This is a genomic window from Streptomyces sp. BBFR102, from assembly GCF_051397025.1.
Lineage (GTDB): Bacteria > Actinomycetota > Actinomycetes > Streptomycetales > Streptomycetaceae > Streptomyces.
In genome coordinates this window covers 171241-283333 of the sequence record NZ_CP195757.1, presented here as the reverse complement: position 1 = coordinate 283333, position 112093 = coordinate 171241, and the positions used below count along the sequence as shown (strand labels likewise).

General features: G+C 73.6%; 101 protein-coding genes and 4 pseudogenes (2 of these 105 running past the window's edge). 60 read left to right on the top strand and 45 right to left on the bottom strand.

Features of this window, described 5'->3' with window-relative positions; translation table 11 throughout:
* The 3 genes from ACSLIC_RS01290 to ACSLIC_RS01280 form a co-directional block, all read right to left on the bottom strand.
* On the bottom strand, window positions 1–343 hold the 5' portion of the coding sequence (locus ACSLIC_RS01290) for a VOC family protein (RefSeq protein WP_436735820.1). 134 nt of this gene lie to the left of the window's left edge; 343 of the gene's 477 nt are visible here — the first part of the coding sequence; the start codon lies at window positions 341–343; the stop codon falls past the left edge of the window.
* 384 nt (window positions 344–727) lie between these two features.
* Complete coding sequence (gene htpX / locus ACSLIC_RS01285) at window positions 728–1645, bottom strand: zinc metalloprotease HtpX (RefSeq protein WP_436735819.1); 918 nt, start codon at window positions 1643–1645, stop codon at window positions 728–730.
* A 146-nt stretch (window positions 1646–1791) separates the two neighbouring features.
* Window positions 1792–2934 carry a S1 family peptidase gene (locus tag ACSLIC_RS01280; RefSeq protein ID WP_436735818.1) on the bottom strand — a complete coding sequence of 381 codons (1143 nt, stop codon included), beginning with the start codon at window positions 2932–2934 and terminating at the stop codon, window positions 1792–1794.
* Window positions 2935–3171: 237 nt separating this feature from the next.
* Here ACSLIC_RS01280 and ACSLIC_RS01275 point away from each other — a divergent pair, with 237 nt between their 5' ends.
* Window positions 3172–4020, top strand: a complete 849-nt coding sequence (locus ACSLIC_RS01275; protein WP_436735817.1) for a DUF4389 domain-containing protein — start codon at window positions 3172–3174, stop codon at window positions 4018–4020.
* On the opposite strand, the gene pspAB is transcribed toward ACSLIC_RS01275, so the two are convergent.
* From pspAB to cobF, 4 genes are all read right to left on the bottom strand, one after another.
* Window positions 4007–4609 carry a PspA-associated protein PspAB gene (pspAB, locus tag ACSLIC_RS01270; protein ID WP_436735816.1) on the bottom strand — a complete coding sequence of 201 codons (603 nt, stop codon included), beginning with the start codon at window positions 4607–4609 and terminating at the stop codon, window positions 4007–4009. The genes ACSLIC_RS01275 and pspAB overlap by 14 nt on opposite strands.
* A 295-nt stretch (window positions 4610–4904) precedes the next feature.
* Window positions 4905–5657 carry a sulfite exporter TauE/SafE family protein gene (locus ACSLIC_RS01265; RefSeq protein ID WP_436735815.1) on the bottom strand — a complete coding sequence of 251 codons (753 nt, stop codon included), beginning with the start codon at window positions 5655–5657 and terminating at the stop codon, window positions 4905–4907.
* A gap of 102 nt (window positions 5658–5759) precedes the next feature.
* Window positions 5760–7106 (bottom strand): MBL fold metallo-hydrolase, encoded by a 1347-nt coding sequence (locus ACSLIC_RS01260; protein ID WP_436735814.1) that lies wholly within the window; start codon window positions 7104–7106, stop codon window positions 5760–5762.
* A 175-nt stretch (window positions 7107–7281) separates the two neighbouring features.
* Window positions 7282–8049 (bottom strand): precorrin-6A synthase (deacetylating), encoded by a 768-nt coding sequence (gene cobF, locus ACSLIC_RS01255; RefSeq protein WP_436735813.1) that lies wholly within the window; start codon window positions 8047–8049, stop codon window positions 7282–7284.
* A gap of 336 nt (window positions 8050–8385) precedes the next feature.
* Between cobF and ACSLIC_RS01250 the strand changes: the two genes are divergently transcribed.
* The 5 genes from ACSLIC_RS01250 to ACSLIC_RS01230 all read left to right on the top strand — a co-directional run bounded on the left by ACSLIC_RS01250 (window position 8386) and on the right by ACSLIC_RS01230 (window position 12844).
* On the top strand, window positions 8386–9588 hold the full coding sequence (locus tag ACSLIC_RS01250) for a PP2C family protein-serine/threonine phosphatase (RefSeq protein WP_436735812.1): 1203 nt from the start codon (window positions 8386–8388) through the stop codon (window positions 9586–9588).
* Window positions 9585–11216 carry a sensor histidine kinase gene (locus ACSLIC_RS01245; protein ID WP_436735811.1) on the top strand — a complete coding sequence of 544 codons (1632 nt, stop codon included), beginning with the start codon at window positions 9585–9587 and terminating at the stop codon, window positions 11214–11216. Before ACSLIC_RS01250 ends, ACSLIC_RS01245 begins: the two co-directional genes overlap by 4 nt.
* Window positions 11213–11656: a response regulator gene (locus ACSLIC_RS01240; protein ID WP_436735810.1), complete on the top strand. Its 444-nt coding sequence runs from the start codon at window positions 11213–11215 to the stop codon at window positions 11654–11656. The genes ACSLIC_RS01245 and ACSLIC_RS01240 overlap by 4 nt, the downstream gene beginning before the upstream one ends.
* A gap of 123 nt (window positions 11657–11779) precedes the next feature.
* A complete protein-coding gene (locus tag ACSLIC_RS01235) occupies window positions 11780–12247 on the top strand; it encodes an ATP-binding protein (RefSeq protein ID WP_436735809.1) in 468 nt (155 codons plus the stop codon).
* A gap of 207 nt (window positions 12248–12454) precedes the next feature.
* The gene (locus ACSLIC_RS01230; RefSeq protein WP_436735808.1) at window positions 12455–12844 is read left to right on the top strand and encodes an STAS domain-containing protein; all 390 of its coding nucleotides are present in this window, start codon (window positions 12455–12457) and stop codon (window positions 12842–12844) included.
* Between the two features lie 44 nt (window positions 12845–12888).
* On the opposite strand, the gene ACSLIC_RS01225 is transcribed toward ACSLIC_RS01230, so the two are convergent.
* Window positions 12889–13809: an AEC family transporter gene (locus ACSLIC_RS01225; RefSeq protein WP_436735807.1), complete on the bottom strand. Its 921-nt coding sequence runs from the start codon at window positions 13807–13809 to the stop codon at window positions 12889–12891.
* 227 nt (window positions 13810–14036) lie between these two features.
* Here ACSLIC_RS01225 and ACSLIC_RS01220 point away from each other — a divergent pair, with 227 nt between their 5' ends.
* The 15 genes and pseudogenes from ACSLIC_RS01220 to ACSLIC_RS01150 all read left to right on the top strand — a co-directional run bounded on the left by ACSLIC_RS01220 (window position 14037) and on the right by ACSLIC_RS01150 (window position 33025).
* Complete coding sequence (locus tag ACSLIC_RS01220) at window positions 14037–14879, top strand: aldo/keto reductase (RefSeq protein ID WP_436735806.1); 843 nt, start codon at window positions 14037–14039, stop codon at window positions 14877–14879.
* Between the two features lie 78 nt (window positions 14880–14957).
* On the top strand, window positions 14958–15776 hold the full coding sequence (locus tag ACSLIC_RS01215; protein ID WP_436735805.1) for a sulfite exporter TauE/SafE family protein: 819 nt from the start codon (window positions 14958–14960) through the stop codon (window positions 15774–15776).
* A gap of 87 nt (window positions 15777–15863) precedes the next feature.
* Window positions 15864–17747 (top strand): ABC transporter ATP-binding protein, encoded by a 1884-nt coding sequence (locus ACSLIC_RS01210; RefSeq protein WP_436735804.1) that lies wholly within the window; start codon window positions 15864–15866, stop codon window positions 17745–17747.
* Between the two features lie 75 nt (window positions 17748–17822).
* On the top strand, window positions 17823–18188 hold the full coding sequence (locus ACSLIC_RS01205; RefSeq protein ID WP_436735803.1) for a GNAT family N-acetyltransferase: 366 nt from the start codon (window positions 17823–17825) through the stop codon (window positions 18186–18188).
* Window positions 18189–18218: 30 nt separating this feature from the next.
* Entirely contained in the window at window positions 18219–18875 is a 657-nt protein-coding gene (locus tag ACSLIC_RS01200) for an arylsulfatase (protein WP_436735802.1), read from the top strand.
* Window positions 18876–19803: 928 nt separating this feature from the next.
* A pseudogene (locus tag ACSLIC_RS01195) lies at window positions 19804–20918 on the top strand (AMP-binding protein).
* A complete protein-coding gene (locus ACSLIC_RS01190; protein ID WP_436735801.1) occupies window positions 20902–22119 on the top strand; it encodes an AMP-binding protein in 1218 nt (405 codons plus the stop codon). Before ACSLIC_RS01195 ends, ACSLIC_RS01190 begins: the two are co-directional and overlap by 17 nt.
* Window positions 22004–24118, top strand: coding sequence for an AMP-binding protein (locus ACSLIC_RS01185; RefSeq protein WP_436740240.1), 2115 nt, complete (start codon window positions 22004–22006; stop codon window positions 24116–24118). Before ACSLIC_RS01190 ends, ACSLIC_RS01185 begins: the two co-directional genes overlap by 116 nt.
* Window positions 24019–24804, top strand: a complete 786-nt coding sequence (locus ACSLIC_RS01180; protein WP_436740239.1) for an alpha/beta fold hydrolase — start codon at window positions 24019–24021, stop codon at window positions 24802–24804. Before ACSLIC_RS01185 ends, ACSLIC_RS01180 begins: the two co-directional genes overlap by 100 nt.
* Entirely contained in the window at window positions 24801–26138 is a 1338-nt protein-coding gene (locus tag ACSLIC_RS01175; RefSeq protein ID WP_436735800.1) for an MFS transporter, read from the top strand. The genes ACSLIC_RS01180 and ACSLIC_RS01175 overlap by 4 nt, the downstream gene beginning before the upstream one ends.
* A 68-nt stretch (window positions 26139–26206) precedes the next feature.
* Window positions 26207–27490, top strand: a complete 1284-nt coding sequence (locus tag ACSLIC_RS01170; protein ID WP_436735799.1) for a cytochrome P450 family protein — start codon at window positions 26207–26209, stop codon at window positions 27488–27490.
* A 69-nt stretch (window positions 27491–27559) separates the two neighbouring features.
* Window positions 27560–28276, top strand: coding sequence for an SDR family oxidoreductase (locus ACSLIC_RS01165; RefSeq protein ID WP_436735798.1), 717 nt, complete (start codon window positions 27560–27562; stop codon window positions 28274–28276).
* 189 nt (window positions 28277–28465) lie between these two features.
* The gene (locus ACSLIC_RS01160; RefSeq protein ID WP_436740238.1) at window positions 28466–30682 is read left to right on the top strand and encodes a condensation domain-containing protein; all 2217 of its coding nucleotides are present in this window, start codon (window positions 28466–28468) and stop codon (window positions 30680–30682) included.
* Window positions 30679–31521: a thioesterase II family protein gene (locus ACSLIC_RS01155; RefSeq protein WP_436735797.1), complete on the top strand. Its 843-nt coding sequence runs from the start codon at window positions 30679–30681 to the stop codon at window positions 31519–31521. Before ACSLIC_RS01160 ends, ACSLIC_RS01155 begins: the two co-directional genes overlap by 4 nt.
* Window positions 31522–31780: 259 nt before the next feature.
* The gene (locus ACSLIC_RS01150) at window positions 31781–33025 is read left to right on the top strand and encodes a peptidoglycan DD-metalloendopeptidase family protein (protein ID WP_436735796.1); all 1245 of its coding nucleotides are present in this window, start codon (window positions 31781–31783) and stop codon (window positions 33023–33025) included.
* A gap of 23 nt (window positions 33026–33048) precedes the next feature.
* Here the strand turns inward: ACSLIC_RS01150 and ACSLIC_RS01145 are convergent, their stop codons facing one another.
* On the bottom strand, window positions 33049–33963 hold the full coding sequence (locus ACSLIC_RS01145) for a DMT family transporter (RefSeq protein WP_436735795.1): 915 nt from the start codon (window positions 33961–33963) through the stop codon (window positions 33049–33051).
* A gap of 425 nt (window positions 33964–34388) precedes the next feature.
* Here ACSLIC_RS01145 and ACSLIC_RS01140 point away from each other — a divergent pair, with 425 nt between their 5' ends.
* The 10 genes and pseudogenes from ACSLIC_RS01140 (at window position 34389) to ACSLIC_RS01095 (ending at window position 44303) form a co-directional block, all read left to right on the top strand.
* Window positions 34389–35849, top strand: coding sequence for an SDR family NAD(P)-dependent oxidoreductase (locus ACSLIC_RS01140; RefSeq protein ID WP_436735794.1), 1461 nt, complete (start codon window positions 34389–34391; stop codon window positions 35847–35849).
* Between the two features lie 385 nt (window positions 35850–36234).
* Window positions 36235–36408 (top strand): hypothetical protein, encoded by a 174-nt coding sequence (locus ACSLIC_RS01135; protein ID WP_436735793.1) that lies wholly within the window; start codon window positions 36235–36237, stop codon window positions 36406–36408.
* A 273-nt stretch (window positions 36409–36681) separates the two neighbouring features.
* Window positions 36682–36930: pseudogene (locus tag ACSLIC_RS01130) on the top strand (PAS domain-containing protein); the annotation flags it as partial.
* 1 nt (window position 36931) lies between these two features.
* Window positions 36932–37624: pseudogene (locus ACSLIC_RS01125) on the top strand (transposase family protein); the annotation flags it as partial.
* A gap of 287 nt (window positions 37625–37911) precedes the next feature.
* Window positions 37912–39168, top strand: coding sequence for an MFS transporter (locus ACSLIC_RS01120; RefSeq protein WP_436735792.1), 1257 nt, complete (start codon window positions 37912–37914; stop codon window positions 39166–39168).
* Between the two features lie 226 nt (window positions 39169–39394).
* Window positions 39395–40399, top strand: a complete 1005-nt coding sequence (locus ACSLIC_RS01115) for a hypothetical protein (protein WP_436735791.1) — start codon at window positions 39395–39397, stop codon at window positions 40397–40399.
* A 118-nt stretch (window positions 40400–40517) separates the two neighbouring features.
* The gene (locus tag ACSLIC_RS01110; protein ID WP_436735790.1) at window positions 40518–41669 is read left to right on the top strand and encodes a hypothetical protein; all 1152 of its coding nucleotides are present in this window, start codon (window positions 40518–40520) and stop codon (window positions 41667–41669) included.
* Window positions 41666–42385 (top strand): HAD family hydrolase, encoded by a 720-nt coding sequence (locus ACSLIC_RS01105; protein WP_436735789.1) that lies wholly within the window; start codon window positions 41666–41668, stop codon window positions 42383–42385. The genes ACSLIC_RS01110 and ACSLIC_RS01105 overlap by 4 nt, the downstream gene beginning before the upstream one ends.
* Complete coding sequence (locus ACSLIC_RS01100) at window positions 42382–43356, top strand: phosphotransferase family protein (protein WP_436735788.1); 975 nt, start codon at window positions 42382–42384, stop codon at window positions 43354–43356. Before ACSLIC_RS01105 ends, ACSLIC_RS01100 begins: the two co-directional genes overlap by 4 nt.
* Window positions 43356–44303, top strand: coding sequence for a GNAT family N-acetyltransferase (locus ACSLIC_RS01095; protein ID WP_436735787.1), 948 nt, complete (start codon window positions 43356–43358; stop codon window positions 44301–44303). The genes ACSLIC_RS01100 and ACSLIC_RS01095 overlap by 1 nt, the downstream gene beginning before the upstream one ends.
* Before the next feature lie 154 nt (window positions 44304–44457).
* Here ACSLIC_RS01095 and ACSLIC_RS01090 read toward each other — a convergent pair whose 3' ends face one another.
* Complete coding sequence (locus tag ACSLIC_RS01090; RefSeq protein WP_436735786.1) at window positions 44458–44631, bottom strand: hypothetical protein; 174 nt, start codon at window positions 44629–44631, stop codon at window positions 44458–44460.
* 57 nt (window positions 44632–44688) lie between these two features.
* Here ACSLIC_RS01090 and ACSLIC_RS01085 point away from each other — a divergent pair, with 57 nt between their 5' ends.
* The 5 genes from ACSLIC_RS01085 (at window position 44689) to ACSLIC_RS01065 (ending at window position 49622) form a co-directional block, all read left to right on the top strand.
* Window positions 44689–45549, top strand: a complete 861-nt coding sequence (locus ACSLIC_RS01085) for an Fpg/Nei family DNA glycosylase (protein ID WP_436735785.1) — start codon at window positions 44689–44691, stop codon at window positions 45547–45549.
* Between the two features lie 63 nt (window positions 45550–45612).
* Window positions 45613–46377 carry a LytR/AlgR family response regulator transcription factor gene (locus ACSLIC_RS01080; RefSeq protein WP_436735784.1) on the top strand — a complete coding sequence of 255 codons (765 nt, stop codon included), beginning with the start codon at window positions 45613–45615 and terminating at the stop codon, window positions 46375–46377.
* A 94-nt stretch (window positions 46378–46471) separates the two neighbouring features.
* Window positions 46472–46843: a hypothetical protein gene (locus ACSLIC_RS01075; RefSeq protein ID WP_436735783.1), complete on the top strand. Its 372-nt coding sequence runs from the start codon at window positions 46472–46474 to the stop codon at window positions 46841–46843.
* Window positions 46840–48423, top strand: coding sequence for a cation acetate symporter (locus ACSLIC_RS01070; RefSeq protein WP_436735782.1), 1584 nt, complete (start codon window positions 46840–46842; stop codon window positions 48421–48423). Before ACSLIC_RS01075 ends, ACSLIC_RS01070 begins: the two co-directional genes overlap by 4 nt.
* A complete protein-coding gene (locus ACSLIC_RS01065; RefSeq protein WP_436735781.1) occupies window positions 48420–49622 on the top strand; it encodes a sensor histidine kinase in 1203 nt (400 codons plus the stop codon). The genes ACSLIC_RS01070 and ACSLIC_RS01065 overlap by 4 nt, the downstream gene beginning before the upstream one ends.
* 287 nt (window positions 49623–49909) lie before the next feature.
* On the opposite strand, the gene ACSLIC_RS01060 is transcribed toward ACSLIC_RS01065, so the two are convergent.
* From ACSLIC_RS01060 to ACSLIC_RS01050, 3 genes are all read right to left on the bottom strand, one after another.
* Window positions 49910–50413, bottom strand: a complete 504-nt coding sequence (locus tag ACSLIC_RS01060) for a hypothetical protein (RefSeq protein ID WP_436735780.1) — start codon at window positions 50411–50413, stop codon at window positions 49910–49912.
* Between the two features lie 133 nt (window positions 50414–50546).
* A complete protein-coding gene (locus ACSLIC_RS01055; protein WP_436735779.1) occupies window positions 50547–51101 on the bottom strand; it encodes a sigma-70 family RNA polymerase sigma factor in 555 nt (184 codons plus the stop codon).
* Between the two features lie 128 nt (window positions 51102–51229).
* On the bottom strand, window positions 51230–51691 hold the full coding sequence (locus ACSLIC_RS01050) for a universal stress protein (RefSeq protein WP_436735778.1): 462 nt from the start codon (window positions 51689–51691) through the stop codon (window positions 51230–51232).
* Window positions 51692–51806: 115 nt separating this feature from the next.
* Here ACSLIC_RS01050 and ACSLIC_RS01045 point away from each other — a divergent pair, with 115 nt between their 5' ends.
* Entirely contained in the window at window positions 51807–52658 is an 852-nt protein-coding gene (locus ACSLIC_RS01045) for a polysaccharide deacetylase family protein (RefSeq protein ID WP_436735777.1), read from the top strand.
* Between the two features lie 166 nt (window positions 52659–52824).
* Here the strand turns inward: ACSLIC_RS01045 and ACSLIC_RS01040 are convergent, their stop codons facing one another.
* Window positions 52825–53136: a hypothetical protein gene (locus ACSLIC_RS01040; protein ID WP_436735776.1), complete on the bottom strand. Its 312-nt coding sequence runs from the start codon at window positions 53134–53136 to the stop codon at window positions 52825–52827.
* A gap of 471 nt (window positions 53137–53607) precedes the next feature.
* Here ACSLIC_RS01040 and ACSLIC_RS01035 point away from each other — a divergent pair, with 471 nt between their 5' ends.
* Window positions 53608–54108: a hypothetical protein gene (locus ACSLIC_RS01035; protein WP_436735775.1), complete on the top strand. Its 501-nt coding sequence runs from the start codon at window positions 53608–53610 to the stop codon at window positions 54106–54108.
* 12 nt (window positions 54109–54120) lie between these two features.
* Here ACSLIC_RS01035 and ACSLIC_RS01030 read toward each other — a convergent pair whose 3' ends face one another.
* Together ACSLIC_RS01030 and ACSLIC_RS01025 are read right to left on the bottom strand one after the other, a co-directional pair.
* Window positions 54121–54882, bottom strand: a complete 762-nt coding sequence (locus ACSLIC_RS01030; RefSeq protein ID WP_436735774.1) for a DUF4239 domain-containing protein — start codon at window positions 54880–54882, stop codon at window positions 54121–54123.
* Between the two features lie 15 nt (window positions 54883–54897).
* On the bottom strand, window positions 54898–55473 hold the full coding sequence (locus tag ACSLIC_RS01025; protein ID WP_436735773.1) for a hypothetical protein: 576 nt from the start codon (window positions 55471–55473) through the stop codon (window positions 54898–54900).
* A gap of 661 nt (window positions 55474–56134) precedes the next feature.
* On the opposite strand from ACSLIC_RS01025, the gene ACSLIC_RS01020 reads away from it, so the two are divergent.
* The gene (locus ACSLIC_RS01020) at window positions 56135–56947 is read left to right on the top strand and encodes an SAM-dependent methyltransferase (RefSeq protein WP_436735772.1); all 813 of its coding nucleotides are present in this window, start codon (window positions 56135–56137) and stop codon (window positions 56945–56947) included.
* A complete protein-coding gene (locus ACSLIC_RS01015; protein ID WP_436735771.1) occupies window positions 56944–59064 on the top strand; it encodes a putative bifunctional diguanylate cyclase/phosphodiesterase in 2121 nt (706 codons plus the stop codon). The genes ACSLIC_RS01020 and ACSLIC_RS01015 overlap by 4 nt, the downstream gene beginning before the upstream one ends.
* Before the next feature lie 7 nt (window positions 59065–59071).
* Here the strand turns inward: ACSLIC_RS01015 and ACSLIC_RS01010 are convergent, their stop codons facing one another.
* Window positions 59072–59986, bottom strand: coding sequence for a LysR family transcriptional regulator (locus ACSLIC_RS01010; protein ID WP_436735770.1), 915 nt, complete (start codon window positions 59984–59986; stop codon window positions 59072–59074).
* 93 nt (window positions 59987–60079) lie between these two features.
* Between ACSLIC_RS01010 and ACSLIC_RS01005 the strand changes: the two genes are divergently transcribed.
* From ACSLIC_RS01005 to ACSLIC_RS00995, 3 genes are read left to right on the top strand one after another with little or no spacing between them, the layout of a single operon-like run.
* Window positions 60080–60787 carry a succinate dehydrogenase gene (locus ACSLIC_RS01005; protein WP_436735769.1) on the top strand — a complete coding sequence of 236 codons (708 nt, stop codon included), beginning with the start codon at window positions 60080–60082 and terminating at the stop codon, window positions 60785–60787.
* A 2-nt stretch (window positions 60788–60789) separates the two neighbouring features.
* Window positions 60790–62745 carry a fumarate reductase/succinate dehydrogenase flavoprotein subunit gene (locus ACSLIC_RS01000; protein ID WP_436735768.1) on the top strand — a complete coding sequence of 652 codons (1956 nt, stop codon included), beginning with the start codon at window positions 60790–60792 and terminating at the stop codon, window positions 62743–62745.
* Complete coding sequence (locus ACSLIC_RS00995) at window positions 62742–63491, top strand: succinate dehydrogenase/fumarate reductase iron-sulfur subunit (protein ID WP_436735767.1); 750 nt, start codon at window positions 62742–62744, stop codon at window positions 63489–63491. The genes ACSLIC_RS01000 and ACSLIC_RS00995 overlap by 4 nt, the downstream gene beginning before the upstream one ends.
* Window positions 63492–63629: 138 nt before the next feature.
* Here the strand turns inward: ACSLIC_RS00995 and ACSLIC_RS00990 are convergent, their stop codons facing one another.
* The gene (locus ACSLIC_RS00990; protein ID WP_436735766.1) at window positions 63630–64703 is read right to left on the bottom strand and encodes an MsnO8 family LLM class oxidoreductase; all 1074 of its coding nucleotides are present in this window, start codon (window positions 64701–64703) and stop codon (window positions 63630–63632) included.
* Window positions 64704–64769: 66 nt separating this feature from the next.
* Here ACSLIC_RS00990 and ACSLIC_RS00985 point away from each other — a divergent pair, with 66 nt between their 5' ends.
* Window positions 64770–65255 (top strand): LNS2 domain-containing protein, encoded by a 486-nt coding sequence (locus tag ACSLIC_RS00985; protein ID WP_436735765.1) that lies wholly within the window; start codon window positions 64770–64772, stop codon window positions 65253–65255.
* A gap of 44 nt (window positions 65256–65299) precedes the next feature.
* On the opposite strand, the gene ACSLIC_RS00980 is transcribed toward ACSLIC_RS00985, so the two are convergent.
* On the bottom strand, window positions 65300–65521 hold the full coding sequence (locus ACSLIC_RS00980) for a dodecin (protein ID WP_436735764.1): 222 nt from the start codon (window positions 65519–65521) through the stop codon (window positions 65300–65302).
* 198 nt (window positions 65522–65719) lie between these two features.
* Here ACSLIC_RS00980 and ACSLIC_RS00975 point away from each other — a divergent pair, with 198 nt between their 5' ends.
* A complete protein-coding gene (locus ACSLIC_RS00975) occupies window positions 65720–66982 on the top strand; it encodes an extracellular solute-binding protein (RefSeq protein ID WP_436735763.1) in 1263 nt (420 codons plus the stop codon).
* A gap of 52 nt (window positions 66983–67034) precedes the next feature.
* Here ACSLIC_RS00975 and egtD read toward each other — a convergent pair whose 3' ends face one another.
* The 6 genes from egtD to trxA form a co-directional block, all read right to left on the bottom strand.
* Entirely contained in the window at window positions 67035–67997 is a 963-nt protein-coding gene (gene egtD / locus ACSLIC_RS00970) for an L-histidine N(alpha)-methyltransferase (RefSeq protein WP_436735762.1), read from the bottom strand.
* The gene (gene egtC / locus ACSLIC_RS00965) at window positions 67994–68749 is read right to left on the bottom strand and encodes an ergothioneine biosynthesis protein EgtC (RefSeq protein ID WP_436735761.1); all 756 of its coding nucleotides are present in this window, start codon (window positions 68747–68749) and stop codon (window positions 67994–67996) included. Before egtC ends, egtD begins: the two co-directional genes overlap by 4 nt.
* Before the next feature lie 19 nt (window positions 68750–68768).
* Window positions 68769–70139: an ergothioneine biosynthesis protein EgtB gene (egtB, locus tag ACSLIC_RS00960; RefSeq protein WP_436735760.1), complete on the bottom strand. Its 1371-nt coding sequence runs from the start codon at window positions 70137–70139 to the stop codon at window positions 68769–68771.
* Window positions 70136–71521 carry an ergothioneine biosynthesis glutamate--cysteine ligase EgtA gene (egtA, locus tag ACSLIC_RS00955; RefSeq protein WP_436735759.1) on the bottom strand — a complete coding sequence of 462 codons (1386 nt, stop codon included), beginning with the start codon at window positions 71519–71521 and terminating at the stop codon, window positions 70136–70138. Before egtA ends, egtB begins: the two co-directional genes overlap by 4 nt.
* A 575-nt stretch (window positions 71522–72096) precedes the next feature.
* Window positions 72097–72555, bottom strand: coding sequence for a type II toxin-antitoxin system PemK/MazF family toxin (locus tag ACSLIC_RS00950; RefSeq protein ID WP_436735758.1), 459 nt, complete (start codon window positions 72553–72555; stop codon window positions 72097–72099).
* Window positions 72556–72729: 174 nt separating this feature from the next.
* On the bottom strand, window positions 72730–73128 hold the full coding sequence (gene trxA, locus ACSLIC_RS00945) for a thioredoxin (RefSeq protein ID WP_003946714.1): 399 nt from the start codon (window positions 73126–73128) through the stop codon (window positions 72730–72732).
* Window positions 73129–73252: 124 nt separating this feature from the next.
* Between trxA and ACSLIC_RS00940 the strand changes: the two genes are divergently transcribed.
* The 3 genes from ACSLIC_RS00940 to ACSLIC_RS00930 all read left to right on the top strand — a co-directional run bounded on the left by ACSLIC_RS00940 (window position 73253) and on the right by ACSLIC_RS00930 (window position 77553).
* Window positions 73253–74713 carry a dihydrolipoyl dehydrogenase family protein gene (locus ACSLIC_RS00940; protein WP_436735757.1) on the top strand — a complete coding sequence of 487 codons (1461 nt, stop codon included), beginning with the start codon at window positions 73253–73255 and terminating at the stop codon, window positions 74711–74713.
* Window positions 74714–75144: 431 nt separating this feature from the next.
* Window positions 75145–76158: an FtsX-like permease family protein gene (locus ACSLIC_RS00935; RefSeq protein WP_436735756.1), complete on the top strand. Its 1014-nt coding sequence runs from the start codon at window positions 75145–75147 to the stop codon at window positions 76156–76158.
* A gap of 573 nt (window positions 76159–76731) precedes the next feature.
* On the top strand, window positions 76732–77553 hold the full coding sequence (locus tag ACSLIC_RS00930; protein ID WP_436735755.1) for an SAM-dependent methyltransferase: 822 nt from the start codon (window positions 76732–76734) through the stop codon (window positions 77551–77553).
* Window positions 77554–77620: 67 nt separating this feature from the next.
* Here ACSLIC_RS00930 and ACSLIC_RS00925 read toward each other — a convergent pair whose 3' ends face one another.
* The 4 genes and pseudogenes from ACSLIC_RS00925 to ACSLIC_RS00910 all read right to left on the bottom strand — a co-directional run bounded on the left by ACSLIC_RS00925 (window position 77621) and on the right by ACSLIC_RS00910 (window position 80584).
* A complete protein-coding gene (locus ACSLIC_RS00925) occupies window positions 77621–78214 on the bottom strand; it encodes a TMEM165/GDT1 family protein (protein ID WP_436735754.1) in 594 nt (197 codons plus the stop codon).
* Between the two features lie 340 nt (window positions 78215–78554).
* Window positions 78555–79139: a histidine kinase gene (locus ACSLIC_RS00920; RefSeq protein ID WP_436735753.1), complete on the bottom strand. Its 585-nt coding sequence runs from the start codon at window positions 79137–79139 to the stop codon at window positions 78555–78557.
* 134 nt (window positions 79140–79273) lie between these two features.
* Window positions 79274–79423: pseudogene (locus ACSLIC_RS00915) on the bottom strand (encapsulin); the annotation flags it as partial.
* Window positions 79424–79540: 117 nt separating this feature from the next.
* The gene (locus ACSLIC_RS00910) at window positions 79541–80584 is read right to left on the bottom strand and encodes a Dyp-type peroxidase (protein WP_436735752.1); all 1044 of its coding nucleotides are present in this window, start codon (window positions 80582–80584) and stop codon (window positions 79541–79543) included.
* A 261-nt stretch (window positions 80585–80845) separates the two neighbouring features.
* Here ACSLIC_RS00910 and ACSLIC_RS00905 point away from each other — a divergent pair, with 261 nt between their 5' ends.
* From ACSLIC_RS00905 to ACSLIC_RS00880, 6 genes are all read left to right on the top strand, one after another.
* Window positions 80846–81859: a PHP domain-containing protein gene (locus tag ACSLIC_RS00905; protein WP_436735751.1), complete on the top strand. Its 1014-nt coding sequence runs from the start codon at window positions 80846–80848 to the stop codon at window positions 81857–81859.
* Between the two features lie 214 nt (window positions 81860–82073).
* A complete protein-coding gene (locus tag ACSLIC_RS00900; protein WP_436735750.1) occupies window positions 82074–83273 on the top strand; it encodes a polyprenyl synthetase family protein in 1200 nt (399 codons plus the stop codon).
* Window positions 83248–84789: a phytoene desaturase family protein gene (gene crtI, locus ACSLIC_RS00895; protein WP_436735749.1), complete on the top strand. Its 1542-nt coding sequence runs from the start codon at window positions 83248–83250 to the stop codon at window positions 84787–84789. The genes ACSLIC_RS00900 and crtI overlap by 26 nt, the downstream gene beginning before the upstream one ends.
* Window positions 84786–85748 (top strand): phytoene/squalene synthase family protein, encoded by a 963-nt coding sequence (locus ACSLIC_RS00890; protein ID WP_436735748.1) that lies wholly within the window; start codon window positions 84786–84788, stop codon window positions 85746–85748. The genes crtI and ACSLIC_RS00890 overlap by 4 nt, the downstream gene beginning before the upstream one ends.
* 62 nt (window positions 85749–85810) lie before the next feature.
* Window positions 85811–86779, top strand: a complete 969-nt coding sequence (locus tag ACSLIC_RS00885) for a DUF5914 domain-containing protein (protein WP_436740237.1) — start codon at window positions 85811–85813, stop codon at window positions 86777–86779.
* Window positions 86780–86981: 202 nt separating this feature from the next.
* Entirely contained in the window at window positions 86982–87737 is a 756-nt protein-coding gene (locus ACSLIC_RS00880; RefSeq protein WP_436735747.1) for an SDR family NAD(P)-dependent oxidoreductase, read from the top strand.
* Between the two features lie 221 nt (window positions 87738–87958).
* Here the strand turns inward: ACSLIC_RS00880 and ACSLIC_RS00875 are convergent, their stop codons facing one another.
* On the bottom strand, window positions 87959–89518 hold the full coding sequence (locus ACSLIC_RS00875; protein WP_436735746.1) for an FAD-dependent oxidoreductase: 1560 nt from the start codon (window positions 89516–89518) through the stop codon (window positions 87959–87961).
* Window positions 89515–90723, bottom strand: a complete 1209-nt coding sequence (locus ACSLIC_RS00870; RefSeq protein ID WP_436740236.1) for a lycopene cyclase family protein — start codon at window positions 90721–90723, stop codon at window positions 89515–89517. Before ACSLIC_RS00870 ends, ACSLIC_RS00875 begins: the two co-directional genes overlap by 4 nt.
* Window positions 90724–90901: 178 nt before the next feature.
* Here ACSLIC_RS00870 and ACSLIC_RS00865 point away from each other — a divergent pair, with 178 nt between their 5' ends.
* The 3 genes from ACSLIC_RS00865 to ACSLIC_RS00855 all read left to right on the top strand — a co-directional run bounded on the left by ACSLIC_RS00865 (window position 90902) and on the right by ACSLIC_RS00855 (window position 93813).
* On the top strand, window positions 90902–92230 hold the full coding sequence (locus tag ACSLIC_RS00865) for a vWA domain-containing protein (RefSeq protein ID WP_436740235.1): 1329 nt from the start codon (window positions 90902–90904) through the stop codon (window positions 92228–92230).
* 361 nt (window positions 92231–92591) lie between these two features.
* Window positions 92592–93314: a flavodoxin family protein gene (locus tag ACSLIC_RS00860; RefSeq protein WP_436735745.1), complete on the top strand. Its 723-nt coding sequence runs from the start codon at window positions 92592–92594 to the stop codon at window positions 93312–93314.
* Between the two features lie 139 nt (window positions 93315–93453).
* Window positions 93454–93813: a UBP-type zinc finger domain-containing protein gene (locus ACSLIC_RS00855; protein ID WP_436735744.1), complete on the top strand. Its 360-nt coding sequence runs from the start codon at window positions 93454–93456 to the stop codon at window positions 93811–93813.
* Between the two features lie 65 nt (window positions 93814–93878).
* Here ACSLIC_RS00855 and ACSLIC_RS00850 read toward each other — a convergent pair whose 3' ends face one another.
* From ACSLIC_RS00850 to ACSLIC_RS00825, 6 genes are all read right to left on the bottom strand, one after another.
* Window positions 93879–95105: a cytochrome P450 gene (locus tag ACSLIC_RS00850; protein WP_436735743.1), complete on the bottom strand. Its 1227-nt coding sequence runs from the start codon at window positions 95103–95105 to the stop codon at window positions 93879–93881.
* Window positions 95106–95149: 44 nt separating this feature from the next.
* Window positions 95150–96343, bottom strand: coding sequence for an NAD(P)/FAD-dependent oxidoreductase (locus ACSLIC_RS00845; protein WP_436735742.1), 1194 nt, complete (start codon window positions 96341–96343; stop codon window positions 95150–95152).
* Entirely contained in the window at window positions 96340–96540 is a 201-nt protein-coding gene (locus ACSLIC_RS00840) for a ferredoxin (protein ID WP_436735741.1), read from the bottom strand. Before ACSLIC_RS00840 ends, ACSLIC_RS00845 begins: the two co-directional genes overlap by 4 nt.
* Entirely contained in the window at window positions 96524–97153 is a 630-nt protein-coding gene (locus ACSLIC_RS00835) for a TetR/AcrR family transcriptional regulator (RefSeq protein WP_436740234.1), read from the bottom strand. The genes ACSLIC_RS00840 and ACSLIC_RS00835 overlap by 17 nt, the downstream gene beginning before the upstream one ends.
* Before the next feature lie 56 nt (window positions 97154–97209).
* Window positions 97210–98430, bottom strand: a complete 1221-nt coding sequence (locus ACSLIC_RS00830; RefSeq protein WP_436735740.1) for a cytochrome P450 — start codon at window positions 98428–98430, stop codon at window positions 97210–97212.
* A gap of 414 nt (window positions 98431–98844) precedes the next feature.
* On the bottom strand, window positions 98845–100290 hold the full coding sequence (locus ACSLIC_RS00825; protein WP_436735739.1) for an MFS transporter: 1446 nt from the start codon (window positions 100288–100290) through the stop codon (window positions 98845–98847).
* A gap of 172 nt (window positions 100291–100462) precedes the next feature.
* Here ACSLIC_RS00825 and ACSLIC_RS00820 point away from each other — a divergent pair, with 172 nt between their 5' ends.
* Complete coding sequence (locus tag ACSLIC_RS00820) at window positions 100463–100918, top strand: MarR family winged helix-turn-helix transcriptional regulator (RefSeq protein ID WP_436735738.1); 456 nt, start codon at window positions 100463–100465, stop codon at window positions 100916–100918.
* Between the two features lie 194 nt (window positions 100919–101112).
* Here the strand turns inward: ACSLIC_RS00820 and ACSLIC_RS00815 are convergent, their stop codons facing one another.
* Both ACSLIC_RS00815 and ACSLIC_RS00810 read right to left on the bottom strand, forming a co-directional pair.
* A complete protein-coding gene (locus ACSLIC_RS00815; protein ID WP_436735737.1) occupies window positions 101113–101853 on the bottom strand; it encodes a 4'-phosphopantetheinyl transferase family protein in 741 nt (246 codons plus the stop codon).
* A gap of 1 nt (window position 101854) precedes the next feature.
* Window positions 101855–102709 carry a metallophosphoesterase family protein gene (locus ACSLIC_RS00810; RefSeq protein ID WP_436735736.1) on the bottom strand — a complete coding sequence of 285 codons (855 nt, stop codon included), beginning with the start codon at window positions 102707–102709 and terminating at the stop codon, window positions 101855–101857.
* A gap of 522 nt (window positions 102710–103231) precedes the next feature.
* Between ACSLIC_RS00810 and ACSLIC_RS00805 the strand changes: the two genes are divergently transcribed.
* Window positions 103232–104707: a condensation domain-containing protein gene (locus tag ACSLIC_RS00805; protein ID WP_436735735.1), complete on the top strand. Its 1476-nt coding sequence runs from the start codon at window positions 103232–103234 to the stop codon at window positions 104705–104707.
* A gap of 12 nt (window positions 104708–104719) precedes the next feature.
* Here ACSLIC_RS00805 and ACSLIC_RS00800 read toward each other — a convergent pair whose 3' ends face one another.
* From ACSLIC_RS00800 to ACSLIC_RS00775, 6 genes are all read right to left on the bottom strand, one after another.
* Window positions 104720–104947, bottom strand: coding sequence for a helix-turn-helix domain-containing protein (locus tag ACSLIC_RS00800; RefSeq protein ID WP_436735734.1), 228 nt, complete (start codon window positions 104945–104947; stop codon window positions 104720–104722).
* On the bottom strand, window positions 104947–105444 hold the full coding sequence (locus ACSLIC_RS00795; RefSeq protein WP_436735733.1) for a DUF2975 domain-containing protein: 498 nt from the start codon (window positions 105442–105444) through the stop codon (window positions 104947–104949). Before ACSLIC_RS00795 ends, ACSLIC_RS00800 begins: the two co-directional genes overlap by 1 nt.
* A 250-nt stretch (window positions 105445–105694) precedes the next feature.
* Entirely contained in the window at window positions 105695–106726 is a 1032-nt protein-coding gene (locus tag ACSLIC_RS00790) for an ABC transporter ATP-binding protein (protein ID WP_436735732.1), read from the bottom strand.
* Complete coding sequence (locus ACSLIC_RS00785; protein ID WP_436735731.1) at window positions 106723–108696, bottom strand: dipeptide/oligopeptide/nickel ABC transporter permease/ATP-binding protein; 1974 nt, start codon at window positions 108694–108696, stop codon at window positions 106723–106725. Before ACSLIC_RS00785 ends, ACSLIC_RS00790 begins: the two co-directional genes overlap by 4 nt.
* Window positions 108696–109646 carry an ABC transporter permease gene (locus tag ACSLIC_RS00780; RefSeq protein WP_436735730.1) on the bottom strand — a complete coding sequence of 317 codons (951 nt, stop codon included), beginning with the start codon at window positions 109644–109646 and terminating at the stop codon, window positions 108696–108698. Before ACSLIC_RS00780 ends, ACSLIC_RS00785 begins: the two co-directional genes overlap by 1 nt.
* A gap of 78 nt (window positions 109647–109724) precedes the next feature.
* The gene (locus ACSLIC_RS00775) at window positions 109725–111278 is read right to left on the bottom strand and encodes an ABC transporter substrate-binding protein (protein WP_436740233.1); all 1554 of its coding nucleotides are present in this window, start codon (window positions 111276–111278) and stop codon (window positions 109725–109727) included.
* Window positions 111279–111491: 213 nt separating this feature from the next.
* On the opposite strand from ACSLIC_RS00775, the gene ACSLIC_RS00770 reads away from it, so the two are divergent.
* Window positions 111492–112093, top strand: the 5' portion of a protein-coding gene (locus tag ACSLIC_RS00770; protein ID WP_436735729.1) for a FadR/GntR family transcriptional regulator. It continues 118 nt past the right edge of the window; the window shows 602 of its 720 coding nt (coding positions 1–602); it begins with the start codon at window positions 111492–111494; the stop codon falls past the right edge of the window.

Sequence of the window (112093 nt, the reverse complement as noted above, 5' to 3'; positions counted from 1 at the left end):
GCCAGGACAGCCCGTACTTGTCCTTGAGCCAGCCGCACTGGACCGCCTCGCCGCCGTCGGCGGTCAGCGCCTCCCAGTAGCGGTCCACCTCCTCCTGCGTCTCGCAGTCCACCGAGAGCGAGATCGCCTCGGTGAAGGTGAACTCCGGTCCGCCGTTGATGGCGACGAACTCCTGGCCCGCCAGCTGGAAGGCGACGGTGACGACGGAGCCCGGCTCGCCGGGGCCCGCGTCGGTGTACCGCTCGACGCCCAGGACGCGGGAGTCCTCGAAGAGGGAGGTGTAGAAGGCCGCTGCCTCCTCGGCCTGCCCGTCGAACCAGAGGGTGGTGGTGATCTTCTGCATGGCGCGCTCCCGTGCGTTCGGCTCCTCCCGGCCGCCGGCGCGGGAGGCGGGGCCGCGGCGGCCCCCTCTCAGGTATGGACCGTGCGGGCCCCGCCGATTCATCGAGGCAGCCGTTCGGCGGGTGCCGGTGGCCTGGCGGTGGCGTGGTGCAGGAGGTGGTTGAGCCGAATGTCGGCGCGCCCCGGGTGACGCGTCGGGGCCGGGGCGGAGAGCGTGATCACGGTGTGCCGCCCCGGGTGGCGACGTCCTCGGCATGGGCAACACCTGGTCCCCCTCGCCAGTCCACCCGGGCCTGGCCCGCGAGTACGGCGCCCGGTCCGTCCACGCCGCCGGGAACGGGCTCGGCCTTCCCCGCGCCGTCGCCCCCGACGGCTTGCCCGGACGTCAGGGCCTCCCCAGCTCCCGCCCGATCTTCCGCAGCTGCTCCAGCCGCTGCTCCAGCGTCGGGTGGGAGGAGAAGAGCCGGGCCATGCTCGTCCCCGAGGAGAAGGCCGGCACGAAGTAGAACGCGTTGTACGGCTCGGCCTCGCGCAGGTCCCGGGTCGGGATGCGGCCCATCTGCCCGGTGATCTTCGTCAGCGCCGAGGCCAGCGCCGCGGGCCGACCGGTCAGCAGCGCCGCGCCCCGGTCGGCGGACAGCTCCCGGTACCGCGACAGCAGCCGCGTCAGCAGGAACCCGACCGCGTAGACCACGGCGCTGACCAACGGGATCAGCATGACGAGCAGGCCCGCCTGGTTGTTGCCCCCGCGTCCGCCTCGGGCCAGGCCGCCCCAGAGGGCCACCCGGGTGATCACCCCGGCCAGTACGCCGAGGAACGAGGCGATCGTCATCACCGCCACGTCCTTGTGGGCGACGTGCGACATCTCGTGCGCCAGGACGCCGTCCAGCTCCTCCGGCTCCAGCCGCCGCAGCAGCCCCGTGGTGACGCAGACCATGGACGTCTTCTCGCTGCGGCCGGTGGCGAAGGCGTTCGGCACGTCGCTGTCGGCGATGGCCACCTTCGGCTTCTCCATGTCGGCCAGGGCGCAGATCCGGTCCACCGCCCCGTGCAGCTCCGGCGCCTGCTCCCGGGTGACCTGCCGTGCCCCCATCCCGTAGGCCGCGATGGAGTCGCTGAACCAGAACTGGGCCACGAAGAGCCCGCCGACCAGGAGCACGATCAGCGGCCAGGAGCCGCGCGCCACCGCCAGCAGCACCCCCACCAGGACCACGTACAGCAGCCCGATGAAGAACATCGTCATGACCATGCGCGCGGTGAGCCCCCGGTCACCCGCGAACCGTGATCCCCGCCGACCAGCCATCGGAGCACCTCTCACCGGCTGACAACTCTTTCCCCCCATTCTCTCCTCACCGGCGCGAAACGTGCTGAACCGGCCCACAGGGGAACGTGCGCGGCCCCACGCGCGGCGGGGAGCCGGGCACGGGGGCCACGTCGTCGTGCGGAGGGTCAGGCCGTGTGCAGGGTCAGCCCGTACCGGTTCAGGATCTCGTTGACCGGCTGGTACCAGGTCTCCCCGCCGCTGGAGCAGTTGCCCCAGCCGCCGGAGGTGACGCCCTGGGCCTGGTCGCCGCTGATGAAGGAGCCGCCCGAGTCGCCGCCCTCGGCGCAGACGCTGGTCTTCGTCATCTCGTGGACCGCGCCCTCGCTGTAGTTCACGGTCTCGTTCTTGGCCAGCACCGTGCCGCAGTGCCAGTGCGTGGTGGAGCCGGAGCGGCAGATGGAGGCGCCGACCGGCGCCTCCGCCGAGCCGCGCACCAGCTGGTCGGAGACGGTGCCCCAGCCGAGCACGACCGGCACGGTCCACCAGCCGTTGCCGACGCTCACGTACGCGTAGTCGTTACCGGGGAACGAAGAGCCCTGGAAGGAACCGATCGCGCTGCGGTCCCAGCCGCTGACACCCTGGCCGGTGGGGCCGCAGTGGCCGGCGGTGACGAAGCCGCCGTGCACCGAGAAGCCGATCGAGCACCGGACGTTGCCCGTGTAGTACGGGTCCCCGCCGACGGTGCCCGCCGCGAAGGTCTGCGGCGCCGCCGCCACCGTCTCGACCTCGACGGGGCCGGCCGCCTGCGCCCGCTCCACGAAGCCGCGCACCGCCCGCCCGTCCGCCTGGCCCTCGACCACGCTGACCACGACGCTGTTGGCCTGCGGGTCCACCCGCCAGCCGGCCACACCCCGCGGCGCGTCCAGGGCGTCGATCCGCTCCTTCGCGGCGTCCAGGGTCTTCGCGCTGTGCTCGACCAGCTGGACCGAGGCGCCCGCCTCCGTCACGGCCCCCGCGGCGGCGCGGTCGCTGACCGCCACCACCAGGGCGCTGGTCCCGGCGTCGAACCAGGAGCCGCCGTACGCGGCGCCGGCCGCGCGCTCGGCCTTCTTCTCGACCGCGGCCGCCTCCTTCTCGGCGGCCAGGCGCGCCTTCGCCTCGGCCGGGGTGAGGCCGAGGTCGCGCTCCATCCCCGCCAGCACCGCGCTGGAGGCGGCGGGCGCGGGTTCCGGTGCGGCGCTCGCCGCGGGGGTCAGGCCGAACGCGGCCCAGCTGCCGGCGAGCAGCAGGGAGGACAGGCCGATGCGTGCTGCGGTGGTGCGTCTCACGAGGGGAACCTTTCGTCGGTCCAGCGAAGTGGGGTGGGGACGGAGGTGGTGAGAGCGCTCTCCATCAGGCTCGGCAGGAGCTTAGAAGCGGCAATTGGGCATGTCCATACCAAGATTCGGCCGGATCGGCGGCCGTGCCCGCCACCCCCTCACCCGCCTGAGCCGCCCCCGCTTGCCCACCCCCTCCCGCGCCGGAATCCTGATGACCTACGCCGATCAGGCCGGGAGCGAGGCGCCATGACCGAAGGTCCGCGGGCGGAGCCGGTGCGGCCTTCCGCACCACCGGAGCGCCTGCCGCAGCTCGACATCCCCGCACCGGGTCCGCAGCGCCGCCTCACCGTCTTCTTCCGGCTCCTGCTGCTCCTCCCGCACTTCGCCGTGCTGTTCTTCCTGCACATCGCCGCGTGGTTCGCGACGATCGCCACCTGGTTCGCCGCCCTCGCGACCGCCCGCGTCCCCGGCCCGCTGTACCGCTTCCTGTCCGGCTGCCTCGGCTGGGCGACCCGGGTGGACGCTGCGGCGATGCTCCTGGTCGACCGGTACCCGCCGTTCGCTCTGCACGCCCCCGGCCATCCGGTACGTGTCGAGGTCGGCGGCGACCGGCTCAACCGCCTCGCCGTCCTCTTCCGCCTGATCCTGATGGTCCCGGCGGTGATCGTGCAGGCGCTGGCCCTTACGGGCTGGTGGACGCTGGGTCCCATCTGGTGGCTGATCGTGCTGGTCGGAGGCCGTGTCCCGCAGCCCCTCTTCGAGGCGTCCGCCGCCGTTCTGCGCTTCCGCGTGCGCACCGGCGCCTACGCGATGATGCTGACCCCCGCCTACCCGAAGGGCTTCTTCGGGGACCGCCCGGGCGCCCTGGGCACCGACGCCGAGGAGGCCGAGGAGGTCGGCCGGGTCACCGAGAACCTCGGCGCCTCGGGGTCTGCCACCCGGCCGCTGGTCCTGGGGACACCGGCCACCGTGCTGCTGGTGGTCTTCCTCCTCGCCGGGCTGGCGGTCGGCGCCTCCGGCTCCACCACCTCGTACACCGACGGCGACGATCCCGGACGCGAGCCCAGCCCCACCCCCGCCGTCACGGGCCGCTGAGCGCCGGACTGTTCCACAGCGGGTACCAGCGGCCGAGATCCGTCTCCAGCGGCAGCTCGTGCTCCAGCGCCCCCTGGACGCGCAGCTCCAGCGCGTTGTCGCGGCGGTCGGCGGCGCGAGGCGCGAACGGGTAGAAGGTGCCGCGCTTGTAGAGGTAGACGAGGCCCAGCGGCCGGCCCGCCTCCTCGCTGTCGGCCGGGCCGGTGAAGCCGACGAGGGAGCAGAGGAGCTGCGGGCCCCAGCCGTGGTCCTGGAGCATGCTGTTGATCGTGTGCAGGTCGTTGACGAGGGCCGCAAGGTCGCCCGGGGGCTGCTCGACCTGGAGCCAGGTGTAGCCGTACCGGTCCTGGCTGTACTGGACCGGCTGTCCGCCCTGGGCGGTGTCGGTGTCCAGCAACTCCCTGATCTCCTGCTTCAGCCGCGCGAACTCGCCGCCCTCGACCCCGGTGAAGCAGACGGCCCCCCGGCCGGTGGGGGTGTAGCCGGTGGCCGCCTGGAGTTCCAGAGCGGCCGAGGGCAGGGCGAACCAGTCGTCCAGGTTGGGCTGGATCTGCTTGCGGCGGCCGAAGAGGGCGTCGAGGAATCCCATGGGGCGATCTTCCGGGATCCGCACGGTGTTCCCGCCGCGACGTGCCGGTCAGGCGTGGCCCGGCCCGCACGCCGGACCGCCAAGGGCGGCGAGGACGGCGGGGTGGGCCACCGGGCCCCGGCGGGGGAGAGGGGGGCGCCGTCGGGCGCGCCCGGTGAAGGCGGCGTACGGGCCGCCGGGGAGCGCGCCTGCCGTCGCCGCCTCGTCGGCCCTCGCTCGCATCCACCCGCCCCGGGCCGTGGACGGCGCGGGTGGAGGTGGGGACGTTCCGCCCCTTCGGTTCCGTGCGCCGGGGTCAGCGCAGGACGAAGGCGTCCACCAGCATCAGCGCGGCCACGGCGAGCAGCGCCGTTCCGAAGACGCGCTGCAGGGCGCGTCCGGAGATCCGGGAGGCCAGGCGCCGCCCGTCCCAGGCGCCGAGGACGGCGGCGGCGGTGAAGGGTCCGACCACCGTCCAGTCCAGCCCCGAGAGCGTTCCGCCCCGGGCCGCGAGGGAGGCGGTGGAGGTCAGGGTGATGACGAGCAGGCTGGTGCCGACCGCCGCCCGCATCGGCAGCCCGACCACGCGCACCAGAGCGGGTACCCCGAGGAATCCGCCGCCCACCCCGAGCAGCCCGGTCACCGCGCCCAGCCCTGCTCCGGCCCCGGCCGCGCGCGCGGCGCTCGGGGCGCCGGCGGCGGGGGCGTCGTGGCGGGCCCGCAGCATGCCGGCGGCGGCGACGGCGGCCAGCACGGAGAAGGCGGCGGTGAGCAGGGCCTCGGGCAGCCGGGCGGCGAGCAGGCCGCCGCCGACGGCCGGGAGGAGTCCGGCGGTGGCGAAGAGCAGCCCGGGCCGCCAGCGGACGTTGCCGTCGCGGCCGTGGGCGTACAGCGAGGTGGCGGTGGTGATCGCGACGATGACCAGGCTCGCCGTGGTCGCCTCCACGGGGGAGAAGCCGAGCAGGTAGACCAGGGCCGGCACGGCCAGGACGCTGCCGCCGCCGCCCATGCCGCCGAGGGCGAGGCCGACCACCGCTCCGGCCAGCAGGGCGAGGATCACGGCGCTCATGCCGCACCCCCGGAGGGGGTGGACGGGAGCGGGGGACGGCCGGGGTGGGACATGGCGGGGGCAGCTCCGTTCGTGCGGTGGTGCGGTGGTGCGGGGCCGGGCTCAGGCGACGGTGAGCCCGGCGGCCTCGGCGTTGTCGAGGGAGTCGTCCACGGCGACGACCTCGTGGCCCGCCGCGTCCAGCAGGGAGGCGGCGATCGCGGCGCGCATTCCGCCGGCGCAGTGCACCCAGACCGGCCCCTCGGGCAGTTCGTCCAGACGCCGGGCCAGCGTGTGGAGCGGGATGTGCAGGGAGCCCTCGATCCGGCGGCCGGCCCGCTCGCTGTCGCGGCGCACGTCAAGAACGGCGGCCGGCCGCTCCTCGGCCAGCGCGGCGAAGGCGGCGCGCCGGAAGGAGGCGGGGGCGGTGCCCGGCAGCAGCCAGTCGGCCGGGCCGCCGGTCGCCGCGGCGGCGGGGCGGTCGATGCCGACCCGGACCAGTTCGCGCTGGGCCTCGGCGAGCTGGGCGGGGCTCTCGGCGAGCAGGGTGACGGGCTTGCCCCAGGGGATGAGCCAGGCCAGGTAGGTGGCGAGCTGCCCGTCGGCCTCGAAGTTGTAGGTGCCGGGCACGTGCCCCTCGGCGAAGGCGACCCGGTGGCGCAGGTCCACCACCCACTCGCCGGCGGCGAGGCGCTCGGCAAGCGTGGCCGGGTCGGCGGTGGCGGGCGGGGTGAGGTCGACGGGGGCGGGGCCGGCACTGTTCACGGGACCCATGTGGGCGTAGTAGGCCGGGACGTCGTCGAGGGCGGCCAGCAGTTCCGCCACGAAGGAGTCGGCGTCCTTGACCAGCGCCTCGTTGGCCGTCCGCTCCCGGCCTACGGTGCTCCGCTCGCCGCCGGCCTGCGCCGAGGAGCAGAAGCTGCCGAAGCCGTGGGTCGGCAGGACGGCCGTCGCGTCCGGCAGCGTGTCGGCGAGGCGGTGCGCGGAGGCGTGCTGGGCGCGGGCCAGCTCCTCGGTGAGCCGGGGTTCCACGAGGTCGGGGCGGCCGACGGTGCCGATCAGCAGGGAGCCGCCGGTGAACGCGGCCACGGGCGTGCCCGCCTCGCTCAGGACGTACGCCGTGTGGTGCGGGGTGTGGCCGGGGGTGGCCACGGCCTGCAGGGTGAGGTCCTGGTCAACGGTGGCGGTGTCGCCGTCGTGGACGGGGGTGCGGGGGAAGGAGACCCGGGCGGCGGCCGGGACGAGGTACTCGGCGCCGGTGACCCGGGCCAGCTCCAGCCCGCCGGTGACGTAGTCGTTGTGCACGTGGGTCTCGACCACCAGGGCGATGCGCACGCCTCGCCGTGCGGCGGCGGCGATGATCTGGTCGATGTCGCGCGGGGGGTCCACCGCGACGGCGGTGGTGGCGCCGCCCGCCAGGTAGTGGCGGTTGCCGAGACCGGGTATCGCGATCGTTTCGACGAAGAACATGCTGCTCACTCCCTGCTTCGCGGAACTATTACCCCCCGGGGTATCCGTTTTCACCGTAACAGATGCCCCCGGGGGTATCGGGTCGACGGCTCCCGGAGGGCGGAACGGCCGTCCGGCCCGGCCCGTGGGGCGCGGGCGGGGCCGGACGGCCGGGGCGCGGTGCGGGCAGCGGGGATCAGCCGCGCCGCAGGAGGTAGGTGTCCATGATCCAGCCCTTGCGCTCGCGCGCCTCCGCACGCAGTTCCGTGATGCGGTCGGCGACCTCGCTCAGGCGGCCTGAGACCAGGATCTCGTCGGGCGTGCCCACGTAGGCGCCCCAGTGGATGACCGGGTCCTCGGCCAGGTGGTGGCGGTACGCCTGCTGGGCGTCGAGCATCACCACCAGGTCGTCCACCCCCTCCGGCCACCCCTGCGCCAGCCGCCGGCCGGTGGTGAACTGCACCGGACGGGCCACCCGGTTGAGCCCCGTGCGGTGCCGTGCCAGGAGCGCCGAGACGCTGCTGATGCCGGGGATCACCTCGTGGCCGAAGCTCACCCGGCCGCGCTCCAGGATCTCCTCCAGGATGCCGAGGGTGGAGTCGTAGAGCGCCGGGTCGCCCCAGACCAGGAAGGCGCCCGTGCCGTCCTCGGGCAGCTCGTCGGTGATCATCCGCTCGTAGACGTCGGCACGGCGGCTGCGCCAGTCCTCGACCGCCTCGGTGTACGCGGCGGTGCCCGCGCTCCGGTCCCGGTCGCGGTCCGGGTCCCGGGCCTCCACCAACCGGTACGGGCGGTCCCCGGCGTGCTCCGCCAGGATCTCGTGGCGCAGCCGCAGCAGGTCCGCCTTCTCCTCGCCCTTGTCGAGCAGGAAGAACACGTCCACCCGCCGCATCGCCTTCACCGCCTGAAGGGTCAGCTGATCCGGATCTCCCGATCCCATGCCGATGACATAGATGTTGCGCACCCGACCGAGTCTGCCGTACGCCCGCCGTGCCCGGCCGCCCGCCCCCGAGGCCCCGCGCGCGCCCGGCCGCGGTGATCGCGATGCCCCCCGTGACCGCCGGCGGGCCCCTCGTCCCGGTTTGGCCGAGTGAGTCCGGACACAGTGCGCCGGGCCCGCCCCCTGCCGTGGCCGGATGTGCCCGCCCGGGCTCCGCACGGGGGGCGTACGCCCGCGCCCCTGTCGCATATGCTTCCCGCCGGTGGCGCCGCACGCGCGTGTCACAGGTGAGTGAGGGGGTGGAGCGCAGCCGTGCTGCTCCCGCAGGTGATGCCGCCTCCTTCGAGGACGGCAGGAACGATGGACCCACTGAACGGCACCGGACCGGTCGACGGCTCCCTCAGGGCCGTCGACGCCGTACTGCTTCTCGTCGAGGACGACCCCGGCGACGCGCTCCTGCTGGAGGAGACGCTCGCCGACAGCGACCTCGACGCCGAACTCGTCAGCGTCCGCACCCTCGCCGAGGCCCAGAACTACCTGGCAGACTGCGACCGCCTGGTGTGCGTCCTGCTCGACCTGCACCTCCCGGACGTGCACGGCCTCGACTCGGTGACCCGCATCGTCCACTCCGCCCCCGACGCCGCCATCGTCGTGCTGACCGGGCTCGCCGAGTCCGAGGCGGGGCTCGCCGCCGTCGCCACCGGTGCCCAGGACTACCTCGGCAAGGGCCACCTCGACCCCGAGACCCTCAGCCGCGCCGTCCGCTACGCCCTCCAGCGCAAGCAGGTCGAACGCGCCGCCGCGGCCCTGCGCGCCAACGAGCGGATAGCCCAGGAGAACGCCCGCCTCGAACGCGGCCTGCTGCCCGTCCCGCTGCTGCACGGCGAGGACTTCGGCGCGGCCGCGCGCTACGAGCCCGGTCGCGCCCACGGCCTGCTCAGCGGCGACTTCTACGACGTCGTGCAGACCGCCGACGGCGCCGTCCACGCGGTCATCGGCGACGTCTCCGGCCACGGCGCGGCCGAGGCGGCGCTCGGCGTCTGCCTGCGCGTCGCCTGGCGCACGGCGGTGCTGTGCGGCACCGGGCAGTTGGAGAAGGTCCGGCTGCTGGAGGAGATCCTCGTCGCCGAGCGCTCCGACCCGCACGTCTTCGCCACCGTCACCCTTCTCGTCTTCCCGCCCGACCGCCGCTCGGTGCGGGTGGTCCGCGCGGGGCACCCCGGCATGCTGATCCGCTCCGGCGCCACCGTGCGCCAGGTGGAGACACCCGGCGGCATGGCCCTCGGGCTGCTGCCCGGCCGGGGGGAGTGGCCGCAGGGGCAGGTGGAACTGCCGGACGGCGGCCACGTCGTCCTCTTCACCGACGGCCTCTTCGAGGGGCGCACCGGCCCCGACACCCGCCTCGGCGAGGAGGGGCTGCTGGAACTGGCCCTGCGCAACGCCGCCCTGGAGCCCACCGCCTTCGTGGACGCCCTCGTCGACGGCGCCGCCGAGGGGGCCGCGCCCTTCGGCGGCCTCGCCGACGACGTCGCCGTACTCCACCTCGGATGGGGGAAGGCGTGAGCCCCGCCCGCAGGACCCTCCAGGAGCGCCTCTCCGTCCAGGGCTGGGTCCGGCTGGTCCTGGTGTCGATGGTGGTCGTCGTCCTCGGCTGCACCGCGGTCGTCGGCGTGCTGCTCTCCCGTACCAACGACCGGACCAACGAACTGGTCGACCGCATCCAGCCCGCCCGCTCCATCGCCTTCCAGCTCCAGAAGTCGCTGCTGGACCAGGAGACCGGGGTCCGCGGGTACGCCCTCACCGGTGACACCTCCTTCCTCACCCCCTACGAGGAGGGCCGCGACGGCGAGCGTGAGCAGATCGCCCGCATCGAGCGGTACGTCGGCGGTGACGCCCGCTTCGCCGAGGACGTGGACCGCATCGAGAAGGCGGCCGCCGACTGGCGCCGCGAGCAGGCCGAGCCGCTGATCGCCGCCGTCCGCGAGGACGGCCCGCAGGCCGCCACCGCCGTCGACGTCACCGAGAGCAAGCTCCAGTTCGACTACATCCGGGACCTCTTCGACGCCCAGCAGAGCCACCTGGAGGAGGCCCGCTCCGCCACCCGGGCCGAACTGAACGAGTCCCGTTCGGTCCGCGACATCGTGCTCGTCGCGGTCCTGGCCGCCTTCGTCCTCGCCGTGGTCGTCCTCGCGCTGCTCCTGCACCGCATGGTCGGCCGCCCCCTGGACAGCCTGCTGGTCGCCTCCGAACGCGTCCGCGGGGGCGACTTCGAGCGCCGCATCGAGGTGGGCGGCCCCTCCGACCTCCGGGCCGTCGGCGCCGCCGTCGAGGCGATGCGCCGTCGCCTGGTCGAGGAACTGGTCGCCGCCCGGGACCGCGAGGCGCAGCTCTCCGGCCAGGCCGACGAACTGCGCCGTTCCAACGCCGAGCTGGAGCAGTTCGCCTACGTCGCCTCGCACGACCTCCAGGAGCCGCTGCGCAAGGTCGCCTCTTTCTGCCAGCTGCTGGAGAAGCGGTACAGCGCCGAACTCGACGACCGGGGCCGCCAGTACATCGACTTCGCGGTCGACGGAGCCAAGCGGATGCAGGTCCTCATCAACGACCTGCTCACCTTCTCCCGCGTCGGCCGGGTCGGCGACGCCTGGCAGCAGACCTCGCTCGACGCCGCGCTCGACCGGGCTCTGGGCAACCTGGAGCTGGCCGTCGAGGAGAGCGGTGCCGCCGTCGTCCGCGACGCCCCCCTGCCGGAGGTCAGCGGCGACCCCACCACCCTCGCCATGCTCTGGCAGAACCTCCTCGGCAACGCCCTGAAGTTCCGCCGCCCCGACGTGCCGAGCCGGATCGTCGTCGACTGCGTCCGCGAGGACGACGAGACCTGGCACCTGTCGGTCACCGACAACGGCATCGGGGTCGCCCCGGAGTTCTCCGAGAAGGTCTTCGTGATCTTCCAGCGGCTGCACGCCAAGGACGCCTACGGCGGCACCGGCATCGGCCTGGCCCTCTGCCGCAAGATCGTCGAGTTCCACGGCGGCCGGATCTGGCTGGAGCCGGTCACCGGCACCGGCGAGGACGGCCACGCCGGCGAGGTCCGGGGCACCCGCGTCCACTTCACCCTGCCCGCCGCCGCCACCGACTCGCGCTCCGACCTGCTCACCCCCGCCACCACCAGCCTCCCGGGAGACGGCCAGTGACCACCCCCGCCCAGCCCATCGAGGTCCTGCTCGTCGAGGACGACCCCGGCGACGAGCTGATGACCCGCGAGGCGTTCGAGGACAACAAGATCCGCAACACCCTCCACGTCGTCCGGGACGGTGAGGAGGCCCTCGACTTCCTCTACCGGCGCGGCGCCCACCCCGACGCCCCCCGCCCCGACCTGATCCTGCTCGACCTCAACCTCCCCAAGTACGACGGCCGGCAGGTCCTCGCGCAGATCAAGGCGGACGCGGAACTCGCCCTCATCCCGGTCGTGGTGCTCACCACCTCCTCTGCCGAGGAGGACATCCTGCGCAGCTACAAGCTGCACGCCAACGCCTACGTGACCAAGCCCGTCGACCTGGACCAGTTCATCGCGGCGGTCAAGCAGATCGATGACTTCTTCGTCACGGTGGTCCGGCTCCCGGGCCGCTCCTGACCCCTCCTCCCGCCGGGTGACACCTTTCACGGCGGAAGGAGACATACCCGGGGAATCGCGGGGCACAAGGGGGTTCGAGGAGAACCCCCCAGAGCTTCTCACCGGGTGCACGGGCAGGAGCAGATGAACGAACAGGTCACCATGGACACGGGCTTTCCCTTCACCGCCGCGGACTCCGTCGAACCGTTGCGGCAGGCAGTGGAGTTCGACGGCGAACCGGGCTGTATCGCGCGAGCCCGCCTGGTCGCGAGCCGCTTCCTCCAGCAGCTCCAGGCCGAGTGGCTGGCCGTCCCGCGCCCCCGCCTCGCCGACGACCTGCTGCTGGTCGTCAGCGAGCTGGTCACCAACGCCGAGCGGCACAGCCACGGCCCGTACCTCCTGGAGCTGGAGGGCACCGACGGCCACCTGTCGGTCAGCGTCTACGACAGCAGTTCGGCCCTGCCCCGCTGGTACGAGCCGGACCCGACGCGCCTCGGCGGCCACGGGCTGGAGATCGTCCGGGCCGTCGCCGACCGCCTCACCGCCGAGCGGGTCCCGGTCGGCAAGCGCGTCACCGCCGCCTTCACCCTGGCTCCCCAGGCCGCCGGCTGACCCGACCGGGCCCTCGCGGGGCCGGCCAGGTCGTGGGGGGTTGTTCGGGGGGACTGTGAAGGAACGGGGGAAGTCGCATGTTGTCAACGCCTGACGCCCGCTCATATCGTGTGGCCTCGCGCCGCGGTCCGTGGCCGCGGTGCGTACGGCCCCGGGGCGTGCCGTCCACGACCACCGGCCTTCCGCCGGTCGACCAGAGAGGTTGTCGTGTCCTCAGCCCAGCCGTCCCCCCGCCCCGCTGACCGCTCCCTGCAGATCCAGCGGCGCCCCGAAGGCGGCGGCGTCGTCGTCCTGCTCGGCGGCGATCTCGACCTGGAGAACATCACCCCCCTCGGCCCCGCCCTCGGCGACGCCGCCGCCGGCGTCCCGGGCCCGGTCGTGGTGGACCTCTCCGGCGTCGGCTTCGCCGACTCCAGCACCGTGAACGTCTTCCTCCAGGCGTACGGCGCCATCGGGCCACGGCTGCGGTTCGCCGCGCTCTCCCCGTTCGTCGAGCGGCTCTTCGGGCTGATCGGGCTCCAGAACGCCCTTCCGGTGCACGAGACGGTGGCCGAGGCGCTCGCCGCCCCGCTGCCCGAGGGCGACCGCGCCTCCTGACGGCGGTCGGCCGGGGCCCGCGGCGGCGCCGGCGGTCCCGCCGGTCAGCCCAGCAGCACGGCGGTCGCCACCAGCGCAGGCACCGCCAGCACCGTGGAGAGCAGTACGGCCTCCCGGGCGAGGCGGACGCCCGTGTCGAAGCGGGAGGCGTAGGTGAAGAGGTTCTGCGCGGCCGGCAGGGCGCTGGTGACCACCACGGTCAGCAGCGCCGGGCCGGCCAGCCCGAAGACGCCCGCGCCCACCGCCCACGCCACCACCGGCTGACCGGCCGACTTCAGCCCGACCGCGAGCAGTACCTGCCCCCGCTCCGGCCCCCGGGCCGGCGGGGTGGCTCCCCGCAGCGAGATCCCGAAGGCCAGCAGGACCGCCGGGACCGCCATCGCCCCCAACAGCTCCACCGGGTCGAGCACGGGTGCGGGTACCCGCACCCCGGTGGCGGCCACCGCCACCCCCGCGAGTGAGCCCAGCACCACCGGATTGCGCAGCGGCGCCGCGACCACCGCCAGCGGCGAGGCGCGGGCCCCCGGCCGGGACAGGTCGATGACGGTGAGCGCCAGCGGCGAGACGACCAGCAGCTGGAAGAGGAGGACCGGCGCGATCAGGGTGGCGTCGCCGAGCACGTGGTGGGCGAGGGGGATGCCGAGGTTCCCGGCGTTGACGTACCCCGCGCACAGGGCGCCGATCGCCGTCGGCCCGGTACCCCAATGGCGTAGCGCGCCCACCGCGATGTAGACGCCCGCCACCAGCAGCGTCGAGGCGGCGGTGACCAGCAGGCCCGGGGAGGCCAGCGCGCCGAGGTCGGCCTCGGCGAGGGTGGTGAAGAGCAGCGCGGGGGAGGCGACGTGGAAGGCGAGCCGGGTCAGCACGGGGCCGCCCTGCTCCCCGAGGACGCGGGTGCGCCCGGCCAGGTAGCCGGTGGCGATCAGGACCCCGATGGCCGCGAAGCCCTCCAGTACCCCGGTCACCGTGCGCCCTCTGACCGGCGGGGTGCGCCGGGTCCCGCGCGCCCGGTCCGCGGGCCGGGCGGCGCCTCCCGGAAGCCGGATATGTCCGAGGGTTCGCCGCTCACCGGCTGATCAGGATCGTGTCGCACATGACCCGCACCCTAAGGATCATGGAAGGCGGCGGGCAAACCTGCCCCGCGCCCGCCGCCACGGCCCGCCCGACCCCGACCCGAGGAGTCCCGACCGCCATGAACGGACCGATCCCGCCCCTCGCCCCGACCGTCCGGCTGCGCCACGGCGCCGAGATGCCCCGCCTCGGCTTCGGCACCTACCCGCTCGACGACACCGAAGCCGAGCACGCCGTCGCCACCGCCATCGAGAACGGCTACCGCCTCATCGACACCGCCGCGCTCTACGGCAACGAGATCGGTGTCGGCCGGGGCCTGCGCGGCGGCGGCGTCGCCCGCGACGAACTCTTCGTCACCAGCAAGCTCACCAAGGAGCAGCAGGGCACCGGGACCCGCCGCGCCGTCGAGGAGAGCTGCGCCCGCCTCGGCACCGACCATCTCGACCTGTACCTCATCCACTGGCCCGACCCCGCCCAGGACGCCTACGTGGAGACCTTCCGGACCCTGGCCGACCTGATGGGCGAGGGGACGCTGAAGGCGGTCGGCGTCTCCAACTTCAAGCCCCGCCACCTGGACCGGATCATCGAGACCACCGGCGTGGTGCCCGACGTCAACCAGATCCAGCTGAGCCCTTACCACACGCGCGACGCCGCCCGCGCCCACCACGAGAAGCTCGGCATCGTCACCGAGGCGTGGAGTCCCCTCGGCCGGGACGGGACGGTCTTCGCCGAGGAGCCCGTCCGGCGGGCCGCCGAGCGGCACGGGCGCACCCCGGCCCAGATCGTGCTGCGCTGGCACGTCCAGCAGGGCGTCGTGCCGGTGCCGAAGTCCGGCCACTCCGAGCGGATGCGGGAGAACCTGGACGTCTTCGGCTTCGAGCTGACCGGGGCCGAACTGGACGAGATCTCGGGACTCGACCGGGGAGAGGCGTCCGCCGACGACTCGGCCGTCATCGCGCACTGAGCCGACCGCACGGCGGGCCGGCACGGCCCCGGGCTGACGGACGTGTACCTGACAGTCTGGGATAGGATCGGCCGCCACATGGACACGATCACTCCCGGGGCGTTCGCCCTGCTCGCCGCGGCCGCTCTGCTCGTCGGGTTCTCCAAGACCTCCGTCAGTGGCGCCAACACCATCAGCCTCGCCGTCTTCGCCGCCGTCCTGCCCGCCAAGGAGTCGACCGGCGCCCTGCTGCCCCTGCTCATCGTCGGCGACGTCTGCGCGGTCCTCGTCTACCGGCGCCATGCTCACTGGCCCACGCTCTGGCGGCTCTTCCCGGCGGTCGCCGCCGGGGTGCTGGCGGGCACGGCCTTCCTCGCCGCCGCCGACGACGGGGCGGTCCGCACCACGATCGGCGCGATCCTGCTGGCGATGTCCGCCATGACGTACTGGCGCCGCAGGAAGGCCGCCCGCGCCCTGTCGGCCCCGGCCGCGAACGTCCTCGAAGCGGCGGGCGCCCCGGAGCCGGACGCGACGGGCCAGGCTCCCGGGGCGGGGCGCGGGGCGCGCCTGAAGGCGCGTGGCTACGGCGTCCTCGGCGGCTTCACCACCATGGTCGCCAACGCGGGCGGCCCGGTGATGTCGCTGTACCTGCTCTCCGCGGGCTTCCGGAAGCTGGGCTTTCTGGGGACGTCCGCCTGGTTCTTCCTCATCGTCAACACCTCCAAGGTGCCCTTCAGCGTCGGCCTCGGGCTCATCGACGGGCCCTCCCTGCTGCTCGACGCCGTGCTGGTGCTCTTCGTCGTCCCCGGGGCCCTGCTGGGGCGCGCCCTCGCCCACCGGATCGACCAGGTGCTCTTCGAGCGGCTGGTGCTCGCGGCCACGGTCGTCGGCGGGGTCCAGCTCCTCCTGCTGGGGTGAAGGGCAACCCGGGCCCGGCCGGGGAGGAAACCCCTCCGGCCGTTCACCCTTGACCTCAACTTAAGTCGAGGTCCTACCTTCGCCGGCATGAGCATGGAGACCACGGCCTGGACGCAGCTCTACAGCGTCCTCCACGCCGAACAGGACCGCCGCCCCCTCGCCCGCGCCACCGCGCGCCGCATCGCCGCCTTCGCCCGTCCGCACCGCGCCCGCATCGGCTGGTTCGTGGTGCTCAGCGTCGCCACCGCACTGCTGGCCGTCGCCACGCCGGTCCTCGCCGGGCAGGTCGTCAACGCCCTCGTCTCCCGCTCCGACCCCTCCCTCGTCACGCGGCTCGCCCTGCTCATCGCCGCCATCGCGGTCGCCGAGGCCGCACTCGGCATGGCCGCCCGGGGCCTCAGCTCCCGCCTCGGCGAAGGGCTCATCCTCGACCTGCGCACCGCCGTCTTCGACCACGTCCAGCGGATGCCGGTCGCCTTCTTCACCCGGACCCGCACCGGGGCCCTGGTCAGCCGCCTCAACAACGACGTCATCGGTGCCCAGCGCGCCTTCAGCGACACGCTCTCCGGCATCGTCTCCAACGTCGTCACGCTGGTCCTCGCCTTCGTCGTCATGGTCGGCCTCTCCTGGCAGGTCACCCTGCTCGCCCTGGTGCTGCTCCCCGTCTTCGTCCTCCCGGCCCGCCGCACCGGCCGCCGCATGGCCGCCCTGCGCCGCGAGGCCGCCGAGCACAACTCCGCCATGGGCACCCGGATGACCGAGCGGTTCTCCGCCCCCGGCGCCACCCTCGTCAAGCTCTTCGGCCGGCCCGCCGACGAGTCCGCCGAGTTCGCCGCCCGGGCCCGCCGCGTCCGCGACATCGGCGTGCGCACCGCGATGGCCGAGTACACCTTCATCACCGCCCTGACCCTGGTCTCCGCCCTGGCCCTCGCCCTCGTCTACGGCCTCGGCGGCCGACTCGCCCTGAGCGGCGCCCTCGAACCGGGCGCCGTCGTCTCCCTCGCGCTGCTGCTGACCCGTCTGTACGCACCGCTGACCGCCCTCGCCGGGGCCCGCCTGGAGGTGACGACCGCCCTGGTCAGCTTCGAGCGGGTCTTCGAGGTCCTCGACCTGAAGCCGCTCATCGCCGAACCGGAGCATCCCCGCGCGCTGCCCGAAGGCCCCCTCTCCCTCGCCTTCGAGGACGTCGCCTTCGCCTACCCGGCCGCCGACAAGGTCTCCCTCGCCTCCCTGGAGGAGGTCGCCGCCCTCGACGGCCGCGAGGGCGCCGAGGTCCTGCACGGCGTCAGCTTCCGCGCCGAGCCCGGCCAGACAGTCGCCCTGGTCGGCTCCTCGGGTGCCGGCAAGTCCACCATCGCCGCCCTGCTGCCCCGCCTCTACGACACCGACACGGGCACCGTGCGGATCGGCGGACAGGACGTCCGCGACCTCGACGCGGACACCCTGCGCGACGCGCTCGGCATGGTCACCCAGGACGGCCACCTCTTCCACGAGTCGGTCCGCGCCAATCTCCTCCTCGCCCGCCCCGGCGCCACCGAGGAGGAACTCTGGGACGCGCTGCGCCGCGCCCGTCTCGACGGCCTCGTCGCCTCCCTGCCCGACGGCCTCGACACCGTCGTCGGCGAACGCGGCTACCGGCTCTCCGGTGGCGAGCGCCAGCGCATGACCATCGCCCGGCTGCTGCTGGCCCGCCCCCGCGTCGTCATCCTCGACGAGGCCACCGCCCATCTCGACAACACCTCGGAGGCCGCCGTCCAGGAAGCCCTCGCCGAAGCCCTCGACGGACGGACCGCCCTGGTCATCGCCCACCGCCTGTCCACCGTCCGCACCGCCGACCGCATCCTCGTCGTGGAGGACGGCCGCATCGTCGAACAGGGCACCCACACCGGCCTGCTGGCCCGCGAGGGCCGCTACGCCGAGCTGTACCGCACCCAGTTCGCCCCCACGGCCGCGGGGGACCCCGTCGGCTGACCCGCCCACGTGCCGCCCGGCCGCCCGGAACGTACGGTGGCGACCGGAACCGCCGGACCGGCCAAGGAGCGAGCAATGAGCGAGACCCCGGGTGAGCGCCCCCTCCCCGAACTGATCGACGACCGCAAGGCGGGCATGCTCCGCGCCGTCGCCGACGACGAGGTGATCGGGCACATCCAGTACGTCGTCCTGGAGGCGCCCGAGGCTGCCCTGGCCCCGGTCCACACCCTCGTGGACCCGGGCCACGAGGGGCACGGCATCACCTCCGCCCTGGCCGCCGAGCTCTACGCCCTGGCCGACCGCGAGGGCCTCGGACTCGCCCCGCTCTGCCCGTACGTCGCCAAGTGGGCCCAGCGCCACCCCGACCAGGCAGCGCCCGCCTCCGAGGAACTGCTCGCGGCGGCCCGCGCCAAGGTGGCGGAGGACCCCTCGCTCTGGTGAACCCCGACCGCCCGGCCCTACGATCGGCGGATGCTCGCCCTGCTGCACACCTCAGCCGCGCACATCCCGGTCTTCGACGCCCTGCGGGACCGGCAGCGGCCCGGTCTGGCCCTGCGCCACACCGTCGCGCCGGACCTGCTCGACGACGCCCGGCGCCACGGGCCCGGCGCCGTCGCCGAGGCGGTCGCCGAGGTGGTGCGGCGGGCGGCGGACGACGGGGCCCGGGCCGTCCTGTGCACCTGTTCCACCCTGGGTGCGGTCGCCGAGACGGTGCCCGCACCCGTCCCGGTGCTGCGGGTCGACCGGCCGATGGCCGAAGCGGCGGCGGACCGCGCCGGGGACGGGCGGATCACCGTGGCCGCCGCCCTCGACGCCACCCTCGGCCCCACCGCCGACCTGGTCACCGAGGCCGCCCGCCGCGCGGGCCACCGCCCCCGGATCACCACCCTCCTGATCCCCGGCGCCTGGGCCCTCTTCGAGGCCGGCGACACCGACGGCTACCACCGGGCCGTCGCCGCCGCCCTCACTCCGCTCACCGACGTCGACGCCGTGGTGCTCGCCCAGGCGTCCATGGCACCGGCCCGCGCCCTGCTCCCCGCGTCCGCGCCGGTCTTCGCCAGCCCCGGCCCCGGGTTCGCGGCCGCGGCGCTGGCCGCCACCGGCGAGCCCGTTCCCCCGAACGGATGAGTGGGCGCGCGGGAAACGGGCAGCCGTGGGACACATTCAGGAGCCGGAACCTTCCGGTGCCACCCGTCCACGCCCGCTCCGGGCGCAGGCCGTACGGCGGGCACCCCCCGCCCGGCCGCCCCGGCTGGAGGACAACGATGACCCACCCGTACCCCGACCCCGTCCCCCCGGCGCCGCCGAGCCCGCAGCCCGTGCCGCCGGGGCCCGACCGGCCCGACCCGGTGCCGCCCGGGCCCCAGCCCGTGCCGCGTCCGCCGGGCCCCGGCCGCCCCGAGCCGGTCCCGCCCGGGCCCGGGCCGCTCCCCGGACCCGGCCCCGGCCCCGGTGACCCCGGGCCACTGCCCGAACCCCCGCCGGCGCCGCCGGAGCCCGAACCCGACCCTCGCTGAGCCACACGGACGCCCGGCACCCGGGAACCCCGCCGGTGCCGGGCTGTCCGCCTGCCCACCCGACCGTCTCCTGGCCAAGAGCCCTGCTCACGAAGGCCAGCGGGGCCCTCCGCGTCCGGGGCGCCCGCACCCGCACTCGCCATTCAGCGCCACACGCCGTCCGGCCGGGCCAGCTGGCTGCCCTCACGTTCGAGGACCGGACGGTCCGCCGCGTGGTCCGAGGGAGGGGGATCAGCCACAGGCGGGGCTCGCAGGAGCTGTCACACACAAGGCGCCGGGGACGTCAGGGCAGGTGAAGCACCCTCACGCGTCAGGCGCGCTGAAGCTTCCAGCCAGAAGTCCCGGTCCTCCTTGTTTCTGCGAGCACCGGTTCATCGATTGGCAATCTGTTCACGATCTTGAATGCTCTGGGGGGGCGGGCACATGGGGGAGCCAACAGGAGGTCTGCCGGTCGGCGCTGGACGAAGGTGTCCGCGCAGGAGACTCGCAGGCGGCTGACCGTGCCTTGACTGGTCCTTCTCCGACATGACACGACCGCGATGTCGACTCCGGCTTCATCCGGTTCGACGTTCTCCATTCTTCTTGTCTCACCGGGCCGTGCAGGCCTGAGTTCTCAGATCCCCATGTCCAGGCCCCGAGCAGCTTGCGCCGCCGCGGGCCGATCCGGTGTGCGCGGCCGTAGCCGGGCGCAGCGGTCACGGAACGGAGAGGCTGTCATGGAAAGGCTGAGCGGGGCGCACGAGAGCGCTGGTGTGCTCACGGACACCGACGAGCCGGAGATACCGATACCGGACGGCGGTCTGACCGAGGTCTTCGAGAAGCAGGTCGCGCAGACCCCCGACGCGGTCGCCGTCGAGTACGGGTGGAACGGAGAACACCAGCTTTCCTACGCGGAGTTGAACGCCCGTGCCGAACGTCTCGCCCGGCGTCTCGTCGCCGGGGGTGCCCGTCGGGGGGCCGGGTCGGCGTGCTGGTCGAGCGGTCCGCCGCCGTGGTGGTAACCCTGCTCGCCGTGGCGAAGACGGGCGCCGCCTACGTACCGCTCGATGTGCGTTCTCCCGGAGCACGGCTGGGGGAGATCCTTGAGAGCGTCGGCTGCGCGCTGCTGGTTGTGGACGCGCGCAGCGCGCAGCACCCCGCGGCGGCGGGACGGCGCACCGTGCCGGTGGGCGAGGACGGTGTGCCCGACGGCCTGCCGGAGGCGGTGGAGACACCGTACGACGAGCCGGGGACCGAAGCGCCCGGGGCCGACGACGTGCTGTACGTCATGCACACCTCCGGGACCACCGGTGTCCCCAGGGGCGTGCGGGTCACGCACCGCAACGTGCTCGCTCTCGCGCTCGACCGTGTGTGGCGCGGTGGTGCCCACGAGCGGGTGCTGTTCCACTCGCCCCATGCCTTCGACGCGTCCACCTACGAGATCTGGGTGCCGCTGTTGTCCGGGGGCCGCGTCGTGGTGGCCCCCGAGGAGATCAACGCCCCGCTGCTGCGGCGTCTGGTGGGCGGTGGCCGCGTCACGGCGCTCTGGCTCACCGCGGGCCTGTTCGGGGCACTGGCCACAGGCGACCCGGGCTGTCTGGAAGGCGCCCGTGAGGTGTGGGTGGGTGGTGACGTGGTTCCGGCGCACGCGGTGCGCCGTGTCGTCGAGGCGTGACCCGGGGACCACCCTCCACAACGGCTACGGCCCGACGGAGACGACCACGTTCGCCACGCGCCACCGCATCCACCCCGGGCCGCCGGTCGACGGGGACGTACCCATCGGCCGCCCTATGGACCACACGCGCGTGTACCTCCTCGACGCGGAACTGCGGCCGGTGGCGGACGGGGAGACCGGGCAGCTGTACGTGGCCGGGGCGCACGTCGCGGCCGGTTACGAGGGCAACGAGGTACTGACCGGGGAGCGCTTCCTGCCCGACCCCTTCGGCGTGCGGGGGGAGCGGATGTACGCCACCGGCGACCTGGCCCGCGAGGACGCGGCCGGCGATCTGAGATACGTGGGGCGCGCGGACCGTCAGGTCAAGGTCAACGGTTTCCGTATCGAGCCGGGGGAGACGGAGGCGGCACTGACGCGGCAGCCCCGCGTCGCCCAGGCGTCGGTCGTCGTCGACAAGGACGGTGACGGCGGCGGCCGGATGACGGCCTACGTCGTCCTGGCAGAGGGTGCGGCGGACGGAGCGGGCGTCGACGGTGTGGCACTGCGCCGGGCCCTCCAGGACGAGCTGCCGACCTATCTGGTGCCCGACGACGTCGTGATGCTGCCGCGCCTGCCGCTCACCACGAACGGCAAGATCGACCGAGCCCGGCTCGCCGAGAGTTCCGGCGTGCCGGCCCTGCTGGAGCGCTGGGTACGCCGGCGGCCCACCCAGCCCGCCGTGCACGACCCGGTGACCGGCGCGCGTCTGACGTACGCGCAGCTGTGGCAGCGCTCCGGGCGGCTCGCCGCCGCGCTCGCCGGCAGCGGCGTGCGGCCCGGTGACCTGGTGGCCGTGGACCTGCCCCGGTCCGCGGACCTCGTGGTGGCGTTCCTCGGTGTCGCCCGTGCCGGCGCCGCGTATCTGCCGCTCGACCCGCAGGCACCGCCCGAGCGGGTCGCCGCGCTGCTCGCCGAGTCGGGTGCGGTCGCCGCGGTGGCCGGCGAGCGCACCCGGGTGCCGGCCTCGACTCCCGTGCTGCGTACGGACGGGCGGGGACGACTCCGGGCGGCCCCCGGTGCTCGCCACCCGGTCCGACGAGGACCCGCTGTACGTCACCTACACGTCAGGGTCGACGGGCCGGCCCAAGGGCGTCGCCGTACCGCATCGCGCGGTCGAGCGCCTGGTGGAGGGTGCCGAGTACTGCCCGATCGAGCCCGGTGACCGGGTGGCGAGCACCTGCAATCCGGCCTTCGACGTGACGACGTGCGAGATCTGGTCGACGCTCTGCGCGGGCGGCACCGTGGTGCCGCTGCCCACCGTCACCGACCTCGCCCTGGACGAGTGGGTCGCGCTCGTCCGCGACCAGGGCATCGCCGTGATGTTCCTGACCACCTCGCTGTTCCACGCCGCCGCCTGGGAACTGCCCGAGGCCTTCTCCTCCCTGGAGACCCTCGTCGTCGGCGGCGAGCAGCTCGACCTGGCCGCGGCGCGCCGGGTGCTCTCGGCGGGTGGTCCGCGGCGCCTGGTCAACGGGTACGGGCCGACCGAGGCGACGGCCTTCGCCACCTGGTTCCTGTGCACCGAGTCGAGCCTCGCCGGGCGCGAGCGCGTTCCGATCGGCCGCCCGCTGCAGCGCACCACCGCCCACGTCCTCGACGACGAGCTGCGGCAGGCGCCGGTCGGCGAGCCGGGAGAGCTGTGCCTGGGCGGGCCGGGCGTGGCCCTGGGCTATCTGCATCGTGCGGAGCTGACCGCCGAGCGGTTCGTCACCGCGCCCGGCACCGGCGAACGCCTCTACCGCACCGGGGACCTGGCGCGTCTGCTGCCCGACGGGGAGCTGGAGATGCTGGGCCGGCGCGACCGGCAGGTCAAGTTGCGCGGCTTCCGCATCGAACCGGAGGAGGTTGAGCGGGCCGCCGTGGCCACCGGCCTCGTCGACGCCGCCTTCGTCGAGAAGACCGACGACAGCAATCTGGCGGGCTGCGTCCTGCCCGACGCGAGCGCCGACGTGGCCCGCGCCGATCTGCCCGGCGTCCTGTCCGCGCGCCTCGCCGAGCGGCTCCCGGCGTACATGATCCCGGCGCGCTGGCTGGTCCTGGACGAGCTGCCGATCGGCTCCACCGGCAAGGCTGACCGGGCCCGCATACGCGAACTCCTCAGCCGGCAACCGGAACCGGACGGTGCGGCACCGCGGGCCGAGGATCTGCGTACCCCCACCGAGCGGACGCTGGCCGCGATGTGGTCGGAACTGCTGGAGGTTCCCGTGACCTCACGGGACGCCTCGTTCTGGGATCTCGGCGGTCACTCGCTGCGCGGCGTCACACTGGTCGCCCGGGTCCGCGAGCGGCTCGGGGTGCGGCTGCGACTGCGCGACCTGTTCCGCGTGCCGGTCCTCGCTGACCTGGCGGCGCGCATCGACGCCGAGGCGGAGCCCGGCGAGCCGAACCCGGCCGCCTCGCAGGCCTCCACGGTTCAGGAGAGCGAGGCCACCGCGTTCCAGCAGCAGATCTGGCTCGCCGAGCACCTCGATCCCCAACCCGGCCTCTACAACGTGCCGTTCGCCTGGCGCGTGGACGGGCGCCTTGACGCGGACCCGCTCGCCGCGGCCCTGCAGCGGGTGGTGGCGCGGCACGAGGCGCTGCGGACCACGTTCACCCGGCGCGCGGACGAACTGCGCCAGCTCGTCGGCGGGCCCTGGCGGCCCGAGATCCGCACCCTGCGTGCCGATGACCGGGAGCAGCTCGCGGCCTTGCTGCGGGCCGCCGCCGACGACCCCTTCGACGTGGAGGCGGGGCCGTTGCTGCGCGCCGGGCTGATCGATGGTCCCGACGGGCAGATCCTGACACTGACGGTGCATCACCTCGTGTTCGACGCGGGATCGTTGCCGATTCTTCTGGAGGACCTGCGCGACGAGTACGCGTCCGGCGGGAGCGGTGCCGGCGCGCCCGGACCGCACTTCCGTGAGCTGGCCGCCCCACCGAACGGCCCGCCCCCGAGGCCCTCGCCCGCTGGACCGACACACTTCGCGACGCCCCCAGCCGGCTCGGCCTGGCCGCGCCCGCCGTGCCCGAACCCCACGGCACGGTGCCGCTCACGCTCCCCGACGGCCTCCTCCAGAGCATCCGGCCCCTTCAGGAACGCCTGGGCATGTCCTGGTTCATGGTGGCCTCCGCCGCGCTCGCCGCACTGCTGCACCACGCGACCGGTGCCCCCCGGCTGACCTTCGGCTTCCCCGTCGACACCCGGGAAGGCGACGCGTTCGCACGGGTCGTCGGGCCCTGCCTCAACACCGTGGTGGTGCCCTCCCGCTGCGGCGCCGACACGACGGTCGGCGAGTTCCTCGAAGCGGTGCGCGACGGCGTCCTCGACGCCCTGGAGGACCGGCACTACACACTCGGTGGCTGGTCCTTCGGCGCCGCCGTCGCCCAGGAGGCCGCCCGTCAGCTCACCGATGCGGGGGAGCGGGTGGACGTGCTGCTGTGCCTGGACGGGTACGCGCCCGACCGCAAGGGGCGGCCCGTCGCCACCGACCTGGCCTTCCTCGCCGCCCAACTACGTTTGCAGGCCGACGTGCTGCTGGGCCGTGGCGCGTTCGGCGCGAAACTGGCCCGGGCCCCTCGCCTGCGCCGTGTCTTCCTCTCCCGAATCCGCGCGCTGCTGCGCCACCGGCCGCGGCCGGTGCCCTGCCCCGCCGTCGTCCTCACGGCGTCCGCGCGTCCCGCCGACGCCGTTCGGATACGGCGGGCGCTCGCCCCCCTGCACACGTCCACAGAGATCAGACCCGTTCCCGGTGACCACTGGTCGATGCTGACCGCACCCCAGGTCGGCGCCGTCGCCCGCGAGGCGGACCGGGCGATCGCCCTCCACGTACACACCGACGGCACAGATGGCGAGCCCCGCCCGTGAACCCACCCGAAAAGACCGTGCCCGGCCGGTCGGCCGCCGCGAACAGCGCACCCGACGCGGATGTGCCACTGATCCGCAACCGCGACTTCCAGGCCCTGTGGATCAGCCGCTTCCTCGCGTCCATCGGCAAGGAGTCCGTCGAAGTCGCCTACCCGCTGCTGATCCTTGCCGTCACCGGCAAAGCCGCCTACGCGGGCGCCGTCGGCGCCGTGCAGCTCCTCGTGGCCGGCGCCACCTCGATCTGGGGCGCCGCACTCGCCGACCGCATGGACCGGCGCCGGCTGATGATCTTGTGCGATGCCGGACGCGCCGTCCTGCTCGGCCTGTTCAGCCTGCTGGTCGTCAGCGGCCACGCGAGCGTCCCCGCCGTCTTCGCTCTCGTCGGGCTCTCGGCCCTGTGTCTGGGCCTGTCCGAGCCGCCCGCACTCGCCGCCATCAAACAGGTCGTCCCGCCCTCGCAGCTGACGAAGGCCACCGCGCAGAACCAGATCCGGCCGCTGGGCGCCACCGTCGCGGGCGCCCCGCTGGGCAGCTCGCTGTTCGGAGTGGCGCGCTCCCTGCCGTTCGTCGCGACGGGCCTGGCCTTCGCGGCGGCCGCCGTCGCCCTGCTCTTCGTGCGCAGGCCGCTCCAGGCCGCGCCCGTCGCGGACGGCGAGCGTGGAAAGGCCAGAGAGGGCTTCCGGTTCATCAAGCGCACACCGGTCCTGCTCATCTGGATCGTGTGGATCATGGGCTCCAACATGGCGTTCAACCACACCGGCGCCTTCCTCGCACTGATCGCCACCGGTAAGGACCGGGGCGCCTCCGAAGCCTCGATCAGTCTGATGCTCAGTATTGCCGGAGTCGGCGGGCTGGTCGGCGCGGTGCTGGCGACCTGGGCCCTGAAACGGCTCAAGCCCGCCACCCTGTTCCTCGCGGCGGCGTGGATCGGCCCTGTCGCGGCCGTCCTCCTGATGACCGTGCCCGGAGTGATCTCCCTCGGCGTCGTGCTCGCCCTCGTCTTCCTGCGCGGCCCGATCGTGAACGCCCTGTTCTTCGCCTACGTCGCCGTGCTCGTACCCGACCGGATGCAAGGCCGCGTCATGGGCGCCGTCACCTTCCTGTCGTACGGCGCCCAGCCGCTCGGCATCCTCGCGATCGGCACCACCTTCGACGCCGGCGGCGCCCCCTGGGTGTTCGCCTTCATGGGTGTCGTGTCGACCCTGGCCGCGCTGCCCACCCTGACACGCCGGATTCGGCGGCTGCCCGCCCCCGAGGCACTCGCGGAGAGGGAGGAGAAGGAGCCCGCGCCGGACGCGTCCGACACCGGGTCCCGGCCCGATCCGGCCCCCTGACGTACCGCCTCGGCCGCCCGCCGACTTCCGCCCCAGGCACGTGTGCCGCCCTGACCGAGGAGTGAGTAGTGCCCGTCCGTCCCGAAGAGTCCCGATGCCCGTTCTCGGGTGACGAGCCCGTCGTTCCGACCCAGTACGTCACCTGCCCCGGCTTTGACCCGCACGCCGCGGCCGCGCGGCTGCGCGAGCGCGGCCCCGTCCACCCCATCGACTTCCCGGCGGGCTCCGCCGAGCACGCCTACGTCGTCGTCGACCACGCGAGCGTCATGCGGGCCTTCGGCGACCCGGGCATCTCCAAGACCCTGAAGGCGGCACCGGCCTGGTTCCGTGAGCAGACCGTGCGGAGCAGCTCCGTACTCGCCAGCAACATGCTCCTCGCCGACCCGCCCGAGCACACCCGGCTGCGCAAGCTCGTCAGCCGGGCGTTCCTGCCCCGCCGCATGGAACTGCTGCGCCCGCGCGTCCAAGAGATCACCGACGACCTCATCGACGCCTTCCCCGAGACCGGCGAGTTCGACCTCCTGGATGCGTTCGCGCTTCCGCTGCCGATGATGGTGATCTGCGCCTTCCTCGGAGTCCCCTACGCCGACCGGGACCGCTTCCTGGACTGGGGACGGGTGCTCAGCCAGGACCCGAGCCAGGAGGGCGAGGCCGCTCTGGAGCGCAAGCGCGTCAACGACCAGGTCGAGGAGTACTTCACCGACGTGCTCGCCCAGCGCCGCGCCCGGCCGCAGGAGGACCTCCTCGGCGACCTGGTGCGCGCCGCCGACGAGGACGACATGTTCACCGACGAGGAACTCGTCTCGACCGCCATCTTCCTCGTCATCGCCGGCCACAAGACCACCGCCAACCTCATCGGCAACGGCGTCTGGGCCCTGCTCCGTCACCCCGAGCAGCTCGAACTTCTGCGCACAAAGCCCGAGTTCACCGACTCCGCGATCGAGGAGTTCCTGCGCTACGAGGGCTCGGTCGACCGCGGCACCCTGCGCACCGCCGCCCGCGACCTCACTCTCGGCGGACACGCCGTGCCCGAAGGCAGCTTCGTCCACCTGTCGGTCTCCGCCGCCAATCGCGACCCCGCCGTCTTCGACGACCCCGACCGCTTCGACGTCACCCGCTCGCCCAACCGTCATATGACCTTCGGGCACGGACCGCACTTCTACGCCGGGGCGCCGCTGGCCCGCCTCGAAGGACGTATCGCCTTCGAGACCCTGCTGCGCCGTGTCCCGCACCTCGAATGCGCCGTGTCGCCTGGGACGCTGTCCTGGGTCGCGGACAGTTCCATCAGCCGGGGCATGGAGCGGCTCCCCGTCCGGATCGCGGGCAAGCGACCGCGCGCGAACACTGCCTGACGTGCGGTTGAATGCCGTCCACAGGCCAAGCGCCGTACCTCGGAACTCGTAGAGCAGGAGCACCACTTCATGACCGACGAGACCACCGCCCCCGTAGCCCTGATCACCGGCGGCTCCAGCGGCATCGGCGCGGCCACCGCCCGCAAGCTTCTCGCCCAGGGGCACCGCGTCGCCGTCACCGGCCGCAGCGGCGAACGGCTGCGGTGCTTCGCCGAGGAGACCGACGCCAAGCCCGGCACCCTCCTCACGCTCCCCGGCGACGCCGGCGACCACACCTGCGTCGAGGCCGCTGTGCGGGCCGTCCTGGACGCCTACGGCCGCATCGACACCGTCGTCGCCAACGCCGGGTACGCCACGCACGACTCGCTCGCCGACGGCGATCCGGCCGGGTGGCGCGACATGGTCCTCACCAACGTGCTCGGCCCGGCCCTGCTGGTCCACTACGCCCTGCCCGCGCTCAAGGAGACGCGCGGCCGGATCGTGCTGATCGGCAGCGTCGCCGGAGTCGTCTACACGCCCGGCAACATCTACGGCGCCACCAAGTGGGCGGTCACCGGCCTCGCCGAGAACACCCGCCGCATGGTCACCGCCGACGGCGTCGGCGTCACCCTGGTGGCCCCGGGACGGGTGGAGACCGCCTTCTGGGACGCCGGGGGCGGCGCACCCCAGGACGGCATCAACCTCACCGCCGACCAGATCGCCGACTCGGTGGTGTGGGCCGTGGGCCAGCCCTCCGGCGTCGACATCAACTCCGTCGTCGTCCGCCCGGTCGGCCAGGCGGTCTGAGAGCCTGCGCCACGCCCCGGGCCCGGAGCGGCGCGCGGTGTCGTGGGGGCACCTCCCGCCCGAACCCTGCGCAGCGAGGTTCGAGCGTGTGAGCGTGTGTGGCCGGCGCCGCGCGCCCGGCCGGGGGCGTCCACACGGGCCTGACCCTCCCCGCGCGCCCTCGCCGACCTCTCCGGCTCGCTCAGCCCCATCGGCCGCCCCCTTCCCGACCTGCGCGTCCATGTCCTGGACGCGGACATGAACGAAGTCCCGGACGGCACCGAAGGCGAGATGTACGTGGGCGGCCCCGGCGTCGCGCGCGGCTACCTCAACCGCCCCGAGCTCACCGAACAGCGCTTCGTACCCGACCCGTTCGGCGCCTCGGGCGAGCGCCTGTACCGTTCCGGCGACCTCGCGGTGCGCCGGGAGGACGGCGAACTCGAATATCGCGGCCGCATCGACCACCAGGTCAAACTGAACGGCTTCCGTATCGAGCTCGGCGAGATCGAACGGGCCCTGCTCGACCAGCCCGGCGTGCGCGCCGCCGCCTGTGTCCTGCGCGAGGACACTCCCGGCCTACCCCGCCTGGTCGGCTACGTCGTCCCCGCATCCGGCCACGAGGACCCGCGGCCGGCGCAGCTGCGCGCGGCGTTGAGCGTGCGGCTGCCCGCCCACATGCTCCCGGCCGCCGTCATCCCCCTCGCCGAGCTCCCGCTGACCGGCAACGGCAAGCTCGACCGCGAGGGCCTGCCCGCCCCCGAGACCCGCCAGGCCACCTCGGCCCAGCCGAGGGCCACCGAGCCCCGTACCTCCGCCGAGCACACCCTCGCCGCCGTCTGGCGCCAGGTCCTCGACGTGCCCGACCTGGGAGTCGACGACAACTTCTTCGCGCTCGGCGGTGACTCGCTACGCGCCGTCCGTGTCGCGGCGCTCGCCCGAGAGGCCGGCCTCTCGCTCTCGGTCGAGCAGATCTTCCTCCACCCGAGCGTGGCCGACCTCGCCGCAGCCGCCGACACTCCGGACGAGCCCCCCGCGCCCGCCCCGGCCGACTGCTCGACGACCCTCGCCGACCTCGACCCCTCCCGGCTGCCCGCCGGCACCGTCGACGCCTACCCCACAGCGGCGATGCAGCTCGGCATCCTCTACGAGTGCGAGTTCGCCGAGGACGAGACCACGGGCCTCTACCACGACCTGATCAGCGTCCGCCTCGACGGCCCCTTCGACCGCCCCGCCCTCGAACGCGCCCTGGCCACGCTGACCGAACGCCACGCCGTCCTGCGCACCGCCTTCCGTCTCGGCGCCTTCCGCGAGCCGATGCAACTCGTCGCCGAGACCGCACGGGTTCCCCTGACCGTCGAGGACCACGACATCGGGGGGCCGGACGCCAAGACCCACGAGCACCTGCTCCGCACCTGGTGGGACCGCGACAAGCGGGAGCCCTTCGACACCGAGCAGGCCCCACTGGTGCGCTGCCACGTACTGCGCACCGACCCCGACGGCTTCCAGCTCTCCCTCGCCGTGCACCACGCGATCCTCGACGGCTGGAGCCTTGCCCTGCTCACCACCGAACTCCTCCTCGCCTACGAGGGTGGACTGCGTCCCGGCGCCGCCGGGCCCGCCCTGCCGCCCGCGCCCGGCGCCCACTACCGCGACTTCGTCGCCGCCGAACAGCGGGCCCAGGCCGATCCGGCCGCCCGCGCCTGGTGGGAGAGGCTGCTGAGGCACGAAGGCGTGCCCCCCGAACTCCCGCTGGACCCCGACGGCGCCGCCGAGGACGAGTTCGCCTTCCACACGCCGCTGCCCGAGGACCTGGACGCCGCCCTCGACGAAACGGCGGCCCGCCTCGGCTTGCCGGTCAAGAGCCTCTTCCTCGCCGCCCACGCCCGGGCCCTCGCCGAACTCACGGCATCCGACCGCGCAGTGACGGCCGTCCAGGTCAACGGACGCCTGGAAGAGCCCGGTTCTGACCGCGCCCTGGGCCTGTTCCTGAACATGGTGCCGCTCCACCTCACCGCGCGCGGCACCTGGGCCGAACTGGCCGGCGCCGCCTTCGACGCCGAACGCGCACGCCAGCCCCACCGGCGCTACCCCCTCGCCGCCCTGCAACAGCTCACCGGCCGCGGCACCACGCTCTTCAACGTCGCCTTCAACTACACCGACTTCCACACCTTCGACGACCTCGCCGCGCTGCGCACGGTCCGCCCCCGCGACTGGTGGTTCTCCGACCGGCACAGCTTCCCGCTCATGGTCGAGATCACCCGAACCCCGCACACCGGCCGCCGCGCCCTCGCCGTCACCCTCTGCGCCGACAGCCCGTACGCAGGGACCGGAGCCCGTCTGGGCCGCCTTGTCCTGCAGGCCCTGCAGGCCATTGCCGCAGACCCGTACGCGATGGTCTCCGGCTCGGGCCGGGAGCGCCTGCGATGAACCGTGGTCCGGTCCTCCTGAGCCCGCTGCCTCGTCCGCAGGCCGCACACCGGCTCCTCGTCTTTCCGCACGCGGGAGGAGGCCCGTCCTTCTACCGCGGCTGGAGCGGGGCGGCCGACGCCGGCATCGAAGTGTCGTTCGTGCAGTACGCGGGGCGGGAGCAGCGCATCGGTGAATCTCCCGTACCGGATGCCCGAGCCGTCGCTGCAGAAGTGAGCGACGCCCTGCGGGCCACCGTCACCCGGGGCGACAGCCGTCCGCTCGCGCTGTTCGGCCACAGCATGGGCGCGATCATCGCCTATGAGACGGCACTGGCCCTCACGGACGTCGAGTTGTCAGCCCTGTTCGTCTCCAGCCGCAGGGCCCCCGCCACCGTCACCCCGCCGACCAGGCCGGTCCCCCTGCGCACCGACGACGAAATCCTCTCCCACCTGCGCGGTCTCGGCGGCACCCCCATGTCCCTCTTCGACGACCGGGCGATCCGCGAGCTCTACCTGCCCGTGCTCCGCGCCGACTTTCACCTGGTCGACACCTACATCCCCGGACGCGACAGCTACGCGTTGCCCCTCCCGGTCACCGCAATGTGGGGCACCAAAGACCCCTCGGCCGACGCGGCGCTGATGACCCCCTGGCACGAGACCACCACAGACCGGTTCTGCCGCCACCTCTTCGACGGCGGCCACTTCTATCTCGTGGACCACTTCGACAGTGTCCTGAAGCTGGTGAGGGAGCATCTGGGAGTGTCTCCGCAACAGGCGACGGGCCGGGTGGGCCGTCCGGTCCGGGAAGCGACCGGGCGAGGGCTGACGGCCCGGTCGGTCAGGCGATCGCCGCGGTGACCAGTCGATCCGGCCCAGAGCCGTCCTCACCCCTGGAGAGGCAATGCTGGGAACGTTCGGCAGCGGCGCGTGGCCGCTGGTCCGCGCGCCCGTCCGCGACCCGCCACCCCCGCATCCGGCCGCCCCGTGCGGACCCGGTGCCACGTGCGCCCGTCGTGCGCCCCCTTGTCACGGAGCGTTCGCCCCCATTACGTTCGGGTCCTCACATCACGCCCGGCCGGGGCGCGCCCCGGGCGCGGAGAGTCAAGGGGGGCCTGTCATGGCCGTACGCGGACGTCACCGGCGCCGGCAGCAGAGCAGAATCAACCGCGCGTCACTCACCGTCACGGCGGGCGGGGCGGGACTGGCCTTACCCCTGGTCGCGGCCGGTACCGCCGATGCCGCTTCCGCCGACACCTGGGCCAAGGTCGCCGCCTGCGAGTCCTCCGGCGACTGGAGCGTCAACACCGGCAACGGCTACTACGGCGGCCTCCAGTTCAAGCAGTCGACCTGGGAGGCCTACGGCGGCGGCGCCTACGCGGGCCGCGCCGACCTCGCCACCAAGGACCAGCAGATCGCGGTCGCCGAGAAGGTGCTGGACAGCCAGGGGCCCGGCGCCTGGCCCGCCTGCTCCCAGAAGGCCGGACTGACCCGGGGTGGCCCGGCCCCGGCGGCACCGGAGGCGACCGGCGCACCCCAGCCCGCCAAGGCCCCGGCGGTGACGCCCACCACCACCCCGCAGTCCAAGGCGGGCACCGCCGAGATGTACACCGTGGTCCGCGGGGACACGCTCTCCCGGATCGCCGAGGAACAGCGGGTCAAGGGCGGCTGGCAGCGGCTCTACCAGGCCAACCGCGAGCAGGTCGGCACCGACCCCGACCTGATCGTCCCGGGCCAGCGCCTCCGGCTGAAGCCCGGCGCCACCACCGGGCCCACGGACCGACCCGCGCCCAGGGCCAAGGACCGGACAGGGCCGGAACCCACCGGCGAGCAGGCGGCCGAGAAGGCAGCCCAGAAGGCGGCGGCCCAGGCCGCGGAGGCCAAGGAGGCGGCCGAGGCGAAGAAGGCCGAGAAGGCCAAGAAGGCCGAGCAGGCCAAGAAGGTCTCCGCGCCGGCCACCGCCAAGCTCAGCTCTCCGGTGGACGCGGGGCCGAGCACTCCGTACCGCGCCTCCGGTTCCTCCTGGTCGAAGGGGTACCACACCGGGGTCGACTTCCCCGTCCCCACCGGCACCAGCGTCAAAGCCGCCGCCTCGGGCACCGTCGTCTCGGCCGGCTGGGGCGGGTCCTACGGCTACCAGGTCGTCATCAAGCACGCCGACGGCAAGTACTCGCAGTACGCCCACCTCTCCGCGCTCACCGTCCGGAGCGGGCAGAGCGTGCAGGCCGGGCAGCGGATCGCCCGCTCCGGCTCGACCGGCAACAGCACCGGCCCCCACCTGCACTTCGAGGTGCGGACCGGTCCCGGCTTCGGCAGCGACGTCGACCCGCTCGCCTACCTCAGGGGAGGCGGCGTCACCGTGTGACGCACCCGGCCCTCCGGTCCGGTTCAGCGGTGCCGCGCCTGTGGCCGACCGGAAGCCGCGCCCGGGCCGGGGGAGTCCTGGTCCCCCTCGACGGGCGCGCCGGTGGCCAGGCGGTCCCGCATGCGTTCCGTGGTGAGCAGGATCACGCCGCCGGCCGCGACGATCCCGCAGCTCAGGGCCAGGACAGCGCCGCCCGTGCCGTATCGGAACCCCTCGCCGAAGAGCGCCAGGCCCACCGCCGCCGCGGCCACCGGATTGACCACCGTCACCGTGGCCAGCGGCGCGGCCAGGCCCGCGCCCCGGTAGGACGCCTGGGAGAGGAGCAGGCCGCCGGTGGCCAGGACCGCCACCACCGCGAGATCGGGGAGCTGCCCGAGGACACCCCACTCGTCCAGCGCCTGCGTGACGATCTTGGTGAAGACCGAGGCGATGCCGAAGGCCACGCCGCCCGCCGCCGCCAGCAGTCCGCCCCGTACCGCCGGGTGCCGGTGCGCCGCCAGCGCGGCCCCGGCCAGCACCACCACCACCGTGCCGGTGACCACCACCAGCACCGTCCGCTCGGTGGCGTCCGGGCCGCCGGTCCCCGGGGAGCCGGTGAGCGCCAGCAGCCCGGCCAGCCCCGCCGTGGCCATCAGCGCGCCCCGCCACGCGGTGGGCCCGGCCCGGCGCCCGACCAGCAGAGCCGCCATCGGCAACGCGAAGACGATGGTCAGCGCCCCCAGCGGCTGCACCAGCGTGAGTGGTCCGTAGGCGAGCGCCAGGACGTGCAGGAAGGCACCGGCGCCGTTCAGCGCCACCGCGCCCCACCAGGCCGGGCGCCGCCAGGGGACGAACGCCGGGCCCTGGTCGCCCGCCACGCGTTCCTGCGCGATCGCCCCGGCCGCGTAGGCGATCGCGCAGGCCAGGCACAGCAGGAGGGACAGCGTGAGGTGGTTCATGCGATCGGCTCCCGGAGCCGAGACGGCTCCTGTCAGCCGGCATCTCTGCCGAGCGGCTTGCCGGTGGGCGGGCCCCGTGAGTCGTTCACGGAGGCCGTCGCGTCCACCGCGGGTGGAGTGCACGAGGCCGCGAGTCGTCCCGTCCGTGCGGGCGGCCACCCGCTTCCGGCGGTGGGCCCCCGCCCGTCTTCAGTCTCCCGCTCCTGCCCGCCCACCGCCCCCGGAACCCGGCCCGCCCGGAGCGCCCCCCGGGCATGGCAAAATTGGCGGGGCCGCCGGTACCGGCGTGCCGCTGGGTCCGTCGCCGGAACCCGTCCGCCCGCACCCCGGGCGACGGCGCGCGGCAGCCCCAGCCCACCCCGCGAGGAGCCCGTCCCGGTCGGCACCGCCCCGGGACCCCGCGGACGAACACATGAGGAACAACGATGACGGTGGCACCCGAGGGCCAGGAATTCGGCCCCGGCATCGATCCCGAGCGTCTGGCCGTCTGCCTGTCGGTCCTGGACGAGCTGGACGGCCTGGAGATCGACCACCCCGACGCGATCGCCGTGCGCCGCGCCACGGCCGGGATCTACCGGACGGTCAAGCAGCGCCGCCGCCAGGAGCGCAGGGCCGCCAAGACCGCCCACGACCGGGCGGTGACCGAGGCGACCGCGACCGGTTCCGCCGAGCGCATCGACGACGAGACGCAGGGGCTGCTGCCCACCGCCTCCGCCGAGGGCACCATCGCCGGGGTGCTCCAGCGCCCCCGCTCCTGCTACATCTGCAAGACCCGCTACGTCGAGGTCGACGTCTTCTACCACCAGCTCTGCCAGAGCTGCGCCCAGGAGAACCGCGAGCGGCGCGACGCCCGCACGGACCTCACCGGCAAGCGGGCCCTGCTCACCGGCGGCCGCGCCAAGATCGGTATGTACATCGCGTTGCGCCTGCTGCGCGACGGTGCTCACACCACCATCACCACGCGCTTCCCCAACGACGCGATCCGCCGCTTCAAGGCGATGCCGGACAGCGCCGAGTGGCTCCACCGGCTCAAGATCGTCGGCATGGACCTGCGCGACCCGGCCCAGGTGGTCGCCCTCAGCGACGCGCTGACCGCCGAGGGCCGCCTGGACATCCTCATCAACAACGCCGCGCAGACCGTGCGGCGCTCCCCGCAGGCGTACAGCGAACTGCTCGGTGCGGAGTCCGCGCCGCTGCCCGCCGGCGAGCTGCCCGCCTCCCAGGTGATCGGAGCCTTCGGTTCCGGCGCGGTCGCCGCCCTGCCCGGCCCCCGCCAGGGCGGCCTGAGCGCCCAGGACGTCACCGAACTGGCGCTCGTCACCGGCTCCGCGACCCCGGCTCGGATCGCCGCGGGCACCGCCATCGACGCCGGCGGGCTCGTCCCGGACCTGCACGACTCCAACAGCTGGGTGCAGACCGTCGACGAGGTCGACCCCGTGGAACTGCTGGAGGTGCAGCTCTGCAACTCCACCGCGCCGTTCATCCTCATCTCCCGGCTCCGGCCGGTGATGGCCGCCGCCGCCGAGCGGGCCGGGCGGGCCTACATCGTCAACGTCTCCGCCATGGAGGGTGTGTTCGGCCGGGGCTACAAGGGCGCCGGCCACCCGCACACCAACATGGCCAAGGCGGCGCTGAACATGCTGACCCGCACCAGCGCCCAGGAGATGTTCGACAAGGACCGCATCCTGATGACCGCCGTCGACACCGGCTGGATCACCGACGAGCGTCCGCACCCGGACAAGATGCGGCTCGCCGAGGAAGGCTTCCACGCCCCGCTCGACCTCGTCGACGGAGCCGCCCGCGTCTACGACCCGGTGGTCCGCGGCGAGGCGGGGGAGGACCTGTACGGGGTCTTCCTGAAGGACTACGCGCCCGGTCAGTGGTGACCGGCGTGGCGGACCGCTCGTAGCACCCTCCCCCGTCCCGCGCACCCGCACGGCCCGTCCCTCCTCCCGAGGGGCGGGCCGTGTCGCGTTGGCGGATCATGGCCGGATGAGGTGGGTTCGTCCCGACATTCCGCCTGCATTTCGAGCGCCATCGAGCGAGGAGCCGCTCATTTGGTTAGTCTGGGCGACGGGCAGCCCATCCGGGTTCCACCTCACCCACGGCGCGTCCCCGGGACTCACCGGTCACCCGGTGGCCCTCCCGCACGATTCCCGGCGCCACCGCGCCCGAACGACCTTGAACAGCAGGACCCATGGCGGCGGGCGTCCCGGCACAGGGAGCCGGACACGCGGCGCCCGACGGGTGACCGATACGAAGGAGTGCGCGGTGACACCAGACCAGACCGCCCAGGACGAACCTCCCCCGACCCGGCCGGACCGCCGGGTGAAGCCCAGCCAGAACCCCGGCTGCCTCGAAGTGTGGTCGCGGTCGGCGCCGATCCGGCTCGCGGGCTACGAGGACGACCTCGCCGAACCGCACATCCTGCGCAGCGTCGACTGACGCCCCCGGGTGGCACCCGGCCCACGCCCCGCCGGTGTGGGCCGGCCCCTGACGCCCCGGCCTCACGGCCCCGTGGCGGCGTACGGCGCCTCCGCCGGGCCGAGGCCGGGCACCAGCCTCGGCCCGGCGAACAGGCCCGCCTCCGCGAGGATGCGGTGGCAGAACGGCCCCTTCGGCGCCCACCGCCGAGGGGGCCGTTTTCGGGCATACCTGGCCGAGCCGGCGGCGGTGTTCGTCAGCCCGGCCCGCCGCCGGGCGCGCGGGCCCGGCCTGGGCAGGGAGAGCTACGGCGCGTACTTCCGGATGCGGCTGCGCGACGGCACGCTGCGCTGGACCCACACCCAGGGCTACATCCTCCGCGAGCACGACGGCCGCCCGGTGCGTATCGTCGGGCTGGTCCGCGACGCGACCCAGGAACTCAACGACACCACCGCCCGCAGCCGCCGCATCGACCGGCGCCGCCGCGAGGCGGGCATCGTGCAGTCCACCGCCGACGCCCGCGCCGGCGCCCGCACGCTCGCCGCACCGTCGCGCGCGTAACACCCGTTGGCGGAAACTCGGCTGCTTCGACCAGGCGCTGCTCACGCTGGTCCACCTGCGTAAGAACGAGACGTTCGCCCAGTTCGGCGCCGGGTTCGCGATATCGCAGGCCACCGCCTGGCGCTACGCGGACGAGGCCCTGGACGTGCTGGCCTCCTGGGCCCCAGGCCTCCATGAAGTCCTCACCGGCCTCGGTGAGGGCGACCACGTCATCGCTGACGGCACGCTGATACCCACCGACCGCGTCCGCGCCGATCAGCCGTACCACTCGCAGAAACACAAGAAGCACGCCATGAACGTGCAGGTCATAGCCCGCCCTGACGGCACACCGCGGTGGATCTCCCGTGCGACACCCGGCCGCACACATGACCTGACCTCTGCCCGCGCCCACGGCATCGTCCAGGCCCGTCTGACCCGGCAGATCCCCGTGCTGGCGGACCGCGCCTACCAGGGTGCCGGCGCCACCTTCCGCACCCCGTACCACCACCACAGCGAACAGCCCGAGCACTACCAGCAGTTCAACCGCGACCACGCCCGGCTCCGGGCCCCGGGCGAACGCGCCTTCGCCCGGCTCAAGTCCTGGCGCATCATGCGCAGAGCACGCTCCTCCACCCGCCGTATCAACCGCACCGTCCAAGCCGTCCACGTGCTACTGACCTGCGACTATTCAGGGTGAAAGAGGTTCAGTGAGTGCGCTGAGACCTCACCTTGACTGCCCTGAATTCATCCAGAGTACCCGAAAGGGCGCATCCGGCCATTATGACGAACCCTCTTGACGTCTCAATAGGTGGACGCTTAACGTCCTGATCGTTTGGCGATTCTACTTGCAGGTAGGACCTGCGCGGGGGATGTGGTAACAGTGTTCGGAATAAATAGATCGACTGTGGTAGTGCGGCCCGACGTTTCCCAGGCGGCGGTTCTTGGCTATCGATGTTCAGGGAAGCGGGTCGAAGGCTCGACAACGTGTCCGTAAAGACCACCGAGAAGGGCACTCCAGAGTTCTCGCGTCTTCTTAAGGCGCCCGTCTTCAGGCGGTTCTTCCTCAGCCGGGCCATTTCCCTCATCGGTGACGCGGTGGTGCCGACCGCGCTGGCTCTCAGCCTCGTGGCACGAGACGCCTCCGCCGTCTGGCTCGGTGCCATGATGGCTGCGGCGATCCTGCCCAAAGTCCTCCTGCTGGCCCTAGGCGGAGTAGCCGCCGACCGACTCCCCAAGCGGCCGTTGATGGTCGTTTCCTCGATCGTGTGCGGCCTTGCCCAGCTCGGCGCGGCTGCCACCTTCATTGTTGGCATATCCCTTTGGTGGGGACTCGCCTGCCAGATCGTCTTCGGCATGTCGATGGCGATCGGCTATCCCGCGATGTTCGGGTACCTGCCGCATTGCGTCGATTCGAAGAACCTCGGAGCCGCCAACGCGCTCATCGGCGCCTGGACCGGAATGGCCGCGCTGCTCGGTCCGACAGTGGCGGCGATCTCCGCCGCGCTCGGACCGCCCGCCCTCGCGCTCGCTGTGGACGGGTTGTCCTTCCTGGTCAGCGCCGCGCTCCTTGTGGGCCTGCCGCACGGAGGGCCCACCGGGCCGGCCAAGAACACCGCGGCAGGGCTACGTGAGGGATGGCAAGCGCTGCGCGGGCTGCCCTGGCTGCTGCGGATGACGGTGGTCGACAGTCTCATTCTGCTCCTGGTCGCCGCGCCCTTCATGGTGCTCGGCCCGGGCATCGTGCAGCACCTCACCCCGAACGGGTGGGCCCTGTTGATGATCTCCTTCGCAGCGGGCGAATTGCTCGGCAGCCTCGCGTCTGGCCGCCTACGCCTGCGTCGCCCGATCCTGACCGCCGCACTCGGGCTGCTCGCTATGGGGCTGCCCCCCTTGCTGCTCGCCGCAGGTGCCGGAGTACCGGCCTTGTGCGTCGCACAGTTCCTCGCGGGTGCCGGCATCGCCGCGTACGGCGTGCTCGTCAACACCGCCATCCAGCAGAACGTTCCGGCCGATCGTCTCTCCCGCGTGGGGGCGATCTCCTCGATCGGCTCGTTCGCCTTCCTGCCGCTCGGTTACGTGCTCGCCCCGCTCGTCGCGGGCGTCGTCGGCCCCGAACCGGTGCTGTGGATCGCCGCGGTCTGGACGGTAGCCTCCGTCAGCACGCTGGTCGCGGACCGCACCCTCCGCGAATTCGGCCCCCAAGCCAGCTCCGAACCATTTCGGAGCGCGGCAGGGCAGTAGCCCAGAAAGATCTCTCATGTTAGTGAAAAGGTATTCCAGTGCGGCTGAATGGGCCCGCAGTATACCGCCGGGAGCGGAAACTCCGGAAATTGAGCGGACCGTTCCGTGGTTGAGTGCGGAAGAGGGGCGAATCACTCGCGAGCAGCACATTCTCAGTCATGTCGAGTGCGCGTATCCCCATACGCGGGTCAGTAATAGGCCCTCGGTAGAATTCGCGACCTGCTACGTGATTCCGCATGACTGCCCGCATACCACCTACGCCACCTGGTCCGTGTTCTTCGGTTCCCCACTGCGGGACCTTCTGCACCGGCTCCCCGACGCGCAGGAGACGGAGCACCTGCGGGGAGCGATAGCGGACCTCGCGCGGCGCGCGCCCATCGAAGGCACAGACACCCTTGCCGTGGTCTCCCCGGGGTCGACACAGCCTGGTGTCACCAGCGGTGCGGGCGGAGTCCGGGCTCTGGCCGCACTGGTGTCCGAGGCCGAGAACCTCGCGGACGAACGTGCACTGCCGGTGGTGGAGTTCGGCAACGTACGCGACGAACCCGCCTGGGGCCCGTTGCACCAGATCCTGCGGGAGCGAGGGTACGTGCCGGTGACAACCGGCGCCGACGCGGTCCTCGACGTCCCCGCCACCGGGCTCGACGCCTACTTCGACGGCTTCCGCTCCCACCGGCGCAAGGTGCTCCGCAAAGAGCGGGCTCGGTTCCTGGCCCGGCAGCCCGACGTCACCCTGCTCGGCGCGCAGGGGCTTACCCCGGACCTGGTGGAGCTCCAGCTCGACCGGTACCGACGCTACGGGCACGAGGCCGACGCCGACGCCGTGCGTGACCGGTTCGAGCGCGCCGCCGCCGTACCAGGACTGCGTGTCCTGCGCGCTGACGGCGAAGACGGCCCGCTGGGTTTCGTCGCCTTCTACGAGGACCTCCCGCACCGACGTATCGTCCCGAGGCTCGGCGCCTTCAGCACCGAGGACCGGGGCAGTTACTTCAACCTCGCCTACTACGAGCTCATCGCCCATGCGGCGCGCGGCGGCGGCTTCCACATCCACTACGGGGAGTCGACGTATGGCGCCAAGACCACCCGGGGCTGTCGGCTGACCCGGCTCGTGACCTACTTCCGCGCAGCCGACCCGCTCCTGCACGACGTCCTCACCGCGGCCGGTGCCATCCGGTCGGACCTCGAGGAACGGGAAATCGCCACCGCCGAGAACACGTTCGCCGCCTCCTGACCATCGCGGCCTCGCGCGTCGTACCAGGCCATCACAGCAGGCCCGCCCCGGGCACCCGGCAGACCCTGCCGCCGACTCCGGGTCGGCTGCGCCTGCCTTCCCAAGAGAGAGACCAACGATGATCGCGTCCAGTGCCAGCACGTCTCTCGTCGGCATGGGTGTCTTCCGCGCCGCAGCCGACGTGCGCCACCTGCAGTCCGTGAACGTCGCCAGCGAGACACACCCGCTGTCCCCCGTCTCCGGCGGCTTCATCGCCATCAGGCCGCAGGGCTTCAAAGAGGACATGACCGCGGCCCTCGGAGCACTCGGCTGGGGCCGGCCCGTGGCATTCGTCGAGGATGCCTGTGGCCTGGCTGAGTTCACCGCGGCTGCCACCGAATCGGAATACCTCCCGGCCGCCGAGGACAGCGCGGAGCCCATCGCCTTTGTCGTTCCCGCCCTGTTTCGCAGCCGCAGGGCCGCCTCGATCGCGCGGCGGTTGGACCGGCTCGGGACCATCGCACCGCCCTTGGGTGCCCCCGGCGGGCAAGGTGTCGGGGGCAGATTAAAGTCCCAGTCCGTGCAGGCTGTGGGAGTGGGGCCGTGGACGCTCGACGCGGGTGAGGACGCCCTGGGGCCACTCGCCGCTGGCTGGCACGTAGTCATGACCGACTGGACGCACCGCCACACCTTCACCCGGATCCCCGGGCACGACCGGTTCGTCCCGCACGTGCTGCCCTACCGCTACGGCGACTTCGACCAGAACATCGACCAGGTGAACGAGGCGCTTCGCGAGCTCCATGCCGGCGGCCACAATCACGTGGGCCTGCTCGTCGAAGGCAACCCTGACACGTACGACGTCCTCGACGGATTGCCGCTGACCGACCGTGAGGTCCACGTCACCCCCGGCGTCCCGATCGGCCTCCTCGCTGCCGCGCAGGCCGCCCGGCACTTCCGGAACAACCCCTTCGCTCGGTCCTTCGCCTACCTCTCCGGACTTCATGGCCGCCACAGCCTGCCACCCCAGCAGTTCCTCGGGGAGCTCACCAGCTACCTGGCTGCGGGCATCACGTGCGTCCTGGTCGAAATGCACAAGGGCGACGTCGAACTCGCACTCGAAGCCATCCGTCTCTGCGGAAAGGAGAAGTCCGCCGTGCTGATGAGCGACTACTTCTCCAGTGAGGAAGAGACCTTCTTCCTCCACGGCACCCCGGAAGGGCTGCGGGAAGGGTTCCCAGCGGACCGAGGGGGCCTGTCCAGCTTGTTGATCGCCGATGGAGGTCTGCGATGACCCGCCCCCTGCCCGCCGTACTGTTCGACGCCGCCGACACCCTCCTCGAACTGACCCCTGCCTTCCCCGAACTTCTCTCCACCTCCTGGCTCGGAGCCGAGGGAGCGCCCTCGGCGCAGGACGTGCGGGAGGCGCTGTGGGCCATCGGAGCTGAGGGCCACTGGCCCGACGACGAGCCGGACGCCGACGCCCGGCTGGCCATGTGGACCGCGTTCTTCCACGACGCGCTGCGGCGCTCGGGCGGTGCCGACTCCCACGCCGCCGCGCAGCGCGCCGCTCGCTATGCCCTGGACCCTGCGCACTACCGCCTGTACCCCGACGTCCTGCCCTGCCTCGACGCACTGCGGGCCGCCGGTCACCAGCTCGCCCTGGTCTCCAACTTCGACGGATGGCTGCGGGACATCCTCGCGGCACACCAGCTCACCGAGCGGTTCGACGAGGTCGTCATCAGCAGCGAGGTCGGCTTCGAGAAGCCCCGCCCGGAGATCTTCGCCCTGACCTGCCAGCGGCTCGGACGGTCGCCTGCGGAGTGCGTTTTCATCGGCGACTCACTCGTCGTCGACATTGACGGGGCGCGGGGTGTCGGCATGCACCCGCTGCTCATCGACCGCTACGGACGCTTCCCCGACCACTCCGGCCCCAAGGTCAGCTCGCTGGAGACCCTCGTGAACCTTGTGTCGAGCCTGCCGCTCACCACCCTGGAGGACGCCCGATGACCAGGGGAACACCTCTCAAGACGGCCGTGGACACAGAGGCTGTGGCCCGCTCCGTCGCCACCGAGCACGGGCTGACACTGTATGGGCCCGCAGGCGAGGGGGTGGACTTCGTGGTCTGCCGCGTCGGGCACCCCGCTCTCGGCGAGGCGGTGCTACGCATCCCCCGTCACAGGGTGTACCTCTCGCCCTACGGGAACGTCGACAGCGCCGTCCTGGTCCGGCAGGAGCACGAGATCGCCGCGTACCTCGGTCCGCTCGGTCTGCCCGTGGCGGCACCGCTGCAGTGGATCGAACAGCCGGACGGCCTCATCGTCTCCCTCGCCGCCCACGTCGAGCACGACGACGTGCCGCTCGACGGGCGCGACGTGGGCCGCTTCCTCGCCGCGCTGCACGGCACGACGCCCCCGTCGGTACGCCTCGCATATCAGGTGCCCGGCGACTTCACGACTTTCTTCATCCAGCGGTTGTCCGACCGGCACGCCAACCTGCTGCTCAAGGCCCCGGCTCTGCCGTGCCTGCCCGCCCCCCACCGGATCGAAGCCGCCCTGGGGGCCGTCCGGGCTCCGCATCGCCTACTGCACCTAGACGTCCGCCGACAGAACCTGCTGGGCCGACAGGGCCGGCTCGCGGCAGTCGTCGATTGGTCCAACGCTCTGATCGGGCCACCGCTCATGGAGCTCGCGAGGGTTGCCGAGTACGCCCTGCTGCCCGACAACGGAATCGACGCGGCGGCCATCCTGGCCGGCTACGCGGAGACGCTGACGACCCCGAGCCTGGACACTCCGGCGGCCATGCTGTATCGGCTGGACACCGCAATCATGCTCGCGCTGGTCTTCCACAGCGTGGCCCCGGACGCCGAGCGCGCCCAAGTCCTCACCGCACGGGCGGAGCACCTACTTGCGCAGCTCCATGCTGCCGTGCGCCCCGCAGACACCGCCGGTTCGTCCCACGAGCAAGGGAAGCAGCGCTGATGGACATCGTCGACCGCTACGGGCTCACGGTCGCCGAGCTCACCGCCGAGGAGGCACTCGCCTCGTCCGGCCCCTGGCGCGGACCGGACGTCGACCTGCTCAGGGTTGTCGATCCCCACCCGCGCGACCAAGCACGCCTCACGGCCGCCGGGTTCATCGTGAAGCCCAGCTGGGTCAACTGGGTCGCACCGCTACGAGCCTCCGAGGCCGAGTTCCTCGGGGCACTCAGCTCCAACGAGAGGCGCAAGGTGCGACGGGGTCTGGAGCTCGCCGCCTCGGCCGGGCTGCGCATGGAGGTGCGGTCGGAGCTGGAGGAAGGCCCGTTGGAGGAGTTCCTGGGCGTGTACGAGAAGCAGGTCGCCGACATGCGCAACGGCGTGAACCTGGCCCGCGGCGAGCAGCGGTCGCTCCTGGAGCAGTCCGGTTCCCACATCGGTGTCTTCGCGTACGAAGGAAGCCGCATGGTGGGCGGGTGCGTCTGCCGGGTGCGCGCGGACGGCTCCTTGCTCCAGCTGCGCTATGTGGCCACTGCGGATGTCGACCAGCGCGGCTCCCTGACACGCGCCCTGTACATGGCGGCATTCCAGGCCGGCCGGGACCTGAGCTGCGCCCGCATGTCCCTGGGTAACGACACCTCTCTGTACGGGCATATCACCTCCCCCGGCCTGTACGAGTTCAAGAAGCGGCTCGGGTTTACCCCGCTGCCTTCGGAAGCTGTCGACCCCGGTCTGGGAGGCGACGAGGCCGACCGCTTCGTGTCGCTGCGTGCTCTGACCGACCCGTCGCTGCTCCTCGCCTACGATGCCGGGTCCGGCACATTGGATGGTGTGTGGGAGAACCGCCCCCAGGGGCTCCGACTGCACATCCTGGCATCGGGGGAAGAGGTGGACCTCGCGCCGTACCGGGCAGACTTCCTCAGCCGAGTCGAGGTGACCGTGGTCCCCTGAGGTGAGGCGGCCGAAGCCGTCTCCGGGCCGTGGCAGCACGCACCGATAGCACTGAAGTCCCAGGTCAGCCTGCGATAGGTGAACAAGGCTCGACTGAGGCGATCCGCACCCTCACCCCTCGCTCCATCGAGAGCGGTGCCGAGTTCGAACGCCGCTACCCGGACGTGGCCCGGCCCTTGCGGCGCAGCGGCAACCGCTCCGCCGCCTGCCCGCCGCCATCGCGCAGGGCCGGCCCACCGGGGCCCTCGCCGTGCTGTACGGCGAAGACACCCGGTTCGGCGAGCGCGCCCGCACCCTCCTCATCGGCCTCGGCCGGCTGCGCCAGCACGCTGAGCCGGTCGCCGCACGGGAAGCGTCCCGGTGGCCGCTGAGGCAGGCTGGAACCATGCCCGAGCTGCCCGAAGTCGAGGCCCTGCGGGAATTCCTCTCCGTCCACGCCGTCGGCCGGACGGTGGAGCGGGTCCTGCCCGCCGCCTTCCACGTCCTGAAGACCTACGACCCGCCCGCCACCGGTCTGGCCGGGCAGCCGATCACCGCCGTCCACCGGCACGGCAAGTTCCTCGACCTGACCGTGGGTCCCCTCCACCTCGTCACCCACCTGGCCCGCGCCGGCTGGCTGAAGTGGCGGGACGCCGTGCCCGCAGCCCCGCCCCGCCCCGGCAAGGGCCCGCTGGCCCTGCGCGTGGTCCTCGACGACGGCTCCGGCTTCGACCTCACCGAGGCCGGTACGCAAAAGCGCCTCGCCGTGTACGTGGTCCGCGACCCCGCCGACGTCCCCGGCATCGCCCGGCTCGGCCCCGACCCGCTCGCCGGCGACTTCGACCGCGACCGGCTCGCCGCGCTCCTCGCCCCCGAGAGCCGCCTGCTCAAGGGCGCCCTGCGCGACCAGAGCCTGATCGCGGGCATCGGCAACGCCTACAGCGACGAGATCCTGCACGCCGCCCGGCTCTCCCCCTTCAAGAACGCCGGACGCCTCACCGACCAGGAGACCACCGTCCTGTACGAGGCGCTCCGCACCACCCTCACCGACGCCGTCGCACGCGGCCGGGGAGTGGCCGCCGGCCACCTCAAGAAGGAGAAGAAGACCAACCTGCGGGTCCACGGCAAGGACGGCGAACCCTGCCCCGTCTGCGGCGACACCATCCACTCGGTCAACTTCGCCGACTCCTCCCTCCAGTACTGCCCCACCTGCCAGACCGGCGGCAAGGTCCTCGCCGACCGCCGCCTCAGCCGCCTGCTCAAATGAGCCGGGACCGCCAGGGCCCGGACGGATTGGCCGGATGGCGAGCTGCGCCTAAACTCCACCGGCATGCTGCGCGTACTGGCTGTGGACGACGAGGAACCGGCGCTGGCCGAACTGCTCTACCTGCTGCGCGCCGACCCCCGGGTGCGCGCGGTGGAGGGCGCGACCGACGCGACCGAGGCGCTGCGGCGCATCACCCGGGCCGTGGAGGCGGGACCGGACGGTGACGAGGCCATCGACGTGCTCTTCCTCGACATCCAGATGGCCGGGCTCACCGGGCTCGACGTGGCCCGCCTGCTGGCCGGATTCGCCCGCCCGCCGCTCATCGTCTTCGTCACCGCCCACGAGGGCTTCGCCGTCCACGCCTTCGACCTCAAGGCCGTCGACTACGTCCTCAAGCCCGTCCGCCGCGAGCGCCTCGCCGAAGCCGTCCGGCGCGTCGCCGAACAGGCCGAGGCCCTCGGGCACCGCAGGGCCTCGCCGCCCGCCACCACCACCCCCGACACCATCCCGGTCGAACTCGGCGGCGTCACCCGCCTCGTCGCCGTCCAGGACATCGCCTACGCCGAGGCCCAGGGCGACTACGCCCGGCTGCACACCCTGGACACCAGCCACCTGGTCCGCATTCCGCTCACCACGCTGGAGGAGCGCTGGCAGCAGCACGGCTTCGTCCGCGTCCACCGCCGCCACCTCGTCGCCCTCCACCGCATCGACGAACTGCGGCTCGACGGCGGCTCGATGAGCGTCCGCGTCGGCGACGCCGAACTCGCCGTCTCCCGCCGGCACGCCAGCCGACTGCGCGGACTGCTCCTCAGACGCTCCGTGAGCTGACCCGTCTGACCTGGCTGTTCGCCGCCGGGCCGGCCGCCCGAAGAGTTCCGCCGACCCCTTCAACCGGCTCCGGCGAGCGGTTAGACTCCCCGCCGTGTCCGCAGAGCCAGCGCCGCGCCGCGAGACCGTGACCGGCGAACCCCGGCGCGTGCACCGGCCCCAGCGCCCCCACACCCGCTGGGAGATCGACGAACAGACCACCCTTGGCGCCGCCTATGTCCGCTCCCTGATGCGCGGCCAACTGCGCACCGGCCTCGCCGTCCTCGCCGTCCTCGTCCTGCTCCTGGGCACCCTGCCGCTCTTCTTCGGGGCCCTCGGCAGCGCCACCGTCGTCTGGGCCGTCCTCGGCTTCGCCGCGTACCCCGTCCTCGTCCTGCTCGCCTGGTGGTACGTCCGCCGCGCCGAGCGGAACGAGAGCGACTTCGCCCGCCTCGTCGAGGGCGCCGAGCACCGCGGTGGGCCGTGAACCCGGCCTACGCCGTACCCGCCGTCGCCGTCGTCGTCCTCGCCACCGTCCTGATCGGCGGCTTCGGCCTGCGCCTGTCCCGCACCACCTCCGACTTCTACGTCGCCTCCCGCAGCGTCGGCCCGGGCCTCAACGCCGCCGCCATCAGCGGGGAGTACCTCTCCGCCGCCTCCTTCCTCGGCGTCGCCGGACTGCTCCTCGTGCACGGCCCGGACATGCTCTGGTACCCGGTCGGCTACACCGCCGGCTACCTCGTCCTGCTCGTCTTCGTCGCCGCCCCGTTGCGCCGCTCCGGCGCGTACACCCTTCCCGACTTCGCCGAGAGCCGCCTGGAGTCACGGCGGGTGCGGCTGCTCGTCTCGGTGTTCGTGGTCGGCGCCGGATGGCTCTACCTGGTCCCGCAGCTCCAGGGCGCCGGGCTGACCCTCTCGCTGCTCACCGGCGCGCCCCGCTGGCTCGGCGGTGCCGTCGTCGCCGCCGTCGTCATCCTCGCCGTCGCCGCCGGAGGGATGCGTTCCATCACCTTCGTGCAGGCATTCCAGTACTGGCTCAAACTCACCGCGCTGCTCGTCCCCGCCTTCTTCCTGCTGCTCGTCCGGTACCGCGACGGCGGCGCCGCCCCCGCCTTCCCCGACATTCCCGATGCCCTGCTCGACGGCGCCGGCGCCGACCAGCCGCTCGCCACCAGCCGCGCCGACCACCCGCTCTACGCCACCTACGGCCTGATCATCGCCACCGTGCTGGGCACCATGGGCCTGCCGCACGTCGTCGTCCGCTTCTACACCAGCCCGCACGGCCGCGCCGCCCGCCGTACCACCCTCATGGTCCTCGCCCTGGTCGGCTTCTTCTACCTCCTGCCGCCCGTCTACGGCTGGCTCGGTCGCCTCTACGCCCCCGCCCTCAGCCAGGCCCACGACGCCGACGCCACCGTGCTGCTCCTGCCCGGCCTCATGGTCGGCGGGGTCGGCGGCGACCTCCTCGGCGCCCTGGTCGCCGGGGGCGCGTTCGCCGCCTTCCTCTCCACCGCCTCCGGACTGACCATGGCGGTCGCCGGGGTGCTCACCCAGGACGTGCTGCCCGCCCGGGGCGTGCGCCACTTCCGGTTCGCCACCCTCCTCGCCATGGCGGTGCCGTTCGCCGGAACGGTCCTGGTCAGCGGCGTGCCCGTGGCCGACGCCGTCGGCATGGCCTTCGCCGTCTCCGCCTCCGCCTTCTGCCCCCTGCTCGTCCTCGGCATCTGGTGGCGGCGCCTCACCCCGCCAGGCGCCGCCGCCGGGCTCCTCCTCGGTGGCGGCGCCTCCCTGCTCGCCGTCGGCCTCACCGTCGCCGGCCTCGTCCGCACCGGCTGGTTGCACACCCTGCTCGCCTGGCCCGCCGTCTGGTCGGTGCCGGTCGGCTTCCTCACCATGGTCCTCGTCTCCCTCGCCACCCCCGGCAGCGTGCCGCCGCACACCAGCGCCACCATGACCCGCCTCCATCTGCCCGAGGCCCTCACCGTCCGCCGCCCGCCCCCGCCCGGCGAACCCGTCCCGGGCGCACCCTCCGCCCGCCGCTCCCGTGTCACCGGAGGCGGCCGATGAGCTCCACCGCCGTCCTCCTCGCGCTCTGCCCGCTGCTGCTCGCCGGAGGCTTCCTGGCAGGCCGCCGCACCGCCCACCCCGCCGGCCGCAGCGACCTCGGCACCCCCGTCGAACGCGCCACCTTCGAGACCCTGCACACCGCCTCCCTCGCCGCCCCGCCGCTGCGCGCCGGACTCACCGAGGACAGCGCCCGCAAGGCGGCCCGCCGGCTGCGTTCCCTGCTGGGCACCGACGCACTCTGCCTGACCAGCCGTTCCACCGTCCTCACCTGGCACGGCACCGGCGAGCACCACGCCAAGCAGGTCCTCCACCGGCTCTGCGAGGTGCTCGACGCGGGCCGCAGCGCCGCCTTCGACTGCGGCTGCCGCGCCGACGACTGCCCGCTGCGCTGGGCCGTGGCCGCCCCGATCGTCGTCGACCACCGGGTCCTGGGTGCCCTCGTCGCCTACGCGCCCCGCGAGTCGGCGGTGCTGGCCCGCGCCACCGACGAGGTGGCCCGCTGGGTCTCGGTCCAGCTGGAGCTGGCCGAGCTCGACCGTTCCCGCACCCGGCTCATCGAGGCCGAGATCAAGGCGCTGCGGGCGCAGATATCGCCGCACTTCATCTTCAACTCGCTGGCAGCCATCGCCTCGTTCGTCCGCACCGACCCGACCCGCGCCCGTGAACTCCTCCTGGAGTTCGCCGACTTCACCCGCTACTCGTTCCGCCGCCACGGCGAGTTCACCACCCTCGCCGACGAACTCCACTCCATCGACCAGTACCTGGCCCTGGTCCGCGCCCGCTTCGGCGACCGGCTCTCCGTCACCCTCCAGATAGCCCCCGAGGTACTCGCCGTCACGCTGCCCTTCCTCTGCCTCCAGCCGCTGGTGGAGAACGCCGTCAAACACGGACTGGAGGGCGCTGTCACCCGCAGCCGCATCACCATCACCGCCCAGGACGCCGGGGCGGAGGCCGAGGTCGTCATCGAGGACGACGGCGTCGGCATGGACCCCGACCGCCTCCGCGCCCTCCTGCGCGGCGAGGGCGGCCCGTCCGCGGGCGTCGGCCTCCTCAACGTCGACGAACGCCTGCGCACCGTCTTCGGCGACCCCTACGGCCTGGTCATCGAGACGGCCCGAGGCGCCGGCACCCGCATCACGGTCCGCATCCCGAAGTTCCGCGCGGGGGTGCACTCCTCGCCGCCGGAGACGGCCGGCTAGGACCGCGAGAGCGCCTCCGACGCGCGTACCTCCCCCCTCGGGACCGAGCACGCCCGCTGCGCGCCGCCCCGGGCGGGCCGCACGGGACCGGCAGGCCGATCCGCTGACGACCGAGGCGGACGACCACTTGGCTGTGGCTGGTTCCGACCGGGCCGGGAGCCCCCGGCCGGCGACCGTCCCGGCGCGGGCCGTCGCACCGACCGGCCGTTCCGGCCGTGGGGCCCCTCAGGCTGACGCGGCCTCACCCACCAGTTCTGAAACCGCGGCACGGGCGGCTGAGGCCCGTCTCAGAACAGATGGATGGCCAGGTGCCCCAGCGGCAGCCCCAGGCGCCACGCCGGGGTCCACACCTGGGGCCGCTCCTCGTCGACCTGGACGGCGGCGCCGGGGACCGCGTCCAGGTCGGGGGCGAGGAGTTCGGTCTCCTCCAGCCACCGCCAGGCGGCCCGCGCGAGGCGCAGGTCCATGTCCCCGGGGCCGCGCGCGCCACGCTCGGCCAGCCGCCCCGCCACCCACTCCTGCCAGTGCTGGTCGTACGCGGTGAGGGCGAGCCAGGTCTCCAGTTCGGTGACGACGCGGATGCCCGAGAGGGCGTCCTCGGTGTCGGCGAGGAAGACGGTGAGGGCCAGCGCCTCCCGGCCGGCCCGGAACTCGAAGGTGCTCGGCGGCATCAGGTCCCCGGTGCGCAGCAGTTCCTCCGCGATGTACTCCGCGTAGAACCACGCCATCGGCACCGCCGTGCCGCCTGTTCCGCCGCTCCCGTCCGTACCGGTCCCGCTCTCGTACCGCATGCCGTCCTGCCTTCCTCCGGTCCGCGTCCCCGCCACCCGGGCCGGTGGCCCGCGAGGGCGGACAGGGACAGCCGATTACCGCGAGGGGCCACCCGGCAAGGCGCTTTGCCGAGCTTTGACCGAGCGTACGGTTTCAGCGCAGGTCGGTGGCGTATCCCGGCAGAACCCTGCGAAGCGCCCGCAGCGCGTAGTAGGCGCGGGACTTGACGGTGCCCACGGGGATGCCGAGCACGGCTGCTGCCTCCGCGACACTGGCGCCGCGGAAGTAGACCTGGTGCAGGACGGCCCGGTGCTCGGGGCTGAGGGTGCGGACGGCCTCGCGGACGTCCAGCGTGGCCGCCGAGCGCTCCGCGTGGTCGGCGGCGACCTTGGAGTGCTCCAGGACCGCGTCGCCCACCTCGGCGGGGCGGGCGCGGCGGGCCCGGCGGGCGTCGATGGCCAGCCGCCGCGCCACGGTGAACAGCCACGGCCGGATCGAGCCGTAGTCGGACCGCAGCGCCTCCGGGTGCTGCCAGACACGGACGAACGTCTCCTGGACGAGGTCCTCCGCGCGCTGGCGGTCGCCGTCGGTCAGGCGGAGAAGGTAGGCGAAGAGGGCTCCGCCGTGCTCGTGCTGGAGGGCCGCGAGCTCCCGCTCGTGCGTGCGCGCCGCCGGGGCCTCGAAGGTGGTGTGGGTCACGGTGGTCATGGGCGTATGCCAACGCAGCGGGCCCGCGACCGACATACGCCGTGCGGGGCTCTGCGGCGGGCGGTCGATGCTGTCGGTGAGTGGTGCGGCGAACGGGCGACCGGACCGGCGCAGTGCCGGGACCGGGTTCAGGGGACCACCGTCACCGGCCAGCGGCCCGCCTTCACCAGGCGGACCGCCACCGAACCGACGATGCGGTGTCCGGCCTGCTCGGAGGCGCCGACCACCACGGCGTCCGCGGTCAGCTCGTCCGCCGCCTGGACCAGGCCGGCGTACGGGTCGCCGTGGAAGGTGTGGAACTCCCAGCGCACCTCGTAGAGGTCCCGCAGCCGCTCCGCCGAGGCGCGCACCTCGCGTATCAGGTCCTCCGCCAGGCCGTCCGGGGCGGCCGGGACCGGCATGCCCATCGCGGTACCGGCGGCGACCACCGGCTGGACGTAGACGATGGTGAGCAGCGACTGCTGGCGGCGCGCGAGTCCGGCCGCGTACGCCGCCGCGCGCAGCGAGGGCGCCGACCCGTCGAGGCCGGCGAGGATCACCTTCGGGCCGTCCGTGCCGCGTTCGAACGAGGACGACTGGTGGCTGGTCACAGCCCAGAGGATAGGCGGTCGAGCCCGCGTCGGGGCGCGTCCCATCGGGTGCATGTGCCCCGGCACCCGGTGTGGGGGAGCGGTGGCGGGCCCGCCCGCGTGCGAGTCATGAGATATGACGAACGACGCGCCCCTGGTCCCCCGAAGACTCCTGCTGCGGACCGCCGCGGTCCTCGGCGCCGCCGTCACCACCCGCCTGCTCACCGCCGACCCGGTCGCCGCACCCGGTGGCCCCCTGCCGTCGGCCGGCCCGCCGCCCGCCTCGGGCCCGGGCACCGCGCTCCCCACCCGCCCCGACCACCGCCTGCGGCCGCTCGCCGGCTACGCGGCCCCCGAGCGGGCCGGCCGCCTGCCGACCCCGGTACGGACCCGGCCGATCCTGCGGATGCCGGGCGCCGCCCACCCCATGGTGCTGACCTTCGACGACGGCCCCGACCCCCGGTACACCCCGCCCATCCTCGACCTGCTCCGCCGGCACCACGTGCGGGCGACCTTCTTCGTCTGCGGCGAGATGGCGGAGACCCAGGGCGGTCTGTTGCGGCGGATGGTCGACGAGGGCCATGTGATCGGCAACCACACCTGGTCGCACCCGCTGCTCACCCGCGCCTCCACCGCCGTGGTCCGCGCCGAGCTGGAGCGCACCAGCGAGGCCGTCGAGCGCGCGGTGGGACAGCCCCCGCGGTGGATGCGCGCCCCGTACGGCGCGTGGAACCGCCGGGTCTTCCGGCTCGGCGCCGAACTCGGCATGGACGCCTTCGCCTGGACGGTCGACTCGCTGGACTGGCGGGAGCCCGGCACCCGCACCATCATCGACCAGGTGCTGAACGGGGCCGGGCCGGGCGTCATCGTGCTGGCCCACGACGCGGGCGGCGACCGCTCGCAGACGGTGACCGCGCTCCGGACCTACCTGCCCCGTCTCCTCGCCGACGGCCACCGCTTCACCGTGCCGGTGCGCGGGGAGGTCTGACGCCGCGCCGCCCGCGTCGCCCCCGTACCCCGGCCGGTTGGAAGGCGCCGACGCAGGGGATCAGGCGCGGCTCGGGGCGGCCGGGTGCCTGTGCGGGCGCCGGGTCGGGAAGCTCCCACGGCGCCGCGTGCGCGCCGTGCACGGTGAAGACCGTTTCGCCCGCCCGTCAGCCCGTCGGGTGGGGTGCCCGGGCCGGCGGCGGGTCGATCCGGGCCGCGCGGTGCGGCTCCGTCGGCCGCACCGGCGCGGCGTCCCCGACCCCGGACACCTGCGTCCGTACCGCCGGTGAGGCGGGCAGGGCGGCGGGGGAGGGGGCGCCGGTGGCGGCGGCCGGGGCGGGCTGCGGCGGGCGGCTGTCGTACTCGCCGGAGCCGTTGCGGATCAGGGCCAGCCCGGTCAGCAACAGCAGGGCCAGGATGCCCCAGGGGGCCGGCCGCGACGGCGGGCCGAGGCGGTCGAAGGGCCGGGGCTCGGGCATGGCGGCTTCCCCTCTCGACGTGGCCGGACGGGCCTGGCGCCACGGTAGGCGCGGCCTACCGGTGCGGCGACCGGGCGGCGGCGAACAGGTGGTGGGAAGAGGGGCCACCCGTCCGCGTCCCTGACGGGGCGACGAGGCGTACGGGCGCGGCGGCGCCGCGTTCTTGACGGGAAATCATCTGTGGGTGCGACCACGCTGACACCCCGCCAAGATGCGTCCGGCGGCGCCCGTGGCCCTGGTGTGTCCCTCCGGCCGGGCGCGCCCATCCGGGTCGTCACCTCCCGTCGGGCCTGTCGGCCGTGAGCTGGGAGAACCGTGCGGGCCGGGGGCGCCGCCCGGCGTGTCGGCCGGTGCGGGAGGCGGGCGCCGACATGCGGGCGCCCGCGCGCGGTCCGAGGGTCTGCCCTGGGAGGCGCTGCCCGTCGACCGACCGGGGGACCGCCCCCGGGGTGTCTCCCGCGGAGGTCCCAGATGCGTACTCCCCGTGCCCGCACGGTCGCCGCCGCGTGCGTGCTGCTGGCGCTGTCGGCCCCGTCGGCCGCGGCGGACGGCGGCACCGGCAACATCGTCGTCGCCCCGGCGGTCACCACCCGGGACGAGCCCGTGACCGTCACCGTCCACGCCGCTTCGTGCCGTACCGGTTCGGCGTCCTCCCCGGCCTTCGGCGAGACACCGCTGACCCCGCGGGCGGACGGCACCGGGGGCCACGCCGCGCCGGCCGTCGCCCGCGACGTGGCGCCCGGGAGCTACGACATCACCGTCACCTGCGACGACGGCCGGTCCGTCACGCGCACCGCGGCGTTCACCGTCGTCGACGGCGGGCTCCACGGCGGCCACGGCCCCGCGCCGGCCGACGGCTCCTCCTCCGCAGACCTGGTCGTCGGCGGCCTCATGGTGGCCTTTGCCCTCATCGGCGGCGGGGTGCTCTGGCTGCGGGGCGAGGGCGGGGAACAGGGCCGTCCTCCGGAGTGAGCGGGGCGGGCCTTACCGCTTCAGGTGCGGGAACAACTCCAGGAACGGCTCGGCCGTGGTCGCCACGCCCCGGCTGTAAGGCGCGTCGAAGTCCCAGATGAGGAAGAGCAGGAAGGCGATCAGGGCGGAGAAGAGCCCGGCGAGGACCATCTCCCGGGCCGTCCGCCGGATCTGGAGCGCGAAGACCATCCCCAGAGTCACCAGCCCGCCGGTGATCAGCCCGAACCACACCACAGCCGGCATCGTCGCCTCCGTGCTGTCGGCGCGGGCGCCGCGCGCCTGGTCCGCCGCCGTCACCTGGTCCATCAGCGGCTGGTACGCCTGCGCCTCGAACTCGTCGGCCGGCTCGTAGTCGGTGACGGTGTGACGCACCCGGTCGATCAACCGGGCGCCCTCGTCGGTGAGTTCACCGTCGGCCATCGCCTTCCACTCGGTGGTCGTGACATGGCCGACATAGGCGTCGACATCCGCTCGGATGCGGTCCCGCACGTCCGCCGGGTAGACGCGGACCCGCTCGGCGATCTCGTGCAGTGCCTGGGCCTCGGCGCGGACGTGGTCCTCCGCCGCGTTCCGCGCCTCCCAGACGCCCGCGATGGCCAGACCCAGCACGATCGCGTAGACCACGCCGATCATCATCGTCATGTACTCGATGACGTCCGGGGTCTCGCTGGGGTCGTCGTCGTCCCCGACGCGCCGGTGACGCAGGGTGGTCACCAGCACCACGACCGCGCAGACGACCGCCATCGCGAGAGTGAGAACAAGCCATTCCGACATGGGTTCCTCCGGCGGTCAGCGCGGTCGCAGCGCGGCGACCGCGAGGACCGCGGGCGCCGTGATGAGCAGGGTGAGCGAGACGAGTGAGGGGCCGTTCCCGGGCGGGGCGCGCCGGGCCGGCGGGCGGTAGGCCGGGTAGACCACCGGCTTCACCGAGGGGCTGGGCGACGCCGACGGCGTCGGGGACGGCTCCGGGGGCGGCGCCGGCCTCGGCTCGGGGGGCGACGTCGGCGGCGGGGGAGCCGGAGGCGTCGGTCGTACGTGAGGCGGTACGGCCTTCGGGGGCGCGGGCTCCGGCGTCGGCGCGGGAGTCGGCGGGGGCGGCGCAGGGGGTGGTGGCGTCGGGGTCGTGGGGGTGGGGGCCGGCGGGAGCGGCCCGGCCGAGCAGTCGCCGTCGGTGGAGACCGCGATGCCGCCTTCCTCCTCGCCGCCGCCGATCGAGACGTAGCCGCAGTCGGAGGCGTGGGCGGGCGGAGCCGCGGTCAGCAGCCAGGCCAGGCAGGCGACCGCCAGCAGGCAGGCCGGGCGGAGCAGAGCCCGGAACCCCGTAAGGCGTAAGAGGGCTGCCGCCCCCCGTGCGGATGCGTACACGCCTCGGATGATGGGCCGCCCGCCCCTGCCGCGCGCGTGGGCCGGGACTGATTGGTCCGATCGGGTGATCTGGGGGTGCAAGGGTTTAGGGCCTGTCCGGCGGATCTTCGTGGAACAGCCCGCGGCGTCCGGTGCGTGCTCTCGGCGTGCGCCCGGATCTCCCTCGTACTGGAGGACGTACTCGGGTGATCCGGGCGTGCGGCGAGAGTGCGTGCCAGGCGTCGCAGGCCCACGAAGACCCGCCGGACAGGCCCTGGCCGGGCCCGGGGCCGCGCGGTCCGGTAACGCTCGGCACGTGTGTCCCGCACCCGCCCCGTTCGCGTGTCCTCGGTCACGTGCCGCCGGCTCCGGAATTTCCGCTTCCGGTGGTCCGGTCATTCGCCGGTGCGGGCCGGCAGTCGCATTTCCGGAATCGGAATCCCGGATTTCTGCGGTAGCTGGTCCAGGTTTCTTCTTTTCGCCCACCCTCGCCGCGCGTTCCGTAACCGCTCCGCCCTTGAGTCCGGAGCGGTTCGGGGGACATGATCCACCCTGCCCCGCAGAGCCGCTGTCGCAGGCTGTGACCGAGAACGGACGGTCAATTTCCGCTTCAACTCGCTGTATTGGCGGGTGATCAGTAGCCTCTGCCCGAACACCGGCTGTCCACCTCTGGGAGACATTGATGGAGCGTCCCGCCTGGGCGCCGCGAGGTATCGACATCACGGTGCCGAGCGTGTCCCGCATCCATGACTACTACCTGGGCGGTTCGCACAACTTCGAGGTCGACCGGGAAGCCGCCCGGCGGGCGGTGGGCTTCCTGCCCGGACTGCCGAAGATCGTCCAGGCCGACCGCGCCTTCACCCGCCGCGCCGTGCGCTGGGCCGTCGGCGAGGGCGTCACCCAGTTCCTCGACATCGGCTCCGGGATCTGCACCTTCGGCAACGTCCACGAGACGGCCCGCGCCGCCGACCCCGGCGCCCGCGTCGTCCTCGTCGACCACGACCCGGTCGCCGTCGCGCACAGCCGCGCGGTGCTGGCGGGCGACGAGCGCGCCGGCGCCTTCACCGCCGACCTGCGCAGGCCGCGGGAGATCCTGGAACACCCGGTCACCGCCGAAGTGCTGGACCTCACCCGGCCGGTGGCCGTCCTGCTGGTGGGCGTCCTGCACTTCGTGGACGACGCCGACGACCCGTATGAGGCCGTCACCGGACTCGTCGAGGGGCTCGCCCCCGGCAGCCTGCTGATCCTCTCCCACGCCGCCCTCGACGCCGTCCCCGGCGGCGAGGAGGGGGTCCGTGGCGCCGTCGAGGTGTACCGCTCGGTCCGCGCCCCGCTGGTGGAGCGCTCCCGGGAGGGCATCGCCCGCTTCCTGGACGGGGTGGAACTGGTCGACCCGGGCCTGGTCCCGCTGCCGCGCTGGCGCCCCGAGGACTCCGTGGACGACGAACATCCGTACGCTTTCTCGGGCTTCGGCGGCGTCGGGCGGGCGGCGTGAGCGCGCGGGCCGAGGCCGAGGACCGCCTGCGCCGGTTCGCCGCGATCTGGAGCCGCGCCGTCTATCCGGTGACGACCACCTCGCGCACCCGCGCCGAACTGGAGGACCAGCTCCTGCCGCTGGCCGGCCGGCTCAGCGAGGCCCTCACCGACCGCACCCTGGAGAGCGAGGCCGGGCAGTACGCGGGCGCCGCCCTGGTGGCCGCCCACTGCACCGACCCCGAGGCGCTCAGCCGCAGCCTCGACGTGGTCGACTCCTACCTGGTGCTGTACTGCGGCGCCGAGGGCGACCGCGAGGAGCAGCGCGCCCGCTGCGCGCGCCTCCAGCACCGGATGGCCGCCGGATACGCCCGCGCCCTGCGCGAGCGCACCCTCGCCGAGCAGGAGGCCGTCGCCCACGCGGCCCTCGACGCGCGCAGCGCCGTCGCCGAGGCCCTGCACGACAGCGAGGTCCGCTTCCGGGCCGTCTTCCAGGGCGCCGCCATCGGCATCGCCATCGCCTCGCTGGACGGCAGGGTGCTGGAGGCCAACGACACCCTGGTCCGCATGTTCGGCGGCCTCGGCCACGCGGTCCGCCGCAACCTCACCGAGTGGGTGCACCCCGACGACGCGCCGCACGTCTGGAATCTTTACGGCGAACTGGTGCGCGGCGAGCGCGAGAGCTACCGCGTCGAGAAGCCCTTCTTCCGCAGCGACGGCACGGTGCTGTGGACCAACCTCACCGTCTCCCTGCTCCGCGACGCCGACGGCGCTCCCCAGTACCAGCTGGCGCTGCTGGAGGACACCACCGAGCGCCGCCTGCTCCACCTGCGCCTGCGGTACGAGGCGACCCACGACGCGCTCACCGGGCTGCCCAACCGCACCCTCTTCTTCGAGCGGCTGGAGAAGGCCGTCACCCGGCCCGAGGGCCACTTCTCCCTGTGCTACCTGGACCTGGACGGCTTCAAGACCGTCAACGACAGCCTCGGCCACGCCGCCGGCGACCGGCTCCTCGTGGAGGTCGCCGACCGGCTCCAGTCCTGCGCCACCGCCCCCGGCGAGATGGTCGCCCGGCTCGGCGGCGACGAGTTCGTCGCGCTCACCACCGATCCGCGCGACGAACCCGGCCGCAGTGAGCTGGCCGGGCGCATCCTCCAGGCGCTGGAGGCCCCGATCCGCATCGACGGCCGCGAGCTGCTGGTCCGCGGCTCCATCGGTGTGGTCGACGGGCCGAGCGGTGAGCGCGGCCCCGCCGAGGTGCTGCGCAGCGCCGACATCACGATGTACCGGGCCAAGTCGGCGGGCGGCAACCGCTTCGAGCTGGCCGACCCGGAGTCAGACGCCCGCGCCATCACCCGGCACGCCCTGACCACGGCCCTGCCCGCCGCGCTGGAGCGGGGCGAGTTCTTCATCGAGTACCAGCCGCTGGTCCACCTCGGCGACGGAAGCGTGCGCGGCGCCGAGGCGCTGGTGCGCTGGGCCCACCCGCAGCACGGGGTGCTCGGGCCCGACCGGTTCATCCCGCTCGCCGAGCACACCGGGCTGATCGTGCCGCTGGGCCGCTGGGTGCTGGAGGGGGCCGTCCGCCAGGCCCGCCGCTGGCAGGGCGCCGACACCGGGCCGGTCAGGATCAACGTCAACGTCTCCCCGATGCAGCTCCACCACCCCGGCCTGGTCGCCGACACGGTGGACATCCTGGAGCGGGAGGGGCTTGAGCCGGGCGCGCTCTGTCTGGAACTCACCGAGTCCGCGCTGATAGGAGCCGACGACGACCTGCTCAAGCCGCTCAGGCGGCTGGCCGAGATGGGCGTGGACATCGCCCTGGACGACTTCGGCACCGGCTACTCCAACCTCGCCAACCTCCGCCGGCTGCCGGTGAGCGTGCTCAAGCTCGACCGCTCCTTCACCCGGGGGATGCAGCAGTACCCGGCCGACCCGGTCGACCGCAAGATCGTCGAGGGGATCGTCGCGCTCGCCCACAGCCTGGACCTCTCGGTGACCGTCGAGGGAGTGGAGACCGGCGCTCAGGCCGACGCCCTGCGTGAACTGGGCTGCGACACCGCCCAGGGCTGGTTCTACGCCCGCCCGGGCCCGCCCGACCGCCTGCACGCCCTGGCCCTGGCGGACGCCACCGGCTGAGCCCGGCTCAGCCGGTGGCCGCGGGCTCCCGTACCGTCCCGGTCGTCTCCAGCAGCATCCGCTGGAGCTCCCGGGCGGCGCGCGGCGGGTCGACGTCGCCGCGCCGGGCCAGTCCGATGGTCCGGTACAGCCCCGGTGGGGCCAGCGGTGTGACCTGGAGGTCCTGCCCCGCCCTGACGGCCACCATGCGCGGTACCACGGCGTGGCCGAGCCCGGCGCGGACGAAGCCGAGGACCGCGTCCATCTCGCCGCCCTCCACCGCGAAGTCGGGCTCGAACCCCTCGGCCCGGCAGGCGGAGACGGTCAGCTCCCGCAGGTCGTAGCCGTGCCGGAACATCACCAGGCGCTCGCCCGCCAGGTCCGCGATGCGCACCGGGTGGTGCCCGCCCGGCGGCGGTACGCCCCGCCCGGAGATCACCACCAGGTCCTCGCGGAGCAGTTCGGTGGTGAGCAGCGCGGGGGAGGGGGTGGGCAGCGGCAGCACCACCAGCGCCAGGTCGAGGGCACCGCGCGCCAGCTCGCGGACCAGGTCGTGCGAGCCGTTCTCCTCGATCATCAGCCGGATGCCCGGATAGCGGTCGTGGTACGAGCGCAGCACGTCCGGGAGGAGCCCGGTGCACAGGCTCGGGGTGGCGCCGAGGCGGACCCGGCCGCTGCGCAGCTGGACCAGTTCCTGCACCTCGTGGCGGGCGGTGTCGGCGTCCGCGAGGATGCGCCGGGCCAGGGGGAGGAGGGCCTCCCCGGCGTCGGTCAGCGTGATGTTCCCCCGTGCGCGCAGGAAGAGGTCGGCGCCCAGCTCCCGCTCCAGGGCCCGGATCTGCTGGGAGAGGGAGGGCTGCGCGACGTGCACCGTCTCGGCGGCCCGGGTGAAGTGGCGGGTCTCGGCGACCGCCACGAAGTAGAGGAGCTGCTGGAACTGCATATCCCCACATTACCCTCGAATAGGCTACGGCTATGGAATTGAGCTGTTCCATGTCTTGGACCTCTTGGGCCTTCCGGCCCTACCGTCGTGCCTATGGCTCTGGCAACGAGGACGGACCGACGGCCGTCCACGATCCGCACGCTCTGGGACTCGTCCGTCGGCAAGAAGACCGTGATGGCCGTGTCCGGCCTGATCATGCTCGGCTATCTGGTCGTCCACATGCTGGGCAACCTGAAGATCTTCTTCGGGCCCGGTGAGTTCAACGGCTACGCCGCCTGGCTGCGTACCTTGGGCGAGCCGTTCCTGCACCACGAGTGGGCGCTGTGGATCGTCCGGGTGGTGCTGCTGGCAGCCGTGGTCCTGCACGCTCTGTCCGCCGCGCAGCTCAGCCGCCGCGACATCAGGGCCCGCCCGGTCAAGTACGTCCACAAGCGCCCGCGCGCCGGCTACGCCACCCGCACCATGCGCTGGGGCGGGATCATCCTCGCCCTGTTCATCGTCTGGCACATCCTGGACCTGACCACGGGCACCGTCCACGCGGGCGACTTCCAGCACGGCCAGGCGTACCAGAACGTCGTGGGGACCTTCTCCACCTGGTACGGCAACACCATCTACATCGTCGCGATGGCCGCCGTCGGCCTGCACATCCAGCACGGCTTCTGGAGCGCCGCCCAGACCCTCGGCGCGGGCAACAGGAACCGGGACCTGCTGCTGAAGACCACCGCCAACGTCCTGGCCCTCGTCCTGACCCTCGGCTTCGTCGCCGTACCCGTCGCCGTCATGACCGGATTGGTGAGCTGACCATGGCTGACACCGACTACACCCGCTACACGACCGGTGAGCCGATCGCCGACACCAAGGCGCCGGCCGGGGCGGTCGACGCACGCTGGGACACCCGCCGCTTCGAGGCGAAGCTGGTCAACCCCGCCAACCGCCGCAAGCACACCGTCATCGTCGTCGGCACCGGCCTGGCCGGCGGCTCCGCCGGTGCGACGCTGGCCGAACAGGGTTACCACGTCGTCCAGTTCTGCTTCCAGGACTCGCCCCGCCGGGCCCACTCGGTCGCTGCCCAGGGCGGCATCAACGCGGCCAAGAACTACCGCAACGACGGCGACTCCGTGCACCGCCTCTTCTACGACACGGTCAAGGGCGGCGACTTCCGCGCCCGCGAGTCCAACGTCCACCGGCTCGCCCAGATCTCCGTGGAGATCATCGACCAGTGCGTGGCCCAGGGCGTCCCCTTCGCCCGCGAGTACGGCGGCCTGCTCGACAACCGCTCCTTCGGCGGCGTCCAGGTCTCCCGCACCTTCTACGCCCGCGGCCAGACGGGCCAGCAGCTGCTGCTCGGCGCCTACCAGGCGCTCTCCCGGCAGATCGGCGCGGGCACCGTCGAGATGCACCACCGCACCGAGATGCTCGACCTGATCGTGGTCGACGGCAAGGCCCGCGGCATCGTCGCCCGCGACCTGGTCACCGGCCGGATCGACACCTACTTCGCGGACGCCGTCGTCCTCGCCACCGGCGGCTACGGCAACGTCTTCTACCTGTCGACCAACGCCATGAACTCCAACGCGACCGCGATCTGGCGGGCGCACCGCAAGGGCGCGTACTTCGCCAACCCCTGCTTCACGCAGATCCATCCGACCTGCATCCCGCGCACCGGCGACCACCAGTCCAAGCTCACCCTGATGAGTGAGTCGCTGCGCAACGACGGCCGGATCTGGGTGCCCAAGGCCAAGGGCGACCAGCGGGCGCCGGACCAGATCCCCGAGGACGAGCGCGACTACTACCTGGAGCGCATCTACCCCTCCTTCGGCAACCTCGTCCCCCGCGACATCGCCTCCCGCGCCGCCAAGAACGTCTGCGACGAGGGCCGCGGCGTCGGCCCCGGCGGACAGGGCGTCTACCTCGACTTCGCCGAGGCGATCGAGCGGATGGGCCGCAAGGCCGTCGAGGCGAAGTACGGCAACCTCTTCGACATGTACCAGCGGATCACCGACGAGGACCCCTACCAGGTCCCGATGCGGATCTACCCCGCCGTGCACTACACGATGGGCGGCCTCTGGGTCGACTACGACCTCCAGACCACCATCCCCGGCCTCTTCGCCATCGGCGAGGCCAACTTCTCCGACCACGGGGCCAACCGCCTGGGCGCCTCCGCGCTCATGCAGGGCCTCGCCGACGGCTACTTCGTCCTGCCGTCCACCATCAACGACTACCTCGCGCGCAACCCGCACACCGAGGACGTCTCCGCCGACCATCCGGCCGTCGCCGAGACCGTCGCCGAGACCCAGGACCGCCTCAACCTGCTGCTCTCCGTCGACGGCGACCGCACCCCGGACTCCTTCCACCGCGAGATCGGTGAACTCATGTGGGAGTACTGCGGCATGGCGCGCAACGAGGACGGCCTGCGCACCGCGCTCGCCCGCATCCCCCAGATCCGCGAGGAGTTCTGGCGACGGATCAAGGTCCCCGGCACCGGCGAGGAGTTCAACCAGTCGCTGGAGCGCGCCAACCGCGTGGTCGACTACCTGGAACTGGCCGAGCTGATGTGCCTCGACGCGCTGCACCGCGCGGAGTCCTGCGGCGGCCACTTCCGCGTCGAGTCGCAGACCCCGGACGGCGAGGCCGCCCGGCGGGACGAGGAGTTCTCCTACGCCGCAGCCTGGGAGTTCGGCGGCACCGGCGAGGCGCCCGTCCTGCACAAGGAAGACCTGGTCTTCGAGTACGTCCACCCCACCCAGCGGAGCTACGCATGAAGCTCACCCTGCGCGTCTGGCGGCAGAAGAACGCCGACGAGCCCGGAGCCATGTCCACCTACGAGGTGGACGACATCAGCCAGGACATGTCCTTCCTGGAGATGCTCGACACCCTCAACGAGGAACTCACCCTCAAGGGCGAGGACCCGGTCGCCTTCGACCACGACTGCCGCGAGGGCATCTGCGGCGCGTGCAGCCTCGTCATCAACGGCGACGCGCACGGCCCCGAGCGCACCACCACCTGCCAGCTCCACATGCGCTCGTTCTCCGACGGCGACACCATCGACATCGAGCCGTGGCGGGCCTCCGCCTTCCCGGTCATCAAGGACCTCGTCGTCGACCGGTCGGCCTTCGACCGCGTGATCCGGTCCGGCGGCTACATCTCGGCGCCCACCGGCACCGCCCCCGAGGCGCACGCCACCCCGGTGCCCAAGCCCGACGCCGACTACGCCTTCGAGAACGCCGAGTGCATCGGCTGCGGCGCCTGCGTCGCGGCCTGCCCCAACGGCTCCGCGATGCTCTTCACCGCGGCCAAGGTCAGCCACCTCAACGTCCTCCCGCAGGGCGCGCCCGAGCGCGAGTCCCGCGTGCTGTCCATGGTGGCCAGCATGGACGCGGAGGGCTTCGGCGGCTGCACCCTCGCAGGGGAGTGCGCCACGGCCTGCCCGAAGGGCATCCCGCTCTTCTCCATCACCAACATGAACAAGGAGTGGCTGCGCGCCACCCGCAAGGGCGGCAAGCGCTGACCCGTTTCCCCGGACAGGCGGGACCGGCCGTGGTGCTCAGCCCTCCGGTCCCGTCCCGTGTCCCGCGCCCCTCCGGGCGGGCCACCCCGAGAGCCCCGTCACCGTCCCGGCCGGTCGGTGACGGGGCTCCCGCGTGTCTCAGTCCCCGTCCGGCGGAGTGAACCGGGCCAGCCGCGCGAGCCGCCGGTAGGAGTCCAGCAGGCCCGCCCGGTCGTACGTACTGGTCGTCACCAGCACCTCCTGGGCCCCCGTCGACTCGATCAGCCGCCCCAGCCGCTCCGTCACCTGCTCCTCGGTGCCGTACACCCCGCTGTCCAGCCCCCTCTCCAGCAGGCCCCGCTGCCGCTCGGGCAGCTCCATGGCCTCGATCCGCGCGGCCGGCGCCAGCGGCGGGAAGGTGCCGTGGGTGCGGGCGTGCGACATCGCCCACGCCTCGGGGAGCAGCAGGCGGCGGGCGGCCCGCTCGTCTCCGGCGAGGGCGACCTCGCCGGAGACCACCACGTACGGCTCGGCCGCCCAGGGGCCCGGCCGGAACTCCTCGCGGTAGGTCCGCGCCGCCTGGGCCAGCTTCTCCCGGCGCGGACCGCCGATCACCAGCGGCAGCCCGGCCGCGGCGGCCGTCCGCGCGCCCGCCCCGGTGGCCAGCACGAAGGCGGGGACACGCACGGCGTCGGCCGGGCGGGCCCGTACCCCGGAGGCGGCGGGCCCGTCGAAGTAGCCGAGCAGTTCGGCGAGGCGTTCGGTGAAGGCGTCCGCCTCCTCCTTGCCGCTGCCCAGCGCCTTGCGGACCCCGTCGGTGAAGCCGACAGAACGCCCGAGCCCCATGTCGATCCGGCCCGGGAACAGGGACTCCAGCACGCCGAACTGCTCCGCCACCACCAGCGGCTGATGGTTGGGCAGCATCACGCCCCCGGTCCCCACCCGGATGCGGGAGGTCGCCGAGGCCACCGCGGCCGCCAGGACCGCCGGGGCGGAGCCGGCGACGCCCGGCACTCCGTGGTGCTCCGAGACCCAGAACCGGTGGTACCCGAGCCGTTCCGCCTCCCGAGCCAGCGCTACCGTGTCCCGCAGCGCCTCACCCACCGGACGGTCCTCCCGCACCCGGGAGCGGTCCAGGACCGAGAAGCGGACGCCGGGGAAGGGGCCCGCCCCGGCGGAGGCGGAGGGGGCAGGGGAGGGAGAGGGGGCGGCGGGGCCCGTCGGGCCGGTCATGGTACTCACCTCCGCTGCAACGCCGCGCGCCGCGCGCGCGATTCCCCCGGGGGCTACCGTGGCCCGGTGACCGAGCCGCGCCCGATCGCCGTCTTCGACCTCGACGGCACCCTCGCCGACACCACCCACCGCCAGCACTTCCTGGAGCGCTCCCCGCGCGACTGGCGGGGCTTCTTCGCCGCTGCGCCCACCGACCCGCCGCTCGCCGAGGGCGTCGCGCTGGCCCGCGAGGCCGCCGCCGGCTGCGACCTGCTCTACCTGACCGGGCGTCCGGAGCGCTGCCGGGCCGACACCGAGGCGTGGCTGCGGGAGCACGGCCTGCCCGAGGGGCCGGTGCGGATGCGCCGCGAGCACGACCGGCGCCCGGCCGTACGCGCCAAACTGGAGGTGCTGAGCGCGCTGCGGGCCACCCGCCCCGTGCGGATGCTGGTCGACGACGACCCGCTGGTCCTGGCCCAGGCGCAGCGGGCGGGGTTCCAGGTGGTGGACGCCGACTGGGGGCGGACCTCCGCGGAGTTGCGCGCGGGGCAGGAGCGTGAGGACCGGACCTGAGGGGTCTGAGGGGGCCGGCCCCGCGGTGGCGGGCCGGCCGGTCGTCAGCCGCCGTCGGAGCCCTCCAGGCGGAAGCCCACCTTCAGCCCCACCTGGTAGTGGGCGACCTGCCCGTCGGCGATGGCGCCGCGCACCTGGGTGACCTCGAACCAGTCGAGGCCGCGCAGGGTCTGGGAGGCGCGGTCGATGCCGTTGCGGATCGCCTGGTCGACGCCCTCGGGCGAGGTGCCGACGATCTCGGTGACGCGGTACACGTGATCGGACATGGCGGACGTCCTCCTTGCGCAACGGGCGGGCTCCCCGAGACAGGTGTCGTCACCCCACCGTAATGGGAGGATTCGCCCTCAGCCTCTTGACCGCCGCTTTGGTCTATACCAAGGTGAGGTGGAGCCCGTACGAGCGTGCGCGCTCCCCCCCACGTCGGGACCCGTCTCCCTCCTGTCCTCAGGCAGAAAGCGACCCACGTGAAGACCCGCTGTACCGCCTTCGTCGTATTCCTCGCCTCCGCCTCCCTCCTGGCGGGCTGCGGACTCGTGCCCGGTGGCGACGACCGTGAAGAGATCACGCTCTGGCTCATGAAGGACAGTGCGACAGCCGACTTCATCGAGCGGTTCACCAAGGAGTTCGAGAAGGAGCACCCCTCGCTGAGGCTCAAGGTCGAGAGCCAGGACTGGGGCGGCATCACCGAGAAGGTCGACAAGGCGCTCAGGACCGGCGACGACTCCGCGCCCGACGTCATCGAGGTGGGCAACACCCAGGTCGCCCAGTACGTGGACGGCGGCGGCCTGGTCGACCTGACGCTGGAGTCGATGCGCGACCTCGGTATGGACGACTGGCTGCCCGGACTGGCCGCGCCCGGACGGTTCGGCGGCTCGCAGTACGGCATCCCCTGGTACGCCGCCAACCGTGTCGTCCTCTACAACAAGGACGTCTTCGCCGAGGCCGGCGTCAGCAAGCCCCCGAAGACCCGGGAGCAGTGGATCGCCGACACCACCAGGATCAACGAGACCGGCAACCAGGGCATCTACCTCGCCGGACAGGACTGGTACACCCTCTCCGGCTTCATCTGGGACGAGGGCGGTGACCTCGCCAAGGAGTCCGGCAACATCTGGACGGGCACCCTGGACACCCCCGCCGCCCTGCGCGGCATGGACTTCTACCGCAGGCTCCAGGAACTCGGCAACGGGCCGAAGGACGCCGACGAGGGGAACCCGCCGCAGGCCGAGGTGTTCGCCAAGGGCGACGTCGGCCAGATCATCACCGTCCCCGGCGCCGCCCGGACCATCGTCGCCAAGAATCCCGCCCTCAAGGGCAAGCTCGGCTTCTTCCCCGTCCCCGGCAAGACCGCCGCCAGGCCCGGTGCCGTCTTCACCGGCGGCTCCGACCTCGTGGTCCGGGAGAAGACCGACAACCGTGCCGGGGCCGTCGAGCTGATCAAGGCGCTCGCCGGCGAGAAGTGGCAGGTCACCCTCGCCAGGACGATGAACTACGTGCCCAACAAGACCACCCTCGCCGAGGCCGTCAGCGGCGACGAGGGGTCCGCCGCGATGGCCGAGGGCGCCGCACACGGCCGGGCCACCCCCAACTCCCCGCGCTGGGGCTCCGTCGAGAGCGACAACCCGATCAAGGAGTACATGACCCAGGTGCTCACCGGCGCCGACCCCGAGACCGCCGCCAAGGCCGCCTCGAAGCGCATCACCAGCACGCTCGACCTGCGCACCCGCTGACGGCCGAGGCCGCGCGCCCGGGGGGCCGCCGCGGCCCCCCGGGCGCCCGGCGTCAGGCCAGCGACAACGACAGGGCGAACCGTCCCGCCCGGTCCGTCCACCAGCCGGCCGCGGTGAGCCCGGCCGCCGCCAGCTCCGCGCGGACGCCCTCCTCGCGGAACTTCGCCGACACCTCCGTGCGCACCTCCTCGCCCTCGGCGAACTCCACCGCCAGGTTCAGCGCCGAGATCTTCACCGTGGCCGCCGAGCGCGCCCGCAGCCGCATCTCCATCCACTCCCGCTCCGCGTCCCAGCGGGCCACGTGGTCGAAGCGGCCGAGGTCGAAGTCGGCGCCCAGCTCGCGGTTGACCACCCGCAGCACGTTCTTGTCGAACTCGGCCGTCACGCCCCGCGCGTCGTCGTAGGCGGCGACCAGCGTCTCCTCGTCCTTCACCAGGTCGGTGCCGAGCAGCAGCCCGTCGCCCGGCGCCATCGACGCCCGCACCGAGGCCAGGAACGCCTCCCGCTCCTCGGGCAGCAGATTGCCCAGCGTCCCCCCGAGGAACGCCACCAGCCGCGGCCCCGGCAGCCCCTCGGGCAGCTCCAGCCGGCCGGTGAAGTCGGCGATCAGCGCGTGCACCCGCAAGCCCGGCCGCTCCCGCGCCAGCGCCTCACCGGCCCCGCGCAGCGCGCTCTCGCTCACGTCCACCGGCACGTACGCCTCAAGGCCGCCCAGCGCGTCCAGCAGCAGCCGGGTCTTCTCGGAGGAGCCCGAGCCCAGCTCCACCAGGGTCCGGGCCGGGAGCGCCGCCGCGATCTCGCCCGCCCGGTCCTGGAGGATCTCGCGCTCGGCACGGGTCGGGTAGTACTCGGGGAGCCGGGTGATCTCCTCGAACAGCTCGCTGCCCCGCGCGTCGTAGAACCACTTGGGCGGCAGCGTCTTCGGCTCCGAGGTGAGCCCGGCGCGGACGTCCTCGCGCAGGGCGGCGCCGGTGGCGTCCTCGGGCAGGGTGCGGGTGATGCGGAACGGGCTCACGCGGAGGGCTCCTTGAGAGGCAGAAGGGTGACGTCCCGGGCGTCGGCGAGCAGCAGCGTGCGGTCCGGTACGGCCCGCCAGCCCGGCTCGTCGTCGTAGGGCTCGGAGGCGACCACGCGGCCGCCGGTCGGACCGGGACGGTGGAAGAGGGTGTCGCCCCAGGTAGTGGCGGCGATGGAACGGCCGTCGGTCAGCAGCAGGTTGAGCCGGGAGCCCGGCGCGGCGGCCGCCACCGTCCCGACCGCGCCGCCCAGGGCGTCGCCGGGGGCCTCACCGCGCCGCAGCCGGTCCCGGACCAGCGCCCACACCAGGGCGGCGTCGCACCGGGCCTCCAGCTCCAGCAGGGCCAGCGGCTCCAGCGAGGCGGCGGGCTCGGCCAGCGACTGCGGCCACCCGGACACCGCCCCGTTGTGGCTGAACAGCCAGGACCCGTCGGCGTACGGTGCCACCGCCGCCTCCGGGTCGGCGCCCGCCGCCGTCGCGTCCCGCACCGCCGCCAGCAGCGCCGAACTGCGCACCACCCGCGCCAGATCGCCGAACGAGGGGTCCGCCCAGATCGGGCCCGCCCGCCGGTAGCGCGCCGGAACCGGGTCGCCCGCCGCGTACCAGCCCAGGCCGAACCCGTCGGCGTTGACCGTGCCGTACCGCTGGTGGCGCGGTGCCCAGGACTGCCGGAACAGGCTGTGCTCCGGTGCCGACAGCAGCTCGCCCAGCGGCAGCACCGGGCCCACGTAGGCGAGGTGACGGCACATCAGGACCACCCCCGCCCGCTCACGCGGCGCCCTCGCCGCAGCCCGCGTCGCGCGCGGTGCGGAACCCGGCGAAGATCTGCCGGCGCACCGGCAGGTCCCAGTTGCGGAAGGTGCCCCGGCAGGCGACCGGGTCCACCCCGAACGACCCGCCCCGCAGCACCTTGTGGGCGTCCCCGAAGAAGACTTCCGAATACTCGCGGTACGGGAACGCCGCGAACCCCGGATACGGGAGGAAGTCGCTCGCCGTCCACTCCCACACGTCGCCGATGAGCTGCCCGACACCCAGCGGCGAACGGCCCGCCGGATAGGCGCCGGCCGGGGCGGGACGCAGGTGGCGCTGGCCCAGGTTGGCGTGGGCGGGGCCCGGGTCGGCGTCGCCCCACGGATAGCGGCGGGCGCGCCCGGTGGCCGGGTCGAACCGGGCCGCCTTCTCCCACTCGGCCTCCGTCGGCAGCCGCCGCCCGGCCCAGCGGGCGTAGGCGTCCGCCTCGTACCAGCTGACGTGGACCACCGGTTCCTCGGCGGGCACCGGCTCCTCCACGCCGAACCGGCGCCGCAGCCAGGTGGAGCCCTCACGCCGCCAGAACAGCGGGGCCCTCAGCCCGTGTTCGCGGACCAGCCGCAGACCCGCCGGGTGCCACCACCGCTCCTCGTCGTACCCGCCGTCCTCGATGAACCGCAGGTACGCCCCGCAGGTCACCGGGGCCGTGTCCAGCCAGAAGGCGGGCACCTCCCGGCGGTGCGCGGGCCGTTCGTTGTCCAGCGCCCACGGCTCGGCCGAGGTGCCCATGGTGAACGGGCCGCCCGGCACCAGCGCCTCCGGGCCCGGCAGCGGGGCGTCCGGGGCGGGGCGGGGCGGCGCCGGGGCGTCCAGCACGGCCGGGCCGCGCCGCAGCTGATGGGTGATGAGCATCGTCTCGTCGTGCTGCTGCTCGTGCTGGGCGACCATCCCGAAGACGAACCCGTGGGCCGTCAGCGGCCCGCCCTCGACCGGCGCCGACGCCAGCACGTCCAGCGCCCGGCCCCGCACCTCGGCCGCGTACCGCCGCGCCTCCTGGGGAGCGAGCAGCGGCAGCGAGGGACGCTCCGCCCGGGGATGCTCGAACGCGTCGTACAGCGAGTCGATCTCGGGCCGCAGCGCCTCGCGCCCGCCCACCGCGCGCACCAGCCAGAGCTCCTCCTGGTTGCCGATGTGCGCGAGGTCCCAGACCAGCGGAGACATCAGGGGGGAGTGCTGCGCGGCCAGGTCCGGGCCCTCCACGCAGTCGGTGAGCAGCGCGGTCCGCTCCCGAGCGGCGAGCAGCGCGGCCAGGGCCCGCTCCCGCGGCGCGCCGGGGCCGGCCGGGGGCCGACCGCCCTCCCGCGGTGTGTCCGTGGACGAAGTGGTCATGCCGGTGCGTCCTCTCCCCTGACCGTCCCGTGCGCGGCCGGCCCTTCGGCGGGCCCCCGGTCGGGGCGGATGTCCGGACAGGTGTCCAGGATGTCGTCCGCGGGGCAGCGCCCCGCCCGTGTGTACCGTTCGGTGAACGCGGCGACCTGTGCCGTCAGTTCCTCACCGGCGCCCAGGCGCGGCAGCGCCTGGAGCGCGGTGGCGAAGCAGGCCGTGGCGGCCTCCCGCAGCTCCGGGTCGGCGAGGGCCGAGCGGGCCGCCGCCTCCCACAGCGCGTTGTGCGGGGCCGGCCCGCCGGTGGCCCGCTCGGCCAGCGGCTTGACGATCCGGTACGCGGCCTCCGTCGCCTCGGCGTCGTCGAAGAGCGCGCAGGTCACCGCCAGGGGGACCCGCCAGCCGTCCTCGCCGGGCTGCGCGTCGATCATCCGCAGCTCCAGGTGGCCACGCGGGCGCACCGGCGGGAAGAGCGTCGTCAGGTGGTAGGCGAGGTCCTCCTCGGTGACCGGCCGGGGCCCCTCGCCGCGCACCCAGGCGCGGAAGGTCAGCCCCTCGGGCGCGTCCCACGGCTCGTCCTCGGCGCGTACGCACATCACCGGGGCGTCCAGCACCCGCTCGGTCCACGCCGCGCGGGGCTCCGCGTCGGTCGGCGGCGCCGCCGACCGGCCGGGCTCGATCTCGGCCCACAGCGACTGCCGGGTCGAGCGCCACCCGGTCAGCCGGCCCTCGTGGACCGGGGAGTTGGCGAAGGCGGCGACCAGTACGGGGCCCAGCAGATGGGCGAGTTGCCATCTTCGGTGGTGGCCCTGCGGCCCCGGCTCCTCGTACCCGGCGTCCAGGCAGACCTGCACCGAGGCCGAGGAGCGCATCATGTGCCGGCCGGCGGGTCCCGCCCGGTCGAGGTAGCGCTCCATCGCGTCGTAGCGCGGCTCCCGCAGCAGCCGCTCGCCGGGGAGGGAGGGCTCGGTGCCCAGTCCCGTCACCCGCAGGCCGAGCGCCGTCAGCGCCCCGCGCAGCACCACCATGTCGGCGGCTACCCGCTCCACGCAGACGGCCAGCGAGGGCGCGGGCGCGGAGCTGAGTTCGAGCTGGCCACCGGGTTCCACGGTGAACAGCGAGGTCAGCGGTAGGTCCCGCAGGACCGCGTGGGCCGCGCGCAGCCGGTCGGCGGAGACCTTGCGCAGCGGGTCGGCCGCGTCGTGCACGAGCCATTCCAGCTCCACCCCCACGGTGCGGGGCGGGCCGGTCTTGAAACAGATGCCTCGTACCAGGTCGGAGAAGGACTCCTCGCTCAGGCCCGCCGTGGCGGGCGGGCTCCCGGGCCAGCCCGGAGCGCGGTCGGGAGGGGGTGAGGAGCCGGACGAGGGGATCGACGAAGGGGACATGGACGCACTCCTTGGGGGAGGACCGCCGTGGTGTCACCCGTCCAGCCAAGACGCTCGGGGCGCATCGCACAACCGCGCCTCCCGGCCGGGCCGGTGATCCGGAAAAGGAGTTGTGCCCCGTAAATCCCGGCCGACACCATGACACCTCCAACGACCACGCCAGGACGCTGCACCGACGTGCCCGCGAGCGGCCGGAAAGCGAGCGGCAGGAGCGGATGCGAGCGCCCGACTGCGGGCCATGGCCCGCGAAGACCCAGGAGACCGCGGCCGGGGGCGGGTCGGGGCCCGGCCGGAATCTGGCGCGATCTCTCCGGTCAGCCGACCGCCACCCCCGCCGCCACCCGGCTGTACGGTCCACAGCCGGTCCCCGCGCCGGCTCCTCCGCGAGCGGCCGGCGCGCCCACCGCCGTCGCCCGGTGGCTGCTCCCCGCACCGGGCTGCGCTTCGCGCACACCTTCGCCACCGCGGTCTTCGCCGCCTGGGACCGCCCGCGGCAGGACGCCACCCGGGCCGCCTTCGACGCCGCCTTCCGCCCCGGAGCGGCCCTGACCGGGCCGCTCCGGCGGCCCCGGCCGCTACCGCCAGCCGTACCGCTCGCGCAGCCGCAGCACCACCAGGTTGAAGCGGCCCCGGTCCAGTGCGCACGCCTCACGCCGCATGCCGTCCTCGTGGACCCGCAGCACCCGGTCCACGGCGACCCACGACGGGCGCTCCTCCCGGTCCCAGGGGCCGGTGCCGATCGCCAGGAAGTCGTTGTCGCCGCGCCGGTCCTTGCTGGTCAGCTGCACGGCCAGCAGTGTGCCCGCCCGCTCCCGCGCCACCACCAGCACCGGGCGGTCCTTGCCCCGGCCGTCGTTCTCCTCGTACGGGACCCAGGTCCAGACGATCTCCCCGGGATCGGGGTCGCCGTCCTTCTCGGGCGCGTACTCGGTCCGTACCGTGCCGACGCGGCGCGGGTCGGCCTCGACCGTCGCCGTGGGGCCGTCACGGCCGGGGGAGGGGGAGAGGGGCAGGTCACCGGTGTCGATAGTCACCCGCGCCACGGTAGGCCCCACCGTCGGCAACCCGTCCACCGGGTACGGGTGTTCACCGGATCGCCACGCCGGAGGCCGCCGGTCGCGGGTCCTGGGTACGAGGGAGGCGGGGCCGCACCGGATTCCGGTGCGGCCCCGCCTCCGGGGGGTCTGGCGGACAGCAGGTGAGCTGCGTCAGCCCTGTGCGTCCGGCTGGTCGCCCTTGGCCTCGGCGGCCTGTGCCTCGGCCACCGACTTGTGGACCTCCTGCATGTCCAGGGCGCGGGCCTGGCCGATGACGTCCTCCAGGGCCTCCGCGGGGAGCGCGCCGGGCTGGGCGAAGACCGCCACCCGGTCGCGGACGATCATCAGGGTCGGGATCGACTGGATGCCGAACGCGGCGGCCAGCTCCTGCTGGGCCTCCGTGTCGACCTTGCCGAAGACCAGGTCGGGGTGGGTTTCCGAGGCCGCTTCGTAGACCGGTGCGAACGAACGGCACGGACCGCACCACGACGCCCAGAAGTCGATGAGGACGAATTCGTTGTCCATCACCGTCTGGTCGAAGTTCTCCTTGGTGAGTTCCACAGTGCTCATGGCGTCGTACCTTCCTGCTGACTGCTGAACCGCCTCGCACAACGGCGCGAGCGGCGGGTGTATTCCGTATCCGGGTGCCGCTACCCGTGTGGCCACGACGCACACCCCCCGTCACACTGGCGGCATGACGCAAGCCCGAAGGGTCGACGCGCCCGCCCCCGCGAAAGAACCGGACCACACCTACGACGTGGTCGTGATCGGCGCCGGACCGGTGGGCGAGAACGTCGCCGACCGCGCCCGCGCGGCCGGTCTGAGCGCCGCGATCGTCGAGAGCGAGCTGGTCGGCGGCGAATGCTCCTACTGGGCGTGCATGCCCAGCAAGGCCCTGCTCCGCCCGGTGCTCGCCCAGGCCGACGCCCGCGGACTCCCCGGACTGGAGCGGATGACCGCGGGCCCGCCCGACGTCCGCGCCGTCCTCGCCCGCCGAGACGGCTTCGCCTCGGACTGGAAGGACGACGGCCAGGTGGAGTGGGTCGACTCCACCGGCACCGACCTGTACCGGGGCCACGGCCGCCTCGCGGGGGAGCGCCGGGTCACCGTGACCGACCGGGACGGCCGGGTCACCACGCTCGCCGCCCGGCACGCCGTCGCCCTGTGCACCGGAACCAGCGCCGCCCTCCCCGACCTGCCCGGCATGGCCGGGGCCCGCCCCTGGACCAGCCGCGAGGCCACCAGCGCCGAGGAGGTCCCCGGGCGGCTCGCCGTCGTCGGCGGTTCCGTCGTCGCCGCCGAGATGGCCACCGCCTGGCAGGGCCTGGGCGCGCGGGTCACCCTGCTGGTGCGGGGCGAGGGGCTGCTGCCGAGGATGGAGCCGTTCGCCGGGGAACTGGTCGCCGACAGCCTGCGCGTCGCAGGGGCCGAGATCCGCACCGGCGTCTCGGTCACCGCGCTTGCCCGCGACGCTTCCGGAGTGACCCTCACCCTGGACGACGGCTCCACCCTCCAGGCGGACGAGGTCCTCTTCGCCACCGGCCGCAGGCCCCGCACCGGCGACCTCGGCCTCGACACGGTGGGCCTCACCCCCGGTGACTGGCTCACCGTCGACGACACCCTCAAGGTCACCGGCAGCGACTGGCTCTACGCGGTCGGCGACTGCAACCACCGCGCCCTCCTCACCCACCAGGGCAAGTACCAGGCCCGCGTCGCCGGGTCCGCCATCGCCGCCCGCGCCCAGGGACGCCCGCTGGACACCACCCGCTGGGGCGCGGAGAGCGCCACCGCCGACCACGACGCCGTGCCCCAGGTCGTCTTCACCGACCCCGAGGCCGCCTCCGTGGGCCTGACCCTGGCCCAGGCCGAGGCAGCGGGCCACCGCGTCCGCGCCGTCGACCAGGACCTCGCCGCCGTCGCCGGAGCGGCTCTCCACCGCGACGGCTACCGAGGCCGCGCCCGCATGGTGGTCGACCTCGACCGCGAGATCCTCCTCGGCGTCACCTTCGTCGGCCCCGGCGTCGGCGAAATGCTCCAATCCGCCACGATCGCGGTCGCCGGCGAGGTCCCGATCGCCCGGCTGTGGCACGCGGTTCCGGCGTTCCCGACGATCAGTGAGGTGTGGCTGCGGCTGCTGGAGGAATTCAGGGGGTAGGAAACGCCGTTGGACACACCTGGGGAGAATGCCTCGATGCGCTGGGCAGCTTGAGAGACTGCCGCGGGTCCAGTGCGGTCGTCGGTGTGCCTTGCCGGGGATGTCGAGCAGATCGGGCCCTGTCGGGGTGGCGAACGGCGACAGAGAGCCCAGGGCAGGTGACGCAGTAGCGCGGCGCCGCTGATCAGAAGGTCCCAGAGGACTCCCATGGAGACCAGGTGTTCTCTTCAGGTCATGCGGCAGCGTTGACGGCCACCCCTGGGGAACCCCAAACTCCAGTGGCCGGGCGCCCCACTTCGCGGTCATGAAGAGGTGACGGGGGAGCCGTCGGCAGCGCGTTCGCCCGGCCCGCCCTGCACTGGCTCATCGCCAACAAGGTCTTCCCACCCGGCCCCGAAGCGGCATTCTCCCCGCAGGGCTTCGCCATCGGCGTGCTGAGCACCGTAACGGTCGCCGTGCTCGCCGCGCTCACAGCGGTGTACCGGCCGGCCCGCCTGTCTCCGCTCTCCGGGCTGCGCGAAGCGGAGATCGAACATCGTGCCATGCCACCCGGACGCCTGGCCGCGGCAGCACTCACCCTGGCCCTCGCCGGGGCCGTCTGGAAACGCTACGAGCTTGAGACCGAAGCAGGACAGAACGTCAACGGCGCGATGGGACTGGCACTGTTCCTGCTCATCTCGGCCTGGCTGCTGACTCCGCTTCTGGTGCGCCTACTGGTCGCGCCGGCCGCACTGCCCGGACTGCTGCTCTCCCGCTACTCAGGGCGCCTGGCGGCCGTGACCAGCGTGCGCGCCGTGCGCCGGGTGGCCGCCATGACAGGCCCCGTACTCATCGCGGTCGGGCTCAGCGCGATGCTGCTGAGCAATGGCGCGGCATCGGACGCGATCGCCAGGAGCCAGACGGCCGCGAGCGCGCCGACACGGGTGGGCGAGGGGCCGGCGGCGAAGGCCGGGGAAGCGCCGGCCAGGGCCGCGAAGGCCGAGGTCAGGAACGCGGGGAACAGCGACGTCTCCACCACCGAGCTGCGCGAGCGACAGCGGCGCAACGAAGTGGGCACACGCGTACTGATGGTGCCGCTGATCGTCTTCTCGGCCCTCGGCATCCTCAACACCCTGCTCCTGGCCACCCGGCAACGACGCAGAGAGTTCGCCGTACTCCGCATGGCGGGCGCCACCGGGGCACAACTGCTGCGCATGCTCTTCTGGGAATCGGTGATGGTCGTGGGCGGCGGCGTTCTCGCCGCTGGTGCCGTACTGGGGGTCTTCCTGTCGGTGCTGTCGCGGCGGCTGGAACCGTACGGTGTGGACCTCGACACGCTCGTTCCCTGCGAGGTGATGGTTCAGATGGCTTCGTACAGCGCCGTGTTGGGGTTGGTAGGGGTTGTCGCGCCGGGTGCTCTGGTGCTGCGCGTACGCGCGGTTCAGGCGGCGCGCACCCGGGACTGAGTGAGGAGGCGGGGGAGCGCCGCTCTCGTCGGCGCATTCGGCGGGCCGCCCGGCTGGGGGTCCCTCGGCGCCCGGACGGCAGTGCGGGCAAGGACGCCTTCTGCGATCCGAGTGCTGGTGGCGACGAGATCGCGGAAAGGGCCTGGGAGGCCGGGTCCGGCGTGGCAATGATCGACCTCGGTTCCGGGGCCGGACGGGAGTGCCGGGCCGGGGAACGTACGCCGCGCCTGGAAGGAGCTCCCTACCGAAGGGTGTTCCGCTCGACACGTCTCGTCCTGACGATCCGATGATGCGCGGAGCGCGAGCGGGTCATCGACGGGGAACTGACCGCCGTCGCCCTGAAGGGCAGTGCCGCTCCGTTCGCCGGAAGCGAGGCGGAGACGCCCCGCCTCGCTGTCGAAGGGGCCCGGCGCGGGAAACCGGCGTTCGGCCCAGCCCGCTGGGTCCGCGCCCCAGAAAAGCTGTCAGATCCCCTGACGTACCGGGAAGTTGATCGTCCCGGCGAAGCTCACGCGAGGCCGAGTGGACTAGGTTTGTGCCAGGTCGAGGAACCGTTCGAGCTCAGGAGGACCCTTGTCAAGGAACGACGCCCCGCTCGCCACCGCCGACGACGTCCGCGCGCGGATCGACACGAGCAAGCCGCACTCCGCCCGGTTCTGGAACTACTTCGTGGGTGGCAAGGACCACTACGAGATCGACCGGCGGACGGGTGACCAGATCAAGGAGATCTTCCCCGGCCTGGTCGACGTGGCCGTCACCAGCCGCCACTTCCTCGGCCGGGCGGTCCGGTATCTCACCGTCGACCAGGGCATACGCCAGTTCCTCGACATCGGTACGGGGCTGCCCACCGCAGACAACACCCACCAGGTCGCGCAGCGGTACGCCCCGGACTCGCGGATCGTGTACGTCGACAGCGACCCGCTGGTGCTCGCCCACGCCCGCGCGCTGCTCACCAGTACGCCGGAGGGGAGGACGGCCTACCTCGACGCCGACCTCTACCGGCCGGAGGAGATCCTCCAGGCCGCCGAGTCCACGCTCGACCTGAGCCGGCCGGTCGCGCTGATGATCCTCAACACCCTCGGGCACGTCGCGGACATGGACCAGGCCCGGGAGCTGGTCCGCCGGCTGATGGCGGGTCTGCCGTCCGGCAGCCACCTCGTGATCAGTGACAGCACCGCGACCAGCGAGGGGATGATCGCGGCCTCCAAGGCGTACACCGAGAGCGGCGCCGTCCCGTACCACGTGCGGAGCGTCGAGGAGGTCGCCGGTCTCTTCGACGGGCTCGAACTGGCGGAGCCCGGCGTCGTCCGGGTCACCGACTGGCGTCCGGAAGAGGACCCGGCGGCCGAGGCCGCCGCGGTCGACGCCTACGGCGGCGTGGCCCGCAAGGCGTGAGACGCGGCGTCCCCCGTCCCCCGCCGTCCGGCGGAGGCGGGGGACGCGCGGGCCCGGGCGGGCGGGGTCAGGAGGTGAACGCGCCGATCGCCTCCACCAGGGACCAGATCGCCAGCCCCGCCATGCAGAGCCCGCCGATCCGCTGGACGGTCTTGAGCGGGACGCGCTGGGCGATGAACCGCCCGGCCAGCAGCGCCAGCGCCGACACCGACATGAGGGCCGCCGCGGCGCCGATCGCGGTGGACAGGGTGCCGTTGGTGGCCGCCAGGTTGGCGGTGGTGATCTGGGTCAGGTCGCCCCACTCGCTGATGAAGACGGCCATGAACGCCGTGGCGTAGACGGGCCAGAAGCCGGTGACGGGCTTCGCGGCGCCCTCCTCGTCCTCGTCGTCGCCCCCGCCGCGCAGCAGCATGAAGGCGCCGAAGGCGAAGAGCACGGCGGAGACGAGCCGAACGATCCAGTCGGGCAGCAGCCCGATGAGGCTGCCCGCGCCGACCGCGATGGCCACATGGACCAGGAAGGCGGTGGAGGTGCCGAACCAGACGTAGAGCGGGCGCATCCGGGTGCCCATGGCCAACGACGCGAACATCGTCTTGTCCGGCAGCTCGGCGAGGAAGATCAGCCCGAAGGCGGTGACGAGCGCCAGGGGGTCGAGGCTCATTCCGGGGGCTTTCTGTACGGGGCCGGGCCTCGGATCGTCCCCGTGAGGTCCCGCAGGACCAGCGACGGGAGGACCGCTCGGCCCGGCACGACGGACCGCACCCGCTCTGCTGCGGGCACGGCTTCATGCCTTGGCCGAAGGTCTCGTCCACCGCCCGCCGGTCACGGCGCGAGCGGCCCGGCGGCCGGGCTGTCCGCGGTGGCGGACGGCCAGTATGTCGACCGGCGGTGTTGCGGGACTACTCCCCTTCGCTGCGGCTCACGGTACCCCACTCGCACAGCTGACCGGAAGCTGCGAAGAGCCGCCCGGCGGGTGCCGAGCGGCTCTTCGCAGCTTCCGGTCAGGCCGGGATACCCCGGCCGAACAGGGTGTCCATCTTCTCCCTGAACTCGCGGCGGCGCTGCTTGCGGTGCTCGTGGCGGGCCCGGCGGACGGCTTCCTCGGCCGCCCTTCGCGCGGATGCGACCTCCTCCTGCACCTGCTCCACGGGGACGGCCACGACCGTGCCGCCGAGCCGTCCGGCGAGATCGTCGGCGGCTGCGGGGGAGTAGCCGGGGGCCTCCACCATCAGCAGGTTGCTGCCGTCGTCGACGTTCTTGCTGAGCACCGTCAGCGCGTCGTGGGTGTTCTCGGCGTCCTCCGTGTCGGCGGTCGCCCCGACCAGGGCGCCCAGACCCCACCCGAAGAGCACCCCGATCGGGCCGCCGAGGATGCCGACCAGCGCGCCGATGGCGCCGCCGGTCAGGGTCGCCGTCCCGGCCCCCGGTTCGTAGTCCTCCGGCACGGACAGCACGCCGTCCGTGCCGCGCTCGACGATGGCCGCCCGGGTGACCTCGGGCACGGTCTTGATCTCGGAGAAGGCGCGGTAGGCGGCGCTGGGGTCGGTGAAGGTGAAGAAGAGGACGTTGTCCGAGGGCGGGGTCATGGAAGGCTCCGATCCGGTGCGACTGCGGGACCCGTCCGGCGGCCCCGGCCGCCGGGGGCGCGGCGAGCACCACGGCCATCCAAGCCGAACGGCACGAAGGCCGCATCCCGGGTGCCGCCCCACGGGTGGCGCAGGCCCGTGGTCACGGCGGCCCGGTCAGGACCCGTGGGCCCGTCGTCGTCCACCACGCGCCGGCCCGCCTGGTGCTCCACGAAGGTGCGGCGCACCTCGTCCTCGCTCTCGGCCCAGGCAGCGGCGGAGACCGGCGCGAGGTCGCGGTGCAGGTTGTTCGTGACGTCCTGTGGGGGGTGAGGCTGCCGATCCGCAGCGAAGTGCCGGCCGGCGGGCCTGCGGGCACCGTCCCACCCGCTGGGGCGTCGGCGCGTGGCGGCCGACCGGGATCAGGCCGAAGCGGGCGCCGTCCCACCCGCCGGTGCCTCGGACTCGTCCTGCTCCGGGGCCGGGGCCTCGGTGGCGGCGGCCGTCCCGGGCGCGGGCGGCGGATCGTCCAGGAAGCCGTCCTGCGGCACGAAGTACTGGGAGCCGGTGACCGCGGTGGAGAAGTCCAGGATGCGGTCGTGCCGGGCCTCGTCGGTGCCCAGGAACATGTTCCGCAGCATCTGCTCGGTGACGGCGATGTCGGCGCAGTAGCCGATGAAGTAGGTGCCGAACGTCTTCTCGCCGAGCGTGCCGAACGGCATGTTGAGCCGCCTGATCTGCCGCTCCGTCCCGTCCGGCTCGGTGACGGTGTTCAGCGCGACGTGCGAGTCGGCCGGCTTCACCTCGTCGGACAGCTCGATGTCCTCCAGCTTGGTGCGGCCGATCACCCGCTCCTGCTCCTCGACGGGCAGCGCGTTCCAGGTGCCCAGTTCGTGCAGGTACTTCTGTACGACGACATGGCTGCCGCCCTGGAACTCCGGGTCCTCGTCGCCGACCACCACCGCGGTGAGCGCGGCGTTGCCCTCCGGGTTCTCGGTGCCGTCGACGAACCCGAGCAGGTCGCGCTCGTCGAAGTACTTGAAGCCGTGCACCTCGTCCACGACGGTCACGGCACCGTGCAGCCTGTCCGTCAGCCGGGCGGCCAGCTCGAAGCAGAGGTCGGCCCGGTGCGCGCGGATGTGGAACAGCACGTCACCCGGGGTGGACGGGGCGGTGTGGCGCGGCCCGCGCAGTTCCTTGAAGGGATGGAGTCCGGCCGGGCGCGGCCCGCTGAACAGGCGCCCCCAGGCGTCCGAGCCGATCCCCGTCACGCAGGTCAGGCCGGCGTCCGGCACCCGGAAGCCCACGGAGCGGCGCAGCGCCGACACGTCCTGGAGGAGGTCGTACACCGCCCCCTCCCCGCCCGGGTCGATGGTCAGCACCAGGAAGATGGCGCTCTCCGTGATCGGGGTGAGGACGGCCTGCGGCTCGGGCGGGGGGCTGGAGTACGGGGACGGTGCGCTCATCAGGGTGGCTCCCGGGACGGTGGCTGCGGCGGCCCGGACGGCATCGTCCGGGGCGGCCCCACGCTGTCGGGGCCGCCCGGCGGCGTCCGCACCGCTCACCATCCTCGGCAGCGGGGCGCCCGCACGCGGGCCGAACGCGGCCGAACGGGGGGCCGTGCACACCGCGCCCCGGCGCCGGCGGCGTGAGCGCTCCGGTGCCGGATGCGCCGCCGGCCGCCCCGCGAGACGCTGGGGAGCAGCCCCGTACCGGAGGGAGTCGCCGTGGACCCGGAGCGCGCTCTGGACCGGATCGCCTTCCTCCTGGAGCGCGCCCGGGAACCCACCTACCGGGTCCGCGCCTTCCGCACCGCCGCCGCCGTCCTGCGCGAGCACGGACCGGACGAGATCCGCGACCGGGCGGCCGACGGCACGCTGGAGAAGCTCAAGGGGATCGGCCCGAAGACCGCCAAGGTCATCCGCGAGGCCCTCGACGGCTCCACCCCCGCCTACCTCGAAGCCCTGGAGGAGGAGGCCGCCGAGGCGCCCCTCGCCGAGGGCGGAGAGGCCCTGTACGCCGCGCTGCGTGGCGACTGCCACCTGCACTCCGACTGGTCCGACGGCGGCAGCTCCGTCGAGGAGATGGGCCTCGCCGCCCGCGCGCTCGGCCACGAGTGGGCCGTCCTCACCGACCACTCGCCCCGCCTCACCGTCGCCCACGGCCTCTCCGCCGACCGGCTGCGCCGACAACTCGACACGGTCGCCGCCCTCAACGAGCGATGGGCCCCCTTCCGCCTGCTCACCGGCATCGAGTGCGACATCCTCGACGACGGCACCCTCGACCAGGAACCGGAACTGCTGGACCGTCTCGACCTGGTCGTCGCCTCCGTCCACTCCAAGCTCCGGATGGACGCGCCGGCCATGACCCGGCGCCTGCTCGCCGCCGTCAGCGACCCCCGCACCGACGTCCTCGGCCACTGCACCGGCCGCCTCGTCACCGGCCGTACCCGCCCCGAGTCCGCCTTCGACGCCGACGCCGTCTTCGCCGCCTGCGCCGAGTCCGGCACCGCCGTCGAGATCAACAGCCGCCCCGAACGCCTCGACCCCCCGCTGCGCCTGATCCGCGCCGCCCGCGACGCCGGCACCCTCTTCGCCATCGACACCGACGCCCACGCCCCCGGCCAGCTCACCTGGCAGCGCCTGGGCTGCGCCCGGGCCGAGAAGTGCGGCGTCCCCGCGGAGGACGTCATCACGACCTGGACGGCCGAGGAACTGCTGGAGTGGGCGGGGCGAGGCTGAGCGGGAGGGCGGAAGAGGGCGGCAGCCCCGGCCGCCCGGGGCGGGCGCCGGACTTCCGCCGTTGCGCCGGACGGGCGTCGTTCCCGCTCCCCGGCTCCCCCGATGGAGGGGCCCGCCGCCCGCTCCCGCCGGGACAGGGCATTGATCACCACCGGACGGCGGGACCACCGCCGCCCTCCGCGTCCCCCGAGGCCCGGCCACCCGGCCGGACGCCGTGGGAGCACACGGCGAGCCGGAGGAGAGGACCGCAGTGGGCCGCACCGAAGACCCCCAGGTCACCGCCGCCGACCGCGACATCAACGGCACCGTGGGCGCCGTGCTGCACGCCCTCCTCGCCGAGCGCCTGCGCGAGGCACGCGCCATCGACCCCCTCTCCGGGCGGGACATCGCGGAGCGGATCGCGCGGTTCACCGCGCTCGGCGGGCGCCGGCTGCGGCCCGCCCTGCTGTGGTGGGCGTTGCGGGCCTGCGTCCCGCCGGACGGCGACCGGGCGCGGGCCGCGCTCCGGGTGGGTGCCGCCGTGGAACTGCTCCAGACCTGCGCGCTCGTCCACGACGACGTGATGGACGGCTCGCGGCTGCGCCGGGGCCGCCCCGCCCTGCACGTCTCCCTCGCCGGCCAGTACGGGGCGTCGAGCAACGGTCTCTTCGCGGGAGCGGCGGCGGTGCTCGCCGGAGACCTGGCCCTGGCCTGGGCGGAGGACACCCTCGCCGAGACCGAACTGCCCGGCCCCGTACGGCGCGGGGTGCGCGCGGTATGGCGGGTGATGCGCGGCGAGATGGTCGCGGGCCAGTACCTCGACCTGTACGGCCAGGTCACCGCCGACCGCTCGGCCCTGCTCGCACTGCGCACCGCCCGGCTCAAGAGCGCCCAGTACTCCGCCTCACGGCCGCTGGAACTCGGCGCGGTCCTCGCCGGGGCCGAGCCCGGACTCACCCGGCGCCTCGCCGAGGCCGGCGCCCCCGCCGGGCTCGCCTTCCAGCTCCGCGACGACCTGCTGGGCGTCTTCGGTGACCCGGACCGCACCGGGAAACCGGCCGGGGACGACATCCGCGAAGGCAAACCCACCCTCCTCGTCGCCCTCGCCCACGCCCGGGCCACCGCGCGGGGACGCCTCGCCGAGGTGGCGGTCCTCGAATCGGCGCTCGGCGACCCCGGCCTGACCCCGGCCCGCCTCGACGCCGTTCGCGAGGTTCTGGTGTCCACCGGCGCCCGCGCCACCGTCGAGGAACGGATCGACCGGATGACCTGCCGGGCCTTGGCCCGCCTGGACGCCCTGCCGCTCGACCCGGTGGCGCGGGAGCGGCTGCGCGGCCTGCTCCGGCTCGCCGCCGGGACCACCCCTCAGCCGGGCCCCGCGCCCCACCACCCCGACCGAGAGGCAGGGCATGCGGACACTGAACGGCCCCACTGACCACGTAGTCGTCGTCGGTGCCGGGCTCGCGGGCCTGTCGGCCGCCCTGCACCTGCTCGGCGCCGAGCGTCGCGTGACCCTCGTCGAACGCGACGCCCTGCCCGGCGGCCGCGCCGGACGCGCCGACCTCGGCGGCTACCTGGCCGACACCGGGCCGACCGTCCTGACCATGCCGCACCTGGTCGAGGAGGCGTTCGCCGCCGTCGGCGCGCGCCTGGCCGACCACCTCCACCTCACCGAACTGCACCCCGCCTACCGCGCCCGCTTCGCCGACGGCAGCCGCCTCGACGTCCACACCCGGCCCGAGCCGATGGAGCAGGAGATCCGCCGCTTCGCCTCCGGCCGCGAGGCGGCCGGGTACCGCAGGCTGCGCACCTGGCTGGAGAAGCTGTACACGCTCCAGATGCGCCGCTTCATCGACACCAACTTCGACTCGCCGCTCGCCCTGCTCACCCCCGACCTCGCCCGCCTCGCGGCGATCGGCGGCTTCGGCCGGATGGACGCCCAGGTCGGCCGCTTCATCCGCGACGAACGGCTGCGCCGCGTCTTCACCTTCCAGGCGCTCTACGCGGGCGTCCCCCCGGCCCGCGCGCTCGCCGCCTACGCCGTGATCGCCTACATGGACACCATGGCCGGCGTCCACTTCCCGAGCGGCGGCATGCACGCGCTGCCCCGCGCCATGGCCGAGGCCGCCACCGCGGCGGGCGCCGAGATCCACTACGGCCACACCGTCCAGGCCCTGGAACGCACCGGTGAGCGGATCACCGCCGTCCGCACCGACCGCGCCCGCATCCCCTGCGACGCCGTCGTCCTCACCCCCGACCTGCCCACCGCCTACCGCCTGCTCGGCCGCGCCCCGCGCCGCGCCGTCCCGCTGCGCCACTCCCCGTCGGCCGTGCTCCTGCACGCCGGAACCGACCGCACCTGGCCCGGACTCGGCCACCACACACTCTCCTTCGGCCGCGCCTGGCACACCACCTTCGACGAACTCACCCGCCACGGCCGCCCGATGAGCGACCCCTCCCTGCTCATCACCCGGCCCACCGCCACCGACCCCTCCCTCGCCCCCGCAGGACGCCACCTGCACTACGTCCTCGCCCCCTGCCCCAACACCGACATCGGTCCCGGCACCCAGGAGTGGACCGCGCTCGCCCCCGGCTACCGCGACCACCTCCTGCGCGTCCTGGAGGACCGCGGCCTGCCCGGCATCGGCGCCGCCATCGAGGCCGAGGCCCTGGTCACCCCCGCCGACTGGGCCGCCCGGGGACACGCCGCGGGCAGCCCCTTCTCCGCCGCCCACACCTTCGCCCAGACCGGTCCCTTCCGCCCCCGCAACCTGGTGCGCGGCACCGCCAACGCGGTCCTGGCGGGCTGCGGCACCACCCCGGGTGTCGGTGTCCCCACCGTCCTGATCTCCGGCAGGCTCGCCGCCGCCCGCGTCACCGGACTCCCCGGCGGCCCCGCCCGGCCGCGCCGCCCCGCTCCCGCCGCCGCGAGCACCAGAGGCACCGCGTGAGCACCCGCGAACTCGACGCAGCCCGGATCACCGACCCCGCCCTGCGCGCCGCCTACCGCACCTGCCGCGCCCTCAACGCCCGCCACGGCAGGACGTACTTCCTCGCCACCCGGCTGCTCCCTCTCGAACGGCGCCCGGCCGTGCACAGCCTCTACGGCTTCGCCCGCCACGCCGACGACATCGTGGACGACCTCGGCACCCCGGCCACCACCGAGCAGCGGGCCGCCGCCCTCGACGACCTCGGCCGACGGCTCGCCGAGGGCCTGCGCGAGGGCACCAGCCAGGAGCCGGTGGTGCGCGCCCTCGCCGACACCGTCCGCCGCTACGCCATCGACCACCGGCACTTCCGCGACTTCATGGCCTCGATGCGCAGCGACCTCACCGTCACCGACTATCCCGACCTCGCCGCACTGAGCCGCTACACGTACGGCTCCGCCGCCGTCATCGGCCTCCAGATGCTGCCCGTGCTCGGCACCGTCGTCCCCCGCGAGGAGGCCGCCTCCTACGCCGCCGACCTCGGCGTCGCCTTCCAGCTCACCAACTTCCTGCGCGACGTCGGTGAGGACCTCGACCGGGGCCGGATCTACCTGCCCGCCGACCTCCTCGCCGCCCACGGAGTCGACCGCGAACTGCTCCGCTGGAGCCGCACCACCGGTCACCACGACCCGCGCATCACCCGCGCCCTGCGCGAGGCCGCCGCCGTCACCCGCGAGATCTACCACCGGGCCGCCCCCGGCATCGCCCTGCTCGACCCCGTCGCCCGGCCCTGCATCCGCACCGCCCACATCCTCTACGGCTCCATCCTCGACGCCGTCGCCGCCGACGGCTACGCCGCCGTCCACCGCAGGGCCGCGGTGCCCCGCCGGCGCCGCGCCGCCGTGGCCGCCGACGGACTCGCCCGCCTCGCAGCCGCCCGGCGCCGCCACCGCCGGGAACGTGCCCGGGAGGTACCGGCGTGAGCACCGCCCGCAGGAACCCCGTCCCGGTCCGCCTGCGCCGCCACCCCGTCCCCTGGGACCGGATGCGCCCCACCTGGCGCGAGGCCCGGCCCCCGCTCATCGCCGCCGCGCTCGCCCGCGCCCAGGCCGCTCCCAGCGGCAACTGGTACGTCGTCGGCGCCTCCCGCGACCTGCCCGAAGGCAGCCAGCGCCCCCTCGGCCGTACCGTCGCCGGTGTCGAGGTGGTGGCCTGGCGCACCGCCGACGGCACCCTCGTCGCGGGCCCCGGCGCCTGCCCGCACCTCGGGGCACCGTTGCGCCTCAGCCCCGTACGGTGCGGCACCCTCGTCTGCCGCTGGCACGGACTGCCCCTGGACGGCGCCCCGGTCGCCGGCTGGCACCCCTTCCCCGCCCACGACGACGGGGTACTCCTGTGGGTGCGGCTCGACGCGCTCGGCGGCGAGGTTCCGCTGGAGCGCCCGGTGCTCCCGGTGCGCCCCGACCCCCGCACCGCCGTCGACGCCGTCTACACCGCCGTCGGCCGGTGCGAGCCCGAGGACCTCGTCGCCAACCGCCTCGATCCCTGGCACGGGGCCTGGCTCCACCCGTACTCCTTCGTGGACCTGCGCGTCCTGGAGGCGCCCGGCTCCGGCGCCGAGGCCCCCGACGACGGGTTCACCGTCGAGGTGTCCTTCAAGGTGGCGGGCCGCGCCGTCGTTCCCGTCCAGGCCGTCTTCACCGCGCCCGAACCCCGTACGGTCGTCATGCGCATCACCCGGGGCGAGGGCGTCGGCTCGGTGGTGGAGACCCATGCGACACCGCTCGCCCCCGACGCCGCGGGCCGCCCCCGCACCGCCGTCGTGGAGGCCGTCATCGCCGCCTCCGACCGCCCCGGCTTCACCGCGGCCCGCCTCGCCGCCCCCCTCCTGCGCCCCCTCATGCGCGCCACCGCCGCCCGCCTGTGGCGCGACGACCTCGCCTACGCCGAACGGCGCTGGGCGCTGCGGGCGGCGGGGCGGTTTCCGGGCTCCGGCGCCCCCGGGGCGGACTGAGTCCGCCCTGCCAGCCCCCCGCACCGGGAGCAAGCCCGCGCGCCGCCTCGCCTCGGGCCGGCGGGGACGGTGCCGAAGGCCGCACGACCCGCCGGGGAGGAGGGGGACGCCGGGCGGTGAGGCGCGAACTAGAATTCATTCTAGGAGAGGGCGTGGCGAACCCACGCGTCTCGCGGCCCCACGAACACGTCAGGAAGCACACATGAGTTGCCTCAGCCTGCAGGAGAAGTCAGCCGTGATCACCGGAGGAGCATCCGGGATCGGGGCCGCCATCACCAGGACCTTCGTGGCGCGCGGCGCCCGGGTCGTCATCGTAGACCTCCAGGAGGAGGCGGGGCGGGAACTCGCCCGCGAACTGGGGGACGCCGTGGTCTTCCTGCGCGGCGACGTCTCGGACCGTTCCGTCGCCGACCAGGCGGTCGCCACCGCCGTCGAACACTTCGGCAAGCTCGACGTCCTGGTGAACAACGCGAGCGTCTCCCGGCAGAAGCCCTTCGAGGAGCAGACGGACGACGACTGGGACCTCGCGATGAACACCGGTCTGTACGCCACCCGCAACTTCATGCTCGCCGCCTTCCCGGAGCTGCGGAAGTCCGGCAACGCCTCGGTCATCAACTTCGGCTCCGGAGCCGGCCTCGACGGCCAGCCCAACCAGGCGTCCTACGCGGCGGCCAAGGAGGCCATCCGCGGCCTCAGCCGCGTCGTGGCCAACGAATGGGCGCCCCACAACATCCGCGTCAACGTCGTCTGCCCGATGGCCCTGACCGCGGGCGTCGCCAAGTGGGCCGAGGCCCGCCCCGAGCAGTACGCGCAGTCCGCGGCCAAGGTGCCGCTGGGGCGCTTCGGCGACCCGGACCGCGATGTCGCCCCCATCGTCGCCTTCCTGGCCGGCGACGACGCCCAGTACATGACGGGCCAGACGGTGATGGCCGACGGCGGCGCGAACAAGCTCCGCTGACCACCGTCCCGTTCCTCGGCCGGGCCCGGGGAGGACGAAGGGCCGGTCCCGGATCTCGCCGGAAGCCGGCCCTTCGTCCACGAGCCACCCACCGCACCGCACTGAGCGGTCGGCCACGGGCGTACGGGCGCTACGGGCTGCGGCCGCAGCCGTGGTGCCGGCAGAACGGGGGCCGGTCAGCCGCCTCGGCGCCGCTCCCGGCGGTGCCGGAGGTAGGCGTTCTACTCCTCCCCGAGCCGCGCCAGTGCGCGCAGCAGCGCCGAGCGGCCCCGGTCCGGCACCGTCCACAGGTGCTGGCCGCGCACGCCCCACCGCTGGAGCAGCGCGTTGGAGGCGAGGAAGCCGGAGGTCGCGGCGCGTTCCATCAGGGCGACGGGCAGGCCGGTGCGGACCAGGTCGCCCGCGACGACCACCGACGGGTCCGGGGTGCCGACAGTGGGCCGCGACGCGTAGCCGCCGACCGGGAAGTGCGGACAGTCCTCGAACCAGAGGTCACGCCTGTCCACCACCAGCGCGTCCCGGGTCTCCGGGTAGACCCGCGCCAACTCCTCGGTGAGACGGACCTGTTCAGCCTTGCGGTCGCAGCCGTGGGCGAGGGCGTACGCGTGCAGTTCCACCACCGAGCCGCCGGTGCGGGCCGCCCGGCGCGCCGCCTCGCCCTCCCAGCGTTCCAGCACGCTGACGTTGTCCAGCGGCCCGTACCCGCTGGTGCCGAGGAAGCCGGGGCGGTCGGCGGCGACGGGGCGGTCCAGCCACAGGCGGCTGACCAGGAACGGGGGAGCGGTCTCCAGCCGAGCCACCCGTCGGCGCCAGCGGGCGTCGGCCAGGTCCGGCGAGGCGGCGGCCAGGCGGCGCAGTCCGCCGGTGTCCAGCGCCAGCACCACCGCGTCGACCGGCACGGTCTCCCGCCCGGCGCTCACCCGCAGCCGCCCGCCGCCCGCCGGCTGCACCCGCTCCACCTCCACGCCGGTGCGCAACTCGGCGCCGAGCCGGGTGAGGTAGGCGGCCAGCGGGTCCCAGAGAGCCTGCGGGTAGGGCTCGTCGGGGACGTCGAAGAGCAGGCCCTCGGAGGAGCCGAGGAAGTAGATGTGGAACATCAGCGCCAGCTCGGCGGCGGAGAGTTCGGCCGGGTCGGCGAAGAAGCTCCGGGAGAACACCTCGAACGCCAGGTGCCGGGCCCGTTCGGGGAATCCCACCCGGTCCAGGAAGGCGGCGGCGCTCATCGCGTCCAGCCGGGCGTACACCTCGGGCACCCGTACGTCGAGGAGCGGCAGCGCGGCCGACGCGTCCAGCCCGGCCAGGTCCCGCACGCCGAAGCTCGGACTGAGCGCGGCGAAGCCGAGGGCACTCCACGGCGGGGTGCGCGGTACCCGGCGGAAGCTGTCGCGGGTGCCGTCGCGGCCCAGCAGCGGGTAGTCGGGCAGGCCGCGCAGCATGCCGAGGGACGGGTCGGCCCTACGCAGCAGCCCCCGCAGGTTGTAGTACTGCCGGAAGAAGGCGTGGAAGCCCCGGCTCATCGTCACCGGCGACCCGTCGGACAGGGTGTCGGCCCACCCCGCGAGCCGCCCGCCGAGCTGCTCCCCGCGCTCCAGCAGCGTGACGCGGACCCCGCGTTCGGCGAGCCCGGTGGCGGCGGCGAGCCCTGCGATCCCGCCGCCGATCACCGCGACCCGGGGCGCGTTCGCCCCGAACCAGGGACGGCCCGGCGGCGCAGGCAGGGACTCGGCCCGGCGGTCGCGGCCCCGGCGGGGCACGTCGCGGCGGGCGGAACGCGTGGTCATGACTCTCCTCGGTGGGGCGGGGCGACCGCCGGCCGGCGGCGCAGGAAGGGCAGTTCGAGGGCGGTGCGGGTCATCGGCCCCCAGGGCACGTGACGGCCGATCCCCAGGTCCTGGAGGAGACCGGTGCCGCCGTCGAGGAAGGCCAGCACCCGTTCCGTGGGCAGCGCCGCGAAGAGCCGGGCGAAGAACGCGGCGCCGTCGACCCGGCCCCGGTCCAGGGCGCGCAGCAGCACCGCGTCCATCGCCCGCGACCGGCGCGAGTGGGGGGCCGGCGGTACCGGCGCCAGCCCCCGCCGGTACCGGTCCGCGACCTGGCGGGCCTGCCGCTGCACGGCCGCGAAGGTGTAGCCGGTCGAGGGCCGGGTGGCACCGCCCGCCGTGCCGACGCGGAAGACGCCCGGCGCGGAGGTACGGGGGAAGCGCGCGTCGCTCATCGGGATGACGCCCTGCTCGCTCCCGGTCACCTCGAACGCCCCGAGCCCCAGCACCCTTTCGGTGTAGTCGCCCAGTGCCGCCTGGTACCCGGCCTCGTCCAGCGGGGCCCGGGAGAACTCCGTGTACTCCACCAGCGCCTCGCGCGGGCCGGTCGGCAGCACGTAGCCGAAGGAGAGGCCGTGCGCGGGCTGCGGGGTGCGGAAGTCCATCAGGTCCGCGCACCCGGCGTCGAAGCGCGGCTCGGCGGTACGCACGAACCAACCGCGGAAGTGCTGGAGCAGCGTGGTCCGGGCCGGGGGCAGCGCGGGCAGCGGGCGCGAGTCGAACACCCACCGCGCAGGGCGCCGGTACGGCCGGCCCCGCGCGTCCCACCCGTCGACCACCGGCCCGCCGGGCCCGCCCGTGACCCGGGTGACGGTGGCCGTCTCCCGGACGAACCCGGGCCGGCCGGCCAGCTCGCCGAGGACGAACCCCTCGAACACGTCGGAGCGCAGCATCTTGTAACGCAGCCCGCGCGGTACGCCCCCGGCCTCCCGGCCCGCGCGGTCGCGCACCCGCAGCCGCTCCCAGGAGGCGCTGAGCACCGCGTCGTACGGGCCCTCGGCGGGCCCCCAGTGGCACCAGGTCCGCACGGCGGGGCGCGGCGGGCCGGGCGGCGGCTCCACCAGCACCACGGACGGGCGGCGCGCGCCCGGCGGCGGCGTGCACAGGTGGTGGGCGAGGGAGAGGCCGGCGGCACCCGCGCCGACGATGACGATCTCCGCGTCCACCGCGCCGTCCCTCGCCCGTGCCGGTACCGGTTCCGTTGCCCTGACGCTCAGCATCGTCGCCCTCCTCGGGCCCGGGGGACCGGAAGACCGGCGGCGTGTCGTCCGCTTCCGCCCGGCCGCACCGACCGGCGGCCACCGGGCGGCGCCCTGGCAGACTGGCGCCGTGAGGACGATGAGCATGGGCGCCAACCTGCCGGTCGACGCGGACCGGGTCAGGCTCGAACTCGGCCGTGCCGACGGCCCCGCGGTGAGCGCCGCCGCGCTGCTGCTGACCGGCGCCGGGCGGGTCCGCTCCGGCGCCGACCTCGTCGCCCGCGACCAGCCCGGCGCCCCCGGGGACGCCGTGCGCCACCTCGCCCTGCCCGACGGCGGAGAGGCCGTCGAGGTCGACCTGGCGGCGCTCGCCGCGTCCACCGGCCGCATCGCGCTCTGCGCCTGGACCGGCTCCGGCTCCCTCGGCCGGGTGACGGGGCTGCGGCTGCGCCTGGTCGAGGCCGGCCCGGACACCGTGCTGGCCCACTTCGACATGGCTCCGCGCAGCGAGACCGCCCTGGTCGCCGGGGAGCTCTACCGCCGCGACGGGCACTGGCGGTTCCGCGCGGTCGGCCAGGGCTACGACCACGGCTTCGCCGGCCTCGCCGCCGACTTCGGCCTCACCCCGGCCCCGGCGCGCCCCGCCGCCCGTACCCCGAGGCCCGGCCCGGCTCCCCGCCCGGCCCCGCCCGCGCCGGCCGTCCGGCGGCGGACCGGAGGCGAGGAACTCCTCCCGGCCGACATGGGCGAACGCCTCTCGCTGCGCAAGCAGCAGGTCGCGACGAGCCTGCGCAAGGGCGGCCTCACCGGGGTCACTGCCCGGGTCATCCTGGTCCTGGACGCCTCCGGTTCGATGAGCGGCCTGTACACCAAGGGCACCGTCGCCCGGGTCGCCGAACGGATGGCGGCCGTCGCCGCGCTGCTCGACGACGACGGCACCATGCAGGCGTGGACCTTCGCCTCCCGGCCCGCCCGCCTCCCCGACCTGCACACCGGCGAGCTGCCCGCGTGGCTGCGGCTGCACGTACGGGTCGGCCAGCTCGGCGTGATAGGCCGCAAGAAGCGCCCCAAACCCCAGGCCGACGGCCAGGTCGACATGCGTACCGTCGGCATCCAGAACGAGGAGCAGAAGGTCATCGCGGACGTCCGCGCCTATGTCCGCGACCACCCCGTCCCGCTGCCCACGCTGGTGCTCTTCTTCTCCGACGGCGGCGTCTACCGCAGCAAGGAGATCGAGCGCGAACTGCGCGCCGCCGCCGACGAACCGGTCTTCTGGCAGTTCGTGGGTCTGGGCCGCTCGCACTACGGCGTCCTGGAGTACTTCGACACGCTGCCCGGCCGCACCGTCGACAACGTCGGCTTCTTCGCCGTGGACGACGTCGACCAGGTCGCCGACCCGGAGCTGTACGACCGGCTGCTCTCGGAGTTCCCGCTCTGGCTCGGCGCCGCCCGGGAGGCCGGTGTCCTGCGCTGACCGGTGTTCACCGCCGGGGCCGGTGACGCGCCGCGCGTCGCCGTAGGCGGCGGCGCCAGGCGCGAGCCGCCCCGTCCAGGTGCAAGGGGACGTTCCCCACCCGCCGTCGCGCCCGACGCCGGCCGCAGCCTCCCGGCGATCCGGAGGAGCCGGTGCGGCGCGGGCAGCAGGTCCATCGGGGTGCCTCCCGTACGGCACGCGCCCCGGACGGCCGCGGGCACCGCGCCCCGTTCCGGTTCCCACCCGACGCGTCCGCGTCCGGGGGCAGCCGGCCGCGTACCGCGTTCGCCGCGCTGTGGTGGCCGCCCGCACTCCGGTGTTCCAGGCTCGTGCCACCAGCCGCTGCGAAGGGACCCCGCCCATGCCGTCCGGCAACCCGCCCCGCTACGAGGAGCTCAGCGCCCTCTACCTCAACTGCACCCTGAAACCGTCACCGGAGACCAGCAACACCGAAGGGCTGATCGAGCGCAGCACCGCGGTGATGCGCGCGGGCGGCGTCCGCACGGAGGTGATCCGCCCCGTCGACTGGGACCTCGCCGTCGGAGTCCAGCCCGACATGACCGAGCACGGCGCGGCCACCGACGCCTGGCCCGAGCTGCACGCCAAGGTGATGGCCGCCGACATCCTGGTGCTCTGCGGCCCGATCTGGCTCGGCGACAACAGCTCCGTCATGAGGCACACCGTCGAACGGCTCTACTCCAACTCGGCCGAACTCAACGACGCAGGCCAGTCCGCCTACTACGGGCGGGTCGGCGGCTGCCTGATCACCGGCAACGAGGACGGCCTCAAGCACTGCGCCATGAACATCCTCTACAGCCTCCAGCACATCGGCTTCGCCATCCCGCCGCAGGCCGACGCGGGCTGGATCGGCGAGGCGGGCCCGGGGCCCAGCTACCTCGAACCGGGGTCGGGCGGTCCCGAGAACGACTTCACCAACCGGAACACCACCTTCGCGGCCTGGAACCTCATGCACCTCGCCGCCCTCCTCAAGCGGGCCGGCGGCATCCCCACGTACGGCAACCAGCGCCCCGAGTGGGACGCCGGCTGCCGCTTCGACGCGCCCAACCCGGAGCACCGCAGCTGACGCGTCCTCACCACCCGGGCCCGGTCGCCGCCCCTCCCCGCTGGCGTCGGCCCCCGGCCGGGCGCAGCCTGGAGTAAGGGCGCCCGCCCCGCCGCCGCGCGGCCCGCCGCCCGGCGCCGACCGAGCGAGGAGCGTACCGATGGCTGACCGAGCGATCCCCGGCATCGACCCCGCCGCCACCCCGAGCGGCCCGGGCTGCGCCGACTGCCTGGCGGGGGACGGCCCCGGCTGGTGGTTCCACCTGCGGCGCTGCGCCGCCTGCGGGAACATCGGCTGCTGCGACTCCTCGCCCTCCCAACACGGCACCAGGCACTCCCAGACAGCCGGCCACCCCTTCATCACCAGCTACGAACCGGGCGAGGACTGGTTCTACAACAACGAGACCCAGCAGTTCTCCGAGGGCCCGCAGCTCGCCCCGCCCGCCTCCCACCCGGCCGACCAGCCCGTACCCGGGCCGGCCGGTGCGGTGCCGGGGGACTGGCAGGAGCGGCTGAACTGAAGCGGTCGGCGCCCCGCCGAGGCCAGGCCGGGGTGAGCCGCGCGGGGGCCGGGCCACGTCCCCGGTCACCAGGTGACGGGCAGCTCGTGCAGTCCGTAGATCACCGCGTCGTACTTGAACGGAATCCGGTCCAGCTCCACGGCCGGGCGCAGGGTGGGAATCCGCCGGAACAGCGCGGGCAGGACGACCTGGAGTTCCAGACGCGCGAGCGGCTGGCCGACGCAGTGGTGCGTGCCCGCGCCGAACGCCTGGTGGTGGCGGGCGGCGCGGGTCAGGTCGAGGCGGTCCGGGTCGGGGAAGGCGGCCGGGTCGCGGTTGGCCAGTTCGCCGAGGAGGATCACGCCCTCGCCGGCCCGGATGGTGCGGCCCGCCACCTCGATGTCGGTGACAGCGGTCCGACGGCGGCCCAGGTGGACCACGGAGAGGTAGCGCAGCAGCTCCTCGACGGCGCCGCTCACCACCTTCGGGTCGTCCGTGTCCCGCAGGAGCGCCAGCTGGTCGGGGTGGCGCAGGAGCAGCAGGGTGCCGAGCGAGATCATGTTGGCGGTCGTCTCGTGGCCGCCGAGCAGTAGCAGGACCCCCATGGCGACCGCCTGGTCGTGGGTGAGTTCCCCGGCTCTGATCCGGTCACCGAGGCGGGACAGCAGGTCGTCCGAGGGCCGGGCGAGTCGGGCCTCCACCAGCTCCCGCAGGTAGCCGGCCAGGTTGGCGTGGGCGGTCTGCCGTTCCTCCCGCGTCGCGGTGGCGGAGACGATCTGCTTGCTGTTGCGCTGGAAGAAGGCGTGGTCCTCGTACGGGACGCCGAGCAGTTCGGAGATGACCAGCGACGGCAGGGGCAGCGCCAGGGCCTGGACCAGGTCGGCCGGGCGGGGCCCGGCGAGCAGGTCGTCGAGGAAGGCGTCCGTCATCGCCCGTACCCGGGGGCGCATCGCCTCCACCCGTTTGACGGTGAAGGCGCCGCTGACCATGCGCCGCAGCCGGGCGTGTTCCGGATCGTCCAGCCCGACGAAGCTCAGGTCGGTGCCGCCGCCGCTGTGCGGTACGGGGCTGGGGAAGCCCGGCGCGGCGAAGTCGGCGCTGAGCCGGGCGTCGCCGAGCAGCGCCTTCTGCTCGGCGTGGCCGGTCACCACCCACGGGGTGCTGCCGCCCCAGGAACGCACCTGGCGCACCGGGCCGTCGTCGGCGAGGCTCCGCAGCTCGGGCGACGGGTCGAAGGGGCACACGGCGGAGCGCGGTGCGGGGAAGTCGGGAAGGTCCGAGGCGGTCGGGCCGGCCGAGGAGGAGAGGGCCATGCGGGCTCCAGAGTGGGGAAGGGGCGCGTCAGGTTCCGGGCGCGCTACGGGACGGGGACGGCGCCGGCACGAGGCTTCGCCCCGGTCAGCTCCTGGCGCAGCAGGCGGGCCTGCCGGGCCATGTTCCAGCCGAGGACGGCGGTGGTACGGCCGCCCCGGGTGTAGCGGGCGACGAAGCGGTCGTCCTCCTCGGCGCCCGCGGCGACGGTCACGTCGTCGTCGGGCGAGGGCCACCCGTGGACCTGGATCTTCGCGTCGTACTGGTCGGTCCAGAAGTACGGCACCGGCGCGTACGGGACGTCCTGGCCGAGGATGTTCGCGGCCACCGCCCCGGCCTGCTCGGTGGCGTTGGTGCGGTTCTCCAGCCGTGGCGCCCCGTCTGCGTCGCCGATCCGCACGCGGGCCACGTCGCCGACGGCGTACACACCCTCCGCCGCGCGGCAGCGGCTGTCGCACACCACGCCGTCCGCCAGTTCCAGGCCGCTGCCGGCGAGCCAGTCGGTCCCGGGCACGCAGCCGACGGCCACCACCACCAGGTCGGCGGGGAGCGTCTGTCCCGCGGCGGTCCGGACCCCGGTGACCGCACCCCCGGCCTGCGCCAGGCCGGTGACGCGGGTGCCGCCGACGAGGTGTACGCCCCGTCGGGTGTGGAGGCGGGCGAGGTGTCCGGCGATCCTGGTGCCCAGCACGCCTGCCATGGGGGCCTCGTGAGCCCCGGCCAGGGTGACCTCCGGGCCCAGGCGGCTCACCGTGGCGGCCACCTCGGCGCCGAGGACTCCGTTGCCCGCGACCACCACCCGCGCGGCCCCGGCCACCGCGCCGCGCAGCCGCACCGCGTCGTCCAGGGTGCGCAGGACGTGGGTGCGGCGCAGCCCGCGCTGGCCGGGAAGCGTGCGCGGCCGGGCGCCGGTGGCGAGGACGAGGGCGTCGGCGGTGAGCGTGCGCCCGGTGGACGTGACGACCGTGCGGGCCCCCGCGTCCAGACGGACGGCGGCCTCGCCGAGCAGCAGCCGCACATCCAGCGCGGTCAGCCGCGCGGGGTCGCGCAGCCGCGCCCGCTCCGGCTCCCAGCTCCCTGCCAGCACCTGCTTGGAGAGCGGCGGGCGGTCGTACGGTGGATGCGGCTCCTCGCCCAGCAGGGTCAGGGGGCCCCGGTAGCCCTTGCGGCGCAACGCCTCGGCCGTGGCGAGCCCGGCGGCGGAGGCGCCCACCACCAGGACACTGCCCGGCTGGCTCACGCGTCCTCCGTCACCTGGATCGCCGCCGCCGGGCACACCTCGGCCGACTCCCGGACGGCGTCGTGCTGTTCGGCCGGGGGCGCGGCGTCCAGGAGGACGACGATGCCGTCCTCGTCCCGCTGGTCGAAGACCTCGGGCGCGATCAGCACGCACTGGCCGGCGCCGCAGCACTTCTCCTCGTCAACGGTGATCTTCATCAGTGTCCTTCCGATCGGTGAGGGGGGTGGTCACGGGAGCGGCGAGCAGGCCGGTGAGCGCGTCGGACAGGGCGTCCGCCAGCGAGTCCCAGGAGGGGTGCAGCGGGGCCGTGCCCTCGGCGATTGCCCGCTCGCGCTCCGCGCAGGTGTGGGTGATCAGATGGCGGGCCATGTCGCCGCGTTCGGCCCGCACCGGCGCGGGCAGCGCCTCCAGTCGCCGGCCCAGGCCGTCCAGGGTGTGCCGCAGGTGGGGCCGGACCAGTGCCTCGCCGGTGGCCAGGGCGCGCGTGCGGGGATCGGTCATGACCTGCACGGTGAAGCGCGCCTGCCAGGAGGGGGTGCCGAGCGAGCCCAGGTACTCCGGTACCGGGCGTACCAGGGCGTCGACCCAGGCCCGCAGGCCGGCGTCGGCGGGGAGCCGTTCCAGGTGCCGCTCGCGGAGCTGGTCGACGCGGGCCCCGTGGTGGTTCGTGATCGCCTGGACCAGCCCGTCCCGGCCGCTGAAGTGGTACGCGACGGCGGAGACGTTGCCCTGCCCGGCCGCCTCGCTGATCTGCCGGTTGGAGACGGAGGACAGTCCGTGCTCGGCGTAGAGCCGCTCGGCGGCCGTCATGATGGCCTCGCGGGTCCCGGCGCCCCGCCCGGACCGCGCGGGGCCGGCGGTGTCGGTCACCAGGTCACCGGGAGTTCGCGCAGCGGGCTGGTGAGCAGCCCCTCGTGGCGACGCAGCTCCCGGGGGTCTACGGCGAGGTCGAGGGTGGGCAGTTCCCGCAGCATCACGGTGAGGACCGCCTGCAACTCCGTGCGGGCCAGCGGCTGCCCCAGGCAGGAGTGCGGCCCGGCGCCGAAGGTCAGGTGCGGGTTGGGGGAGCGGTCGAGGTCCATGAGGTCCGCGTCCTGCCAGGCGCGCTCGTCCCGGTTGGCGGCGGCCATGCTGCACACCACGGTGGCGCCCTGGGGGACGGTGCCGCCGGAGAAATCGGTGTCCTCGTGGACGTAGCGGAGCATGCCGAAGCCGCCGCCGTTCGGGTCGAAGCGCAGCAGTTCCTCGACGGAGCGGCGGACCAGCGAAGGGTCGGCCACCAGGCGCTCCCAGCGGGTGCGGTCGGAGAGCAGATGGGCCGTCATCATCGCGATGAACCCGGCCGTGGTCTCGTGCCCGGCCAGCAGCAGGGCCTGCCCGGTGGCCACCAGCCCCGCCTCGGACATCGGCTCGCCCTCGGTGTCGGCCCCGGCCAGCAGATGGCTCAGCAGATCGTCGCCGGGCGCCGTGCGCTTGGCGTCGACCAGGCCGCTCATGTATGCGGCGAAGTCGCGGTGGGCGGCCTCGGTCTCGGCCTTGGTGTAACGCGTCGTGTTCAGGAAGGTGTCGGACCACGCCTTGAAGGCGTCCCGGTCGCTCTCCGGCACGCCCAGCATGGAGCAGATCACCAGGACGGGGAGGGGGAAGGCGAGGTGGGTGACGAGGTCGGCGGGGCTGCCGTGCTCCCGCATCCGGCCGATCAGTTCGCCGGCCAGCTCCTCCATGCCGGGCCGCAGCGCGGACATCCGCCGCGCGGTGAACCACCGGCCCACCATGCGCCGCCACCGCTCGTGCCCCTCGTCGTTGAGGGCCAGTGCCATCGGGCTGGCGAAGATGCCGGCGGTGTCCCCGGCCGCGACGCGCGCCGCGTCCGGCGAGGCCAGTCCCTCCCGGCTCAGCCGGGGGTCGGAGAGCGCCTTCTTGACGTCGTCGTAGCGGGTGAGCAGCGCGGCCTCGTCCCCGCTGGGCAGCGTGATGCGGGCGACCGGGCAGCGCTCCCGCAGGTCGGCCCACTCGGCGGGCGGCTCCAGGGCCGCTTTCGAGGTGAGGGGGTAGCTCAAGGGCGGAGTGTCGGCGGAACGCGTCACGGGGGGCCTCCTCATCGGTGCGGACAAGACCCCGATTCAATCAGTTGACTTAACTCCTTGGATCTCTTCCCGGCCATTCACGGGAAAGGCTCCGGATGGGCACATGGATAATCCCAGGGATGGGTAGAGAGCGCGTCGGCCTGGCCCTTCTTCCGTCCTTCGGAAGCGATTCGGTGCGGCGTCCGTGAGGTTGTGCGGTGATTCCGTGGAGGCGGTGACGTATTCGAGGTGCGGACAGGCGTGAGAGCTTCGCTCATTCGGCCGGTAATCGACGCGGACGGATGTGCGGGTGCCTCGCCGGGTCGACGGGCCGGTGGCCCGGAAAAGCCGAAAGACCTGGTGGGCACGGTCACGAGGACCGTCGGCCACCAGGTCTTTCCCTTGTTCCGCGGATTTACCGGAAGGGGGCTCGTCTCACACTTGGGCGGGGGACTTCTCCGCTTCCGGTGCCGACTCCTCCCGGAGGGCGCGGCGTGCTGCCGGAATGGCGGTCGCGACGATCGCGGAAACGAGTGCGATCCCGCAGCCGATCAGCAGTCCGGTACGGAATCCGCTCTCGGAGGTCACACTGACACCGCCCAGTTCCACCGTCATCTGGGAGAGAACCACGCCCATCACCGCGGCCCCGACCGAAGTGCCGAGCGAACGCATCAGGGTGTTGAAGCTGTTGGCCGCAGCGGTCTCGGTGAGCGGCACGGAACTCATGATGAGAGCGGGCATCGAGCCGTAGGCGAGCCCCACACCGCAGTTGATCACCATGATGGCGAGCATGATGCCCCACGCGGAGCCCATCAGGGCCACCGAGATCCCGTAACCGGCGGCGATCACGAGGACACCGGAGATCAGCGTGAACTTGGGGCCACGGGCGTTGGTGAGCTTCCCGCCGTACGGCGAGACCAGCATCATCATGATGCCGCCGGGGGCCATCCACAGGCCCGCGGCGAGGATCGACTGCCCCAGGCCGTACCCGGTGGCCTCGGGGAACTGGAGCAGCTGCGGCATCACCAGCATGCTCGCGTACATCGCGAAACCGACGAAGACCGAGGCGACGTTGGTGAGCAGCACGCGCGGCCGGGCCGTCGTGCGCAGATCGACCAGGGGGTCGGTGGTCCGCAGCTCCCACGCGCCCCAGGCCAGCAGGGCCAGCGCGGAGGCCGCGAAGAGGCCCAGCGTGGTGGCCGAACCCCAGCCCCACTCGGCCCCCTTGGAGACGGCGAGGAGCAGGCAGACCAGGCCCGCGCCCAGTCCCACCGCGCCGACCGCGTCGAACCGCTGCCCCTTGGCCGTCGCCGGGACGCTCGGGACGAGGAACCAGACCAGCACGGCGATCACCGCGGCCAGGCCGGCGGAACCCCAGAACAGCACCCGCCAGTTCGCGTACTGCGCGACCGCCGCGGACAGCGGCAGGCCCAGCCCGCCGCCGATCCCCATGGACGCGCTGACCAGGGCGATCGAGGAGCTGAGCCGCTCCTTGGGCACCACGTCGCGCAGCAGGGCGATGCCGAGCGGCACCATGCCCATCCCCATGCCCTGCAAGCCGCGGCCGATGATCATCGGCACCACCGACGAGGCGAGCGCGCAGACCACGGAACCGGCCATCAGCGGCACCGAACAGGCCAGCAGCATGCGGCGCTTGCCCAGCAGGTCGCCGAGGCGGCCGACGACCGGCACGCAGACCGCGGAGACCAGCAGCGTCACCGTGATCACCCACGTCGCGTCGGAGGTCGACGTGGAGAGGATGCGGGGCAGTTCCGCGATGAGCGGGGTGACCAGCGTCTGCATGATCGCGGCGGTGGTTCCGGCGAAGGCCAGCACGGCGACCACCGCGCCGGGCCGGGTGGTGGGTTGCGGTGCTGCCATGGGCGTACTCCTGTGTGTGGTGAAGGTGCTGCGGGAATGGTGTGCATCGTACACATTGAATGTAGCGTGCATGCTGCATGGGCTCTGCACGCTCATGAGACGATGCCCGCCGGGGGGTGAGGGCCAGGGGGCGTGTCGACGCTCCCGGGGTGAACGAAAGGCGACGGAGCGGATGGGCAGAGCGACGCGCGAGGTCGAGTACGAGCAGATGCTGCTCAGCCGCCACTTCTCCCTCCACCAGCGCGGCGGCCGGCGCCGGGACGGTGCGCTGGAGCGCAGCGCGTACATCCTGCTCAGCCGGCTGGAGGTGCAGGGGCCGATGTCCATCGGCGAGCTCAGCGACGCCTTCGGGCTGGACGCCTCCACGGTGAACCGGCAGACGGCCGCCGTGCTGCGCACCGGAATGGCCGAGCGCATCCCCGACCCCGAGGGCGGCATGGCCCGCAAGTTCCGCATGACCGAGGCCGGGGCGCGCACCCTGCGAGAGGAGCGCGAGGGCATCGTGGCATCCCTGGAACGGGTGATGGCCGACTGGCCGGAGGAGGACGTCGCCGCCTTCGCCGACTACCTGCGCCGCTTCAACACGGGGATCGAACGGCTCGACGCCCGCCCGTGGCCGCGCCCCTGAACCGCCGTCCCCGCCGCCGCGCCCCGCACGCCACGCCCCACCCGCAGGAAGCGGCCGTTCGGGGCCCGGCCGGCCACCGGGCGTCTCGGTCTGCGAAGCGACGGAACCCGCCGTTGGCGCGCACGACCGTCACCTCCGGGCCCCGCCCCGTGGCTTGGCCGGCGCCTGCGTCGGTCTCGACGCCCCTGCCACGGCTACGGCCGTGGAGGCGCCGCCGGTGGTTCGGGTGAGGGTGGGAGCGGGCGGGGAGCGGGCGGTGCGTGCGGCGCCGGGGCGGAGACGGCGATCGCCGTGCAGACCAGGCCCGCGTCCACCCGCCACCGCCCCGCGAACCCGGTCAGTGGCGCACCGGACGTGGTGTGGCCCGGCACCAGCAGCCGGGCGGTGAAGGTGCCGGTGGGCCCCGTTCCCGGGTCGATGACCAGGTCGGCCTCCTCGAAGCCCAGCCACCGCCCGGTGAGCGGGAACCACGCCTTGTAGACGCTCTCCTTGGCGCTGAACAGCAGCCGGTCCCAGTGCACGTCGGGGCGTTCGCCGCGCAGTGCCCGGTGCCGCTCGCGCTCCGACGGCAGCGCGATCGTGCCGAGGACGCCCTCGGGCAGCGCGTCGTGCGGCTCCGCGTCGACCCCGACCGACCGGAACCGGGAGGCCGGGCCGACCACCGCGGCCCGGTAGCCGTCGCAGTGCGTCATGCTGCCGATCACGCCACCCGGCCACACCGGGGCCCCGCGCTCGCCCGGCAGCAGCGGTGCGGGAGCCACCCCCAGGTCGGCCATGGCCCGCCGCGCGCAGTGGCGCACCGTGGCGAACTCCGCCCGCCGCTTGTGCACGGCGCGGGCGACGACCGCCGCCTCCTGCGCGTACAGCGTCGCCTCCGGGACGTCCTCGCGGGTCTCCACCACGCTCAGTCCCTCGGGCAGGATCGTCTTCAGCATGTCAGTGCCCTCCCTCGGCGGGGGCGGGGAGAATCCGCCGCAGGCTCCCCGGCGGCGTCGCGCGGTGCCGCCACTCTCGGGGGTAGCCCACGGAGACCTCCTCGAAGCGGACGTTGTCGTGCCAGGTGGTCCGGGGGATGTGGAGGTGGCCGTAGACCATCGCCGCGGCCTCGTACCGCAGGTGCCAGTCGGCGGTCAGTTCCGTGCCGCACCACTGGGCGAACTCCGGGTGGCGCAGGACGTGGGTGGGCTCGCGCACCAGCGGATAGTGGTTCACCAGGACGGTCGGCCGGCCCGCGCGCTCGGCGTCGAGCCGGCTCTCGGTGAGGGCCACGCGGGCCCGGCACCAGTCGTCCCGCCCCGGGTACGGGTCCGGGTGCAGCAGGACCTCGTCGGTGCAGACCACCCCGGTGTCGTAGGCGCGGGCGAGGGCCTGTTCCTTGGTGTGGGTCCCGGCCGGACGCCAGGTGTAGTCGTAGCCGAGGAAGAGAGGGACGATCAGCGTGGACGTGCCGTCCTCGCCTTCCCAGACCGGGTAGGGGTCCTCCGGGGTCACCACGCCCAGGCGGCGGCAGAGCGCGACCAGGTGCTGGTAACGGGCCTCGCCGCGGAGCTGGACCGTGTCGTCGCGCGGGGTCCACAGCTCGTGGTTGCCGGGTGTCCAGATCACCTTGGCGAAGCGGCCGGCGAGCGTGGTGAGCGCCCATTCCACGTCGTGGACGAACTCGCCGATGTCACCGGCGACCAGCAGCCAGTCCCCGTCCCCCTCCGGGCGGAGCCCTTCGGTGATCCGGCGGTTCTCCGCGTACCCGATGTGGAGGTCGCTGATCGCGACCAGTCGCCGACTCCCGGACATCCGTACCCCGTACCTTTCCCCCTGGGGCATGCCGACGTCCGGCCCCCCTGCGGACCAGAGCCTACGGAGCCGGACCGGCCACGTACACCCCTGCCTGAAAGTGACCAGGGAGCAGGGGCGCCAGGCGTACAAGGTGCTGTTCTGGGGGCTGTTGACCGGCAGGCGGGCCGCCTCGCGGGTTGGGCGGCGGCGAGTTCGCGGACGCCGTGGACCGCCCGCGGGCCCGGGACGCCGGTCCGGACGCGGGCCGCCGGGTACCCCTCGGCCCCTGGCGTGCCCGCGGGGGCCGGTCGGTACTGCGAGGTGTCCTCGATCCGGTGGCGGCGGCGCGCGGCACGGTCGGACAGGCGACTGGCGGCAGCGGGTCCGCGTCCGTTCACCCGGCCCCGTGGGTGCCGACGGGGCCGGGCGCACCTCCGGTCCGCCCGGCGCGACACCTTCTTGGGTGCGGTCCCGCGCGTGACGTCGCACGGGCGGCTTCGTTGAGCACGGGTCGGCTCTGAGCGGAAAGGCGAATCCGATATGCGGCAGTTCCCCTTGGAGGCGCTCGATGCGGCCCCTGGCAGGCTGGTCGAGTGGCGGCTGTGCTCGCCGGACGCGCCGGACGGGGGTGACGGGCCGGGCGCCGCCCGGCGGGCCTCCTTCAACCAGGACAAGCACTTCACGGCCGCCGAGCAGAGCCGGGGTTCGGCCGACCCGGTGGCCTCCTGGATCGCGGTGACCTTCGAACTTCCCGGCCCGCTGGACCACGGCGCGCTGGAGCGGGCGCTGCTCTCCTTCGTCCGTCGGCACGAGGTGCTGCGGTGCGCCTTCCAGCGCCTGGCCGGCGACCTCTCGTGCGCCTCCTACCCGCCCGAGGGGCTGACCCTCCAGGCGGCGGAACTGGGCGAGTTCACCAGCACCGAGGCGCTGCGCGAGTTCCTGGCCGACCGGTTCCGGGCCACCATCGACACCCTGGCCTGGCCCCTGTTCGCGATGGGCGCGGTGGTCCGCGACGCCTCCACCACCGTGTACCTGGCCTTCGACCACATCGTCTGCGACGGCGTCTCGATGCCCAACGTCGTCCACGACATCGCCCACGCGTACGCCGCCGCCCAGTGCGGCCGGGAACCGGAACTGCCGCCGACCGGGAGCTACCTGGACTTCGCGGACACCCAGCGCCGCCACTTCCTCACCCTGGCCGCCGACGATGCGCGCCTGGACCACTGGCGGTCCTACACGGAGCGGGCCGGAGCGTTCTTCCCTCCGTTCCCGCTGGACCTGGGCGTGGAGCCGGGACGGATGTACCCCATCGTCAACGACGCCTGCACCCTGCTGGACGCGCCGGCGGCGGCGGCGTTCGACCAGGAGTGCCGGGACGCGGGCGGGAAGCCCTTCATGGGGGTGATGGCCGCGCTCGCCCGGTGTCTGCGCGAAGCCGGGGGGCCCGAGGTCTACCGGGCGCTCATGCCCGTCAGCGAACGGGGGGACGGTCCCTGGCGTCACGCCGTCGGCTGGTTCGTCAACACCATGCCCATCGAGTTCCCGGTGCGGCCCGGCATGGCGCTGACCGACCTCATGGCGGGGGTGAAGGCCGCCTTCACGGAGATGATCCGCCACGTCGACGTACCCTTCGTCCGGGCGTGGGAGCTGCTCGCCCCCGAACACTTCGCCGCCGCCTCGTGGCCGTACCCGGTGAACTTCTTCTCCTACATCGACATGCGCCGGTGCCCCGGCGCCGCCCACCACGACGTCTGGCGGCCCACCACCCACGTCTGGTCCTCCCGGGCCAACGGCGCCTGCCTCTGGTTCCAACGCGACGACGAGGGGCTGCACATGAACGTCATCCACGTCGACACCCCCGAGGCCCGCCGGACCATGGCCGGCCTGGAGGAGGAGCTGCGCCGGACCGTACGCGACATCGCGGGTGCCGTGCGCGGTCCGTCCGTCGCGACTCTGGCCACCCTGGGGACGCTGCGGCAGCAGGCCGGCATCGCGCCGGTGGGCGTGGGCCGGTAGGAACGCCGGGGGTCAGAGCCGGCCTTCCCCGGTCTCGTCCGGAACCCGGCGCAGCACGTCGCCGGGCTGGCAGTCGAGGGCGCGGCAGATCGCGTCCAGCGTGCTGAACCGGACGGCCTTCGCCCGGCCGTTCTTGAGGACCGCGACGTTCGCCGGACTGATACCGACGGCTTTCGCGAACTCGCCGACCGACATGCCGAGTTCGGCGAGGCGGCGGTCGATGTCGACCACGATCGCCATCAGATGACCCCGGCCATCTCCGTCTGGAGTTCCGTCGCCTTGCGCAGCAGGCTCCGCATGATCACGGTGAGCATGGCGAAGGCGGCGCCGGCGGCCGCGGCCGTGGCGGCGGCCATCAAGGCGCTCTCCACGTCCATGCCTCCGTTCGCCGAGGGGATCTCGGCCACCGCGAGATGGGCGGCGACGCCCGCCGCCAGCAGCGTCGCCACCACCGAGCTGCCGATGACCACGTCGACCCAGCGGAAGGCGCGGGGCGCGAAGAGCGCCCCGTGCCGTGCCATGCCGAGCAGCCGCCACACCGCGATCAGGGCGACCTGTACGCAGGCCACACCGAGGACGGCCAGTACCGCGTACGGCAGGGCGAACGGCGCGTGGGCGGGGAACCGGTCGGCCTCGTCGGCCGCGGTCGTGGGGATGACCACGATCTGCCCGAAGAGCCCGACGGCGAGGACCACGACGATGGCAGCCCGGAGAGCGGTGGTGAGGAAGGGGTGCATGTATCGATAATCGATGGGTTCCTATCGATAGTCAATAGGTCGTCGGCGGTGGGGCGAACGGGGTGCGGGTTCCGTCCCGTTCGCCGGTCGCAAGCGCGGGGCCGCGCGGGAATGGCGGGGCAGCGGGGAGCCGAGTGACGACGAGGGCCTCCGGGCGGTGCGGGAGGACCTCCCGCACCGCCCGGAGGCCCTCGTCGACGGCGTCACCTCCCTCCACCGGGTCGGCCGGTGGAGGGAGGGAGTCTCGCCGTCAGCTCCCGGCGCCCACCTCCGCCTCCGGGGTCGCCGTCGCGGTGGCCGGCTGTGGATGGACGCAGTGCCAGCGGTGCCCCGCCGGGTCCTCGGTGACCGTCGGGAAGGCGGTCGCGCAGGCGTCGTCCGCCTTCCAGCAGCGGGTGCGGAACGGGCAGCCCGTCGGCGGGTTGGTGGCGGACGGGACCGGGCCGTGCAGCACGATCCGCTCGGGCCGCTCCAGCAGGCTCGGGGTGGCCGAGAGCAGGGCCTCGGTGTACGGGTGGCGGGAGTCGCCGGAGACCTGGCGGGCGGCTCCCTCCTCGACGACGCGGCCCAGGTACAGCACGGCGATGCGGTCGGCGAGGTAGCGGACGGTCTGGACGTCGTGCGAGATGAAGACCATGCCCAGGCCGAGGCGGGCGCGCAGGTCCACCAGGAGGTTGAGGATCTGGGCGCGCACCGACACGTCCAGGGCGCTGGTCGGTTCGTCGGCGACGATCAGCTCCGGGTCCAGGGCCAGGGCGCGGGCGATGGCCACCCGCTGGCGCTGGCCGCCGGAGAGCTGCCCGGGCAGCGCCTCCAGGGTGTGCCCCGGCAGGCCCACCAGGTCGAGGAGTTCCCTGACCCGCGCCTCGCGCTCGTGCGGGGTCCCGCGCCGGTGCACGTCCAGCGGGTCGCGGACGATGCGCCGGACGGACAGGCGCGGGTTGAGCGCGGTGGAGGGGTCCTGGAAGACCACGCCGACGGACGGGCCGAACCGCTCGCGCCGCTGGGCCGGGCTCATGCTCCACAGGTCCTCGCCCTGGAAGTGCACCGTGCCTTCCGTGGGCCGCTGGAGGCCGGTGACGACCCGGGCCAGGGTGGACTTGCCGCACCCCGACTCGCCGACCAGGCCGAGGATCTCGCCCCGGCGGATCTCCAGCGAGGTGTCGGTCAGCGCGTGCACCGCGTCCCTGCGGAACAGGCCGCCGCTGCGCGCCCTGTGCCGTACGTGGACGTGGTCCAGCCGGACGAGGGGAGCCGTCGGGGAATCCGTGGGTGCGGTCATCGGGCGCTCTCCAGTCGCTCGGCCGGCGGATGGGCGGTGGCCGGGTGGTGGCAGGCGAAGTGGTGGTCCGCCGCCCCCGCGCGGGCTGCCGGGGCGGGCGGGGTGGTGGCGCACAGCTCGGTGGCGGCGGCGCAGCGCGAGGCGAAGCGGCAGCCGGGACCGAACGCCTTCGGTGCGGGCACCACCCCGCGGATCTGGTGCAGCCGCTCCGAGCCGGACTCCAGCGAGACGACCGATCCGAGCAGGCCCCGGCTGTAGTGGTGGGCGGGGTCGGTCAGCAGGGAACGGGTCGCGCCGGCCTCGGCGACCTGCCCGGCGTACATCACCGCGACGCGGTGGGCGAGGTCGCCGACGAGGGCCAGGTCGTGCGAGACGAGGACCATCGCGAAGCCCAGTTCGTCGCGCAGCCTGATCAGCAGCTCGACCACCTGGGCCTGCACGGTGACGTCGAGTGCGGTGGTCGGCTCGTCGGCGATGAGCAGGCGGGGGCTGCGGGAGAGGGCCATGGCGATCAGGACGCGCTGGCGCTGGCCGCCGGAGAGCTCGTGGGGGTAGCTGCGCAGGGTGCGCTCGGAGGAGAGGCCGACCAGTTCGAGCAGTTCGGCGGGGGTGCGGGTGCCGCCCCGGGAGGTGAGCCGCTTCAGCTGGGTGCCGATCAGGACGGAGGGGTTGAGCGAGGACATGGCGTCCTGGTAGACCATCGCGATCTCCGGCCCCATCAGGGCGCGCCGCTCCTTGGCGGTCAGGGCGAGGAGGTCGCGGCCCCGGTAGAGGACCTCCCCCTCGACCTGCGCGTTGCGGGCGAGCAGGCCCATGATCGCGAGGCTGGTGACCGACTTGCCGCAGCCCGACTCGCCGACCAGGCCGAGGGTCTCGCCCTCCCGGACGGTGAAGTCGATGCCGTCCACGACGCGGATGTCGCCGTACCGGTCCGGGAAACGGATGGTGAGGTTCCGTACGGTGAGGAGTTCGGGGGCGTCCTCCGGGAGCGGTGCGACGGCCGGCTCCGTGGCGGCCAGGCGGGTGGCGAGCGCGGCCAGGGCCGCGTCCACCTCGGTGCCGCCGGCCGCGGGGGTGGTCGCCTCCTGCCCGGTGTCGTCGCCGCCGCCGGTGCGGGCCTTGTCCGGGGAGGCGGCGGCGTCCGTCATGCCCTCGGAGAGGACGTTCAGCGCGAGCACCGTCAGGAGCAGGCAGAGGCCGGGGAAGAGCGTCGCCCACCAGCCGCCCGACAGCAGCAGCTGCCGGCCGTACGCGAGGACGCTGCCCCAGCTGGGGTCGGGGTCCTGCACGCCGGCGCCGATGAAGGAGAGGCTCGCCTCGAAGATGATGGAGTCGGCGACCATGACGGTGGCGAACACCAGGACGGGAGCGGCGCAGTTGACGGCGACGTGCCGGGCCACGATGTGGCCGCGCCGGGCGCCGATGACCTGCTCGGCCGCCACGTAGTCCTCGCCGTACTGCTCCAGCACGTTGGCCCGTACGACGCGGGCCAGTGAGGGCGCGTAGACGAAGGCGATGGTGAAGATGATGACCGGCACGCTGGGGCCGAAGACGGCGACCAGCACGGCGGCCAGCGCGATCGGCGGGAACGACATCACGATGTCGAGGGTGCGCATGACGCCCTCGTCGGCGAGCTTGCGCGAGGTCGCGGCCACCGCCCCCAGCAGCGACCCGATGACCAGGGCGAGCAGGGTCGCGCCGAGGCCGATGACGAGGGAGTACCGGGCGCCGTGCACCACCCGGGCGAAGACGTCGCGGCCGGCCCGGTCGGTGCCGAACCAGTGGTCGGCGCCGGGCGCCTGGGCGGGCACGCCGGTGGCGAGCGGGTCCTGGGTGAGCAGCGGCGCGAAGACCGCGCCCAGCACGACCACCACGAGCACCCCGAGGGCGATCCGGGAGGGGACGGGCAGGCGGCGCAGGCGGACGCCGGGCCGCGCCAGCCGCTTGGCGAGGGAACTGGGGGCGAACATCACACCGTCCTGATGCGCGGGTTGACGAGCAGGTAGAGCAGGTCGACGACGACGTTGACCACGAGGAAGGCGACCGCGATGGTGAGCACCGTGCCCTGTACGAGCCCCACGTCGCCCCCGGTGACCCCTTCGAGGATCAGCTTGCCCATGCCGGGCAGGTCGAAGATGGCCTCGATGACGACGGCGCCGCTGAGCATGTAGCCGACCTTGACGCCGAGCACGGTCAACGGCGTGACCAGGGCGTTGCGCAGCACCGAGCGGATGATCAGGAAGGGCGGCAGGCCGCTGCCGCGCGCGGTGCGCACGTAGTCCCGGTCGAGTTCGGAGACCATCGAGGTCCGCACCAGCCGGGCCAGTGAGGCGGCGACCGGGAGCGCCAGCGCGACGGCGGGCAGGGTCATGCTCTCCAGCCAGCCGGAGAAGGAGTCCGCCGGGTTGACGTAGCCGCCGGTCGGAAAGAGGTCCATGCTGAGGGCGAACTGCTGGATGAGCAGCACGCCGAGCCAGAACGACGGCAGGGCGACACCGGCCATCGACAGGACGCGGAAGACCTGGTCGGGCCAGCGGTCCCGGTACATGGCGCTGAGGACGCCCGCGGTCAGGGCCAGGGCGACGGCCAGCGCGAGGCCGAGCAGCGTGAGCTGGAGGGTCAGCGGGAACGCGGTGGCGATGCGGTCGGAGACGGGCTGGCTCGGCGGCACGGTGACGCCGAGGTCGCCCCGCAGCAGATCGCCCAGGAAGGCGAAGTACCGGACGAACAGAGGGTCGTTGAGGCCGCGTGCTTCGGCGAAGGCGGCGCGGGCCGCGGGGCTGGCGGAGTCACCGAGCGCGTTGTAAGCGGGGTCGACCGGTGAGAACTGGAGGACCACGAAGACCAGCAGTGTGATGCCGAGGACCATCACCGGCATGATCGCGACGCGGCGCAGCGCGAGCCGGAGGAAAGCAACCATCCTGGGTTTCCTAGGGATTGGGGCGAGGGCCGCCGCCGTGGCGAGACGGCGGCGGCCGACGGACCGGGGCGGTGGGGCTCAGGCGCGGCCGACGTCGACGAAGGAGAGCCCTGTGGTCGGCAGCGGCTTGAACCCGGTGAGCGCGCCGGACTGCCAGGCGGTGGGCAGCTTGCGGTGGAGCACCGGGTAGAGGGCGGCCTCCTCGGCGACCAGGTCGGTCACCTCGGCCCACAGCTCCTTGCGCCGGTCCGCGTCCGCTTCCCTGGCCGCGCGGTCCAGGAGCGACTTGGTCTTCTTGTAGACGGGCGAGCCGGCCCAGCCGTACCGCTTCTCGGGCCAGAAGCCGTAGTAGAACCAGCGCAGCAGCAGGTCCGCGTCGTTGCCGAAGACGGAGGGGTCGCCCGGGGCGGCCAGCACCTCGAAGTCGCCCTTGTCGACCTTGGCGTACTGGGCGGGGGACTGGGCGATGTCGAGGCGGGCATCGACGCCGGCCGCCGCCCAGCTCTCCTTGAGTAGCGGGGCGATGTCCTTGACCCAGCCGGTGTCGGTGACCAGCAGGGTGAAGGAGAGCTTCTCGGCTCCCGCCTCGGCGAGGAGCTTCTTGGCCTTGGCCAGGTCGTGCTTGTAGACGGTGGCGGCCTTGTGGTAATCGGGGTGGGAGGGCGGTACGTAGCCGCTGGCGGCCTCGGCGTTGCCCAGCAGCGCGGTCGAGATGATCTTCTCGGTGTCGAGTGCGTAGTGCAGGGCCTGGCGCACCCGCTTGTCCTCGAAGCGCTTGTCCGCGCAGTTGAACATGAGGAAGAGCAGCCCGAAGGACTGGACCGACTCCACCTTGTTGTCGCCGGTGAACCCCTTGACGTCGATGTAGGGGACGTCCTCGATGGCCTGGACCCGGCCGGACTCCAGGGCGCTGACCCGGGCGGAGGGGTCGGACATGAGCCGCCAGACCATCTTCTTGGCCTTGGCGGGGTGCGGCCCGTTGTACTTGTCGTACGCCTCCATGACGATCTTGTCCTCGCGGACCGCCTGGACGAAGCGGTAGGGGCCCGAGCCGACGGGCTTGGCGTCGAAGGCTTTGGGGTCGGCGCCCGCGATCTTCTCCGGCACCACGCGCACCACGGATATCCGGGACGGGAAGAGGGCGAAGGGGTGCTTCAGCTTGAACTCGACGGTCGACTCGTCGACGGCGTTGACCTGGTCGATGAACGGCACGAACTGTGCCATCAGCGAGGCGTTCTCGGGGTCCAGTACGCGTTCGAAGCTGAAGACCACGTCCTGGGCGCGGACCGGCGAGCCGTCGTGGAAGGTCGCGCCCTTGCGGAGGGTGGCCCGGTAGGTGGTCGCGTTGATCTTCTGGGGCATCCCGGTGGCCAGCGCGGGCCGCGCGGCGAGCGTGGCCGGGTCGAGGTCCACCAGTCCCTCGAAGATGTGCATGTTCGCGGCGTACGGGGTGGCGCCGGAGGTGATCATCGGGTCGAAGCCCGTGGAGAGGGGGTAGGAGAGGCCGGCTTCGATAGTGTCACCGCCGGCGCTCGAACCGCCGGTACCTCCTCCGCTGGAGGCCGGACCGCCGCAGGCCGTGAGGCCCGCGGTGACCGCGGTCGCCACACCGATGGCGCCGGTGTATCTCATGAAGGTGCGGCGGTCGACGCCAACTGCGTTGCGCGAGGGCAAGGAGTCCTCCAGAAGGAAGATGAGGGATGGTCGAACGGAGAGGAGGCGAGACGGTCGGCGCTCCAGGCACATCAGACGTCTGATGTATGATGCTCAATAAGAGGGGAACGTAGCTTGCCGAATGAGAGGGGTCAAGAGGTGGCGGTGGGACGGGAGGCGGCGGGGCATACGGTGCCTGAGCCCAAACCGGCACGGCAGTCGCTGCGACAAGAGGTCGTGGACGGCATCAAGGGCTACATCCTGCGCAACCAGCTGCGCCCCGGCGACCCCCTGCCGAGCGAGCCCGCCCTGTGCGAGGCGCTCGGAGCGAGCCGGTCCAGCGTGCGCGAGGCGATCAAGATCCTGGCCGCGCTCGACATCGTCGAGGTCCGGCACGGGCGCGGCACCTATGTCGGCCGGCTCAGCCTCTCCGCCCTCGTGGAGAGCCTGACCTTCCGCGGACTGCTCAGCCCCGACGACGACTTCCAGGTGATGTCCGACCTGGTCGAGGTGCGCGAGCTCTTCGAGCGGGGTATGGCCGAGCAGCTCGTGGCCGCCCCCGACCAGGAGCAGATCGACCGCCTCGCCGCCCTGGTCGAGGAGATGTGCAAGGTCGGCGGCGGCGAGGGCGACGGCTTCGTGGAGGCCGACCGCGCCTTCCACGCCCTGCTCGTCGCCCCGCTGGGCAACGACCTCATCAGCCAGCTGTCCATGGCGTTCTGGGACGTCTACGTGATCGTCGCCCCCCACCTCGACGTGTTCACGCACGAGCACGAGGAGGCGACCATCGCCAA

What these genes read in the sequence shown, in the direction of transcription:
- htpX (WP_436735819.1), bottom strand. Translation starts at nt 1,645, where the DNA reads ATGGCTGGTCGGCGGGGATCACGGTTCGCGGGTGACCGGGGGCTCACC.
- ACSLIC_RS01275 (WP_436735817.1), top strand. Translation starts at nt 3,172, where the DNA reads ATGACCGAAGGTCCGCGGGCGGAGCCGGTGCGGCCTTCCGCACCACCG.
- pspAB (WP_436735816.1), bottom strand. Translation starts at nt 4,609, where the DNA reads ATGGGATTCCTCGACGCCCTCTTCGGCCGCCGCAAGCAGATCCAGCCC.
- ACSLIC_RS01265 (WP_436735815.1), bottom strand. Translation starts at nt 5,657, where the DNA reads ATGAGCGCCGTGATCCTCGCCCTGCTGGCCGGAGCGGTGGTCGGCCTC.
- ACSLIC_RS01260 (WP_436735814.1), bottom strand. Translation starts at nt 7,106, where the DNA reads ATGTTCTTCGTCGAAACGATCGCGATACCCGGTCTCGGCAACCGCCAC.
- ACSLIC_RS01250 (WP_436735812.1), top strand. Translation starts at nt 8,386, where the DNA reads ATGGACCCACTGAACGGCACCGGACCGGTCGACGGCTCCCTCAGGGCC.
- ACSLIC_RS01235 (WP_436735809.1), top strand. Translation starts at nt 11,780, where the DNA reads ATGAACGAACAGGTCACCATGGACACGGGCTTTCCCTTCACCGCCGCG.
- ACSLIC_RS01220 (WP_436735806.1), top strand. Translation starts at nt 14,037, where the DNA reads ATGAACGGACCGATCCCGCCCCTCGCCCCGACCGTCCGGCTGCGCCAC.
- ACSLIC_RS01215 (WP_436735805.1), top strand. Translation starts at nt 14,958, where the DNA reads ATGGACACGATCACTCCCGGGGCGTTCGCCCTGCTCGCCGCGGCCGCT.
- ACSLIC_RS01210 (WP_436735804.1), top strand. Translation starts at nt 15,864, where the DNA reads ATGAGCATGGAGACCACGGCCTGGACGCAGCTCTACAGCGTCCTCCAC.
- ACSLIC_RS01205 (WP_436735803.1), top strand. Translation starts at nt 17,823, where the DNA reads ATGAGCGAGACCCCGGGTGAGCGCCCCCTCCCCGAACTGATCGACGAC.
- ACSLIC_RS01200 (WP_436735802.1), top strand. Translation starts at nt 18,219, where the DNA reads ATGCTCGCCCTGCTGCACACCTCAGCCGCGCACATCCCGGTCTTCGAC.
- ACSLIC_RS01165 (WP_436735798.1), top strand. Translation starts at nt 27,560, where the DNA reads ATGACCGACGAGACCACCGCCCCCGTAGCCCTGATCACCGGCGGCTCC.
- ACSLIC_RS01155 (WP_436735797.1), top strand. Translation starts at nt 30,679, where the DNA reads ATGAACCGTGGTCCGGTCCTCCTGAGCCCGCTGCCTCGTCCGCAGGCC.
- ACSLIC_RS01150 (WP_436735796.1), top strand. Translation starts at nt 31,781, where the DNA reads ATGGCCGTACGCGGACGTCACCGGCGCCGGCAGCAGAGCAGAATCAAC.
- ACSLIC_RS01145 (WP_436735795.1), bottom strand. Translation starts at nt 33,963, where the DNA reads ATGAACCACCTCACGCTGTCCCTCCTGCTGTGCCTGGCCTGCGCGATC.
- ACSLIC_RS01140 (WP_436735794.1), top strand. Translation starts at nt 34,389, where the DNA reads ATGACGGTGGCACCCGAGGGCCAGGAATTCGGCCCCGGCATCGATCCC.
- ACSLIC_RS01110 (WP_436735790.1), top strand. Translation starts at nt 40,518, where the DNA reads ATGATCGCGTCCAGTGCCAGCACGTCTCTCGTCGGCATGGGTGTCTTC.
- ACSLIC_RS01105 (WP_436735789.1), top strand. Translation starts at nt 41,666, where the DNA reads ATGACCCGCCCCCTGCCCGCCGTACTGTTCGACGCCGCCGACACCCTC.
- ACSLIC_RS01100 (WP_436735788.1), top strand. Translation starts at nt 42,382, where the DNA reads ATGACCAGGGGAACACCTCTCAAGACGGCCGTGGACACAGAGGCTGTG.
- ACSLIC_RS01095 (WP_436735787.1), top strand. Translation starts at nt 43,356, where the DNA reads ATGGACATCGTCGACCGCTACGGGCTCACGGTCGCCGAGCTCACCGCC.
- ACSLIC_RS01085 (WP_436735785.1), top strand. Translation starts at nt 44,689, where the DNA reads ATGCCCGAGCTGCCCGAAGTCGAGGCCCTGCGGGAATTCCTCTCCGTC.
- ACSLIC_RS01080 (WP_436735784.1), top strand. Translation starts at nt 45,613, where the DNA reads ATGCTGCGCGTACTGGCTGTGGACGACGAGGAACCGGCGCTGGCCGAA.
- ACSLIC_RS01065 (WP_436735781.1), top strand. Translation starts at nt 48,420, where the DNA reads ATGAGCTCCACCGCCGTCCTCCTCGCGCTCTGCCCGCTGCTGCTCGCC.
- ACSLIC_RS01060 (WP_436735780.1), bottom strand. Translation starts at nt 50,413, where the DNA reads ATGCGGTACGAGAGCGGGACCGGTACGGACGGGAGCGGCGGAACAGGC.
- ACSLIC_RS01055 (WP_436735779.1), bottom strand. Translation starts at nt 51,101, where the DNA reads ATGACCACCGTGACCCACACCACCTTCGAGGCCCCGGCGGCGCGCACG.
- ACSLIC_RS01045 (WP_436735777.1), top strand. Translation starts at nt 51,807, where the DNA reads ATGACGAACGACGCGCCCCTGGTCCCCCGAAGACTCCTGCTGCGGACC.
- ACSLIC_RS01040 (WP_436735776.1), bottom strand. Translation starts at nt 53,136, where the DNA reads ATGCCCGAGCCCCGGCCCTTCGACCGCCTCGGCCCGCCGTCGCGGCCG.
- ACSLIC_RS01035 (WP_436735775.1), top strand. Translation starts at nt 53,608, where the DNA reads ATGCGTACTCCCCGTGCCCGCACGGTCGCCGCCGCGTGCGTGCTGCTG.
- ACSLIC_RS01030 (WP_436735774.1), bottom strand. Translation starts at nt 54,882, where the DNA reads ATGTCGGAATGGCTTGTTCTCACTCTCGCGATGGCGGTCGTCTGCGCG.
- ACSLIC_RS01020 (WP_436735772.1), top strand. Translation starts at nt 56,135, where the DNA reads ATGGAGCGTCCCGCCTGGGCGCCGCGAGGTATCGACATCACGGTGCCG.
- ACSLIC_RS01010 (WP_436735770.1), bottom strand. Translation starts at nt 59,986, where the DNA reads ATGCAGTTCCAGCAGCTCCTCTACTTCGTGGCGGTCGCCGAGACCCGC.
- ACSLIC_RS01005 (WP_436735769.1), top strand. Translation starts at nt 60,080, where the DNA reads ATGGCTCTGGCAACGAGGACGGACCGACGGCCGTCCACGATCCGCACG.
- ACSLIC_RS01000 (WP_436735768.1), top strand. Translation starts at nt 60,790, where the DNA reads ATGGCTGACACCGACTACACCCGCTACACGACCGGTGAGCCGATCGCC.
- ACSLIC_RS00995 (WP_436735767.1), top strand. Translation starts at nt 62,742, where the DNA reads ATGAAGCTCACCCTGCGCGTCTGGCGGCAGAAGAACGCCGACGAGCCC.
- ACSLIC_RS00990 (WP_436735766.1), bottom strand. Translation starts at nt 64,703, where the DNA reads ATGACCGGCCCGACGGGCCCCGCCGCCCCCTCTCCCTCCCCTGCCCCC.
- ACSLIC_RS00980 (WP_436735764.1), bottom strand. Translation starts at nt 65,521, where the DNA reads ATGTCCGATCACGTGTACCGCGTCACCGAGATCGTCGGCACCTCGCCC.
- egtC (WP_436735761.1), bottom strand. Translation starts at nt 68,749, where the DNA reads ATGTGCCGTCACCTCGCCTACGTGGGCCCGGTGCTGCCGCTGGGCGAG.
- egtB (WP_436735760.1), bottom strand. Translation starts at nt 70,139, where the DNA reads ATGACCACTTCGTCCACGGACACACCGCGGGAGGGCGGTCGGCCCCCG.
- egtA (WP_436735759.1), bottom strand. Translation starts at nt 71,521, where the DNA reads ATGTCCCCTTCGTCGATCCCCTCGTCCGGCTCCTCACCCCCTCCCGAC.
- trxA (WP_003946714.1), bottom strand. Translation starts at nt 73,128, where the DNA reads ATGAGCACTGTGGAACTCACCAAGGAGAACTTCGACCAGACGGTGATG.
- ACSLIC_RS00940 (WP_436735757.1), top strand. Translation starts at nt 73,253, where the DNA reads ATGACGCAAGCCCGAAGGGTCGACGCGCCCGCCCCCGCGAAAGAACCG.
- ACSLIC_RS00925 (WP_436735754.1), bottom strand. Translation starts at nt 78,214, where the DNA reads ATGAGCCTCGACCCCCTGGCGCTCGTCACCGCCTTCGGGCTGATCTTC.
- ACSLIC_RS00920 (WP_436735753.1), bottom strand. Translation starts at nt 79,139, where the DNA reads ATGACCCCGCCCTCGGACAACGTCCTCTTCTTCACCTTCACCGACCCC.
- ACSLIC_RS00910 (WP_436735752.1), bottom strand. Translation starts at nt 80,584, where the DNA reads ATGAGCGCACCGTCCCCGTACTCCAGCCCCCCGCCCGAGCCGCAGGCC.
- crtI (WP_436735749.1), top strand. Translation starts at nt 83,248, where the DNA reads ATGCGGACACTGAACGGCCCCACTGACCACGTAGTCGTCGTCGGTGCC.
- ACSLIC_RS00885 (WP_436740237.1), top strand. Translation starts at nt 85,811, where the DNA reads ATGCGCCCCACCTGGCGCGAGGCCCGGCCCCCGCTCATCGCCGCCGCG.
- ACSLIC_RS00880 (WP_436735747.1), top strand. Translation starts at nt 86,982, where the DNA reads ATGAGTTGCCTCAGCCTGCAGGAGAAGTCAGCCGTGATCACCGGAGGA.
- ACSLIC_RS00875 (WP_436735746.1), bottom strand. Translation starts at nt 89,518, where the DNA reads ATGACCACGCGTTCCGCCCGCCGCGACGTGCCCCGCCGGGGCCGCGAC.
- ACSLIC_RS00865 (WP_436740235.1), top strand. Translation starts at nt 90,902, where the DNA reads ATGGGCGCCAACCTGCCGGTCGACGCGGACCGGGTCAGGCTCGAACTC.
- ACSLIC_RS00860 (WP_436735745.1), top strand. Translation starts at nt 92,592, where the DNA reads ATGCCGTCCGGCAACCCGCCCCGCTACGAGGAGCTCAGCGCCCTCTAC.
- ACSLIC_RS00855 (WP_436735744.1), top strand. Translation starts at nt 93,454, where the DNA reads ATGGCTGACCGAGCGATCCCCGGCATCGACCCCGCCGCCACCCCGAGC.
- ACSLIC_RS00850 (WP_436735743.1), bottom strand. Translation starts at nt 95,105, where the DNA reads ATGGCCCTCTCCTCCTCGGCCGGCCCGACCGCCTCGGACCTTCCCGAC.
- ACSLIC_RS00840 (WP_436735741.1), bottom strand. Translation starts at nt 96,540, where the DNA reads ATGAAGATCACCGTTGACGAGGAGAAGTGCTGCGGCGCCGGCCAGTGC.
- ACSLIC_RS00835 (WP_436740234.1), bottom strand. Translation starts at nt 97,153, where the DNA reads ATGACGGCCGCCGAGCGGCTCTACGCCGAGCACGGACTGTCCTCCGTC.
- ACSLIC_RS00825 (WP_436735739.1), bottom strand. Translation starts at nt 100,290, where the DNA reads ATGGCAGCACCGCAACCCACCACCCGGCCCGGCGCGGTGGTCGCCGTG.
- ACSLIC_RS00820 (WP_436735738.1), top strand. Translation starts at nt 100,463, where the DNA reads ATGGGCAGAGCGACGCGCGAGGTCGAGTACGAGCAGATGCTGCTCAGC.
- ACSLIC_RS00815 (WP_436735737.1), bottom strand. Translation starts at nt 101,853, where the DNA reads ATGCTGAAGACGATCCTGCCCGAGGGACTGAGCGTGGTGGAGACCCGC.
- ACSLIC_RS00810 (WP_436735736.1), bottom strand. Translation starts at nt 102,709, where the DNA reads ATGTCCGGGAGTCGGCGACTGGTCGCGATCAGCGACCTCCACATCGGG.
- ACSLIC_RS00805 (WP_436735735.1), top strand. Translation starts at nt 103,232, where the DNA reads ATGCGGCAGTTCCCCTTGGAGGCGCTCGATGCGGCCCCTGGCAGGCTG.
- ACSLIC_RS00800 (WP_436735734.1), bottom strand. Translation starts at nt 104,947, where the DNA reads ATGGCGATCGTGGTCGACATCGACCGCCGCCTCGCCGAACTCGGCATG.
- ACSLIC_RS00795 (WP_436735733.1), bottom strand. Translation starts at nt 105,444, where the DNA reads ATGCACCCCTTCCTCACCACCGCTCTCCGGGCTGCCATCGTCGTGGTC.
- ACSLIC_RS00790 (WP_436735732.1), bottom strand. Translation starts at nt 106,726, where the DNA reads ATGACCGCACCCACGGATTCCCCGACGGCTCCCCTCGTCCGGCTGGAC.
- ACSLIC_RS00785 (WP_436735731.1), bottom strand. Translation starts at nt 108,696, where the DNA reads ATGTTCGCCCCCAGTTCCCTCGCCAAGCGGCTGGCGCGGCCCGGCGTC.
- ACSLIC_RS00780 (WP_436735730.1), bottom strand. Translation starts at nt 109,646, where the DNA reads ATGGTTGCTTTCCTCCGGCTCGCGCTGCGCCGCGTCGCGATCATGCCG.
- ACSLIC_RS00775 (WP_436740233.1), bottom strand. Translation starts at nt 111,278, where the DNA reads ATGAGATACACCGGCGCCATCGGTGTGGCGACCGCGGTCACCGCGGGC.